87 protein-coding genes and 1 tRNA gene are annotated in these 82,809 nt (G+C 62.8%); 33 read left to right on the top strand and 55 right to left on the bottom strand.

Features of this window, described 5'->3' with window-relative positions; translation table 11 throughout:
• Positions 1 to 158 precede the first annotated feature (158 nt).
• Entirely contained in the window at positions 159 to 1,154 is a 996-nt protein-coding gene (locus HSDC_RS05635) for an ion transporter (protein ID WP_064698967.1), read from the top strand.
• Here HSDC_RS05635 and HSDC_RS05630 read toward each other — a convergent pair.
• Both HSDC_RS05630 and HSDC_RS05625 read right to left on the bottom strand, forming a co-directional pair.
• Positions 1,126 to 1,950, bottom strand: a complete 825-nt coding sequence (locus HSDC_RS05630) for an inositol monophosphatase family protein (protein WP_064698966.1) — start codon at positions 1,948 to 1,950, stop codon at positions 1,126 to 1,128. The genes HSDC_RS05635 and HSDC_RS05630 overlap by 29 nt on opposite strands.
• A gap of 133 nt (positions 1,951 to 2,083) precedes the next feature.
• Positions 2,084 to 2,506: a helix-turn-helix domain-containing protein gene (locus HSDC_RS05625; RefSeq protein ID WP_064698965.1), complete on the bottom strand. Its 423-nt coding sequence runs from the start codon at positions 2,504 to 2,506 to the stop codon at positions 2,084 to 2,086.
• Positions 2,507 to 2,682: 176 nt separating this feature from the next.
• Between HSDC_RS05625 and HSDC_RS05620 the strand changes: the two genes are divergently transcribed.
• A complete protein-coding gene (locus HSDC_RS05620; RefSeq protein ID WP_064698964.1) occupies positions 2,683 to 3,177 on the top strand; it encodes a DUF2938 domain-containing protein in 495 nt (164 codons plus the stop codon).
• 100 nt (positions 3,178 to 3,277) lie between these two features.
• On the opposite strand, the gene HSDC_RS05615 is transcribed toward HSDC_RS05620, so the two are convergent.
• From HSDC_RS05615 to HSDC_RS05595, 5 genes are all read right to left on the bottom strand, one after another.
• Positions 3,278 to 3,628: a VOC family protein gene (locus HSDC_RS05615; protein ID WP_064698963.1), complete on the bottom strand. Its 351-nt coding sequence runs from the start codon at positions 3,626 to 3,628 to the stop codon at positions 3,278 to 3,280.
• Positions 3,629 to 3,856: 228 nt separating this feature from the next.
• Entirely contained in the window at positions 3,857 to 4,882 is a 1,026-nt protein-coding gene (locus HSDC_RS05610) for a MerR family transcriptional regulator (RefSeq protein WP_064698962.1), read from the bottom strand.
• Between the two features lie 95 nt (positions 4,883 to 4,977).
• Complete coding sequence (locus HSDC_RS05605; RefSeq protein WP_244534472.1) at positions 4,978 to 5,802, bottom strand: SDR family oxidoreductase; 825 nt, start codon at positions 5,800 to 5,802, stop codon at positions 4,978 to 4,980.
• 215 nt (positions 5,803 to 6,017) lie between these two features.
• The gene (nfsA, locus tag HSDC_RS05600; protein WP_064698960.1) at positions 6,018 to 6,749 is read right to left on the bottom strand and encodes an oxygen-insensitive NADPH nitroreductase; all 732 of its coding nucleotides are present in this window, start codon (positions 6,747 to 6,749) and stop codon (positions 6,018 to 6,020) included.
• A gap of 97 nt (positions 6,750 to 6,846) precedes the next feature.
• On the bottom strand, positions 6,847 to 7,497 hold the full coding sequence (locus tag HSDC_RS05595) for a glutathione S-transferase family protein (protein ID WP_082919958.1): 651 nt from the start codon (positions 7,495 to 7,497) through the stop codon (positions 6,847 to 6,849).
• A gap of 207 nt (positions 7,498 to 7,704) precedes the next feature.
• On the opposite strand from HSDC_RS05595, the gene HSDC_RS05590 reads away from it, so the two are divergent.
• Positions 7,705 to 8,340, top strand: coding sequence for an OmpW/AlkL family protein (locus tag HSDC_RS05590; RefSeq protein ID WP_064698959.1), 636 nt, complete (start codon positions 7,705 to 7,707; stop codon positions 8,338 to 8,340).
• Positions 8,341 to 8,507: 167 nt separating this feature from the next.
• On the opposite strand, the gene HSDC_RS05585 is transcribed toward HSDC_RS05590, so the two are convergent.
• The 3 genes from HSDC_RS05585 to HSDC_RS05575 all read right to left on the bottom strand — a co-directional run bounded on the left by HSDC_RS05585 (position 8,508) and on the right by HSDC_RS05575 (position 11,784).
• Positions 8,508 to 9,722 carry a metal-dependent hydrolase family protein gene (locus tag HSDC_RS05585; protein ID WP_064698958.1) on the bottom strand — a complete coding sequence of 405 codons (1,215 nt, stop codon included), beginning with the start codon at positions 9,720 to 9,722 and terminating at the stop codon, positions 8,508 to 8,510.
• A 10-nt stretch (positions 9,723 to 9,732) separates the two neighbouring features.
• Positions 9,733 to 11,127: a sodium:solute symporter family protein gene (locus tag HSDC_RS05580; RefSeq protein WP_211612805.1), complete on the bottom strand. Its 1,395-nt coding sequence runs from the start codon at positions 11,125 to 11,127 to the stop codon at positions 9,733 to 9,735.
• Positions 11,128 to 11,199: 72 nt separating this feature from the next.
• The gene (locus tag HSDC_RS05575; protein WP_064698956.1) at positions 11,200 to 11,784 is read right to left on the bottom strand and encodes a TetR/AcrR family transcriptional regulator; all 585 of its coding nucleotides are present in this window, start codon (positions 11,782 to 11,784) and stop codon (positions 11,200 to 11,202) included.
• 375 nt (positions 11,785 to 12,159) lie between these two features.
• On the opposite strand from HSDC_RS05575, the gene HSDC_RS05570 reads away from it, so the two are divergent.
• Both HSDC_RS05570 and map read left to right on the top strand, forming a co-directional pair.
• Positions 12,160 to 12,420: a ParD-like family protein gene (locus tag HSDC_RS05570; RefSeq protein ID WP_064698955.1), complete on the top strand. Its 261-nt coding sequence runs from the start codon at positions 12,160 to 12,162 to the stop codon at positions 12,418 to 12,420.
• Positions 12,413 to 13,201: a type I methionyl aminopeptidase gene (gene map, locus HSDC_RS05565; RefSeq protein ID WP_064698954.1), complete on the top strand. Its 789-nt coding sequence runs from the start codon at positions 12,413 to 12,415 to the stop codon at positions 13,199 to 13,201. The genes HSDC_RS05570 and map overlap by 8 nt, the downstream gene beginning before the upstream one ends.
• 147 nt (positions 13,202 to 13,348) lie before the next feature.
• Here map and HSDC_RS05560 read toward each other — a convergent pair whose 3' ends face one another.
• The 3 genes from HSDC_RS05560 to HSDC_RS16955 all read right to left on the bottom strand — a co-directional run bounded on the left by HSDC_RS05560 (position 13,349) and on the right by HSDC_RS16955 (position 14,680).
• Positions 13,349 to 14,218: a glycine betaine ABC transporter substrate-binding protein gene (locus HSDC_RS05560; RefSeq protein WP_064698953.1), complete on the bottom strand. Its 870-nt coding sequence runs from the start codon at positions 14,216 to 14,218 to the stop codon at positions 13,349 to 13,351.
• A 136-nt stretch (positions 14,219 to 14,354) separates the two neighbouring features.
• Entirely contained in the window at positions 14,355 to 14,495 is a 141-nt protein-coding gene (locus HSDC_RS16960) for a hypothetical protein (RefSeq protein ID WP_244534474.1), read from the bottom strand.
• On the bottom strand, positions 14,492 to 14,680 hold the full coding sequence (locus HSDC_RS16955; RefSeq protein WP_064698952.1) for a hypothetical protein: 189 nt from the start codon (positions 14,678 to 14,680) through the stop codon (positions 14,492 to 14,494). The genes HSDC_RS16960 and HSDC_RS16955 overlap by 4 nt, the downstream gene beginning before the upstream one ends.
• A gap of 205 nt (positions 14,681 to 14,885) precedes the next feature.
• Between HSDC_RS16955 and trkI the strand changes: the two genes are divergently transcribed.
• From trkI to HSDC_RS05525, 6 genes are all read left to right on the top strand, one after another.
• Entirely contained in the window at positions 14,886 to 16,364 is a 1,479-nt protein-coding gene (trkI, locus tag HSDC_RS05550) for a Trk system potassium transporter TrkI (protein WP_064698951.1), read from the top strand.
• Positions 16,365 to 16,430: 66 nt separating this feature from the next.
• Positions 16,431 to 18,413, top strand: coding sequence for an ATP-binding protein (locus HSDC_RS05545; protein ID WP_064698950.1), 1,983 nt, complete (start codon positions 16,431 to 16,433; stop codon positions 18,411 to 18,413).
• Entirely contained in the window at positions 18,403 to 19,116 is a 714-nt protein-coding gene (locus tag HSDC_RS05540; protein ID WP_064698949.1) for a response regulator transcription factor, read from the top strand. The genes HSDC_RS05545 and HSDC_RS05540 overlap by 11 nt, the downstream gene beginning before the upstream one ends.
• A 148-nt stretch (positions 19,117 to 19,264) precedes the next feature.
• The gene (locus HSDC_RS05535) at positions 19,265 to 20,035 is read left to right on the top strand and encodes a DUF1499 domain-containing protein (RefSeq protein WP_064698948.1); all 771 of its coding nucleotides are present in this window, start codon (positions 19,265 to 19,267) and stop codon (positions 20,033 to 20,035) included.
• A gap of 71 nt (positions 20,036 to 20,106) precedes the next feature.
• Positions 20,107 to 20,580, top strand: a complete 474-nt coding sequence (locus HSDC_RS05530) for a YbaK/EbsC family protein (RefSeq protein WP_064698947.1) — start codon at positions 20,107 to 20,109, stop codon at positions 20,578 to 20,580.
• Between the two features lie 3 nt (positions 20,581 to 20,583).
• Entirely contained in the window at positions 20,584 to 21,366 is a 783-nt protein-coding gene (locus HSDC_RS05525; RefSeq protein ID WP_064698946.1) for a TSUP family transporter, read from the top strand.
• Positions 21,367 to 21,376: 10 nt separating this feature from the next.
• Here the strand turns inward: HSDC_RS05525 and HSDC_RS05520 are convergent, their stop codons facing one another.
• The 3 genes from HSDC_RS05520 to bla form a co-directional block, all read right to left on the bottom strand.
• Positions 21,377 to 21,742, bottom strand: a complete 366-nt coding sequence (locus HSDC_RS05520) for a hypothetical protein (RefSeq protein ID WP_064698945.1) — start codon at positions 21,740 to 21,742, stop codon at positions 21,377 to 21,379.
• Positions 21,739 to 22,371 carry an NAD(P)H-binding protein gene (locus HSDC_RS05515; protein ID WP_064698944.1) on the bottom strand — a complete coding sequence of 211 codons (633 nt, stop codon included), beginning with the start codon at positions 22,369 to 22,371 and terminating at the stop codon, positions 21,739 to 21,741. The genes HSDC_RS05520 and HSDC_RS05515 overlap by 4 nt, the downstream gene beginning before the upstream one ends.
• Before the next feature lie 93 nt (positions 22,372 to 22,464).
• Positions 22,465 to 23,367, bottom strand: coding sequence for a class A beta-lactamase (gene bla / locus HSDC_RS05510; RefSeq protein WP_211612807.1), 903 nt, complete (start codon positions 23,365 to 23,367; stop codon positions 22,465 to 22,467).
• A gap of 180 nt (positions 23,368 to 23,547) precedes the next feature.
• On the opposite strand from bla, the gene HSDC_RS05505 reads away from it, so the two are divergent.
• Genes HSDC_RS05505 through arfB form a run of 3 tightly spaced genes read left to right on the top strand, consistent with a single transcriptional unit; the run spans position 23,548 to position 25,150 of the window.
• Positions 23,548 to 24,444, top strand: coding sequence for a LysR family transcriptional regulator (locus HSDC_RS05505; protein WP_064698943.1), 897 nt, complete (start codon positions 23,548 to 23,550; stop codon positions 24,442 to 24,444).
• 51 nt (positions 24,445 to 24,495) lie between these two features.
• Positions 24,496 to 24,717, top strand: coding sequence for a DUF3820 family protein (locus HSDC_RS05500; protein ID WP_064698942.1), 222 nt, complete (start codon positions 24,496 to 24,498; stop codon positions 24,715 to 24,717).
• 19 nt (positions 24,718 to 24,736) lie between these two features.
• Complete coding sequence (gene arfB, locus HSDC_RS05495) at positions 24,737 to 25,150, top strand: alternative ribosome rescue aminoacyl-tRNA hydrolase ArfB (RefSeq protein WP_064698941.1); 414 nt, start codon at positions 24,737 to 24,739, stop codon at positions 25,148 to 25,150.
• A 33-nt stretch (positions 25,151 to 25,183) separates the two neighbouring features.
• Here the strand turns inward: arfB and HSDC_RS05490 are convergent, their stop codons facing one another.
• Positions 25,184 to 25,966, bottom strand: a complete 783-nt coding sequence (locus HSDC_RS05490) for a DUF899 domain-containing protein (protein WP_064698940.1) — start codon at positions 25,964 to 25,966, stop codon at positions 25,184 to 25,186.
• Positions 25,967 to 26,094: 128 nt separating this feature from the next.
• Here HSDC_RS05490 and HSDC_RS05485 point away from each other — a divergent pair, with 128 nt between their 5' ends.
• Both HSDC_RS05485 and HSDC_RS05480 read left to right on the top strand, forming a co-directional pair.
• A complete protein-coding gene (locus tag HSDC_RS05485; protein WP_064698972.1) occupies positions 26,095 to 27,315 on the top strand; it encodes a winged helix-turn-helix domain-containing protein in 1,221 nt (406 codons plus the stop codon).
• A gap of 35 nt (positions 27,316 to 27,350) precedes the next feature.
• Positions 27,351 to 27,992 carry an NHL repeat-containing protein gene (locus tag HSDC_RS05480; protein ID WP_064698939.1) on the top strand — a complete coding sequence of 214 codons (642 nt, stop codon included), beginning with the start codon at positions 27,351 to 27,353 and terminating at the stop codon, positions 27,990 to 27,992.
• Between the two features lie 100 nt (positions 27,993 to 28,092).
• Here the strand turns inward: HSDC_RS05480 and HSDC_RS05475 are convergent, their stop codons facing one another.
• The 6 genes from HSDC_RS05475 to HSDC_RS05450 all read right to left on the bottom strand — a co-directional run bounded on the left by HSDC_RS05475 (position 28,093) and on the right by HSDC_RS05450 (position 32,156).
• Complete coding sequence (locus HSDC_RS05475) at positions 28,093 to 28,644, bottom strand: nucleotidyltransferase family protein (protein WP_064698938.1); 552 nt, start codon at positions 28,642 to 28,644, stop codon at positions 28,093 to 28,095.
• Between the two features lie 37 nt (positions 28,645 to 28,681).
• Positions 28,682 to 29,233 carry a GNAT family N-acetyltransferase gene (locus HSDC_RS05470; protein ID WP_064698937.1) on the bottom strand — a complete coding sequence of 184 codons (552 nt, stop codon included), beginning with the start codon at positions 29,231 to 29,233 and terminating at the stop codon, positions 28,682 to 28,684.
• Positions 29,234 to 29,283: 50 nt separating this feature from the next.
• Positions 29,284 to 29,898 (bottom strand): LysE family translocator, encoded by a 615-nt coding sequence (locus tag HSDC_RS05465; protein ID WP_064698936.1) that lies wholly within the window; start codon positions 29,896 to 29,898, stop codon positions 29,284 to 29,286.
• Positions 29,899 to 29,993: 95 nt separating this feature from the next.
• Positions 29,994 to 30,383: a VOC family protein gene (locus HSDC_RS05460; protein WP_064698935.1), complete on the bottom strand. Its 390-nt coding sequence runs from the start codon at positions 30,381 to 30,383 to the stop codon at positions 29,994 to 29,996.
• A gap of 184 nt (positions 30,384 to 30,567) precedes the next feature.
• Entirely contained in the window at positions 30,568 to 31,203 is a 636-nt protein-coding gene (locus HSDC_RS05455; RefSeq protein ID WP_064698934.1) for an NAD(P)H-dependent oxidoreductase, read from the bottom strand.
• Complete coding sequence (locus HSDC_RS05450; RefSeq protein WP_064698933.1) at positions 31,203 to 32,156, bottom strand: DMT family transporter; 954 nt, start codon at positions 32,154 to 32,156, stop codon at positions 31,203 to 31,205. Before HSDC_RS05450 ends, HSDC_RS05455 begins: the two co-directional genes overlap by 1 nt.
• A gap of 77 nt (positions 32,157 to 32,233) precedes the next feature.
• On the opposite strand from HSDC_RS05450, the gene HSDC_RS05445 reads away from it, so the two are divergent.
• A complete protein-coding gene (locus HSDC_RS05445) occupies positions 32,234 to 32,728 on the top strand; it encodes a MarR family winged helix-turn-helix transcriptional regulator (RefSeq protein ID WP_064698932.1) in 495 nt (164 codons plus the stop codon).
• Between the two features lie 55 nt (positions 32,729 to 32,783).
• Here HSDC_RS05445 and HSDC_RS05440 read toward each other — a convergent pair whose 3' ends face one another.
• The 3 genes from HSDC_RS05440 to HSDC_RS05430 all read right to left on the bottom strand — a co-directional run bounded on the left by HSDC_RS05440 (position 32,784) and on the right by HSDC_RS05430 (position 34,827).
• Positions 32,784 to 33,191, bottom strand: a complete 408-nt coding sequence (locus HSDC_RS05440; protein ID WP_244534476.1) for a hypothetical protein — start codon at positions 33,189 to 33,191, stop codon at positions 32,784 to 32,786.
• Positions 33,192 to 33,319: 128 nt separating this feature from the next.
• Positions 33,320 to 33,820, bottom strand: a complete 501-nt coding sequence (locus tag HSDC_RS05435; RefSeq protein WP_064698930.1) for a GNAT family N-acetyltransferase — start codon at positions 33,818 to 33,820, stop codon at positions 33,320 to 33,322.
• A gap of 38 nt (positions 33,821 to 33,858) precedes the next feature.
• Positions 33,859 to 34,827: a magnesium transporter CorA family protein gene (locus HSDC_RS05430; RefSeq protein ID WP_064698929.1), complete on the bottom strand. Its 969-nt coding sequence runs from the start codon at positions 34,825 to 34,827 to the stop codon at positions 33,859 to 33,861.
• A gap of 111 nt (positions 34,828 to 34,938) precedes the next feature.
• Between HSDC_RS05430 and chrA the strand changes: the two genes are divergently transcribed.
• Positions 34,939 to 36,138 carry a chromate efflux transporter gene (gene chrA / locus HSDC_RS05425; protein ID WP_064698971.1) on the top strand — a complete coding sequence of 400 codons (1,200 nt, stop codon included), beginning with the start codon at positions 34,939 to 34,941 and terminating at the stop codon, positions 36,136 to 36,138.
• A gap of 3 nt (positions 36,139 to 36,141) precedes the next feature.
• Here chrA and HSDC_RS05420 read toward each other — a convergent pair whose 3' ends face one another.
• The gene (locus HSDC_RS05420) at positions 36,142 to 36,858 is read right to left on the bottom strand and encodes a DUF3581 family protein (protein WP_064698928.1); all 717 of its coding nucleotides are present in this window, start codon (positions 36,856 to 36,858) and stop codon (positions 36,142 to 36,144) included.
• A gap of 246 nt (positions 36,859 to 37,104) precedes the next feature.
• Here HSDC_RS05420 and nhaD point away from each other — a divergent pair, with 246 nt between their 5' ends.
• The gene (gene nhaD / locus HSDC_RS05415; protein WP_082919957.1) at positions 37,105 to 38,601 is read left to right on the top strand and encodes a sodium:proton antiporter NhaD; all 1,497 of its coding nucleotides are present in this window, start codon (positions 37,105 to 37,107) and stop codon (positions 38,599 to 38,601) included.
• A gap of 34 nt (positions 38,602 to 38,635) precedes the next feature.
• Here nhaD and HSDC_RS05410 read toward each other — a convergent pair whose 3' ends face one another.
• The 14 genes from HSDC_RS05410 to fabV form a co-directional block, all read right to left on the bottom strand.
• Complete coding sequence (locus tag HSDC_RS05410; protein ID WP_064698927.1) at positions 38,636 to 39,712, bottom strand: DUF3541 domain-containing protein; 1,077 nt, start codon at positions 39,710 to 39,712, stop codon at positions 38,636 to 38,638.
• Positions 39,709 to 40,443: a trimeric intracellular cation channel family protein gene (locus HSDC_RS05405; protein WP_064698926.1), complete on the bottom strand. Its 735-nt coding sequence runs from the start codon at positions 40,441 to 40,443 to the stop codon at positions 39,709 to 39,711. Before HSDC_RS05405 ends, HSDC_RS05410 begins: the two co-directional genes overlap by 4 nt.
• Before the next feature lie 119 nt (positions 40,444 to 40,562).
• Positions 40,563 to 41,672: a cell division protein ZapE gene (gene zapE / locus HSDC_RS05400; protein ID WP_064698925.1), complete on the bottom strand. Its 1,110-nt coding sequence runs from the start codon at positions 41,670 to 41,672 to the stop codon at positions 40,563 to 40,565.
• A complete protein-coding gene (locus HSDC_RS05395; protein ID WP_064698924.1) occupies positions 41,669 to 42,595 on the bottom strand; it encodes a DUF808 domain-containing protein in 927 nt (308 codons plus the stop codon). The genes zapE and HSDC_RS05395 overlap by 4 nt, the downstream gene beginning before the upstream one ends.
• 136 nt (positions 42,596 to 42,731) lie before the next feature.
• A complete protein-coding gene (gene astB / locus HSDC_RS05390) occupies positions 42,732 to 44,087 on the bottom strand; it encodes an N-succinylarginine dihydrolase (protein ID WP_064698923.1) in 1,356 nt (451 codons plus the stop codon).
• Positions 44,084 to 45,553 carry a succinylglutamate-semialdehyde dehydrogenase gene (gene astD / locus HSDC_RS05385; RefSeq protein WP_064698922.1) on the bottom strand — a complete coding sequence of 490 codons (1,470 nt, stop codon included), beginning with the start codon at positions 45,551 to 45,553 and terminating at the stop codon, positions 44,084 to 44,086. Before astD ends, astB begins: the two co-directional genes overlap by 4 nt.
• Positions 45,553 to 46,599, bottom strand: a complete 1,047-nt coding sequence (gene astA / locus HSDC_RS05380; RefSeq protein WP_064698921.1) for an arginine N-succinyltransferase — start codon at positions 46,597 to 46,599, stop codon at positions 45,553 to 45,555. Before astA ends, astD begins: the two co-directional genes overlap by 1 nt.
• Positions 46,599 to 47,669 carry an arginine N-succinyltransferase gene (locus tag HSDC_RS05375; RefSeq protein WP_064698920.1) on the bottom strand — a complete coding sequence of 357 codons (1,071 nt, stop codon included), beginning with the start codon at positions 47,667 to 47,669 and terminating at the stop codon, positions 46,599 to 46,601. The genes astA and HSDC_RS05375 overlap by 1 nt, the downstream gene beginning before the upstream one ends.
• 47 nt (positions 47,670 to 47,716) lie before the next feature.
• Entirely contained in the window at positions 47,717 to 48,931 is a 1,215-nt protein-coding gene (locus tag HSDC_RS05370; protein WP_064698919.1) for an aspartate aminotransferase family protein, read from the bottom strand.
• A gap of 140 nt (positions 48,932 to 49,071) precedes the next feature.
• Positions 49,072 to 50,055 (bottom strand): GlxA family transcriptional regulator, encoded by a 984-nt coding sequence (locus tag HSDC_RS05365; protein ID WP_064698918.1) that lies wholly within the window; start codon positions 50,053 to 50,055, stop codon positions 49,072 to 49,074.
• Positions 50,045 to 50,602, bottom strand: a complete 558-nt coding sequence (locus HSDC_RS05360) for an isochorismatase family protein (RefSeq protein ID WP_064698917.1) — start codon at positions 50,600 to 50,602, stop codon at positions 50,045 to 50,047. Before HSDC_RS05360 ends, HSDC_RS05365 begins: the two co-directional genes overlap by 11 nt.
• 130 nt (positions 50,603 to 50,732) lie before the next feature.
• Positions 50,733 to 51,713: a GlxA family transcriptional regulator gene (locus tag HSDC_RS05355; protein WP_170825742.1), complete on the bottom strand. Its 981-nt coding sequence runs from the start codon at positions 51,711 to 51,713 to the stop codon at positions 50,733 to 50,735.
• On the bottom strand, positions 51,703 to 52,383 hold the full coding sequence (locus HSDC_RS05350; protein ID WP_064698916.1) for a DUF2959 domain-containing protein: 681 nt from the start codon (positions 52,381 to 52,383) through the stop codon (positions 51,703 to 51,705). The genes HSDC_RS05355 and HSDC_RS05350 overlap by 11 nt, the downstream gene beginning before the upstream one ends.
• 10 nt (positions 52,384 to 52,393) lie before the next feature.
• The gene (gene fabV / locus HSDC_RS05345) at positions 52,394 to 53,599 is read right to left on the bottom strand and encodes an enoyl-ACP reductase FabV (protein WP_064698915.1); all 1,206 of its coding nucleotides are present in this window, start codon (positions 53,597 to 53,599) and stop codon (positions 52,394 to 52,396) included.
• A 214-nt stretch (positions 53,600 to 53,813) separates the two neighbouring features.
• Here fabV and HSDC_RS05340 point away from each other — a divergent pair, with 214 nt between their 5' ends.
• Positions 53,814 to 54,200 (top strand): DUF7079 family protein, encoded by a 387-nt coding sequence (locus tag HSDC_RS05340; protein WP_064698914.1) that lies wholly within the window; start codon positions 53,814 to 53,816, stop codon positions 54,198 to 54,200.
• A gap of 67 nt (positions 54,201 to 54,267) precedes the next feature.
• Positions 54,268 to 54,822 (top strand): cytochrome b, encoded by a 555-nt coding sequence (locus tag HSDC_RS05335; RefSeq protein ID WP_064698913.1) that lies wholly within the window; start codon positions 54,268 to 54,270, stop codon positions 54,820 to 54,822.
• 58 nt (positions 54,823 to 54,880) lie between these two features.
• Here HSDC_RS05335 and HSDC_RS05330 read toward each other — a convergent pair whose 3' ends face one another.
• Both HSDC_RS05330 and HSDC_RS05325 read right to left on the bottom strand, forming a co-directional pair.
• Positions 54,881 to 55,366 carry a glutathione peroxidase gene (locus tag HSDC_RS05330; RefSeq protein WP_064698912.1) on the bottom strand — a complete coding sequence of 162 codons (486 nt, stop codon included), beginning with the start codon at positions 55,364 to 55,366 and terminating at the stop codon, positions 54,881 to 54,883.
• A 74-nt stretch (positions 55,367 to 55,440) separates the two neighbouring features.
• Positions 55,441 to 55,992 (bottom strand): NUDIX hydrolase, encoded by a 552-nt coding sequence (locus tag HSDC_RS05325; RefSeq protein WP_082919955.1) that lies wholly within the window; start codon positions 55,990 to 55,992, stop codon positions 55,441 to 55,443.
• 151 nt (positions 55,993 to 56,143) lie between these two features.
• Between HSDC_RS05325 and kynA the strand changes: the two genes are divergently transcribed.
• The 3 genes from kynA to HSDC_RS05310 all read left to right on the top strand — a co-directional run bounded on the left by kynA (position 56,144) and on the right by HSDC_RS05310 (position 59,251).
• Positions 56,144 to 56,998 (top strand): tryptophan 2,3-dioxygenase, encoded by an 855-nt coding sequence (gene kynA, locus HSDC_RS05320; protein WP_064698911.1) that lies wholly within the window; start codon positions 56,144 to 56,146, stop codon positions 56,996 to 56,998.
• 74 nt (positions 56,999 to 57,072) lie between these two features.
• Positions 57,073 to 58,722, top strand: a complete 1,650-nt coding sequence (locus HSDC_RS05315; RefSeq protein ID WP_064698910.1) for an acyl-CoA dehydrogenase family protein — start codon at positions 57,073 to 57,075, stop codon at positions 58,720 to 58,722.
• A 7-nt stretch (positions 58,723 to 58,729) separates the two neighbouring features.
• A complete protein-coding gene (locus HSDC_RS05310; RefSeq protein WP_064698909.1) occupies positions 58,730 to 59,251 on the top strand; it encodes a YgjV family protein in 522 nt (173 codons plus the stop codon).
• Between the two features lie 75 nt (positions 59,252 to 59,326).
• Here the strand turns inward: HSDC_RS05310 and HSDC_RS05305 are convergent, their stop codons facing one another.
• Positions 59,327 to 59,947: a LysE family translocator gene (locus HSDC_RS05305; RefSeq protein ID WP_137055207.1), complete on the bottom strand. Its 621-nt coding sequence runs from the start codon at positions 59,945 to 59,947 to the stop codon at positions 59,327 to 59,329.
• A gap of 80 nt (positions 59,948 to 60,027) precedes the next feature.
• Positions 60,028 to 60,435: a nucleoside diphosphate kinase regulator gene (rnk, locus tag HSDC_RS05300; RefSeq protein ID WP_064698907.1), complete on the bottom strand. Its 408-nt coding sequence runs from the start codon at positions 60,433 to 60,435 to the stop codon at positions 60,028 to 60,030.
• A 795-nt stretch (positions 60,436 to 61,230) separates the two neighbouring features.
• Between rnk and HSDC_RS16655 the strand changes: the two genes are divergently transcribed.
• The gene (locus tag HSDC_RS16655) at positions 61,231 to 62,079 is read left to right on the top strand and encodes an ATP-grasp domain-containing protein (RefSeq protein WP_137055204.1); all 849 of its coding nucleotides are present in this window, start codon (positions 61,231 to 61,233) and stop codon (positions 62,077 to 62,079) included.
• A gap of 990 nt (positions 62,080 to 63,069) precedes the next feature.
• Here the strand turns inward: HSDC_RS16655 and HSDC_RS16390 are convergent.
• Complete coding sequence (locus tag HSDC_RS16390) at positions 63,070 to 63,531, bottom strand: very short patch repair endonuclease (RefSeq protein WP_073292179.1); 462 nt, start codon at positions 63,529 to 63,531, stop codon at positions 63,070 to 63,072.
• A gap of 40 nt (positions 63,532 to 63,571) precedes the next feature.
• Between HSDC_RS16390 and HSDC_RS05275 the strand changes: the two genes are divergently transcribed.
• Positions 63,572 to 65,251 (top strand): DNA cytosine methyltransferase, encoded by a 1,680-nt coding sequence (locus HSDC_RS05275; protein ID WP_064698902.1) that lies wholly within the window; start codon positions 63,572 to 63,574, stop codon positions 65,249 to 65,251.
• A gap of 47 nt (positions 65,252 to 65,298) precedes the next feature.
• On the opposite strand, the gene HSDC_RS05270 is transcribed toward HSDC_RS05275, so the two are convergent.
• The 8 genes from HSDC_RS05270 to HSDC_RS16945 form a co-directional block, all read right to left on the bottom strand.
• Entirely contained in the window at positions 65,299 to 66,123 is an 825-nt protein-coding gene (locus HSDC_RS05270) for a DUF6339 family protein (RefSeq protein WP_064698901.1), read from the bottom strand.
• Positions 66,120 to 67,028, bottom strand: a complete 909-nt coding sequence (locus HSDC_RS05265) for a hypothetical protein (protein WP_064698900.1) — start codon at positions 67,026 to 67,028, stop codon at positions 66,120 to 66,122. The genes HSDC_RS05270 and HSDC_RS05265 overlap by 4 nt, the downstream gene beginning before the upstream one ends.
• The gene (locus HSDC_RS05260) at positions 67,025 to 68,860 is read right to left on the bottom strand and encodes a hypothetical protein (RefSeq protein ID WP_064698899.1); all 1,836 of its coding nucleotides are present in this window, start codon (positions 68,858 to 68,860) and stop codon (positions 67,025 to 67,027) included. Before HSDC_RS05260 ends, HSDC_RS05265 begins: the two co-directional genes overlap by 4 nt.
• Entirely contained in the window at positions 68,857 to 69,855 is a 999-nt protein-coding gene (locus HSDC_RS05255; protein ID WP_064698898.1) for a PD-(D/E)XK motif protein, read from the bottom strand. The genes HSDC_RS05260 and HSDC_RS05255 overlap by 4 nt, the downstream gene beginning before the upstream one ends.
• Positions 69,848 to 72,493, bottom strand: a complete 2,646-nt coding sequence (locus HSDC_RS05250) for a Z1 domain-containing protein (protein WP_064698897.1) — start codon at positions 72,491 to 72,493, stop codon at positions 69,848 to 69,850. Before HSDC_RS05250 ends, HSDC_RS05255 begins: the two co-directional genes overlap by 8 nt.
• Before the next feature lie 789 nt (positions 72,494 to 73,282).
• Positions 73,283 to 73,606 carry a JAB domain-containing protein gene (locus HSDC_RS17115; RefSeq protein ID WP_425292856.1) on the bottom strand — a complete coding sequence of 108 codons (324 nt, stop codon included), beginning with the start codon at positions 73,604 to 73,606 and terminating at the stop codon, positions 73,283 to 73,285.
• 197 nt (positions 73,607 to 73,803) lie between these two features.
• The gene (locus HSDC_RS16950) at positions 73,804 to 73,950 is read right to left on the bottom strand and encodes a hypothetical protein (protein ID WP_244534477.1); all 147 of its coding nucleotides are present in this window, start codon (positions 73,948 to 73,950) and stop codon (positions 73,804 to 73,806) included.
• A 47-nt stretch (positions 73,951 to 73,997) separates the two neighbouring features.
• Positions 73,998 to 74,180, bottom strand: coding sequence for a hypothetical protein (locus HSDC_RS16945; protein WP_244534478.1), 183 nt, complete (start codon positions 74,178 to 74,180; stop codon positions 73,998 to 74,000).
• 330 nt (positions 74,181 to 74,510) lie between these two features.
• Between HSDC_RS16945 and HSDC_RS05235 the strand changes: the two genes are divergently transcribed.
• A complete protein-coding gene (locus tag HSDC_RS05235; RefSeq protein ID WP_170862783.1) occupies positions 74,511 to 75,200 on the top strand; it encodes a site-specific integrase in 690 nt (229 codons plus the stop codon).
• A gap of 52 nt (positions 75,201 to 75,252) precedes the next feature.
• Here HSDC_RS05235 and HSDC_RS05230 read toward each other — a convergent pair.
• Positions 75,253 to 75,339 (bottom strand) — tRNA-Leu (locus HSDC_RS05230).
• A gap of 143 nt (positions 75,340 to 75,482) precedes the next feature.
• Here HSDC_RS05230 and HSDC_RS05225 point away from each other — a divergent pair.
• From HSDC_RS05225 to secF, 6 genes are all read left to right on the top strand, one after another.
• Positions 75,483 to 76,937: an SLC13 family permease gene (locus tag HSDC_RS05225; protein ID WP_064698895.1), complete on the top strand. Its 1,455-nt coding sequence runs from the start codon at positions 75,483 to 75,485 to the stop codon at positions 76,935 to 76,937.
• Positions 76,938 to 77,101: 164 nt separating this feature from the next.
• The gene (gene queA, locus HSDC_RS05220; RefSeq protein WP_064698894.1) at positions 77,102 to 78,172 is read left to right on the top strand and encodes a tRNA preQ1(34) S-adenosylmethionine ribosyltransferase-isomerase QueA; all 1,071 of its coding nucleotides are present in this window, start codon (positions 77,102 to 77,104) and stop codon (positions 78,170 to 78,172) included.
• A 10-nt stretch (positions 78,173 to 78,182) separates the two neighbouring features.
• Positions 78,183 to 79,301, top strand: a complete 1,119-nt coding sequence (tgt, locus tag HSDC_RS05215) for a tRNA guanosine(34) transglycosylase Tgt (protein ID WP_211612813.1) — start codon at positions 78,183 to 78,185, stop codon at positions 79,299 to 79,301.
• An 80-nt stretch (positions 79,302 to 79,381) separates the two neighbouring features.
• Positions 79,382 to 79,720, top strand: coding sequence for a preprotein translocase subunit YajC (gene yajC / locus HSDC_RS05210; RefSeq protein ID WP_064698892.1), 339 nt, complete (start codon positions 79,382 to 79,384; stop codon positions 79,718 to 79,720).
• A 137-nt stretch (positions 79,721 to 79,857) separates the two neighbouring features.
• Entirely contained in the window at positions 79,858 to 81,708 is a 1,851-nt protein-coding gene (secD, locus tag HSDC_RS05205; protein WP_064698891.1) for a protein translocase subunit SecD, read from the top strand.
• Positions 81,709 to 81,717: 9 nt separating this feature from the next.
• On the top strand, positions 81,718 to 82,644 hold the full coding sequence (secF, locus tag HSDC_RS05200) for a protein translocase subunit SecF (protein WP_064698890.1): 927 nt from the start codon (positions 81,718 to 81,720) through the stop codon (positions 82,642 to 82,644).
• Positions 82,645 to 82,809: the final 165 nt, after the last annotated feature.

The raw sequence follows: 82,809 nt of genomic DNA, 5'->3' as shown, positions 1-82,809 counted from the left end.
CGCGGCATCTCGGACGGCAAGGCAGAGCTACAAGGGGTCGACGACTGGACGGCGTATCTCCACGTCATCGACGAGAAGCTGGCCGCCGCCGTGGATCGTCTGGACGAGGCACTCTAGGCTGGGAAGGAAAGGACGTTCCGGCATATTGAGGAGGCATGATGCCCACGACGCGCACGACCTCGCCCGCCCTGGAGCGAGCCCACCTGGTGTGGGACCTGTTCATCATCGTGCTGGTGATCGCCAACCTGGCGCTGCTGCTGTTCGACAGCCTCTTCCTGCTACCGCCGCTGAACGCCGCCTTCGAGGCCGTGGCGCCCGGTCTGCACGATGCCTACGACGAACACATTCATGCCAACTTCCTCACCATCGACCTGGCATTCGTGGCCGTCTTCCTGCTCGACGTGCTGCTGGGCTGGGCGGTGGCCATCGCCGAGCGGCACTACCACCGCTGGTTCTTCTACCCCTTCGTGCACTGGTACGACGTGCTCGGCTGCATCCCGCTGGGTGGCTTTCGGTTGCTGCGTATCCTGCGCGTCATCTCGCTGCTGCACCGCCTGCAGCGCATGGGCCTGATCGACGTGCGCCGCTGGTACCTCTACAGCGTGGTCGCCAAGTACTATGACATTCTCATGGAGGAGCTCACCGATCGCATTGCCATCCGCATGCTCGACAACGTGCAACAGGAACTGCGCGCCGGCGACGGGCTCTCGGCACCGGTGATCGAGCGCGTGGTGGAACCGCGCAAGCAGGCGCTGATCCGCGAGATCAGCCAGCGCCTGGAAGTCATGGCGGATGATGCCTATACCCACAATCGTGACGATACGCTGCTTTATGTGCGCGGGCTGGTCGGCCGTACCCTGGCGGAGAGTCCGGAGCTTCAGCGGATTACGCGCCTGCCGCTGGGCAGCCAACTGGCTCGTGGACTGGAAGCCTCATTCTCGGACCTGGCCTGCCGACTGGTCGACGAGGCCCTGGCGGGTCTGAAGTCGAAGGAGTTCTCCAACCTAGTGGAGCACCTGGCCGAGAGCGGTTTCGATGCCTGGCTGCACACCGACCCGCAGACCGAGCAGATCACCGAGCAGGTGCTGGTGGACATGCTGGAACTGCTCAAGGAGCAGATCGCGGTCAAGGGCTGGCAGCACAAGTACGACTGAGCCCGCCGGCAGACAGTATCTCGAGCAATTCCCCGTGCCGCTCGGGATGCGCCACCAGCAGGCTGGCCCATTCGTCGGGCGTCGAGTCACCGGCAATATCGGTGACCGTGCAACCTGCCTCGCGGGCGATGACGATGCCGGCGGCGACATCCCACAACTCGAGCCGAGCGCCCTGGGACCAGAAGGCATCGAAGCGGCCGAGGCCAGCATAGGCGACCTCGAGAGCCGCCGAACCGGGCACACGGATGCCGGCGACGCGGGGCATCAGCGCCGTCAACTGGGCCAGGCTGGTCGGACAGTCGCCCTTGTCGTGATAGGGCAGGCAAGTGGCGATCAGCATTTCGTGCAGGGCCCGGGCCGGCGGCGCGGCGATGCGTTGCTCGTTGCAATACGCGCCTTCCCCCGCCACCGCCCACAACATCTCGTCCAGCAGCGGCTGATAGACCACGCCGTGGGTCAATGAACGGCCTTGGCGCACGGCGATGGAGACCGAGAAGTGAGGCACCCGATGCAGGAAGTTGTTGGTGCCATCCAACGGATCGATGATCACCGTGGTATCGCCGGCCCCGGACGGCGTCACGCCGCTTTCCTCGCCGAGAAAGGCCAGGCCGGGATGAGCGCGCTGGAGGCAGTCGATGATGATCCGCTCCGCCGCACGGTCATAGTGCGTCACGAAGTCGGAGACCCCCTTGGCTTCGAAGTCGATGGCACCGGCAGCCTGGTAGCCCTCGAGAAGATGCGCACCGGCAAGGCGGGCAGCGTGTTGCAATGACGCGATCAGAGACGACTCGTGCATGATTCCTCCCGGGGAAGCCTGGAGCGCGCGACGCGACGATGCATCGCCAATGCCATGACGATAGCAGCGCAAGATGTCCGCGGGATGGCAGCGAGGCCGCCAGCATGTGCTTTCACCACGAGAAGTCTCTTCTTCACTGCCGCGTCGGACGAACCTTTTTTCGCATCCCCTGGCGCGTCAAGGCGATCCTCATCAGGCGCTGAAAGGTCGGGCATTCCAGATGGCTAGGAGCCGTGCAGGTCGCGGCATGACGCAATCCATCACGCAACGCGCTCAATTCCTTGATATGGCGATCCACAGCATCTGCCTTGGCAGCCAGCATGTCTCGGTCGATGCTTGGCTCCTTCCCCTGTCCCAGCATTCCGCGGATCTCGGCCAATGAGAATCCCGCAGCCTGCCCCAACGCAATCAACGCAAGACGTGGCAACACATCGGGTTCGAAGACACGACGCAGCCCTTTCCGCCCGACGGATCGAATAAGCCCGACTTCCTCGTAATAGCGTAGTTTTGAGGCGGGAACCCCGCTTTTTCGTGAAAGCTCAGTAATGTCCAGCATGCGACTTGTCTTCAAGTTGACTTGAAGTAGTAGCTTATTCGATCTCAACTTGACTGCCCAAGGAAATCAAATCACATGGTGAGCTCTGATACCCATGACCGCGTCCCTCACGGGCCAGGTCACGTCGACCTGAAGTGCCTCGAAATGAAAGACTCGCTAGTAGCAGGAGCCCAGCAATGACTGACCTGACGATAGATGCCGTGCTCATTGGAATAGGTGCGACCATCTTTATGGATGTCATCGCTCTGCTGCGAAGTCGCCTGCTCAGCATTCCTTCACTGAATTACGCGATGGTGGGACGCTGGCTGGGGCATCTTCCCAACGGCACAATCGTCCACCGCCCTATCAGTAAAAGCAGCCGGGTTCGCGGCGAATCTGCCCTGGGGTGGGCTGCACACTACCTCGTCGGGATCGTTTTCGCTGCTGTATTTCTCAGTCTGGCAGGGGCGGAATGGCTCGAGCATGCGACCCTCCTACCGCCGCTAATGTTTGGTGTGCTGACGGCACTCGTCCCCTTTCTCATCCTGCAGCCTTGTTTGGGGGCGGGGATAGCCGCGCGCAAGACTCCTCGGCCGAATGTCGCCAGGCTTAGCAGCCTCTTCACACATGCCAGTTTCGGCCTTGGCTTGTGGGTCGCAAGCCAGGGATACGCGCACATGCTTCAAGGCTGACGACTGACGCATATCAGCTCCGCTCCGGCCGATGCGGGTGAGAACCGTCATGGAGGCAAACCATGCGAGGGACGATGCGCTGCCCGAAAGCCGGCTTCACTCACTCGTGCTGCAGGATATTGACGAGCTTGCCGAACGGGTCGCGAACGTAGAAACGCCGTACGCCCCAGGGTTCGCTGACTGGGCCGTATTCGATGGGCACGTTCGCTTCCTCGAAGCGTGCCAGCGCCGTCTCGAGATCATCGACTTCGATGGAGAGGTCGGGCACCTCGGTACCCGAGCCACCCTCGGCACCAAAGCTCACCTGGACCCGCATCCGCTCGTCCGAGCCGTAGGTACGAAACCAGCCATGATCCATGAGCCGCTCCAGGCCCAGGATGCGGCCATAGAAGGCTTCTGCCTTGTCGAGATCTTCCGTGGCCGTGTTGGCCATGATGCGTTTGACCTTCATGCGTCACCTCATTCGCGGGGCTTCTCGTGCATTCCATTCATGCATTCGATGGTCGCTCGAGAATCTCTTGCCGATGTCGATCACTGTAGTCGCAACCTGCAATGTTCATGGAGTGACTGGCGTATCGGCTAGGCTCTGGGCGGTCGCAGTCAGCTCGCCCCCGATGACGAGCCGCAAAAAAACAGGGCCACGTCTCGACGTGGCCCCGAAGCGGCATGGATAACGGTCTCAACCCGCCGTCAGGCTCGCGACGGCCTGGCCCAGATAGTCCTTCATGCGATCATTCATCCAGGTACTGTCCTTCAGTGCCGGTTCCTGCTCATTGGCCTGCCGGATCTTCTGGTGCGTGGCCGGGTCGTCGCCGGCAAAACGTTGCAGCAAGGCCAGCCATTCCCGGGCCAGTTGCTGCGCGGCCGGTTCCTCGGGGCGCGTGCCCTGCTCCAGCAACTGACGCAACCGGGCCATCAAGGGTGGCCATTCGTGCATGCACTGCGGGTAGTTCTCCCGCATGAGATCGAACTCCGCATCCGAGAGATAGCGCCGATAGAAGGTCAGCTTGTACTCAGCGAACGCCTGCATCACGAAATCCGACACCCGCGTGGAAATACCCAGTTGCTCCTGCGCATCGGGTTCGTTGGCATGCATGGCATTCAGCTTTTCGAGCAGAGCCGGGTCACCGGCGGTATCGCGCTCGAGTTTCGCCATCCAGCGCATCGCCAGATCCCGCGCCTCGGATGATGCGGGAGAGGTGCCCTGCTGCAACAGCGCCTCGGCTTCCTTGACCAGGTTCTGCCATTCCGCCCAGCGTGCGTTGTCGGCCTGGTAGAGCGGCAATCGATCGAGCTCCTCCGGGGAGAAGTAGCGGTCGTACATCGTCATCAACTCCAGTGTTTTCAGCCAGTCGTCCATTGCCGGTTCCTCGCCGTTCACGACCTGGCGATGCAGGTTCGCCAGACGGTCGCGCAGCTGAGTCTTCTGCACGATCTGGTGTTCCAGCAGGCGCATCTGCCGCTCGATGACGGTCGACAGCGGTGGAGACGGCTGGTCGAGCAAGGTGCCGATATCGGCCAGCGACATACCCAGGGAACGCAGCGCCTGTATGCGATGCAGGCGCGCGACATCCTGGCGTCGATAGAGCCGATAACCGGCGTCGGAACGCGTGGAGGGCTTGAGCAGGCCGATGTCGTCGTAATGGTGCAGCGTCCGGACGGTCAGTCCGGTGCGTCTGGCCAGTTCACCGACACGTAACAGCATGCTGTATCTCCTCTCCTCCACGCGTGGCTGAAGTCTGGCGCCTCACGTCGCGTGAGGGTCAAATGCCCCGTAACAAAAGCTCGCAACGCGCATACTCAGGTCCTGTTGATGGATAATCCGCCGTCCACGAGCATCGCGCTGCCACTCACGAAACTCGAGGCCTCGGAGGCCAGGAATAGCACGGCCTTGGCGATTTCCTCGGGGCTGGCGATCCGCTTGAGGGCATGCAGTCCTTCGACGAAGTCCCGTACCTCCTGCGTCGCATCCGGTGCGTTCACCATGTTGGCAGGCGTATCCGCCCCGCCCGGAAGGAGGGCGTTGACCCGCAGGCCCTGCGCACCGTGCTCGACGGCCAGCGTTTTGGCCAATCCGATGAGCCCGGCCTTGCTCGCCGCATAGGCCGACATACCGGGTATGCTGGCCGTGTAGCCAACGAAGCTCGAGGTGAAGATCAGCGAGCCACCGCCTCGCTCAAGCAGCGCCGGCACCTGGTGTCTGGCGCCCAGAAACGCTCCGGTGAGGTTCGTTTCGATCACCTGACTCCACTCCTCGCGCGTCAGCTCGGAGGCGGGCGCCATTCGCCCGATCACGCCAGCATTGTTGAAGGCAATGTCGAGGCCGCCGAAGCGGCCGACGGCTGTGTTGACCAGCGCCTTGGCGTGCGCTTCTTCCCGGACATCCCCCACCACGGCAATGGCGTCACCGCCCAATGCCCTGATGTCCTCCACGACCCCATCGAGTTCTGACTGACGCCGAGCGCCGAGGACGACCCTCGCCCCTTCGCTGGCGAACAGCAACGCCGTGGCACGACCGATGCCGGAGCTGGCTCCCGTGACGATGGCGACCTTTTGCCGAAGTGTCTGCATGATTTTCCCCTTTTCCGATGGCATGAGGAACCGGTGATGCGACGCACTCGCCATCCACCTTGCGCCTCCCATGCCAACTCTCGTGGAGAGAGCAGATTCGAGCACTCCGTTTCTTGTGCTCGAATCGCAATCGGGTGGGTCATGCACGACGTATGCTCGACGACCCGTTGAAGCGAGCGCCGAGCTGAGCGACTGGTTCGTGAATCACGAGGAAGGAGACGTCGTCCCAACCGAGTGTCGGGTCGCTGGTCATGGAGGGGGTTGGCGACTCACTTCATCTCGAAGCCACGTTCGACCAGGAAGTCCCGCATGTGCGGACGCAGCTTGGTCGCGAAAAGCGGTGTCAGATTGCGGGACCAGTCGGAGCTCTTGTTGCCTCCCTTGCGTTCGCTGTAATAGCGCTGCATGGACGCATCGAAAGCGGCCACGTGCGCCTCGTCGTCCTCGTAGACATCTTCCTTGAGGATCGCCTCCACCGGCAGGCGCGGCTTGATGTCCGGCTCGTCGGCCGGATAGCCAAGGCACATGCCAAACACCGGATACACGTGCTTCGGCAGCCGCAGCAGGTCACTGATGGCTTCCGGATTGTTGCGGATACCGCCGATGTAGCAGATGCCCAGGCCCTCGGACTCGGCGGCAAGCGCCACGTTCTGCGCCATCAGCGCCGTATCGACGCTGGCCACCAGCAACTGCTCGGTCGTCCCTCGCGTGACAGCGGCACCTGTACGCTCGGATGCCTCGGTAGGACGCTTCATGTCGGCACAGAACATCAGGAAGTCGGAGCAACTGACGATATAATCCTGACCACCGGCCAACTCGGCGATCCGCTCGCGATTGCTCGGGTTCTTCACGTGGATGACGCTGTAGGCCTGCACATGGCTGGACGTGGCAGCTGCCTGGCCGGCACGGATCAGCTCGAGCAGCGTCTCGCGGGGAATCCGCTGCTCGGTGAACTGGCGAATCGAACGGTGGGACTTCATCAACTCGATGGTAGGGTTCATGCGACCTCGCAGGATGCAGAATCGAATGGGACAAACCCATCAATATAGTTAACCTGCTTATAATTTTCCACCATCAATGTCGTGCCCCTGGGCCAGATCACCCCGCCCCGCCGATGGCATCCCCCTTTTCCAGCGCCTTGAACGCCTCAGCAATCGTGGGCGGTGCCGTGGGACGGGCATACATCGACGTCAGGTATGCTCTCAACCTCGGCGCCTCATCAAGCATCTTCTCTTCGTTCGCCCAGTCCAGCGTATAGGCGGCATTGAAATCGGCCACGCTGAGCCGGTTGCCCACCATGACATCACGATCCGCCATGTGCCGCTCGAGCACGGCCACCATCTCCACGCATTCCTGCCGGGCCAGCGCGGCATCCTCAGGCAAGCGCTTATCTTCCGGATAAAGGAAGGTATGGCGAGCGATGCGCCACAGAGGGACCTCGATTTCGGTCGCCAAAAAGAAGATCCAGCGATACATCTGGGCCCTTTCCTCCACGGTCTCGGGAATGAACCCCGATTGGGGATGTTTCTCGGCCAGGTAGAGCTGGATCGCCGACGACTCGGTCACCACCAGATCCCCATCGACCAACACGGGAACCCGGGCCGCCGGGTTGAGGGAACGAAAGTCCCGCTGCAGGTGCTCACCTTGCAGAAGGTCCACCGGGCATATCTCGTACTCCAGGCCTAGCTCGTTGAGCAACCAAAGAACACGCAGGGCACGTGTCGGAGGTGCTCCGTATAGCTGGATCATGGTCAACTCCCTCGATTGATAGACATCGTGACGTTTCTTGATGCCTGATATGGTCGAACGGGAGCCTGTCGAATCGACACCCGCAATGCGACAACCTGCCTCAGGAAAGATAAATCAGAAACAAGTAAAGTAGAGAATGTCAGTTTGGCCAAGGTTGGCCTCTGCACTCAGCGTTCAGACGCCAGCATTTTCGAGGGAGTCGATCTAATGAAGAAGGTTACTGCATTATCTGCCATTTTCCTGGCCCTGGCGGGTGGAGCTTTCTCCTCTTCCGCATTGGCATCTTATGGCAAGGGCGACATTTACACGCGGGTAGGCGTTGCCAAGGTCGATCCCAAGAGTGACAACGGCAACTTCAATTCCATTGGCGTCAGCGACGTCGATGTCGACTCGGACAGAGGTGCGGCCTTTACCCTCGGATATCGCTTCATGGACAAGATGGGCATCGAGCTGCTCGCGGCAGAGCCCTTTGAACATGACATCGCGCTGGACGGCGCCAACATTGCCTCGACCAAGCACCTGCCACCCACCTTGACCGTTCAATACTATCCTTTGGGTGGCACGACATCACCGGTTCAACCCTATGCGGGCGTTGGGGTCAATTACACCCACTTTTCCGATGAACACGTCAACGGCGGCAACCTGGAGCTGGATGATTCCTGGGGCGTTGCCGCTCAGCTCGGCGTTGACCTGCTGCTCGACGATCACTGGGCGCTCAATGCCGCCGCCTGGTATCTGGATATCGACACGGATGCCACGGCAACCATCGGCGGCTCAAGTTACGACACCACGGTCGATATCGATCCCCTGGTGGTCATGGGTGGAATCAGCTATCGATTCTGAAGGTCATGGCAGTGCCTGAAGCATTAAAAAAACCGAGCCCAATGGCTCGGTTTTTATTATCCAGTCATCCATCAACCTTATAGTTTCTTCTCTGACCATCTCCACAATCAACCTGGAGATAATGCTGGCTCATGGAATGCTGAACCTTTCGTCACAGGGGCGATGGATTACCAGGTGATCTGTCGCCCTTCCTTGAAGACGGCCTTGAGCGTCTTTTCCGGATACTCGAGCACTCCGAGGTCCTCATCGGGCTGCCCTTCCCACAGGGCCAGGTCAGCCAGTGCCCCAGGGCGTATCACGCCAATCTCTCCTTCACGGTCAAGCAGGCGAGCATTGTTTGAGGTCGCCTGCTTGAGCACTTCAATGGGCGAAAAGGTTTCTCCGCGCAACATGAATTCGCGCATTTGATAACGTTGCATCTCACCGAGCAAGTCACTGCCCAAGCCGACCTGAACGCCGCTATCCCGGAGGAGCTCCAGGGCATCCAGACCTTGTTGGCGAACATCTTCTACCTTGGCGCAGCTAACCGCAGGTAATCCCATCTCCTTTCCATACTTGGCCAGTGCCTCGTACGTGCTGACCGTGGGCACAATAAAGGCTTCACGTTGCTTGGCCAGCTCACAAGCCGACTTGTCGATCAGATTGGCATGCTCTATCGAGCGCACCCCGTATTCCAGGCAACGCGAGATGGCTTCAGGAATATAGGCATGCGCCAGACAATATTTGCCCCATGCCTTCGCTTCCCAGACGATCGCCCGGATCTCGTCTTCCGTGTATTGCAACACATCTATCGGATCAGAGGGTGAGGCCACGCCGCCGCCAGCCATGATCTTGATATGGTTGGCTCCCTTGCGCAGCTCGTCCCGAGCGGCGTGCTGCACGTTTTCCACGCCATCGGCGATGCGGGAAATACTCGTTGAGGCCCCGCAACCACAGAGGCATCCACCCTCGAATGGCGTCCAGTCACCATGCCCTCCGGTCTGGCTCAAGGCCTTGCCACAGTAAAAGAGCCGGGGACCATCGATCAGCCCTTCTTCAACGGCTTGTGCCAGCCCGTAATCAGCCCCCGCTGCGTCCCGGACACTGGTGAACCCCCGCCTTAACATGGCGCGCAGTGAATGATGCGCAAACTGTGCGACATAGGAAGGCGCCATCAAGTCGACCTGCTTGAGACTCGCCGATGCCGCAAGAACATGCACGTGTGCATCGATCAACCCAGGTGTCAGCGTCGCTCCGGCGGCATCGATCACATCAGCGTGGGCCGAGCTCTCGACACCGTCGACGATGTGACTGATGCGGCCGTCTTCGATCACAACGCTCTGGTCGTCCTTGACGGTCTCGCTGAGACCATCGAAAAGTCGGCAATTCTTGATGATCAGCATGCAGAACTCCTTATCCTCGTGTGGTTTGCGTGTGGCTCGATGCGGGTTGTGTCAACAGGCTGACAACAACGAGCGCGAACGTGGCCAATGGCATGGCGACCAGCACGCTGTTCCACTCGAGCGGTTTGCTCAGGCCGATCTCCCAGATCAGCGTGACCGCACCACCGGTGAGCATGCCGGCCAGCCCTCCTGAAGGCGTGGCACGCTTCCATAGCAGGGCGGCGAGCAAGGCCGGGGTGATGGCCGCCCCGTACATGCCGTACGAGTACATCTGGATGGCCAGAACACTGGGGAAAAACGCACCCAGGATATAAGCGACAATCCCCAGCGCCGTAACACTGATTCGATTGAAGATCAGGCGTTTCGCTGCCGGGATCGAGACCTTGAACAGGCCGGTGATGATATCCTGTGTCAGATTGGCCGAAGACGAGAGCAAATAGGAATTCCCCGTCGTCAGGATGAGGGCCACGACCGAAGACAGCAGCAATGCGCCCAGCACGCTCGGCAATCCTTGCTGTGCCATGACCAGCATGGCGGTGTCAGGATTGATATCGGGGAATAACACGCGTGTGCTACTGACCAAGAGGACGATAAGCACGATGCAGACAAACCCCGTGACCATGAATCCCATCGCCGAACGGCGAGCCGTGCCTGAGTCCCTGGCCGCGGCAAAACGCTGGAAGAGATTCTGATCACCAAGCAGCAGGAGAAACAAGGGCAGGAAATAGCTGATTGCCTGCCATGCACTGAGCCCCCCGGTCAGGGTACGTTGTTCGCTCGGCAAGGCCGCCAGCATGCCCGAGAACCCACCAAGTTCGCTCAAGACAATCGGTACACCGATCAACATGCTGACAAAAATGATGATCGCGCTGATGAAATCTGTGTAGGCAACCGACACCAGCCCACCCAGCATGGCAAGCAGGGTAATGATGCCTGCCGATATCAGTGTGCCCTGCCAGGTCGGCAGGCCGAAGGCAATGTTGAGCGCATAGCCACCACCCAGAAACTGATAGGAAACGATACCGATGTAGGCCAGCAGGATGATCAGTGAAGCGACCGTACGCGCCAAGCTTCCGTACCGGCTCTCAATCAACTCGGGAATGGTCGTCGCCTCGGAGTCACGGATACGCCTGGCCAGGAACCAGTACATGATGAACGCCCCGATGGGCGTGCCGGCGAAAAAGAAAATCGCGGCCCCCGGACCGTTCTGGAAGACAAAGCTCGCACCGCCAATCACCGATCCAGAACCGACAAAGGTGGCAAGTAGCGTCCCCGTTACGACGAAGAAAGGCAGCGAGCGCCCCGCTACAAGGAAGTCGGCATCATCACGGACTTTGCGCTTCGAGAAATAGATGCCTGCCAGGACCATCAAGATCAGATAAGCAATCAATATAGTTTCATGCATGACTTCGATTCCTGATTGAGATTGTTATGGGTAGGAGATGGCGCACGGAAGAGTGATAGAGCACCGTCACGCTCAGGAAGCGACTTCCTGTCGCAGAATGGCTTTCCAACTGTTCAATAGTTCGTTGAAATATTGAGAATCTTCTCGGAACACGCTCTGCGTCCCCATGCCACGAAGCAGGTTCATGGAAAGATTCATCAAATGACGGGATCTCTCGGGAGGAAGATGGGGAAACAGCCGTTCCCAGATATCATCGATGCGTGAATGGAAGCGCCGCACCTGGGGCGTCAACAGATTCTTGAAATCCGGCTCGTGGCGTGCCTTCAGGGCAATTTCGAGCGTCACCATATATAACTGACCGCTCATGTAATGCCACACCAGATCGAGAAACCCATCCAGCGTCAGATGACCGTCGTGAAACTCATCGGCACCGCAAGCCAATGCCTCAACGAACTCATCCAGCACCTTCTCGATGGCATGGACCAACAGGTCGTCCTTGTTGGCAAAGTGGTGCGTCAAGGCCCCTTTCGATACACCGGCCTCGCCGGCGACGCGATCCAGCCGGAAGCTGTGAAACCCATCGCGTTCCAGGCAGATCAGCGCGGCATTCAGTAGCTTACGGCGTGTTTCCCAGCTTTTGCGTTGCTGCCACTTCATGATGATGGTCTCTTCGTTGGCGCTTGTTGTTGTATGGCCTCTCACACAGATAGCATCGCAAAAAACAAACCGTCAAGTCGGTTTTATTATTGAAAGTCACGGTTTCACCCACCCTTCAGCAGTGGCCCCTATGCCACCCAGGCTGGCCAGCAGGTGCTGCTAAGCCTAAGCGACCTCAAGCCTTTATCAGTGCCACCGAGGACCATAAGCCGGGACGTAACGCTATACGCTTACAGCCAAGGCAGCCCTGGCTGGACAATACCGTGCTCCATGTTCAACCACGGCCCCTTGTCTTGCGGAGCTCATGAGTTGCCAAATGGCCACGCCTTTCATAGCATACGAAACATATACGAATCATATATAAGTGAGGTCGTCATGGGGATCGTGAAAATTTCCGAGGACATGCATGAGGTTCTACGCCTCACCAGTCACGCGCTTAGCCGGTCGATCAATGCCCAAGCCGAGCATTGGATGCGCATCGGCATGCTGGCTGAGCTACATCCGGATCTGGATCATAGCGAACTCAGTCGCTTGCTGATCCGCGCTGAACAGGCAGGCGGGCTGGATTTACAAGCAATTGCCGGCGCCAAGGGCCTTGCACAGGCCCATGACGAAGAGGCGGCTTCCCATGGGTAGCGAGATCACGATCCACACGCCTACCGACCTGGCCATGTCCCGTACTGCCGGAAAGCTGGCCGCTGAAGTGCTCACCATGATTGCGCCTTATGTTCAGCCGGGGGTCACGACCGACGAACTTGACCGGATCTGCAACGATTACATCGTCAACGTGCAACAAGCCATTCCGGCTAACGTGGGCTATCAAGGCTTCACGAAGACAATCTGCACCTCTATCAATCATGTGGTGTGTCACGGCATACCCTCGGACAAGGCGTTGAAGGATGGCGACATCGTCAACATCGATGTCGCGCTGATCAAAGACGACTGGTATGGCGATACGAGTCGCATGTACTTCGTTGGCACGCCCAGCACCAAGGCACGGCACTTGGTGAAAACGACCTATGACGCCATGCGTGCCGGTATTCACGCCGTGCGCCCCGACGCGACGCTCGGAGATATCGGGCACGCCATTCAAACCGTTGCCCACCGGAACGGTTATAGCGTCGTTCAAGAGTATTGCGGGCACGGCATCGGCCGGGTCTACCACGATGAGCCGCAGATTCTGCATTACGGGCAGCCAGGAGAGGGACTGCAACTCAGGCCCGGCATGATCTTTACCATCGAACCCATGATCAATGCGGGAAAACGTTTCGTGAGAACGTTGAGCGATGACTGGACAGTCATCACGAAGGACCGCTCCCTATCGGCTCAATGGGAGCACATGGTGGCCGTCACCGAGGAAGGTTTCGAGGTTCTGACGTCCTGGCCCGACCATCCCGAAGACTACCCTGCCATATAAAATGGGGCCGAGTGCCGGCCATGATCGATCCCCTGAAGCAGGACCACGCCCTGACGCGGTCCTGCGAGTACGGTGGACATTCATGCCTCACGGGCTTCGGTGCCCACTGGGCTGGCGAGCCACCGGCGGCTTGCTCGGTGACATCGGTCACTCGGCTGCCTCGCCCGCAGCCAGCCACGGATCAATGGTGTCGCGGTGGTTGTCGATCCACTGCTGGGCGCCTTCCTCGGGGTCACCGACTTCCTCAATGGTCGCCATGAGTCCACCGAGGCTGTCGTCGTCCATTTTCCAGGCATTCAGCACCTCGGTCAGCCAGGGATCATCGCCGGCGAAGTCGCCGCGCGAGAACCAGTAGATGGTTTCGTTCTCGCCATAGGCGCCCTCGGGATCCTCGAGATACTTGAGATCATATTCGGCGAAGGCCCAGTGCGGGCTCCACAGGGTCACGACGATGGGTTCCTCGCTTGCGTAGGCACCGTCGAGGGCCGCCATCATGGCGGGGCCTGAGCTGTTGACCTGCGACAGCGGCAGTTCGTACTGCTCGATGGCGTCGTCGGTCAAACCGGCGATCGCGGAGCCACTGTCGATGCCCAGGATCGAGGGACTGCCTTGATACTCGAAGTCATCCGCACGTTCCTTGAGTTCCGGAATGGTGTCGATATCGACGTAGCTGGGCACGACCAGCCCCAGCCCGGTGCCCTCGTACCAGGCATCGTGCACCTGGAGCTCGTCCTTGTAGGGTTCGAGGAAGGGCTTGTCGGTGATCGGCAGCCAGATCTCCATGGAGATATCGATGTCACCCTGGGACATGGCCGTGTAGAGCGCATTCTTGCTGACATTGGAGAGTTTGACGTCGTAACCGTACTCGTCCTCCAGCAGAATCTTCCACATATTGGCGACGGCGATATTCTCGGCCCAGTTATTGGTGCCGATGACCAGTTCCTTGTCCTGTGCCATGAGGGCCTGGCTCGCCGGGATGAGGGCAAGAGCCAGCAATGCGGATGAGGCTTTCTTCATTTGAGAGGTCTCCCCGTTCTCGCGTTATGTTATCGATGCTCGATAGTAACAAGGTCTGTGCCCTTCCCCGCCCCTGGATTGAGAATGCCGGCCATGAGAAAAGGGAATGGCAGCGACGCCCCTGCCGGGACACGGCCTAGGCCGTCAGCCTGGGATCGAAGGGATAATCCGACAGCAGCTCGACCCGGCCGTCGTCGCGAATATACAACTGTTCCTCGAGCTTGACGCCCTCGCCGCCGTCCTCGTGGCCGATGAAGCTTTCCACGCAGAGCGTCATGCCTCTTCCACAACCCGCCATGATGAGCGCACCATCTTGATCTCGTTGGGCACCTTGAAGGCACACGCCAGTTCAAGGGGCTCCTGGGCGTCCAGCACGCGATAGCCGCGCCGCTGCAACTCGAAGGCCGCCTCCGGGGTGGCACTCTCGATGGCGATGCGCTCACTATCACCGCACCGGCGCACCAGTCCGCGGAATCTCGTCGATAGTGGGTTCGCAGTCTGCCGGCTCATGGGTGAGCAGCAGGAGATCCAGGGCCACCAAGCTAGCTACCGCTGAGCCCCCTCCCCGAATACCATCAGCCTCCGCAGTTTTACGGACTTTTTACGTCACCTCGTGCTTTCATGTTTCTCATCGTCGGTGAGGTGGATGCAAAGGAGGGCCTCTTTCATGCCTGACGTCCGGAGGGTCACGGATGCACTGCGCCGGTGGGCACCCATTCTCAAGGTGCTCGCCGTGTTATGGGTAGTGCTGGCCATGTTCATGGCGATTCCACTGCTGATACTGATCGTCGAAGGCGAGCCCGATGCCATGGCATTCGGCCTGTCGATCGCCATCGTGCTCGCGGCGGCGGCGCTATCGTGGCTCGTTACCTGGCGAGTTCCCATCAGCCTCAAGCCCTGGCAGATGTTCGTGCTGACGACGCTGAGCTGGGTGACCATCAGCGGCTTTGCCAGCCTGCCGCTGGCGCTGGGCGCACCACAACTGACCCTGACCAACGCGGTCTTCGAATCCGTCTCGGCCATCACCACCACAGGGTCGACGATACTGGTGCATATCGAGGAGCTCTCGGATGGCCTCAAGCTCTGGCGCGGTATCATGCAGTGGCTCGGCGGCATCGGCATCATCGTCATGGGGATCGCCATCCTGCCGTTCCTCAAGGTAGGCGGCATGCGCCTGTTCCACACCGAATCCTCCGACTGGTCCGACAAGGTGATGCCACGCACGGGCGGCATCGCCAAGGCGACCCTGAGCATCTACTGTGGCTTCACCGCGCTGGCCGCACTGGCCTACTACCTGGGCGGCATGACCCCGCTCGATGCCGTCGTGCATGCCATGACCTCACTGGCCACCGGCGGCTTCGCCAACTCCGATGCGTCCTTCGGCGCCTATGCCGAACAGCCACAACTGCTCTGGATGGGCAGCCTGTTCATGCTGTGCGGCGCCTTGCCGTTCGTGCTCTACATCCGCTTCCTGCGGGGCTCGCGCCTGGCCCTGGTGCGTGACCAGCAGGTACAAGGCCTGCTGTTGCTGCTGCTGATCGTCATCCTGGCACTCACGGCCTGGCGAATCGGTCAGGGCTCGGCACCTTTTACCTCACTGACTCACGTGACGTTCAACGTCATCTCCGTGGTCACCACCACGGGCTATGCCTCCGATGATTACAGCGCCTGGGGGGCCATGCCCGTCGTGGCCTTCTTCTATCTCACCTTCGTGGGCGGATGCAGTGGTTCCACCAGCGGCGGCATGAAGATCTTTCGGTTCCAGGTGGCCATGCTGCTGCTGCGCAACCAACTGCGTTATCTGATCCACGCCAGCGGCGTCTTCGTCTCGCGCTACAACAACCAGCCGCTGACCGATGACATCACCCGAGGTGTGGTGGCCTTTTCGTTCTTCTTCTTCCTGACGGTCGCCGGCCTGGCCCTTGGGCTGAGCCTGCTGGGACTCGATCTCATCACGGCCCTGACCGGTGCGGCCACGGCGGTCACCAATGTCGGCCCCGGCCTGGGCGAGACGATCGGTCCTGCCGGCAACTTCGCGCCATTGCCGGATGCCGCCAAGTGGCTACTCTGCGCAGGCATGCTGATGGGCCGCCTGGAGATCCTCACGGTACTGGTTCTGCTGACGCCCATGTTCTGGCGACAATAGCGGCCTCTTTGCCATGACGTTTGACGTGACTTTCCCATGATGCCGGACAACGCTCAGGAAGCCGCCATGACCCGATCGTCCAACACCTCCTTGCATGGCCCGCGTGTGCTGGCGGCGCTCAGCGGTAGCAGCGAGGATGCCGCGCTGATCCGCTCGGCTCACCGTCTCGCCGAACGCGAGCAGTTGCCCTGGGGGGCTGTGCATGTCGACGGCGGCCGCCTCGATGCCGACAGACGCCTCGTCCTGGAGCAGGACGCTTCCAAGGTCGCTCGCCTGGGCGGCGAAATGCACACGATCCAGGGTCAGGACCGTGTGGCGGAGCTGCTCCATTACGCCGACGAGCACCGTATCACGACCCTGCTGGTGGGCTGTTCGCGTCCTTCCGGATGGCGCTTCTGGCGTCGCTCGCTACCCGAGCGCCTGCTCCATGCGGGCGGCGCATTCGACCTGGTCATGATCGCCGAGACCAGCAAGCGTCCCCGCTTCCGTCCACGCAGGACCTGGCAGCGATTCCAGTTGCGCGAACCCGCGATCGCGACGGCGACGTCCCTTTGTGCCCTGGGGTCCGCCTGGCTCCTGCAGGCCTGGCTGGAGCTGGCCGACCTCTCCCTGGTGTTTCTCGCAGCCGTACTGGCCAGTGCGGCCCTCGCCGGTACCAGGGCGGCCATGCTGAGTGCCTTCTTGGGGTTCTTGTCCTTCAATTTCTTCTTCATGCAGCCCCGCTTCTCGCTGGCCATCCTCGAGAAGGAACAACTGCTCACCGTAGTCTTTTTCCTGCTGGTCGCCGTGGTGGTGGGCCAACTCGCCGGGACCGGGCGTCGACGCCTGCACGCCCTGCGTCACAGCCAGGAGCAGTCCCAGCGACTGCTGGCCTATTCACGCTCCCTCTCCGCGGCGACCGATCGGGAACAGGTGTGCGATATCGGCCTCACTGCGCTGGAGCGATGGCTGCATGTCCCGGTCGCCTTCCTGGATTTCGAGCCAGGTGGCAGCCATCCATGCATTCGGCAGGCCATACCACAGGGAACCGTACCGGATGCGCCAGCCCTGACCGCAGCAAGCTGGAGCTGGCAGCACCAGCGCCCCAGTGGCGTGGGTACCGGGCAGCTCGACGAGGACGACCAAGGCTGGCGGATGCTGCCCCTGTCGGCTCGGGGGCGGAGCATCGGCATGGTGGGCATCAAGCTCGGGCAGCGCCCCGCGCCATTGAGTCCCGATCACGAAGCGCTGCTGGAGTCGCTGGTCGGCCAGCTGGCCATGGCACTGGAACGGACACGCCTGGTCGGCGAACTGGAAACGACGCGGGTCTCGGAAGAGAACGAACGCCTGCGCTCGGCACTGCTTTCCTCCGTCTCCCATGACCTACGCACGCCCCTGGCGTCGATCATCGGTTCGGCGAGCTCGTTGCGCGACCTGGAAGCGCAGTTGAGCCCGCAGGACAAGGCGGAACTGCTGGACGGCATTCTCAGCGAGAGCGAACGCCTCGACCGCTATATCCAGAACCTGCTGGACATGACCCGGCTGGGACACGGCAACCTCAAGCTCGAGCGCGACTGGATCTCCCTCGACGACCTGGTGTCGGCTGCCGTGCAACGCCTGGCGCCAGCGCTGTCCCCCCTCGAGCTTCGACTCGACTGGCCCACGGACCTGCCGCTGTTGCATGTTCATCCCGCCCTGATCGAGCAGGCACTGGTCAACGTCATCGACAACGCCGCACGCTTCTCCCCACCGGGCGGCCAGGTGTGCATCCAGGGCCGGCTCGATACCGACCACCGGCAGCTCGAGATCCGGGTGATGGACCAGGGGCCGGGCATCGCTCCCGAGATGCGGGAAGCTGTGTTCGACATGTTCCACACCGGCAGCGAAGGCGACCGCAGCCGCTATGGCAGTGGCCTGGGGCTGGCCATTTGCCAGGGCATGGTCGGCGCGCATGGTGGCAGTGTCGATGCCAGGCTCGGCCCGCAGGGGATCGGCACCATGATCACCCTCCATCTGCCCCTGCCGGTCACGGAGGACACGCAAGACTCGGAGCCCCCTCATGCCGACTGAACGCGACCGAGTGCTCGTCATCGACGACGAACCACAGATCCGACGCTTCCTGCGCATCAGCCTGGTCTCCCAGGGCTTCAGCGTGATCGAGGCCGAAACGGGAACCCAGGGCCTCGCTCGGGCCCGCGAGGAAGCCCCCGACCTCGTTCTGCTCGACCTGGGGCTGCCCGACATGGACGGGCAAGCCGTGCTGGATGCGCTGCGGGCGCAGAGCGACATCCCGGTCATCATCGTCTCCGTGCGTGGCCAGGAAAGCGAAAAGGTCCGCGCACTCGACAATGGTGCCAATGATTACGTCACCAAGCCGTTCGGTATCCAGGAACTCCTCGCTCGCGTACGCGCGCTGCTGCGCCACCGGCGACGGCCGGACACCACGGGCGACGTCGAATGCTATCGACACGCAGGGCTGACCATCGACCTGTCAGCCCATCGCGTCAGTCTGCATGGCGACCCTGTGCATCTCACGCCCAAGGAATACGCCGTGCTCGCCCTGCTGGTCCGGCAGGTCGGGCGCGTGGTGACACAAACCCAGTTGCTGCGCGATATATGGGGCGCCGATCACGCCCACGATAGCCACTACCTGCGCATCGTGATCAGCAAGCTACGCCACAAGCTGGGCGACGATCCACAGTCGCCACACCTGTTGCAGACCGAAGCGGGCATCGGCTATCGCTTGCTTGCCCCTCGAGATCCCGAGGCATAACCGGTCGCCTTGATGTCGGTACGTCCGAGCCACCGCTTCGAGCGGCTTTTCCGTCTCCTGGCGAGGATTTTTTCGGCACCCGGTCGGCAAAGCCGGGGTCGGAGGCCTATGATGGTGGTTTGTCATCCGCATCGGGAGAACGCGTGATATGTCGTCCCTGTCCTTCAAGCCACGCCCTCGCGGCGGTCGCTGGCCCGTCGTGCTGGGTTGGCTGGGTGTCCTCCTGCTGGTGATATCGGTGGCACTGATGGGCGCCGCGGGTCCGGCCTACCGCCTGGAGTGGCTGTCGCTGGGGTCCTCGTTCACATTGCTTCGCCAGGGTTCACACTTGGCCCTGGGGGCGGGCGTGCTCGGCCTGCTGACCTTCATGGTGGCCGGACTATGCCGGCGCTGGCGGCCGGCACTGGTCGGCATGGTGGTGATCCTGGCCGTGGCCGCGACCATCGCGCTGCCAGCACAGATGATGCACATGGCCCGCACCGCGCCGCCGATCCACGACATCACCACCGACATGACCGACCCGCCCGCCTTCGAGGCCCTGGCTGACGAGCGCCAGGCGGCACCCAACGCAGTCGCCTATCCCGGCGAGCCCTTCGCCCGGCAGCAGCGTATTGCCTATCCGCGCCTCGCGCCGCTCACCCTGGATCAGCCCCTGGCGCGCGTCATGGCCGCCGTGGAAGCCACGGTCGATGCCCGTGACTGGCACGTCGCCGAGGTCACGTCCCACCGGCTCGAAGCCACCGCTACCACACGCTGGTTCGGCTTCGAGGACGATATCGTGGTCCGGCTGACGGAGACGCCGAGCGGCGTTCAGGTCGACATGCGCTCGGCCTCTCGAATCGGTCGCAGCGACCTCGGCACCAATGCGGCCCGCATCCAGACCTTCCTCGAGGACGTGGCGCAGCGCCTGCGGGAATAGCGTCGACACGCCTTCACAGCCTGACCCGATTCGCTATCATCATGGCTCATCAATGCATCAGGGAGTCGATCATGAGCCTCGCCAGTGTGCGCGCCTTTCTCGCCGAAAACGCCCCCGACATCGAGATACTCGAACTCGAGACCAGTACGGCCACCGTCCAACTGGCCGCCGAGGCGCATGGGGTGGCGCCCGGCCAGATCGCCAAGACCCTGGCCTTCCGGATCGGCGATAGACAGGTACTGGTGGTGGCCAGTGGCGACGCGCGCTTCGACAATCGCAAGATGCGCGATGCCTTCGCCGGCAAGGCCAAGATGCTCGATGCCGAGACCGTGCTGGCACTGACCGGCCATCCCGTGGGCGGCGTCTGCCCGTTCGGCCTGGCCACGCCGCTGCCGGTCTACTGCGATGCCTCGCTCAAGGCCTACGACGAGGTGCTGCCCGCCGCCGGCGAGGTGAACAGCGCCGTCCGCCTCGCGCCGGCCCGGCTCGCCGAACTCGTCGGCGCCGAGTGGGTGGATGTCTGCAAGACACCGGAAATCGCCTGAACCATGGCAGATCTCGCGTGGTACCAGTATGCGCTCATCGGCTTGATCTTCGCCTGGAGCGGCTTCGTCAGGACGAGTCTGGGCTTCGGTGGCGCAGTGCTGGCCTTGCCCTTTCTGCTGCTGGTCCTCGATGAGCCGCTGGTCTTCCTGCCGATCGTCGCCATCCATCTGTTGATCTTCTCGAGCTGGATCGCTTGGCGCGGCCATCGCCAGGCTCGCAACTCCGAGGCCGGACAAGGGAACGATGGCGGCAACATCGATTGGGCCTACCTGTTCCGGGCACTGAAGATCATGATCGTGCCGAAGCTGATCGGCGTGGTGGGTCTCCTGACCCTGCCGGGCCACATCATGTCGATCATCATCTTCGCGATCGTGCTCGTCTACGGCACGAGCTACCTGCTGAACAAGCCGTTTCGCAGCCAGGGCAAGGTGGTCGATTGCACCTTGCTGGGACTGGGCGGCTATGTCAGCGGCACCTCGCTGATCGGCGCGCCCTTGATCGTCTCGGTGTTCGCCAGCCATGTGGCGAAGCACCAGCTGCGCGATACCCTGTTCGTGCTGTGGTTCATCCTGGTGGCGATCAAGATGGTCTCGTTCCTCATCGCCGGCGTGGACCTGCAACTGATCCACCAGCTCTGGTTGCTGCCCTGTGCGCTGGTCGGCCATCTGCTCGGCGAACGCGCCCACCGCTACATGCTGTCCGCCGGCAGCGGCGTTTTCTTCCGTGTGCTCGGTGCGGTGCTGATCCTGGTCAGCGTGCTCGGGCTGATCGTCGGGTCCGGCTGAGGGAATCTCCTCAGCCACGCGTCGCCAGGGCACGGCGACATTCCTCGCGGTAGGCATCGAGTTGCCTCGCGGGATCGGCCGGAAGTCGCCCCAGCTCGGCGGCCAGCTCGAAGAAGCCCGTCGCCGGCAGCCCCTCGCCTCGCTGACTGACGACCAGAGCGGCAATCATGGGACGCCCCTGCTGAGCGTCCTCGCGCATCAGCGCTTCCAGGGCCGTCGTCACGCGCTGGATGGTGCGCGGTGGCGTCAACCCGAGCGCCTCGGCCAGCTGGCGATAGGTCATCGGCAAGGCCGTGTCGGGCACCGTTTCCAGCACCCGCCGCGCCTGATCGGCAAGGGCCTGCTCGCCACTCCCGGAGGTGCCCCCGTCGCTCATGACAGCGCCTCGGCGATCTCGCGCTCGCCGTCGAGCAGGTCGAATTCACGGTCAGCCAGCGTGCGCGCCTGGACCAGATGCAACAGCGCGTGCGCCACATTGGCCCGGGAGACGGTATTCTCACCACCGGTTTCCTCGAGCGAGGTGGCGACCTTGCGGGTGGCGGCCTCATCGGTCAGCCGGCCGGGCTTGAGGATGACATGCGGCACACGAGCATGGCGAAGGTGCGCATCGGCGGCAAACTTGGCCGCCGTGTAGGGACGCAACTTCTCGGGGGCAGTCAACGGATCCTCGGCACGCATGGCGCTGACCATCAGATAGCGCGACAGTCCCAGCTCACTCGCCAGGTCGGCGGCTCGAATCGCGCCATGAAGATCGATCATCAACGTCTTGTCAGGCCCCGTATGCGGCCCGGACCCTGCCGTGAAGAGCACCTGGTCGCAGCCTTCGAAGGCATGGCGCAGCTCGCCTTCCAGATCGGCCACCACGGTGTCGATGCCACGCTCCTCGAACCAGGCGCGCTGTTCTTCGCTTCTCACCATCGCCTTGATGGGCTCGCCCGCCGCTTTGGCCAGCTCGCAGAACTGGCGCCCGATCTGTCCGTTGGCGCCGATCACCAGTGTCGTCATGCTGCCTCCTCGCGTGGGTGTGTCTCCCTTGCATGTGGGCCGGCCCCGAGAGATTCAAGGTCGTGCCGACGCGAGTGCAGCAACCACAGCCGTTCAGCGTTGCTGCAAGGCTCTTGTCACGAGCTTTCCGACCTCGGCGATGGCAGCGTTGCGCTGGTCCATGTCGCCTTCGAACTCGGTGAGGTAGGCGCTGATGATCACCGGTTCGCCGTCCGACGGCCAGGCCACCGCCACGTTGTTCGTCGAGCCATGTTCACCACTGCCGGTCCGGTCGCCGATCCGCCAGTCATCGGGTAGGCCGGCGCGCAGGCGAGCATCGCCCGTCCGGTTGCCGAGGAACCAGTCGGTGAGTCGCTCTCGGGACTCTTTCGAGAGTCGATCGCCGAGGAACAGCACCTGCAGGTCGGCCGCCATCGCCGCCGGCGTGGTGGTGTCGCGCGGATCGCCGGGAGTGGCCTCGTTGAGCTTGGTTTCCCAGCGGTCGAGGCGCGTCATGTCATCACCCAGCGAGCGTGCGAAATCGGTCACCGCACTGGGGCCACCGATCGCCTTCAGCACCATGTTGGCTGCGCTGTTGTCGCTGTAGCCCATGGCAGCTTCGCAGAGCGAATCCAGCGTCATGCCGGGTTCCCCGACATGTTCCTGGGTGACCGGCGAATAGGTCACCAGATCATCCTTCTCGTAGATCACGCGGCGCTGCAGTTCTTCCTGGCCGGCATCCACGCGATCCAGCAAGGCGGCGCAGGCCAGGACCTTGAAGGTACTGGCCATGGGGAAACGTTCGTCCTCGCGATGGCCCCAATGCCGGCCACTGCCGGTATCGGTCACCGTGACGCCAAGACGACCATCAAGCCGCTGCTCCAGCGATGCCAGCTCGGCCTCCAGGCCAGCGCTCTCGGCATCGGCCAGGGTGATCATCGGGGTTAGCATGGCTCCCGCCACGGCCAGGGAACCAAGCAGGGCAGTGAACCCACGACGGGTCAGGGATAACGACACGACATTCTCCTTACATGTGAGGAAACACTTCGATCAAGCGGCAAACAGGCCAGGTTAAACGCTGCTCGGCCAGATATCCGATTCCTTCACGACATCATCGAAGATCAAGCCTATATAGCGGCCATTCGCACCACAAACCATGATATTTTGCCTCACACATAAGTTGAGTTAGGGCTTGTCATGGCCAGACCCCACCTTCCCCTCAATGCCCTGCGTGCCTTCGAGGCCGCCGCGCGACATGCCAGTTTCACTCAGGCAGCCAACGAACTGAACGTCACCCAGGCGGCCGTCAGCCATCAGGTCAAGCTGCTTGAGAACCGGCTCGACGTGGCGCTGTTCAAGCGTCTGCCCAGGGGCCTGCTGATCACGCCGGAAGGCGAGGCGCTGCTGCCCATCATGCAGGATTCCTTCGATCGCATGGCCGAGATGCTGGAACGCCTGGAGACGGGGCGGGTCCGCGACATCCTGATGGTCGGCGCGGTGGGAACCTTCGCCGTGGGCTGGCTGTTGCCCCGCCTGCCGGACTTTCAAGCGCGTCATCCACTCATCGAGATACGCCTGTCGACCCACAACAATCGAGCCGACATCGCCGCCGAAGGGCTGGATTATGCAGTACGCTTCGGCGATGGAGGCTGGCACGGCACCGAGGCGATACCGCTGTTCGAGGCGCCGCTTTCCCCGCTGTGCATTCCGCGCATCGCCGCCACCCTGCGCGAGCCGGCCGACCTGACACAGCATCCCCTGCTGCGCTCCTACCGCGAACACGAATGGGCGAGCTGGTTCGAAGCCGCCGGCGTGCATGCCACACCACCTCTCGCCCAGGGCATCGTCTTCGATTCCTCGCTGGCAATGATGGACGCCGCCCTGCAGGGGGCCGGAGTGGCGCTCTGCCCGCCCCGGATGTTCACTCGACAACTGGCCAGCGGCGCCATCCGCCAGCCCTTCGACCTGCACACTTCCATGGGCAGCTACTGGCTGACGCGCTTGAAGTCCCGCCCCGTCACACCGGCTATGCACGCCTTCGAGGACTGGCTGGGCAAGGCCATCGCCGCGGATACCACCCCGGCATTTCCCTGAATACCGGCCATTGCCGTAAGATACCGCCCTTGTCATGACAGGAGCACGCCCGTGAACCCCGAGGACCTGGAACGACTGGTGACCCTGCGGATGCCCTTCGGCAAGTACGAAGGGACCCTGATCGCCGACCTGCCTGGCCCCTACCTCAACTGGTTCGCCCGAGAGGGCTTTCCAGGCGGCGAGATCGGCCGGCTGCTGCACCTGATGCATGAAATCGACCATAACGGTCTGGGCGGGTTGCTCGCCCCACTGCGACGCACGTCGCAGGCGTGATCCCGGACCCGGGGAGCCTATGCTGCGTATTTCCAACACCGTGGAACTGAACGACCGGGAAATCGAGATCACCCAGATTCGCGCCCAGGGCGCGGGTGGGCAGAACGTCAACAAGGTCGCCTCGGCGGTGCACCTGCGCTTCGACATCCCCGGTTCGAGCCTGCCGCCCTTCTACAAGGAACGCCTGATGGCGCTGTCGGATCGGCGTATCAGCAAGGAAGGGGTCATCATCATCAAGGCCCAGAATCACCGCACTCTGGAGCTTAACAAGGAAGACGCCCTGGAACGACTTCGCGAACTGATCCAGGGCGCCGTGCGGCCGCGCAAGACCCGCAAGGCGACCCAGCCGACCCGGGGCTCCCAGCGCCGCCGGGTCGACAAGAAGGTACAGAAGGGCAAGACCAAGGCCCTGCGCGGCAAGGTCAAGCCCTGACCGGACATGTCCATCCGGATCCGCAGGGTGCCGTCATGCATGGTCACCGTACTCGTCGTGACGGCGCCACCAGATCCCTCCCGACTCGTTGCGTCCCTTGGGAGCTCGATCGAGCCATTGATAGGCGCCCCACAAGCCATCCAGTCCACGCGAATACGCGGAATAGCAATGGTAGACGACGCCATCCTCCAGGACGAAGGTGCTCATTCCCGGCCGGTCGCGCTGGTAGGTGGGTGAATCGGTGCCGCACATGGCCGCGAACTGCGCTTCCGGTGCCTCGCCACCGCCTTCTTTCCCCTCCCGCCATGCGAAGGCAGGCTCGCGCTGATAGTTGTACTCGATGTCGCCGTCACGCTGTTGCTGCTCGGTGAACCAGACATTGAAATCGAAGTTGAAGTCGCCATCGGGCGACGACGCCCAGGGAAAGGACCAGCCCATGCGCTGCTTGTAAGCTTGCAGGACCGCCAGCGGTGCTCGTGATACTGCCATCAGGGTGACGTCATGATGGGCCAGATGGGTCGTGAAGCCGTTGAAACCATCCGCGATCATCGAACAGGACGGGCAACCCGCCTTGTAGTCCGGCCCGAACATGAAATGATAGACGATCAGCTGCGAGCGCCCCTGGAAGAGATCCTTGAGCGAGGCCTCTCCTTTCTCGGTGTCGAATCGATACGACTTGTCGATCCGTACCCATGGCAGCGACTGCCGCCACTGCGCCAATTCATCACTGCGCCGGGTCAGCGCTTTCTCCGCCTGGAGCAGTTCGAGCCGCTCCCTCAGCCATTCTTCGCGTGTCCCGGTTCGATGTCCCGTCATCTCGGCATTCTCCTTTCGAATCGTGCATGATCGCTCGTGTCATCTCTCGGGCCTGTCGATACCGACCCATGAGATATAGTTAGTACATGCACGGCGCGTCCGGGAGTAACAATGATGGCGACATTTCCATGGATGCCCTGATCGCGGCTGCGGGGCGCGCGCTCGCGCAGGGCGACCCGCTCGGCGCACTGAACCGGATTGCCCTGCGCGAGGATGCGCCAGCCCTCGCCCTGAGGGGCATCGCCATGGCGCGGCTCGGCGATCTCGCGCTGGCCCGGGAACGGCTGCGCGATGCCGCGCGAGCGTTTGGCTCGAAGGACACGGTGGCGCGTGCGCGATGCATCATCGCCGAGGCCGAGATTGCGCTCGTCTCGCGTGACCTCGGCTGGCCCGCCAGGGCGCTCGAGGATGCCCACGCGACCCTCGCGTCACACGGCGATCTCGTGAATGCCTCCCATGCTCGTCACCTCGAGGCCCGCCATCTGTTGCTGCTCGGTCGCCTCGACGCGGCCGACGAACGCCTCTCGGGCATCGATCCCGCCGCCTTGCCACCGGCCTTGCGAGCCGCCCATGAACTCGTGGTAGCGGGCATCGCGACGCGACGACTCAAGACCGGCCGAGTCCATTCCGCACTCGCCAGAGCCGGGCACGCCGCTCGCGCCGCCGGCATTCCAGCCCTGCTGGCGGAGATCGAAACCGCCACCCATGTGCTGCACACCACCGCGGCGCGCCGAATGACATGCGACGGCGAGCGCCCCCTGCTGCTCGCGGATGTCGAGGCTCTCCTGGCCTCCCGTGCCTTGGTGGTGGATGGGTGCCGCCATGTCGTGCGCCACACCGACACCCTGGTCGCGCTGACCCGACGGCCAGTATTGTTCGCGCTCGTGCGCGCCCTGGGCGAAGCGTGGCCCGACGATGTACCGCGGGAGATCCTCATCAAGCACGCCTTCCAAACGCGCTACATCGACGAGACGCATCGTGCGCGGCTACGGGTCGAGATCGGCCGACTGCGCACGGCGCTGCGCCCGCTGGCCACGGTGAACGCGACACGCCGAGGCTTTGCGCTCGCGCCACACGATGCCCGCGATGTCGTCGTGCTGGTGCCACCCGACGATACGCCGCATGCCGATGTGCTGGCCTTGCTCGCCGACGGCGAAGCCTGGTCGAGCTCGGCCCTGGCACTCGCTCTCGGGGTCAGCCAGCGCACCGTACAACGCTCGCTCGATGCGCTGGCAGCGATGGGCAAGGCGCAGGCCCATGGCCGTGGGCGGACGTGTCGCTGGATAACAGCCACCATCCCCGGGTTCACGACAACCTTGTTACTCCCTGGTCCACTGCCGAGCGGCTAGCCTTGGTCAGGTAATCGACAACCAAGGAGAAGACGATGCAACGACATTCAGCCGACGTGATCCGCGAGTACGGCCCGTTTCCCGGCATCGAGTGCGTGCATGGCGTGACATTCGACGGCCGCTCCATCTGGCTGGCGACCGGCGAGACGCTGACCACCCTCGATCCGGAAAGCGGCAGGACAGGGCGCTCGGTGGATGCTGCGGCAACCGCCGGAACGGCCTTCGATGGCCAGCACCTGTACCAGATCGCCGGCAAGCGCATCCAGCGCATCGATCCAGAGACGGGAGATGTGCTCGCGACGATCCCCTCGCCCAGCGAAGACGATGACTCGGGGTTGGCCTGGGCCGAAGGAACACTCTGGGTAGGACAGTATGAAGGACGCAAGATCCTTCAGGTCGATCCTTGGACCGGCGACGTGCTGCGCACCCTCGAATCCGACCGCATGGTCACCGGCGTCACCTGGGTGGACGGCGAGCTCTGGCACGGCACCTGGGAAAGCGGCGAGAGCGATGTGAGACGGGTCGACCCGCACACCGGGGAGGTTCATCAACGCCTCGAACTGCCGACCGACACGGGTGTTTCGGGGCTCGAATCCGACGGGGCCGATCGGTTCTTCTGCGGCGGTGGCCCCAGCGGTCGACTCAGGGCCATCCGCCGCCCGACGCGCCATGCCTGACGCCGCCGCCCGTCACTCGGGCAGGATGGCTCCGAAGCCACCCTGCCCCGACACGTCGCTCCACCGCGCCTTCGGCCGAAAGGCACGGCACAGGTGTCCTTCAGCCGACGACAACCAGCCTTGGCCATATCGACAACCATGCCTTGCGACGCGAACGCTCCCGAAATGCCGCCCGGTTGCGGCATCTCGGGTTGTAGGTCACCTTGCCCTCCAGCAACGACGCCAGACCGAAGGGAGCCACCATCGACATATCCCCCTCCCGGCCAAGCTGGACACCCACGGCCGTTTCCCGCTCGACCCAATACGTCATGGCATCGCACGTCGAGCGATAGGGGGCATCGCCATTGCGTTCATGCATCCTGGCCTGATTCTTGACCGACCAGGGCAGATTCGACACGGCACTTAGATACGTCTCCAGCTCACGATCCCGCGCCGCCGAGTCATCCCGGCTATCGAAGTACACCAGATCGATGTCATCAAGCGGCGTCGGATGCGTGTATCCGTGGAGACGATCCCACACCAGGTTGCGCACGAACCCCGCGGCCAAACACCAGTCAGCCAGATGCAGTCGTTCGGCGAGTGCCAGTGCTTCGAGACGAGCGGGATCGGCACGCAACCAGGCAAAAACGCGGTTTTCCAGATCATGGCACATGACAGGAGGGTCTCTGACAGGAGCTATCCGACAAGGGCTATCCAACCGGAGCGTTCATGTCTCGCCACTGTTCCCGGGACAGGCGGTACAGACGAACATCGCGTCCGTGGAAACGACTCGTGACGAATGCCCGGAACCCGACCTTCTCCGCCACGCGAATGGAGGCCAGATGCGCCGGCTCGATGACGGCCACCACCGTCTCCAGGCGCTGAACGTCGAAGGCATGCGCCATCACAGCTTGGGCCGCTTCGGGCGCCAGTCCACGATGCCAGAACCGTCTGGCCAGCCGATAACCGATCCCGACCTCCTCGACACCCGCCACCTCTTCCGGCACCAGGCCACAGAACCCCACGAACTCACCGCTCTCCCGCCCGATCAGTGCCATGGGCCCAAAGCCACGGATCGCGTGGCAATCCCGGCTCCAGTCGAGGAAACGACGGGTGGCCCGTCGGTCGCAGACGCCCCGGATGGAAAACCGCATCACCGCCGGATCACTCAGCATGGCCGCCAGGTCGGGCAGATCCTGCCTCGACAAGCGGCGGATGGTCAGCCTCTCGGTCTCGAACGAGTGGTCGCGGCTTCGCTTCATGGGCCTCGTTGCCTTTCGAACATGCTCGGTGGCCTGCCACCCGACAGCCTTCACCGGTCTGACAGCGCCAGTTGAACGCCCAGTCCCGCGAAGGCACCGGAGAAGCCACGCCGCAGCCAAGACTGCACCCTGGGCGATTCGACGACGCCCCGGCGGAAGGCATGCGCCAGGCAGCCGTAGCCGACGAAGACGACAAGCGTCATCACCATGAAGACGGCACTGAGTCCCAGCAGTTGCCACAGCCCGGGCGCCGCGCCGGGCACGACGAACTGCGGCAGAAACGCCATGAAGAAGATGGTCAGCTTGGGATTCAGGCTGTTGATCAGCATCGCCTTGAGGATGAGAGCAAACGCGCTGGATCGAGTGACGCTCTCGTCCAGCGAAAAGGCCGAACGATCCCGCCAGGTGGCATAAGCCAGATAGAGCAGATAGGCGACCCCGGCGAACTTCAGCACCTGGAAGGCGACCGCGCTGGTGTGCAGGATCGCCGCCAGGCCAAGCACCGTGGCCAGCAGATGGGGCACGATACCGATCGTGCACCCCAGGGCCGTGTAGAGGCTTGCGACACGCCCCTGAGTCAGCCCCGCCGTCACCGTGCACACCACGCCGGCGCCAGGCACCAGAACCACGATCAGGGACGTGACCAGAAACTCGATGGATACCATGTCGGACTGCCCTCAAAAGCTCGAATGACAATGGACGGACTTCGAGTCTAGGTCATTCTGGACAGATCGACGAACACGGCATACCCCTCAGGCAATCACTCCCCCGCCTGCTGACGGAACGTCCCTTCTTCGCGCAATCCGACCCGATTGCCATCGGGGTCGAAGAGGTTGATGGTCGCGCCCCAGGCGTTACGCTCGATGCTCGCCTCGATGCCCTGGGCACGCAGCGTCCCGAGGGCATCTTCCAGGTCCGCCACGTTGAACCGAAGCTTGGTGGCATTCTCGGCAATACACTTGCCTTCGGGACGCGCCACTCCGCCGGTTTCGACCATCAAGTAGGCACCACCAAACTCCAGGCAGGTCAGTCGGAAGTCACCTTCATGCTTCTCGAACATGACGGGCAGCGCGAGAACATCTCGATAAAAGGCCACGCATGCCTCATGGTTCTCGGTGTTGAGAATCACGCCGGTTCGCTGGAGTCGCATCGCTCATATCCTTGTCGTGAAGACTTTCGAACATCGCCTTCAGCATACCGTGAATCGTAGTGGGTGCTGATATGCTCCTTTGGCCATGTGCCCGTACTTGCCCCAACCCACCCGGTAGTTTTCCGCTCGCGCACCACTCCATCAATCCCACACGACGCTGAACGCTCGGGTCGAAGCGCTCGGCTCACTCCGCACGGACGATCACACGGTCGCGTGGCCAACGCACCTTCTTGAGACCGGCAAGCCAGTCGGTCTCCAGGTCGCGATAGCCGAGCGTCACCACCACGGCGCTGCGCAGCCCGCGTTCCGGCAGACCAAGGACCTCGTCCAGGGCCGCCGGATCGAAGCCCTCCATGGGGGTGGCATCGACACGTTCCATGGCGGCTGCTGTCAGCACCATGCCCATGGCCAGATAGGCCTGCCGTGCGGCCCATTGATGCCTCGCCTCCGGTGTCGACAGGCGAGCGACCGTCTCCGCGATGGTATGGCGATAGCTTTCGAGGGATGCCGGCTCGACCCCACGTTCCTCGGCAATCAGCGCCATCAATTGGTCGACCTCGGCGTTGCCGATGCTCTCCCAGGTGGCAAACACCAAAAGGTGAGAGCCCTCGACGACCTGGGGTTGATGGTACATCGCTGGCTGGCAGCGCTCTCGCAGCTCCGGCGTATCGACCACCACGATCGAGTAGGGCTGCAGGCCATAGGACGAGGGCGCCAGGTGGGCCGCGTCCAGGATGCGTTCGAGTGTGGCATCGGGTACGCGACGGCCGTTCATTCGTTTGGTGGCGTAGCGCCAGTTCAGGGCAGTATGCAACATCATCAGGACTCCTCGGGTTGATGGGGGGCCGGGCGCGTCGAGGATGGTACTGCTCGCCAGGACGCACGTTGGAAAACCAGGGTGCCGGCAATGACCAGGCCACCGGCGATGGCGAGATTGGGCGGCGCCGATTCCCCCAGAAAGAGTACGGCGATAGCCGTGCCCATGACGGCGGCGACGGTGCCGATCTGGCTCAGATACACCGGGCCGGCTAACCGTTGAAGGATGAAGAAGAACAGATACAGAACGGTGAAGATGGCCATCTCGACCATCAGCAGCCCCACTGCGGCGGATGAGTCGAACAGCTCCCCGATCTGGCCCGGTTCGGTGCCGAGTGCTATCGGCAGCAGACCGAGCGCCGCCCCTGCCAGCACCAACGCAGTGAGATAGGTGAGCGGCACGCCATCCGGCCAGCGCCGGGTCCGGTAGATGTTACCCAGCGCCAGCATCACAGGCAGCAGCAGGATCAACAGCGACCAGCCCAGTTGACCGCCGCCGGCCTCGGCCTTGGACAAGGCCAGCACGACACCGCCGGCCAGCCCCAGCAAGACGCCGATCAACCGGTCCCAGCGCAGCGACTCCATTCGCAGGAGCACCGCCAGCAACCAGGTCACCAGTATCGGGAAGGCAAAGCTCAGCGAGACGAACCCTGCGCCCACATGACGCACCGCCAGAAAGCCCAGTGCATTGGGCATGGCCAGCAGGAGCCCGGCGACCAGCGCGTACTCGATGATGCGGCGATCGAGACGCCAGTGCCCCCGTTTCGGCACCGAAAGCAGCAGCAGAGCGAGACTGGCGCCGACCATGGCCACCATCAGGAAGGTGAGGCGTGGCAGTTCCGCCGCATCGGCGAACTTGGCCACGCTCAGTGACAGGGCCAGCAACGTCCCTACCAGCAGCAGGCAGCCCAGGGCCTTGACGACGTCGGCCTTGTGTCCCGTGGGTACATTCGCCATTCTATGCTCCTCTATCTCGTTGTCGTGTATCACGATAAAAAGAATCTTAGTATCAAGATAAATGGATGGCAAGGACTATGGACAGAGTCAGTGTCGCGATCGATCAGTGGCGCCGGGAACGGCCCGAACTCGAGCTGCTGCCCATGGAGCTGACCGCCCGCCTGGGGGCCGTCAGCCGCCATATCACCCATGACTACCTGGAGCCCTTCTTCAGAGAGCGCGGCTTGCAACCAAGAGAATTCGATGTGCTGGCAACCCTGCGTCGCGCCGGAGAACCCTATGCCCTGACGCCGACCCAGCTGTTCAAGGTGCTGATGTTCTCTTCAGGAGGCATGACCAACCAGCTCGACCGCCTGGAGAAGGCCGGCTTGATCGCGCGTCGCCCCAACCCGGATGACCGCCGCAGCATGCTGGTCACCCTGACGGAAGAAGGGCTTGAGCTCGTGAACAGCACCGTCGCCTTGCATGTGGACAACGAGGCCCGAGCGCTCTCGCCGCTGAGCGATGAGGAGCAGCGCGCGCTGAACGCCCTGCTGGCCAAGTTGATGAGCGGCCTGGACGCCAACGGCTAATTGGCATGGTCACCGCCCGGATCGGACCGGACGGTGATGAGCGACAATATCGAGGTCACTCGAAAGTGTCGCAGACGGAAGCGAGCGTCGAAGGATCATGGGTTTCTACATGCGAGACATTCCCGCCATCCGCTTCTATGGGAATGCTCCACTGGTGATCGTTTTGCATCTCGTCGCAACGACCGACAGAGCCGCCGCCAAAGTTGGAATCGATCCAGTAGTGCACCTCGTAGTTTCCGCCCTCCTGGAGCGCCCTGGGAAACTCGAAGGTAAAGGCGGGCTCCGCACTGGCGGAGACCTCGCCGCTTTCCATGCCCAGGACCTCTCCGGAAGCGGTGTCGATCAACGCGGCCTGTATCGACTGGCCGCCGTGCGGCCCTCCGAAGCTAGCATCGCCTTGAAAGGTCAGGTCGCTGCCCTCTTCGGCCAAGGCGGAAAAGGTGGAAAAAGCGAACAGCGGCAACGCGAATAATGCCCGACGACCAAGCGATATTGTGGACATCTGCTATCCCTCCCGAAACTGGTAGGTGAACATTGCCCTTCGGGGCTTCCGTTCCAGCATAGTGCCCAGCCGTCGCCCTTGCTCGCCGCCTAGTCCCCGACGGCCTCCTCGAGCCGTTCGAGCTCGACGGTCATGTAGAGGATGTCGGGCCTATCGGTCCAGGCGTTAGCGGGAGGCCGTGTCTCGACAAAACCGAGCCGGCGATAGAGTCGTCGCGCGGGATTATCCGGGAAAACGAACAAGGAACAGGCCTCGGTGGCCAGGGCCTTGCCGCCTTCCCGGGCGAGCAGCTGGATGAGCCGCGCCCCCAGCCCCTCGCCACGCCGATCGCTCGCGACGGCCAACCGGGCCAGATGGCAATGCCCCCAGCGCGCATAGTATTGACCGAAGCCCAGTAATTCCCCCGACTCGCCCAGCAAGCCGCGCGAGGTTATCTCATCGAGCTGCAGGTCCTCGCGAAAGCTCCGCATCGTGAAGGGATAGCGAAACGCCGGCCCTCCCCAACGACGACAACTCCACGCATCCGGGAACCAGCTCGCGAGCGTCTCGAGGTGCGAGGCGTGCAGTGAAACCAGGTGTCGATGTCGCATGAGTGGTTGCTCCCCAGCCCCAGCGGCAGAATGCACGACTACAGCCAGCGCTTGCGCCTGAACAGGTAGAGCATGCCGGCCACCAGCGACAGCATGACGCCGATCACGATGAAGTAGCCATAACGGAACGACAGTTCGGGCATGTAGGCGAAGTTCATGCCATAGAGTCCCGCCAGGAAGCTCAGTGGCACGAAGATGGCCGTGATCACCGTGAGGATGCGCATGGTGCTGTTGAGCTGGTGCGACGTCAGGGAAAGATAGCCATCCACTAGATCACCGCAGATGTCGTAGTACATCTGGGTCAGGCTCAACAGGCGCTCGAAGCGTTCGTGCACGTCATTGATGGCGTGCAGGGTTTCCTCGTTGGTACGGGGCAGATGATCGTAGTCGTAACCGATCAGTTCCTGGGTGATACCGACATGGTAGTTGAAGATGCGCCGCATCTTCACCAGCCTCGAGCGATAGGCGATGACGCGACGCATGAGGGCATCGCTGCCGTCGTTGGTCAGGGCATCCTCGAGGTCGCTGAGTTGCGACTCGAATGCCAGCAGGCTCTCCAGGTAGAAGCCCGCCGAGGTATACATGATCCGCAATGCCACATACTCCGGCGACCGTCCCAACAGTCGCTGCCCTTCGCGCTCGAACAGCCGGTCCACACTCATCGCCCGCCCTGGATGCAGGCTGAGCAGGAATCGCTCGCCCAGCAGGAATGCCATCTGCTGCGGCACGTAATCGAGCTCGTCGTCGAAGGAGGAAATGCCGCGATAGAGGATCAGGGTATGATCGTCGAACTCTTCGATCTTCGGCGGGTGCCGGTCACGCTGGGCATCGTCGATGGCCATGGGATGGCAGCCGAATGCCTCGAGCAACTCATGCTCGCGCGCCGCGCTCTCGCCCTGCAGGTCGATCCAGATGCGACTGTCCGCCGCTTCACGCCAGTGCGCGATCAATTCTTCACCCCCCAGGCAGGCGTGACCATCGGCGTCCAGGAGCAGCGTTCGAATCATCGTCTTGTCATCCCTGAATGATAGGCTCCTCTACGATACGGCAAGCCATTCGGCCTTGCCTACATGGCCATGGCATTCATGCCCTCGATCACGGACGGACACGGCACCACCATGACGGCATCCTCCCGGCACGACCTCGCCGAAGTGTTTCGCGCCTTTCTGCTGCTGGGGCTGAGCGCCTTCGGTGGCCCTGTCGCCCATCTCGGGTACTTCCGCGCGGAATTCGTGACACGTCGCCGCTGGCTCGACGAGCACGCGTATGCCGATCTGGTCGCGCTGTGCCAGTTCCTGCCCGGCCCGGCCAGCAGCCAGGTGGGATTTGCGCTGGGCTTGATGCGCGCCGGGCCATTGGGAGGGCTCGCCGCCTGGACGGCCTTCACCCTGCCCTCGGCGCTGCTGCTGATGGTGTTCGCATTGGGGGCCGGCAGCCTGGAGGGCCCCTTGGGCACCGGGCTGCTGCAGGGATTGAAGGTGGTCGCAGTGGCCATCGTGGCCCACGCGGTCTGGGGCATGGCACGCACGCTGTGTCCCGACAGGCGACGCGCCGGCATCGCCATCGCCACCACCCTGCTGGTCACCGGCCTGGGGGGCACAGCCGGCCAGGTTGTCGCCATCCTCCTGGGAGGACTGGCCGGCCTGGTACTCTGCCGGGACCTCGACGAGGCCCGCGCCCCTGCCCCGGACATCGCCCTCTCCCGTCGCGCCGGCCTCGTCTGCCTGGGGCTGTTCGCCGTGCTGCTGCTGGGCCTGCCACTGCTGGCCTCGGTCGGTCCCGGGATCGCACTGGTCGATGCGTTCTATCGCGCGGGCGCCCTGGTCTTCGGCGGCGGTCATGTGGTGCTGCCACTGCTCGAGGCCGCGGTTGTCCAGCCCGGCTGGGTGAGCGCCGATGATTTTCTGGCCGGCTATGGGGCGGCCCAGGCGGTTCCCGGGCCGCTTTTCACCTTTTCCGCCTATCTGGGAATGGCCGCCGATACGCTGCCCAGTGGCATCGTCGGCGCGGCGCTGGCCCTGGTGGCCATCTTCCTGCCAGGCATATTGCTGTTGCTGGCCGCGCTGCCATTCTGGAACAGGCTGCGCGAACGCCGAGGCATCCAGTCGCTGATGCGCGGCGCCAACGCCGCGGTGGTGGGATTGCTGGTGGCAACGCTCTATCAGCCGGTGTGGACCAGCGCGATTCTCGGACCGCACGAATTCGCCCTTGCCCTGGTGGGCTTCAGCCTGTTGGCGATCTGGCGGCAACCCGCCTGGCTGGCGGTCCTGGTATGCGGCCTGGGCGGCGTGCTGCTGAGCCTGCCCTCGACGGGATGAGGGCTACGAGACCTCAGCGTCGTGGGCCGCCTTCAACCGATAGAACTCGTCGACGATCTCGTCCATGGCCGACGCGTCATAGTCACAGAGCCCACTGACCACCAGCTTCTTGGCGCCACTGCCGATCTCCTCGCCGCCGGCGACGATACGAAAGTCCAGCATCACATCGCCGCGCTTGCCGACCACGTCGAGGGACGAATCGAGCAGCTCCAGCCCCGGCTCGACGCCATCCAGGCGCGTGAGCGAGAAGCCCATGCTGTCATAGATCACCAGCGGGCGACGCGGGTTGAACATCACCCGGCGGTCTTCCATCAGCGGCTTGAGGTAATGGGGGAAGTTCTTGCCGGAAAAGGCCACATAGCAACGCGTGAAGGCCTCTACCACGGATTCGTCATGCGTGACCTCGCCGTCGCGGCACACTTCGAGATAGCACTTTCCGGCATCGTCCAGCACCCGGATCAGTCCATCGTCATCCTCGACGAAGGTCAGCGGCACGCTGTCGCCGACCATGCTGAGGAAGCGGAAGGTCATGTTCTGGGAGAGTCCGAACCGCGCCAGCACCAATGCGAACAACAGGTCCCCCGGGACGCAGAAGCGTCGCGCGTCGGGATTGTGGATCGGGTTGAAGTCACCGGCCACGCGCTTGGCGAAGCGACTCGCCTGCTCGGCGGTAATGTGGATGCGCGAGCCTGTGCGCGAGTGGTAATCGTCGAGAAACATGCGTCGAAGTCTGCCTGTGTCATTGGCGTTACGAAACTCTCCCGGCATTCCGGCCGGAGCCGCAGATGATGCCATAAAATTCGCGCCGAGGGGCGGGATAAGCGGCGATACCCCACACACCGACTCATGGCGATAGCAGCACTCCCCCTACCAAAGGGGCAGGCCAGCAGACCAATTGTCGTCGTGCAAAATGGTAAAATTTGCCAGTTTTCGCGTCTTTTCCCCATCTTACAACTCAGGATAACAATGATGTTGCAACGCTTTTGCCGCCCCGCCGGAGGATGCCGGCGCCACCGTCTCCCCGATCGCCTCGCGCTTTTGTCCTGCCTGCCTCTTCTGTTCCTTCTGGCCAGCCCCGCCCTCGCCGCATCCGGCGGCCTCGACCTGACCACCTCCTTCGTCGGTTTTCTCGCCGTGGCCATCTTCGTGCTGGCCTATGCCCTGGTCATGGCCGAGGAAAAGCTGCACATGCGCAAGTCGAAGCCCGTGCTTGTCGCCGCCGGCATCATCTGGGGGTTGATCGGCTGGGTCTACGTCAAGGCCGGCATGCCCAGCGAGTCCGAGCACGCCTTTCGCGAGACATTGCTCGAGTTCAGCGAGCTGATGCTCTTCCTGCTGGTCGCCATGACCTACATCAACGCCATGGAGGAGCGCAACGTCTTCGATGCGCTGCGCTCCTGGATGGTCCGCAAGGGCTTCAGCTACCGCATGCTGTTCTGGCTCACCGGTATCCTGGCCTTCGTCATCTCGCCCATTGCCGACAACCTGACCACGGCCCTGCTGATGTGCGCGGTGGTCACCAAGGTCGCCGAGGGCGACAAGCGCTTCATCAACCTGGCCTGCGTCAACATCGTGGTGGCCGCCAACGCCGGCGGCGCCTTCAGCCCCTTCGGCGATATCACCACCCTGATGGTCTGGCAGGCTGGCATCGTCCATTTTCAGGAATTCTTCGCGCTGCTGGTTCCCTCGCTGGTCAATTTCCTGATTCCCGCCGTGGTGATGAGCGCCTTCATCCAGAACCGCAAGCCTGCCGGCCTCGAGGACGACGTCTGGCTCAAGCGTGGCGCGCGACGCATCATCGTGCTGTTCTTTCTCACCGTGGCAACTGCCGTGGCCTGCCATACCCTGCTGCATCTGCCGCCGGTGCTGGGCATGATGACCGGTCTGGGCTACCTGCAGTTCTTCGGCTATTACCTGCGCCAGAGCCTGCCGCGCTCACTGGAGCGCAAGCGTACCCGCTACACGCAGCGCGGCGACTGGAAGAAGCTGGAGCAGCTGGGCAGCGTGGTGCCCTTCGACGTCTTCAACCGCGTGGCCCGGGCCGAGTGGGATACCCTGCTGTTCTTCTATGGCGTCGTGATGTGCGTCGGCGGCCTGGGCTTCATGGGTTATCTGGGCCTGCTGTCCGACATGCTCTACACCCAGTGGCACGCCACCTGGGCCAATATCGCCCTGGGCGTGGTCTCAGCGGTGGTCGACAACATCCCGGTGATGTTCGCCGTGCTGACCATGGAGCCCGATATGTCGCATGGTCACTGGCTGCTGATCACCCTGACCGCCGGAGTCGGCGGCAGCCTGCTGTCGGTGGGGTCTGCCGCCGGCGTGGCGCTGATGGGTCAGGCGCGAGGCAACTACACCTTCATGGGCCACCTGCGCTGGACCCCGGTCATCGCCCTGGGCTACATCGCCAGCGTGGCGACTCACCTATGGCTCAATGGGCATAGCTTCGCCCTGCATGGCTAGCCCCTGCCCCTGAGCCACCTCTCACGCCGGCGGTTCAGGGGGATGCGCCCAAATCTGGCCCGGGATACAGACGGTCGGGCCAGTCCAGCAGCATGATGGCCAGGACGTTGCGGTGCTCGCCGTACGCCGGGTCGAGGCCCCCGTCCTCGGCCGGCACCATGCGGGCTTCAGCGTCGTAGGCCGCCAGCAGGGCATCGCGCAGTCGGCCCACCGCAGGATCCCGCTCACGCCCCGCGAGCAGAAAGCTGATCCCGACTTCGGTATAGATGTCCTCCTTGGTCTCGACCAGGATCCGCTCCAGGTGGCCGGCAAAGTAGTCCAGTATCCAGTCGAACTCATCGGGCGGCACAGGCCATTGGTAATAGCCGCTGGCGGCGATCACGAAATGGGTCATGCCGTAGATCTTGTTGCGATAGGAGGCACGCGACAGCGACGCGTCCCGTTCGGGCGGGTAGTGCCGGCGGAATGCCTCGATCGATGCCTCGCGTAGATCGGCCACCTCCAGCTCGTGGAGGTAATACGCCAGATTGGCTACCTGGGCGGCATAGACCTCCATCACCTCGGGGTCAGTGACGAAAGCGCGAAAATCGATACCCTCCAGGTAGCGCAACGCCCGGCGATATCCCGGCAGGTCGGTCTCGTTGAGCAGGCCGAGGTAGCTGGCCTGGGTCATCCGAAAGGCCAGTCCCTTGGCATAGGCAATCTCGCGCCAGTCGGCGAGCATGCGCTTGCGGCGCCGCTGCTTGTCGGTGCGCTCCGGATAGTCGGTCACCGCCGCCTCGGCACGCGCCGCGATGATCTCCGGTCGAGCCAGGCCGGGGAGCTCCTCTTTCAACTCGTCGAGAAGCCGGTCGGCATAGTCGCGATTGGGCGGCAGGTAACGCGCCTCGCCGGTCAGGCGGTAGAGGCGCTGGGCGTAATGCCGACGATCGTCCGCCGGCAGGTCGGGCAGGATTCGCTCATAATGCTGGCGTATCTCATCGGCCACCGCGATATAACGCGCTTCGTCGCGTTGTTCATCGAGGGCGCAACCGGCCAGCCACAGGCACAGCACCAGCCACCAGGCCCGAGACAGACAGCGCAGCACGGGCGGGAGGGGCATCGTGTTCATGAGCGCTCCTTGCGGCGTCGCGTCCGCTCGGGAGGAATCAGCTTGACGCGTGCCTTGGGACGCTTCGGTGGTGCCGGCGCCTCTCCGGCCTGCGGCTGACCTGCCGGTCGCTCCACTATCACCCAAGCGAAGACCGGCAACGCCAGGCGCCAGCGAATCGCCGCCAGGCGCAGCCCCAGCGTCGTCATCAGGGAGCCGCAGATGGCAACGAACAAGGAGGCATTCAGCGCCTCCAGAGTCACGAAGATCACGCCACCGGCGATCGAGGCCGTCGCGTAGATCTCCTGTCGCAGCACCATCGGCACGCGTCGCGCCAGCACATCGCGCATCATGCCGCCCGCCACCCCGGTCAGCAGCCCCATCAGCACCGCGACCACACCCGGCGCATCCAGCAGCATCGCCTTGTAGGCGCCGATCACGGTGAACAGCGCCAGGCCGAAGGCATCCGCCACCGGCAGGAAGACACGCGACAGACGATGAATGTAATGGAACCCGAGGATGGAAAGGCCCACGGTCGCCAGGATGACCCACAGATATGCCGGATCGTCGACCCAGAACACCGGGCGCACGCCAAGCACCAGATCGCGCAGGGTGCCGCCGCCGATCCCGGTCATGGCGGCGAGCACCAGCATGCCGAAGGGATCCATCCGCGAACGACAGGCCAGGATCACGCCCGACAGCGCGAAGACGATCACGCCCATCATGTCCAGCCAGTAGATCACGCCCGCCACTTGCATCCTCCGCTGTCCCATTGTCGCCAGCATAGCAGGCCCGACGTTCGCCACTGCCAACGCCCCGCTCGGCTCCACGAGCAGGTTCCTTGCCCCCGAAGGCTCATCGGAGATCGCCGTTATCGAGAGGCGAAACGCGCCAATTGCATCTCCCGCAGCCGGCTCAGGGTACGGCGAAAGGGAAAGGCCAGGTGTCCGGCCGGATAGAGCGCCTCCATGGGCACCCGGGCCTCGACATGCAGAGGAACGCCACGGTCGTAGCATTCATCGACCAGAGCGATGAATCGACGCACGCCATCATCATGCCGGGAGAGTGCCGGCAGCTCGCGGTCGCCGGTCTCGACCCTGGCGCCGGCGTCCTCGGTGCCCCGCGCGATCCGCGAGGCAACGGGAGTGCCGACGAGACAAGGCACCTCGCCGAGCAGGACATGGCGAAACCGATCGCACAAGGCGATGAAGTCCAGAGCCGCCAGCGGCCGTTCGCAGAGGGCCGCATAGCGGCACCACAGGACCGACTCGCTGCGCGCCTCCACCTCGATCGGCAGGTGTGCCAGGGTGAACGGCTCGGCAGACGCCGCCCGCTCCCCGTTGAGTCGTGCAAAGACCGCCGGCAGTACACTGGCTTGGCCTGCGCCGCGCACCCAGTAGCGCTGCTCGACCGCCCCCGGGTGACACCGGTGGTCCTGGTCGCCGGCCAGGTGCACCACCCGGGTGCTACGCTCGATGGCCTCGATGGCCGGCAGAAAGCGCTCGCGGTTGAAGCCGTCGGCATAGAGCCCGGAAGGCGGCTGGTTGGACGTGGTTACCAGAGTCACACCCTGCTCGAACAGCTCGCCCAGCAGGCGGCCAAGCAGCATGGCATCGGCGATATCGGCGACGAAGAGCTCATCGAGACACAGCACGCGCGCCTCGGCACGCAACTCGGCGGCCAGGCAACGCAGCGGATCGGCGGTCCCGGTCAGCTGGAACTGGCGACGATGCACCCAGCGCATGAAATGATGGAAGTGCTGGCGTCTCGACGGCACCTCGAGGCCACGCTGAAAGGCGTCCATCAGCCAGGTCTTGCCGCGCCCCACCGTTCCCCATAGATAGACGCCCGGGACCTGATCGTCCCTGCGCGACAGGGCCCGATGGACATCCTCGAGCGCCTCGACGGCCTGCCACTGGGCATCATCCGCGACAAAACCATCCGCCAGGGCACGTCGATAGGCAACCAGGGGCGATGTCATGCGTCGGCGCCACGCCACTTCTGGATCAGAGTCACCACGACCAGCACCACGACGCCGGCCACCACACCGACCACGAGGTTGAGCAGCATCGGGCCGAGACCGTGCACGATGGCGTCCAGACCCGGCATGGCCAGCTCGACCTCGCTCATGTCCTGGCCCAGATGATGCAGGGCGGGAACGCCATGGCTCAGAATGCCGCCGCCGACCAGGAACATCGCCAGGGTACCGACCACCGACAGCAACTTCATGAGATAAGGGGCTCCCTTGACCAGGCCGCGCCCGACGACGGCCAGGGCGCCGCCACGCTCATCGAGGTAGAACCCCAGGTCATCCAGCTTGACGATGCCCGCGACCAGGCCATAGACACCGGCCGTCATCAACAGGCCAATGCCGATCAGCACGACGATCTGCTGGCCCAGGGCTGCCCCGGTGACCGTGCCCAGGGCGATGACGATGATCTCGGCGGAGAGGATGAAGTCGGTACGCACGGCCCCCTTGATCCTTTGGCGCTCGAAGGCCCGCATGTCGACATCGCCGGAAGCCAGCGCCTTGGCTCGCTCGGCGTGCTCCGCCTTGTCGTCCTCGCCATGCAGGAACTTGTGCGCCAGCTTCTCGGCGCCCTCGAAGCACAGGAAGGCACCGCCCAGCATCAGCAGCACCGTCACCAGCCAGGGCAGGAGCGCGCTGATCAGCAGCGCGGCAGGAATCAGAATCACCTTGTTGAGCAACGAGCCCTTGGCCACCGCCCAGACCACCGGCAACTCGCGAGCCGCCCTCACGCCGGTGACCTGCTCGGCATTGAGGGCCAGATCATCCCCCAGCAGGCCGGCGGTCTTCTTGGCCGCGACCTTGGTCATCACCGAGACATCGTCGAGGATGGTGGCGATGTCATCGATCAGTGTCAGTAGACTGGCTCCAGCCACGGGGACCTCCTGTCGTGATGGTGGACATGTGATCCCCAGCATAACCGCAGTCACTGCCGACGCCGAGCATGAATGGCCCGCCTGCACGAAAAAGCCCCGCCGTGTGGCGGGGAAAGACAAGGAAGGAATCGCCGTTTCAGCCCAACTGAAATGGGTAGACGCTGCCGATGCACAGAATGCCGGTCAGCTCGTCGAGAGCGGTGAGGGTCTCCTCGGCGAGCTGTGGGTCGGCCAGGTCGTCGGGTGCCAGGCGATCCCGGTAGTGGCGCTCGACCCAGGCCGTCAACTCGCCATGCAAGGCCTCGTCGAGCAGCACGCGCCCGGAGACGGCGGCACGCTCCGGCGCCGAAAGCGCCACGCGCAGCCTCAGACAGGCCGGACCGCCGCCGTTGCGCATGGACTGCTTGACGTCCTTGACCACCACCTCGCTGATCGGATTGTTGCCGGCCAGCAGATGATCCTGGATGCAACGCCACACCGCCTCGCGTTCCTGGCACTCGCCGGGTACCACCAGCGTCATGCTGCCATCCGGGTTGCTGAGTAACTGAGAGTTGAACAGGTACGAGGCCACGGCATCGTCCAGGCTGACCGCTTCGCACGGCACGCGCACCGGAATCAGCGGCTCGGGCATCCTGGCTCGCAGGGCGTCCAGGGTGCCCTCTTCATCACGGAAGGCCATCTCGTGATAGAGCAGCACCGGGCCGTTGCCCACCGCGATGACGTCATTGTGGAAGACACCGGCATCGATGGCCTCGGGATGCTGCTGGACAAACACCGCCTGCGCCTCATCGAGACCGTGCTGGCGTGCCACCGCCTGGCTGGCTTCCCGGGTCTGGCGAGCCGGATAGCGACGCGGCTCGACGCCGTCGCCCCCGAACGCCTGGCGGCCATAAACATAGAGATGCACCCCGGGCGCGCCGTGCTCGGCGCACAGCCGGGTGTGGTTGGCCGCTCCCTCGTCGGAGAAGGCCGGCGTGGCGGGCAGCGCCGGATGGTGCGCGAAGCGCGTCTCGTCAGCGAAGATCGACGCCAGCACCCGGCCGGTGGTGGCCGGTTCCAGATAGCGATGGAAGCTCGACTGCAGGTTGGCCGGCGTGAAGTGAACCCGACCGTCGGCGGCATCGATACTCGGCGTCACCGTGGCGGCATTAGCCGTCCACATGCTGGAGGCGGAACACACCGCACGCAGCAGTTGCGGCGCCTCGCTGGCGGCCCGGGCCAGCACCCGAGCGTTGTCGCCAGCGAATCCCAGGGCGCGCAGGGCGCCAAGGTCCGGGCGCTGCTGAGGCGGCAACACGCCCTGGGCGTAGCCGGCCTCCATCAGCGCCTTCATCTTGCCGAGCCCCTGAAGCGCCGCCTCGCGGGGGTTGGCGATCAACCCCTGGTGGGTCATCGAGGCGACATTGCCATGCGCCAGTCCCGAGTAGTTGTGCGTCGGGCCCACCAGACCGTCGAAGTTTACCTCGCGAACGTCTCGCCGGGCCTCGCTCATAGCGTCACCCCCGGCGGCAGTTCCTCGGGCAGTTGCAGCTCCTCGCTCTCCATGGAGGCCACCGGATAGGCGCAGTAATCGGCGGCGTAATAGGCGCTCGGGCGATGGTTACCGCTGTCACCGACCCCACCGAAGGGCGCGTCACCGGACGCACCGGTCGTCTGGCGATTCCAGTTGACGATGCCGGCACGAATACGCAGCAGGAAGTCGTCCCAGTCGGCCCGTTCGCCACCGATCAGCCCGGCGGAGAGGCCATAACGAGTATCGTTGGCGAGGTGCAAGGCTTCGTCCCAGTCGTCATAGCGGTAGACCTTGAGCAGCGGGCCGAAGTGCTCCTCGTCGGGAACGTCCAGACCGGTGACATCGATCAGGGCGGGAGACAGCAGGCTGGTGCCCTCCTCCAGGCGTGCCATGCGCGACAGCACCGTACCACCCCGTGCCTCGAGGTCCGCCTGGGCATCGAGCAGCCCATCGGCCGCGTCGAGAGTCGCCAGGCCACCATAGAAGCCGGCCGGCTCGGCGAACTGGCCGGCTACCCGCAGCTTGCCGATCGCCTCGCTCAGCGCCTCCAGCAGCCGGTCACCCACCGGTCCACGAGGGACGATCAGTCGGCGCGCGCAGGTACAGCGCTGGCCACCGGACAGGAAGGCCGACTGAAGGATGGTCAGCACGGCCGCGGCCTGGTCCGGTACGTCCTTGATCACCAGCGGATTGTTGCCGCCAAGCTCCAGGGCCAGGATCTTGCCGAGCTGCTCGGCGAACTGACGCTGCAACAGACCGCCGACCTTGGCGCTGCCGGTGAACAGCAGGCCATCGATGTCCGGATGCCGGGACAGCGCCTGCCCCACCGGCGCCGCGCCTTGGACGAGGTTGATGACGCCTTCCGGCAGCCCCGCCTCGCGCCAGCACTGCAGGGTCAAGTCGGCAGTCAGCGGCGTCTGCTCGCTGGGCTTGAAGACCACGGTGTTACCGGCCAGCAGAGCCGGCACGATATGGCCGTTGGGCAGGTGGCCCGGGAAGTTGTAGGGGCCGAACACCGCCATCACGCCATGCGGACGATGGCGCAGCACCGCCCGGGCACCGCCCAGGTCACGCTCGCGCTCGCCGGCACGCTCCTGCTGGGCACGAATCGAGATCGCCACCTTGCCGATCATGGCGCCAACCTCGGTGCGCGCCTCCCACAGGGGCTTGCCGGTCTCATGGGCGATGGCCGTGGCCAGCGCTTCGCGGTGGGTTTCCAGCACGTCGCGGAAACGCTCCACCAGCGCCTTGCGCTCCTCCAAGGGCGTGCGCGCCCAAGCCGGCATGGCGGCACGGGCAGCATCCACCGCAGCGCCCACCTGGGCCTCGCTGGCAGCGCCGCCGGACCACAGCGCCTCGCCGCCTACGGGATCATGCTTGGCGAATGCCTCGGCCTCGCCGGACTGCCAATGGCCGCCGATCAGTAGCTGTTGCGTCGCCTTCATCATGTCTCCTCGTCGGTATCCAGAATACGCAGGGTGTCGCCCGAGCCGACCTCGAGTCGCTCGGCTTCGGCCTCGCTCAGGGTCAACACGCCTTCTGCGTCGGGGCCGCGTCCCACCCAGGCTGCGCGGAAATCGGCCATGACGGTACTGGCGGCCAGCCAACGCGGACGCGGCGTCTGCTCCAGCTCGCCGGCCTTGACCTCGACCCGGCAGGTTCTCGACAGGCGCACGCCACGCACGTCGTCGATATAGGCTTCCACGGTGGGACCGCCATCGAAGATGTCGATGAAGCCTTCCCAGCGCAGGCCTTCCTTCTTGAGCATCGCCAGCGCCGGGCGCGTGTCCTCGTGCACCTGGCCGATGCAGGCACGCGCCTCCTCGGAGAGAAAGGGCGTGTAGATCGGGAACTTGGGCATCAGCTCGCCAATGAAGCTCTTCTGACCCAGCCCGGTGAGCCGGTCGGCCTCGTTGAAGTCCATGGGGAAGAAGTGGCTGCCCAGGCACTCCCAGAAGGGACTCCTGCCCGACTCGTCGAACAGACCGCGCATCTCCGCCAGAACCTTGTCGGGGAAGCCATCGCGGAACTGGGCCATGAACAGCCAGCGCATCATCGACAGCAGCGCGCCGTTGCGCTCGTGGCGACGGTCGGTACCACGATACTCGGCACGCAGGAACAGCGAGGCCACCTCGGCGTCGCCGGTGTGGTCCGAGCTCAGGAAGAGCGTGTCGATGGTGCGGTGCAGGTCGAGCTGCACCGAAGAGTGCGCCAGGGTGCCGACGCGATAATGATAGAAGGGGATCTCGCGTCCCACCTGGCTTTCGATGGCACAGCAGCCGGCCAGACGGCCCTCGACCTCGTCTTCGAGCACGAAGAAGTACAAGCGCTTGTCTTCCGGCGTCTCGCCATTGAAGGCGCTCACCGCCGAGGCGATCTTGGCGGCCAGGAAGGGTTCGTTATCGGGCAGCGAGGTGAACCCCACCCCCGTTTCGCGGGCCAGCACCCGCAGATCGTCCAGGTCGGACTCGGCAATCGGTCGGATGCGCATTACAACTCTCCCTCGTCGTAACCCGGGTCATGCTCGGCTCCTGCGAGTGACAGCGGCGCGGCAAGCACGGCGCGGCCTTCCTCGACGCCGAGCAGCTCGGCGTGCTCCGGCGACAGCATCAACTGGCCGGTGGGCGACAGGGCATAACGCGCCACGACGCAACGGAAATCGCCGAGACGCTGATTGGCGACCATCGCCGGCTCGGCGTCGGGCAGCGAATGGGAGGGACGAATGCGTACCGGATGCCAGGCGGCTTGACGAAAGCTCTCGAGCCGCTCGCGCTCGCCCTTGATCACCGGCCCAGCATCGAAGATGTCGACATGTCGCGAGCGCAAAAAGCCCTCGGCGAGCATCTCGCTCATGGCCGGCTCGTGCTCCGGGTGCTCACGTCCCACCGCGGCCCGCGCCTGAGGCGTGAGCAGCGCCAGGTACAGCGGGAACTGCGGCATCACCTCGGCGATGAAGCTCTTCGAGCGCACCCCAGCGATATAGTTGATGTCCTGGAAGTCGCGGACGAAGAAATGACGCCCCACGCTGTTCCAGAACGGCGATTGCTGCTCGTCGTCCAGATAACCGGGGAAGGCCATCGCCAGGATCTCGGCGAAGCGTTCCGGGTACTGGGCGATGAACATCAGCCGTGCACGACGCAGCAGACTCTCGGCGCTGGTGCCCCGATAGTGCGAGTCGAGCGAATAGGCGCACAGCAGGCTGGCTTCGGAAACCTCATGGGAGAGCGACAGGGTCTGTACCTCGCGGCGCACGTCGAGCTGCTGCGAGGCGTGGATCAGCGTCTCCTGGCGATAGGTATAGTAGGCTTCCCGGGCACCGGCCTGGGCGCGGATGGTGGCGGTACCCACCGCCTCGCCCCGCTCCAGGTCCTCGAGCACGAACGTATAGTGCTCATCGCCGGGAAACTCCACCTCGGCCTCGAAGGCCCGCTGGGAGCGCGCGATACGCTCCTCCAGCCGGTCGCGATGCGCCGGCAGATTGGTCAGGCGCGGCGTGGCGCTCCCCGCCAGCCGCTCCAGGGCCGGCAGATCCGCCGGCCGGGCGGGACGTACCACCAGCATGTCATGGCCTCCACGTGATTGGGCTTCCTGCATGGCGGAGACGCGGCTCACTGGTCGGCCACCAGGCGAGCGATGGCCCGCTCGAGGCGCGCCATGCCCTCGGCGATGTCTGCCTCGGGAATCACCAGCGACGGCGCCATGCGCAACACGTTGGGACCCGCCACCAACGCCATCAGACCCTCCTCGATGGCCAGCGGCAGGATGTCCTTGGCGCGCCCCTCGTACTCGGGACGCATCTCGGCACCGATCAACAGCCCCATGCCACGCACTTCCTTGAAGACGCCGTGCTTGCGATTGATGGTCTCGAGGTGCTCGCGGAACAGGTCATGACGCTTGGCCACGCCCTCCAGCACCTCGGGGGTGTCGATGTGCTCGACCGCTGCCAGGGCCACGGCGGACGCCAGGGCATTGCCGCCGTAGGTCGAGCCGTGAGTGCCCAGACCCAGCGACGGGGCGACGCGGTCGGTGGTCAGCATGGCACCCACCGGGAAGCCGCCGCCGAGAGCCTTGGCGGTGGTCAGGATGTCCGGCGCCACGCCGTACTGCATGTAGGCATACAGCGAGCCGGTGCGGCCCACGCCGGTCTGCACCTCGTCGAAGATCAGCAAGGCATCGTTGGCATCACAGAGTTCACGCAGTCCCTTGAGGAACTCGGGGTCGGCGGGAATGATGCCGCCCTCGCCCTGCATCGGCTCGACCATCACCGCACAGGTGTCGGCATCGATCAGGTCGCGCACGCTGTCGAGGTCATTGAAGTCGCCATGCACGATGCCGCCGGGGACCGGGCCGAAGCCCTGGGAATACTTCGGTTGGCCGCCGACGCTGACGGTGAAGAAGGTCCGGCCGTGGAAAGACTTGCCGAAGGAGACGATGCGGTTCTTGCGCTCGCCGTGATGGTCGTAGGCCCAGCGACGCGCCAGCTTGAGCGCGGCCTCGTTGGCCTCGCCACCGGAGTTGCACAGGTAGACCTTGTCGGCAAAGGTACGCTCGACCAGGCTGCGTGCCAGCTTCAGGGCCGGCTCGTTGGTATAGACATTGGCCAGGTGCCACAGCTTGTCGGCCTGATCCTTGAGGGCATCGACCAGCACCGGGTGACAGTGACCCAGCGCGTTCACCGCGATGCCCCCGGCGAAATCGATGTACTCCTTGCCCTGCTGATCCCACAGGCGGCTGCCCTCGCCACGCACCGGGATGGCCTTCTGGGGCGCGTAGTTGGGCACCATGTACTGGTCGAAGTCGCTGCGGGTCGGGGTCTGGGTCATGTCACGCTCCTTTTGCTCGAGAAGACTCGGAAGGATGGCTCATCGTGCTTTCGAGTCGATGCATTCGAGTATAGGGAGCGCGGACCGAGGGGGCTTTCAGCAATGGGACGGCGAATTGTGAAAGAAGGCAGCCTCTCGGATCAGGCCGAACCGCTCTCAGACGACCGGCACGCCCGCCATGCATGGGGCGATCCGCTCTCGAACCGCCGCCAGGCGCGCCGGAGTTGGCGATCATCGCCGAACCCGACCTCGCCGGCGATGCGCGCCAGGCTCCAGGGCGTCTCTTCCATCAATTGTCGCGCAAGCTGCAGACGCAGGCGCATCAGGTAATCGTGCGGCGACATGCCGGCGACCGCCACGAAGCGTCGGCGCAGGTGACGCTCGCTCATGACCGCCACCCTCGCCATGTCGGCCATCGACCACGCCACCCCCAGGCGGTCGCACAGGGCATCCTGCAAGCGGTGGATACGCTCGTCGACATGGTTGCGCCCCTCCAGCCAACCGGACAGTTGTGGCTCATGGCCACTACGGCGCAGGTAGAGCACCATCTCCCGGGCCACCGCCAGTGTCAGCCGGTGCCCGAGGCGCCGTGTCAGCCAGTGCAGCATGGTGTCGATTCCCGTGGAGATGCCGGCGCTGGTGAGGATGGGCCCATCTTCGATGAAGATGCAGTCGCCCTGCACGCGCGCACCAGGCGCCAACGCTTCCAGGCGCGACAGCAGGGTGTGATGAGTGGTAGCGCGCCGGCCTTCCAGCAGTCCTGCCTCAGCCAGCAGCAGCGAACCCGAGCAGATGCCCATGACCGTGCCGGCAACCGGCGCATGCTCGCGCAGCCATTCGACGGCCAGCGGCTGACGGCTCGGATCGATGCCCTGCCGATACTGCCCAGGCACCAGCAGCAGATCCCAGGCTTGCGGCGTCCTGGGCAGGGGCTCGATACCGCTCAGCGCCAGCGGCCCCAGCCAGTCGAGCGTCTCGCAGGGGCCGAAATAGCGAATCCTCAGATCCTCGTGCATGCGCTGCGCACTGTGCAGCACCTGCAGCGGGCCCACCAGGTCGAGCGGGACCTGGCCGGGGAGCATCAGCACCCCGACCGTCGGGGACGGCACCGTCTCAAGCGGCATGCGTGCCCCACTCCTTCGCCAGGCCGGCGACATCGACGATGCGCGCGAAGCGGCCTTCCAGCACCAGCTCGGTGCGCGCGCGAATGTCCTCGGCGGACCAGGTTCGACCCAATCGGGTCATGGGTAAGGTCAAGGTCGCCTCACTGACGAAGTCCACCGCGAAGCCGAGATCGGCGGCAACACGCGTGGTGGTCTCGCAGCACTGCTCGGTGCGAATGCCGCTGACGATCAGCCGTTCGATGCCCCGCTCGCGCAGCCAGCGCTCCAGCTCGGTATCGGTGAAGGCGTTATGGGCCCGCTTGTGAAAGGTCGCCGCCGCTGGCTCATCGAACCCCTCGAGCGGACGAACCAGGCCATTGGCGGGATCGAAAGGCGTCGCGCTTCCCGGCTCCTCGTGGAAGATGCGCACCATGGGAATGTCGGCCTGGCGGGCCAGTTCCAGCAAGGCGTGTTGCCGCTCGCGCCAAGGGACAGCCAGCGCCTCGTCCCAGTAGTCACGGGCCGGGAAGGAAGCTTGAACGTCGATCATCAGTAGCGCGGTGTTCATGGGCATGCTCTCCGTCAATGGGAATCATGCCAGGATACTCCTGCTCGTTCGCGTGGCTGAGGCCACAAACGGCTCATCAGCGGACATTTTCGGCCATAATCACCGAGTGCCGACACTGTTCGTCGAGCCTCTAGCCCAAACGCTCCTCGCGGGGCGTCATGCCAAAGTGATTGCGATAGGCAGTGGAGAAATGCGCCGCCGAGGAAAAGCCGGTCTGCAGGGCGATCTCGCCGGCGGGACGGTCGCTTTCGCGCAGCAGACGGCGAGCCTGCTGCAAGCGCAGGTTGAGGTAGTAGCGACTGGGCACGGCCTGGAGGTACTTCTTGAACAGCCGTTCGAGCTGGCGACGCGAGATGCCGAGATGCTCGGCCAGTTCGTGGGTCGTCAGCGGTTCTTCGATGTTCGACTCCATCAGCGCCACCGCGTCCACCAGACTCTGGGGCGCATGGCCGAGTCGCGTGCGCAACGGCACCTGCTGGGGCTCGTCGCCCATGCGGATACGCTCGAGCACGAAGTGTTCGGAGATGCGCTCGGCCAGCTCGTCACCGTGGTGGCTGCCGACCAGGGTCATCATCATGTCCATGGCGGCGGTGCCGCCTCCACAGGTCAGCCGGTCGCGGTCGATCTCGAACAACTGCTGCGACAGGCGGACCCGCGGATAATCCCGGGCGAAGGCCTCGAAACGCGGCCAGGGCAAGGTGGCACGATAGCCATCCAGTACCCCGGTACGCGCCAGCACCTCGGTGCCGCCGCCGATACCCCCCAGCACCACCCGAGCGGCGGCCAGGCGTTGCAGCCAGTCGAGCAGCGACTGTGGGACACTCCCCGCCAGTGGGCCCGGCGCGCACACCAGCAGCAAGTCCAGGGAGGCGCCGGAGGCTGCAGCCGCGGCCTGGGGCAGCAGGGCCTGTCCGGAGGCACTGGCCACCGGACGCTCGTCGACGGCGAAGGTCGAAAGGCGGTACAGCGTCCGGCCGGCCAGCCGGTTGGCCACATGCAAGGGCTCGGTGGCACAGGCCTGGGCCAGCATCGAGAACCCCGGCAGCACCACGACCCCCACGTCTCGCGTCAAACCGGGGGAAAGGGGCGGGGCCTTGCCATCAGCGACCATCATCGGCGTCGTGCAGGGTATCGATGAAGGCGTTGGATCGGGAGATCGCCGCTTGCATGCGCGCCCTCAGGGCCGCGACATCGCGTTCCAGTCCATCGACTTCCCCACGCAACGCCCCGATCGCCCGAGCATTGAGGTTGTGCTTCAACAACAGCACATTGTCGCGCATCGCCAGCAACACGGGGTGCATGCTGTCGGCAGCCTCCTGCATGGCGTCGTGCATCTGCGCATAGCGCTGACGCGTCTGCCGCAGCCGCTGCTCGGAGAGCCGGCGATACTCGGCACTCTGGTAGAGATCGAGCTCGCTTTCCCATTCCTCGAACAAGGCCGCGGCCACGGACTCGATGTCATCGATGCGTGTTTCGACCCGCTCGGCGGCGACCTCGCTGCGCTCGTACGCCTCGTCGAGGCGCTCATAGGTCTGCGACAACTCGCTGTCGGGCACACGCACCACGGCGCGGAATTGTTCCAGCGCCGATGCGAACTGTTCCTCGGCCGCCACCTGGGCGTCACGACCTTTCTCGACCCGCTCCACCATCAGGTCACGCTTGTGGATGCCGACCTTTTCCAGAGCGCCATAGTAGGCACTCTGGCAACCGCTCAGCAGCAACAGCAGGATGGCCGATACGAGCCAGCCATGGAGGGGCCGCGCCAGACGTCGGTGTCTCATGCGGCGTCTCTCAGAGTTCGACGACATCGAAGGTCGCCACCGGGTCGACGTCGGCCTCGTAGTCCACGTCGTCCCGCTCGAAGCCGAACAGCTTCAGGAAGTCGTGCTTGTAGCCCGCGTAGTCGGTGATCTCGAACAGATTGTCGGTGGTGACCTGCGACCACAGCGTCTTGCACGCCTGCTGGACATCGTCGCGCAGCTCCCAGTCATCGAGGCGCAGACGCCCGGCCTCGTCGGTGGCCATCTCGCCGCCCTGGGGGGAATAGAGACGCTCGCCGAACAGGCGGTTGAGCTGGTCGATGGTGCCTTCGTGCAGGCCCTGCTCCTTCATCACCTTGTAGACCATGGCGATATACAGCGGCATCACCGGGATCGCCGCGCTGGCCTGGGTCACCACGGACTTGAGCACCGCCACGTTGGCGCCGCCGCCCTGCTCGCCGAGGCGCTTATCGATCTCGCCGGCAGCGCGATCGAGGTCTTCCTTGGCACGGCCCAGGGCGCCGTGCCAGTAGATCGGCCAGGTGATCTCGGTGCCGATATAGCTGAAGGCCACGGACCGTGCCCCCGGCGCCAGCACACCGGCGCGGTCCAGAGCGTCGATCCACAGCTCCCAGTCCTCGCCGCCCATCACGTCGACGGTATCGGCGATCTCCTGTTCGGTGGCCGGCTCGACTTCGGCTTCGATGATGGCGTCCTTGTTGGTGTCGATGGCAGTGGCGCGGTACGTCTCGCCGATCGGCTTGAGGCTGGAGCGCTTGATCTCGCCGCTGTCGGGCAGCTTGCGCACCGGGGACGCCAGGGAATAGACCACCAGGTCGACCTGGCCGAGATCCTGCTTGATCAGCTCGACGGCCTTCTCGCGCGCCTCGTGGGAAAAGGCGTCACCGTTGATGGACTTGCTGTACAGCCCTTCCTGCTTGGCGAACTTGTCGAAGGCCGCGGCGTTGTACCAGCCAGCGGTACCGGGCTTCTTCTCCGTGCCCGGCTTCTCGAAGAACACGCCCAGCGTATCGGCACCGTAGCCAAAGGCCGCGGTGACGCGTGCCGCCAGGCCATAGCCGCTGGAGGCGCCCACCACCAGCACTTTCTTGGGGCCGGCATGCTTGTCCAGGCCTCGCGCCCGGGTCGCCTCGATCTGCTCGAGCACGTTCTTCTCGCAACCGACGGGATGAGTGGTGGTGCAGATGAAACCGCGTACCTTGGGCTTGATGATCACGACAGACCTCTTCGTTGGATACCGAGGAGCCGCACGGGGCAGCGTCCGGGAAGTTGTATTGCCAATGGCGACATTCTAGCGACACTGGACGGCACTGTCCGCCCTCATCGACTCGCGGGGCAATCACACCGGCCAGGCCGTTATTGAGTACCGCCGCCGGCTGGGGCAGCATGGCGGTGATCCCGATGTCCGACACACAAGCAGGAGACCGCCAATGGATGCCCAGACCCTCGTCGACGAGCGTGGCGAATTATGGCTGGCGCTGGCGCCCCTGTGGCTGGAGCGGGAACCCAGGGAAACCGACTACGCCCGCATGGTCGACGTCATCCAGCGTCACGACCTCAGCGTGCGGGAGCTCGAGTGGGTTTTCCGCCTGGAACTGGCACCGGTGCTCTCTCGCCAGCAGATGTCCGTGGCCAGCGAATGGCGCCACTTCGACGATCACAAGCTGATGCGCCAGCTGGTTGCCCACAACCTGAGGCTCAAGGGATGGCGTCGCAAGACCTGGGCGCTGTTTTCGGGCCTGACCACCATGATGGCCCGCCACCGCTGGAACGAGCTGATGGAACGGGTCTCGATCGCGCGGGGCGAAACGCTGTAACCCCACCTCGACCAAGGCGGGTCAGTGAGACACAAGCCGGGCCAGTGACGAAAGCGGGAGAAGCCACATGGATACTCGCATGATGGACCACGACCACGGATATGGACTGGTAAGCCGCTTTTTCCACTGGTTCATGGCGTTGCTGCTGCTCTGGCAGCTGATATCGGCAGCATTGCACTTCGCTTTCGACGAGGCGCCAGTCACCGACTTCTTCTTCGGTTTCCATTTTTCCAATGGTGTACTACTGCTCTGCCTGGCGCTTCTGCGAGGTATCTGGGGGCTGCTCAATCTCTCGCGCCGACCGCCCCATCGGCGCGGCATCGAGCGACTCGCCGCACTCGGCCATGTGCTGATCTATCTGTTGATGATCGCGGTGCCCACGATTGCCCTGATTCGCGCCTATGGTTCCGATCACCCCTTCTCCGCCCTGGGCATGCCACTTTTTGCCGGCCAGGCCACCGAGATCGAATGGATGACGAATCTCGGTGGCCAGTGGCACGGGCTGCTGGGCTGGGGATTGTTCGCGCTGGTCGCCGGTCACATCGCCATGGCCCTGGTCCACACCCATGTATGGAAAGAGCCCCTGATCCGGCGGATGACCAGGGGCAGCGATCTCCCGTAGCGGCCTGCCGGACTCGGGGCAATCGGCCGGTTGCCCTCGAGCCGCACGGCGAGAGGCGCTAGACGTCGTCCAGGATCCTCTCCAGCGCTTCATTGAGCTCGCCAATCCCCGCCCGCGGCGAGAAGCGACGCACGACGCGACCGTCCCGGGCCACCAGGAACTTGGTGAAGTTCCACTTGATGGCTCGCGTGCCCAACAGGCCCGGCGCCTCTCGCTTGAGCTCGACGAACAGGGGATGAGCGTGGCGCCCGTTGACCTGAACCTTCTCCATCAGCGGGAAGGTCACGCCATAGGTCTGTTCGCCGAAGGTGCAGAACGCCGGGGCCGACTCGGGCGACTGTCGGCCGAACTGGTTGCAGGGAAAGGCCAGCACGGTGAAGCCACGGTCGCGATGGCGACGATAGAGACGCTCGAGCTCGCCGAGCTGGGACGTGAAGCCACAGCGGCTGGCCACATTGACGATCAGGAGCACCTGGCCGCGGAGCGCGCGGAGGTTGAATGGCTCGCCGCGATACGTGCGGCAATCATGGTCGTGGATGCTCATGGCTCGGGCTCGCTGTCTGTTCCATCAAGATGCCACGCCGGCTCCCTCGGCGCCAGTCCCGCGCCAACGCGGCCTCACTCGGAGGCCGTGAGCAAACCGTCGTGGATGAGCGTTTCCACCACCTGGCGCGTATCCGGCGTGACATCCTCGAGCGCCAAGGCCCTTTCCGGGGGCAGCCAGAAGGTCTCGGCGACTTCATCCGCCTGCAGGTCCAGAGGACCATCATAGTCGACCAAGTAGGCGCTACCGAAGATATGGTTGCCATCCCGGGCATGAACGAACTCCAGCACATGCCGCAGGGGAACCCCGACGATCCCGAGCTCTTCGGCCAGTTCGCGTCGTGCCGCCACGTGCACGGCCTCTCCAGCCCCCACCACGCCACCGGCGGCCAGGTCGATGCCACCGGGGAAAACCTCCTTGTATAGCGTGCGACGCTGCACGCACAGCTCGCCCCGCGCATTGCGCACCACGATATAGGTGGCCCGGTGCCAGAAGTGATAGCGCCGCATGGTGGCGCGCGGAGCGCTTCCGCAAGGCCGATTGCGCGCGTCCACCAACTGGATGCTCTCGTCGGATATGCGCTGGACCACCGTCGAATCGGACGGCGCACCTGAGTCGGAGGTCATGGCAACTTCCTGCAGGGAAATAGGCTCAGCCTAACGGCTCGTCGTGAGCACGTCATCTCCCTGCCGCTGGCATCGCCTTTCCTTCGTTGCCTTGCCGGTGGCTGCGTTACAGTCATCATTCCCTCCCGATGACGACAACAAGGGCCGAGCCATGCGCGATACCGACAAGAATACCGACAACCGCCAGGTGGACCTCGACGATGAGGGCGTTCACTGGGATCAGGCCATGAGTTATGGGCAATACCTGAACCTCGAGTCACTGCTGGACTGCCAGCGCCCCCTCTCCCGCGAACATGACGAAATGCTGTTCATCGTCATCCATCAGGCCTCCGAGCTATGGATACGACTGTGCCTGCATGAAGCCCATGGCGCCGCCGAGTACATTCGCCACGGCGACCTGCGCCCCGCCTTCAAGATGCTGACTCGGGTCGCACGCATCCAGGAGCAGCTCATCAACGCCTGGGAAGTGCTCGTCACCATGACGCCGGCGGACTACCTGAGCTTCCGCGACGAACTGGGCCAGAGCTCCGGCTTCCAGTCGTACCAGTACCGAGAACTGGAATTCCTGCTGGGCAACAAGAACGCGCGCATGATCGAAGCGCACCGCGCCCATTCCCGCCACTATGATCGTCTGCACGAAGTGCTTCACGCCCCCAGTCTCTACGACATCACCCTGCAGCAACTCGACAAGCGTGGCTTCGATATCCCGGATGACCGGCTCGAGCGCGACTGGTCCGAACCCTATATCGCCTCATCCCGCGTCGAAGCCGCCTGGCGCGAGATCTATCGCGACACCGAGACCTACTGGGATCTTTATGAACTGGCCGAAAAGCTGGTGGATCTGGAGTACAACTTCCAGAAATGGCGTTTCAGCCACATGAAGACCGTCGAGCGCATCATCGGTTATCGCCGCGGCACCGGCGGCACCGGGGGCGTCAGCTATCTGGTCAAGGCCCTCGACCTGCAGTTCTTCCCCGAACTCTGGTCGGTGAGAACCCTCATCTGAGCGCCGCCGAAAGCGTTGACCGGGCACCGGCTGAAGGCCATGCTCAGAAAGGTTCTCGCCACTGGAGTTCCGTCATGCAGGACTACGCACCGCGTGCTCGACTGGCAACCCACGAGGTGACCAACCAGCCCGACGCCCCCGAGGATCGCAACCTCCTCGAGGATGATCTGCCGCTGCGCGAAGCACTGACACGAGACGCTCCCGACTGGGTGACCGAGCGTCTCGCCCCGCTGGGACGCGAAGTCGGCAGCGAACGTGTCCGCGCCCTGGGCGAGGCGGCCAACCGTCATCCGCCCGAGCTGCGCTTGTTCGACCGCTACGGGCGCCGTCTGGATGCCGTCGACTATCACCCGGCCTACCATGCGCTGATGCACCTGGCCCTGGACAACGGCTGGCACGCGGTCGCCTGGCAGGAGGAAGGCCACGGCGGACACCAGGCGCACGTGGCCGCCCTGTACCTGCTCACCCAGGCGGAACCCGGCTTCTGCTGCCCGGTGACCATGACCCATGCCGCCATGCCGGCGCTTCGCCATTCGTCGTCCCTGCATGAGCGCTGGTCGCCCGGCCTGCTGAGCTGGGACTACGACCCTCGAGCACTCCCCGCCGAACGCAAGACGGCGCTGACCTTCGGCATGGCCATGACCGAGAAACAAGGCGGCAGCGACGTGCGTGCCAACACCACCCGAGCGCTCCCCACTGAGGACGGTTGGCGACTGAATGGCCACAAGTGGTTCTGCAGCGCCCCCATGTCGGACGCCTTCCTGACACTGGCACAGACCGACGACGGCCTCGGCTGCTTTCTGGTGCCGCGCTTCACTCCGGATGGCGAGCGCAACGCCATCGAGCTGCAGCGACTCAAGGACAAATGCGGCAATCGAGCCAACGCCTCGGCCGAAATCGAGTACCGCGACGCCTGGGCCGAGCCACTAGGCGAACCCGGGCGTGGCATCGCCACCATACTGTCGATGGTCCAGCAGACCCGGCTCGATGCCGCCACCGCGCCGGTGGCGATGATGCGGCAGGCGCTCTCCGAAGCCTGGCGACATGTGCGAACACGCCACGCCTTCGGCCAACGCCTGTCCGAGCAGCCCTTGATGCGCACTCTGCTCGCCGACATGGCCCTGGAAGTCGAAGCCGGCGTCGCCCTGACCCTGCGCACCGCCCGAGCCTTCGACGGCGCCGCGCGAGGCGACGCCCACGAAACCGCCCTGGCACGGCTGTTGCCGGCGCTGGCCAAGTACTGGCACAACAAGCGGGCTCCTGGTTTCCTGGCCGAGGCCATGGAATGCCTGGGTGGCATCGGCTACGTGGAGGAATCCCCAATGGCGCGGCTCTATCGCGAAGCGCCGGTGAACTCCATCTGGGAAGGCTCAGGCAATGTCATCTGCCTCGATGTGCTGCGGGTGTTCGAACGCCACCCCGACGCCCTGGCGGCACTTCGTCAGGAACTCAACGCCGTTCGCGGCATATCTCCAGCTCTGGATGCAGCCATCCAGGAGCTCGTCACGCGTCTCGAAGCGCCGCCGGAGACTCTGGAGCGGCAGGCCCGCTGGCTGACACAGCGCCTGGCCCAGTGCCTGCAGGGCGCCCTGCTGCTGCGCCACGCTCCCGCCGAAATAGGCGAGACCTTCTGTCGCTCGCGGCTTATCGACCCTGGCCCCGTCTTCGGCATCCTGCCTGCGGATGCGCCTGAAGATGCAATTCTGGCACGCCTGCCAAACTGAGCCGCTCATGGAAGACTTGACCCTCAGATGGCTCCTCGGACAGGCCGTCAGCTTCACCGCTCTGGCGCTGTGCATCGTCGCCTTTTCCAGCAAGCGCGATGACCGACTGTTCGTGATCCTCGTTTTCGCCAATGTTGCCTTCGCCGCACAGTTCGCGCTCTTCCAGAGCTGGGTGGCTTCCGGCATCTCCGCGCTGATCGTGCTGCGTATCGTCCTGGCCCGACGTTACCCTCGCCATACCGGCATCATGGCGACGGTACTGATCGCTACCCTGGCCATTGCCGCCCTGACCTGGAGCGGGCCGGAGGACATCCCCGCCCTGGCGGCGGGATTACTGGGCACCTATGGCATGTTCATGCTGCGAGGCATCGCCATGCGCGCCCTGCTGGCCAGTGCCGCTTTCTGCTGGATCATCAGCAACCTGCTGGCCGGCTCCATCGGCGGCACTATCGCCGAGACCCTGATCTTCCTCACCAATGTGGTGACCATGTGGCGCCTCAAGCGCGATGCCGTGCTGCATGGCGTTTGAGGCGCCGACTTCCCCCTCTCCGCCTTGGCCAGGCCGAGTGCCAGGCAACCCGCCCATGCCGCCGGATGGGCGATGTCAGCCGCCGATGGGGCCCAAGGCTACCCGTAACGCCAACGCCAGAAGCAGCACGCCGGTAGCCCGGTTGATCCAATGGGCACGGGCCTGCAGCCAGGGCAGCACCCGAGAGTGGGACAGCCCGACGGCGACCAGCACGTACCAGCCACCATCGATGAGCATGGCTGTGCACACGATGATCGCGCGCGCCGCCAGGCTCATGTCCGGCGTCACGAACTGACTGAGCAAGGCAACGAAGAACAGGATGAGCTTGGGATTGGCGAGCGCCACCAGCATTCCCTCGCGCGCCGCCTGCATGCCAGAGGTGACCATGGCGTCCGCGTTTAGCGCCCCCGATCGCCCGGCCCGCAAGGCCTTGATGCCCAGCCAGGCCAAATAGGCGGCACCCGCCCAGGTGATCGCCTGGAACAGCGATGGGAAACGCTCGATCAGCGCTCCTAGCCCCCAGACGGTGAGCAGCGCATAGAGCCCCACCCCCAGCGCATGGGACAAGGCCGCCACCACGCCCGGCGTGCGTCCACCCCCGAGGGTGTGGCGCAGCACCAGCGCCAGGCTGGGTCCAGGCGACATGGCCCCCATGGCACAGATAGCCGCCAACGACAACCAGAGGGAAAAAGGCATGAGCATTCTCCAGTGACACATGATCGACCGGGCGCCACCCGGTCCGTCGACGAGCGAAAGGTATGGCAGAGAAACCGTGCCTAGCGGTGGAACTGCCCTTCGCGTTCCGGCTGCCAGAGGATAGCGTCGACACGCAGCGTCGCCTGCCTTCCTCCGGGCAGGGGCCATTCGATGACATCACCCACATGCAAGCCGAGCAGTGCCGCACCGACCGGCGCCATCACCGAGACACCATCGTCGGTGGATTCCAGCGCATGAGGGTAGACCAAGGTTCTCACGATCTCACGCTCATGCGTCAGATCGGTAAAACGCACCTGGCTGTTCATGCTGATCACATCCGCTGGAATCTGTTCGGGCTCCAGCACCTCACCACGCTCCAGTTCTTCTTCCAGGGATAGCGCCACGGTATCCTCGCCAGCCGCGTCGATGAGCCGCTGTAACCGTTCAGCATCGAGCCGATTGATGATCAAAGGGGGACGCACCGCCATATGAGCCTCCTTGCCAGACGTGGCGTACGGGGATAACCAATAAAAACAGCCCTCCACCCGTTAGCGGGAGAAGGACTGTCCACGAAGCCACCATACGACATCACCACGAGGAAAGACAGGCCCCATGATCCCCCGTGCGCCCGCCTTGCCGATATCAAGCCGCCTGGCGCGCATGTTCCCTAGGCGAGGGGCATGACACATCATCGGCAACAGGCGATAACAAAACCTCACAACAACGCTACCCACACCCCTCGATATGGGCATCTATACTCACGCCAAGCTCCCAAGGCACCCGTTTCTCAAGGGATCAGCGACCTTCCTTGAGACGACGCCTCCCATTGGCAGGCATCACTTGGAAGCCGGCAAGAGATTGCATACCAGGAGACACAGGAGGGCATACCAATGGTCGACAAGCATAATGCCACCACAAGCCTCCCATCCCCCACAGGCATCAGGCCCCTACAAGAGCACGAATACGTATTCGTGAACGGTGGCGTAAACGATCAGAGCGCCACGCTTTCACTCGACGAGCTCGGCGGAGGATGGGCTACGACCATGGCAGTCGGTGAGGAAGAGCCCTGGCATAACGCCTCTGTAGCGCTCGATATCGAACTGCACATTGGTGCGTCAGCCAAGTCCGAATAGATACGCCAGGTCACCAGGACACGACGCGCTCTCTTGCAGCTCCTGGTGACCGCCCTATACCTGGTTTGACAACCCGAACGCCTCTTCTTCTGACCACTACCCCGCCATCCGATACACAACAATCGCTGACAACACAGGTCTCTAGACGTCATGATTTTAGTCGCCGGCGGTCAGTTCGATGTCAATCTCAGAGCGCTGCATGAACGACTAAGCTATCGAGACATTCCATTCTGCAGTCTCCTGGTTGGCCCGAATCAGACACCGAATTTACGCATCGACATTCAGGGCAACCGCCTTGAAGTGAATGATAGCGAAATATCACCCACGGCCTGTTTCATCAGACACGATGTCTTCCTTCATCAGGCCTCCGATAGAAAAAGGGCGCAAACCAGTGCTCTTAATTGGTTCCAGGCCGTTCGTGGCTGGGCCGTCAGCCAGCCAAGTGTCCGGGTATTCAACCGACACTCTTACCTTCGTGAGAACAACAAGGTACAGAACCTGCTCCTTGCACAGGCGCATGGGCTCTCGATTCCCGACACGGTCGTCGTCAACGACCTCTCCAACCTTGATGCCTCAGCAGAGGCCATGGTGCACAAGCCGGTTGCCGGCGGAGAATACACGGGGCTGGTCAGCGAGTTATGTCAATCACCCGCCCTCGACTACCCTCGCTTCATCCAGCCACGCCTGCAGCGTCCCGAGATGAGGATTTACCGTATTGGACCTGCCCTGATGGCGTTCTGGCTGTATTCCTCCGAACTCGACTACCGTCGCACGCAGGATGTCGAGATCGTCCGCACTGCGGTTCCGCACACCATCGGCAATGACCTGATACGGCTGCTGGATCACCTCGAGCTCGACTTTGCGGCAGCAGATTTCATGGCAGACGAGGAAGGAACCCTGCATTTCCTCGAGGTCAACACGCAGCCGATGTTTGCCGCCTTTGATCGCGCAACCCACGGGAAGCTCTGTGATGCCATCATCGATGGCTTGTCCTACTGAGGAGGGCACTGCAAAAAGAAGGGAATGCCGCTAACCACTTGATTTAAAAGTGGTGCCGGTGGTCGGACTCGAACCGACACGCCTGCTACAGCGGCGATTCCTGAATCCGTTGTTCAATCATCCACGGCAGCACTTGCTATAGGTCTTCTGTTATAGATCAGCCATTTAAAGCCCACATCACACCCACCATCATGGTCGCACATGACCTGCGACCAGATAGTCGCCAGCCACTGCAGCGGATGGTCGTCCGCTGTATAGGTGACGGTGCATATCGCAGGCATTTCTAACGGCCATGACGTCACCTGGCTGGACGACCGACGTCCCGACCTGAACAAGATACATGCTCCTCCAGCGCTACTTGCTGATCTTGGTTTCGGCGGTATGGGGCATCTGTACCCCGAGGAGTAGCAACGCGCCCTACGCGTGCAACCACGCTGCTGGACTGGTGATCACGGCTCGCTTGGGAGGAAGGGGCGATGAACGTCAGTTCCTCGAGGGAGGCCTGGCTGACCTAGAAGATCGCTGGGCTCAAGAGCTCGCCCTGCTGCGCCCCTAGCCGATACCACGCCGAACCGGCGCTCGGGGCGGGAGTTGGTCGACTCAAGCCCATCCTACCCCGCCCAGTGAGGGCGGTAGCCCCACCACTGTGCATCGAGCATCGGGGCACCGTCAGGCGCATAGCGGAGTGTACCGGTGATCTAGGTGTCCGGCGCGATATTGTTGCGCGGCACCCAGGCCCCTTACAACGTGGGAGGGTCGCCGGAGCGCACGTGCAACGATGCAAAGCAACCACTCTGATAGTCAACCTCCTGTCCCCGCGACTCTGCAGGCATGTAAATCGGGACAACCGTGGAGTGCTGTAACCTTCAGCTTGAATGTGCCGATTTCAGACCTGGTAATCCTAGCCCCATGAGGATAACTTGGTATCATACATCGTCGGGGGTCAGCTTTGGCCATTCGGGTGCACCACCAACACGCCTGAAAGCAGGATTAAACATCACGGAGCCTTGGCGGGCTGGCTGGCCACTCGTGATACAAACTGCCAGCTTGGATCAGATCCGGAATGTCAGGCAAATGCTCACGACAGTGCTTGAAACCGCACTCCCAGACTACGAGGACACGCCAACCCTGTTGCTGAAGATTCTTGCATGCTTCTCGGTCACGCCGAACATTTGCTGCGAACTTGGCCTCCCAGAATGACGCCTTGGTGCCAGGTGTTGTGGCATAGAAGCAACTAGGATGCCGGTGCCAGAAGCAGCCATGCACGAAAATAGCCAACTTGTAGCGAGGCAGCACCAAGTCGGGGGAGCCAGGAAGGTCCTTGCGATGAAGGCGAAAGCGGTACCCCAAGGAATGAAGGTACCTGCGCAAGAACAGCTCTGGTTTGGTATCACGGCCTCTGATGCTTTGCATCATGCGTGAGCGGGTCGTGCTGTCAACGACGTCGTTCACGCCAACCTCCTGACCATGAACATATTGCAGGTTCTCAACAATGACGAAGCCGGTTCAACTAGTAGATCTGTTCGCGGGCCCTGGGGGCCTTGGCGAAGGATTCAACTCTATCAGGAGACCGGATCGCAGCCGTCAGTTCAAGACGCTGGTGTCGGTCGAGAAGGAAGCACCGGCCCATCGCACCCTGACCTTGCGTGCGTTCTATCGCCACCTGCTCGACAGCGATCGTGGCATGGATGCCTATTTCGAATACCTGCAGGGTGGAGAACACCCGAGCAACCGGGACGATGTCAAGGATCTGTGGCTGAAAGCTGAGCAGGAAGCACTGCGCCTGGAGCTTGGCGGTGAAACTGGCACCCATGCCCTGGACGAGCGACTGCAGAAGGGTCTGGACCATAACCGTGACTGGGTTCTCATCGGCGGTCCGCCCTGCCAGGCCTACTCCGTTGTCGGGCGTGTCCGCAACCGCGGTAACAAGGACTACCGCCCTGAAGAGGACAAGCGACACTTCCTGTATCGCGAGTATCTGGACGTGATCGCCAGGTTTCGGCCAGCTGTTTTTGTCATGGAGAACGTGAGGGGCATCCTGACGTCACGAGTCGGCAAGGAGAGGATCTTCGGCCAGATTCTGGAGGACCTGCGAGACCCGACCAAAGCAACCGGTCATGAAGGCCCAAAGGGCTGCTGCTCTGCAAGTGGATACACGATATTCTCCCTCGAGGACGATCGCACCTACTTCCCGAGAACAAAAGGGCTTTTCGATAATCCAGATCCACTCGAGGAAGACGAGTACAACTCCTTCGTGATCAAGGCGGAAGAGCACGGCATACCTCAGGCTCGCCACCGGGTCATCCTAGTCGGCGTCCGAAACGACATCGTAAACAGCATTGGCGCTCAGACAATAGCCTCCAGCCTGAAGATGGTGAGCACTGATGAGAAGCGAACGGTCGAGCAAGCCTTCGTCGGACTTCCGCCACTACGCAGCGGCCTGAGCCGTGATGACTCCTATGAGGCATGGCAAGCGGCCATCAAGCGGGTAGCTACCAAAGTAGCAAATGAGCTGCTTATTCACCCGAGCAAGCATCTCCAGTATGCAGACAGAACGCGTATCGCTGCAGAGCTTAACGCGATCGCGGAAGCACAGCACGAAGAACTGCCAAGGCGCCACGAACCAAGGAAGGAGTACAGACCCGTCGGCCCGACAGAAACACTCGAGCGCTGGTACCACGGAGCTCAGGACCCGAACATCAACGGCCTGTGGTACAACCATGAGGCTAGGAGCCACATGGAGGAGGACCTTGCCAGGTACCTCTACTGTGCAACCTTTGCCAAGATCATGGGGTACTCCCCAATCGGCACCAAGGAGATCTACCTCGACTACCTTGCCCCCATGCATGCCAACTGGAAGTCCGGCAAATTCGCGGACAGATTCAAGGTGGCTCTCAGGGACCAGCCTTCCAAGACGATCACCAGCCACATTTCCAAGGATGGTCACTACTTCATTCACTACGATCCCAAGCAGTGCAGGAGCCTCACCGTCCGCGAGTCGGCACGCCTGCAGACCTTCCCTGATGATTACTACTTCGAGGGTAATCGTACCGAGCAATTCGTCCAGGTCGGCAACGCGGTGCCTCCCCTGCTTGCCAGAAAGATCGCGGAAAAGGTAGTAGAAGTCCTCACGGCCTGGCAAGTGGAAGGCATACGGGACGTAGGTACCTGAAAATGACCTGCCGGTCATATGAGCCGGCAGAGTGATCGCCTCAGGCGTCAGCGCCTCCAGAACATAAGGCCTTTCAGGAACCCCTTTCGGCTCCTCTCAATATCCTGCTCCGTGTCATCATGATGGCAGCCTCTTTTCTCCCAGGCCGTCCGAAATGCCAGCCACACCTCTTGATGCATCCTTTCTTCCGACAGCAACGAAAGATCAATTATCTTGTTGCGCAAAAGCAGAATCATCATTGCGTCGCGCATCGTGCGCTGCATGTTCGCCTGGTCGACATTGTCAACCCAGGAGAGATAGCCTTCGGCAAAATGTCTTGCCAGCACCGGGTTGTTGGACAGACCACTGCGCTCGAAAATTTGCACCAGTGTTTCCTCGCCAAGGCGTTCAATGAGCGCCCAACGATCATCTGAGAGCTCCCCCCTGTCAAGCACCACACCTCGGGTCCAAAGGCGCTGGAAGGTATTGCGAACCCCTCCAAGGAATCGCTCGTCATTGGCAGAAGGGAAGCGCCATACCACCACATCGGGAAGCATCATAGTCGCGATGTAGCTCCAGACATCATCACGCAGCGCCTCGCCCGTATTGAGCCATTCTTCCTGTGCAAGCAGGATCGTCACCCGAGTGTCGAAATCGCCTACCTTGCGACCGATGCTGGCAGGAAAACCAAGCTGTCTCGCCTCTTCTCTGATCCGCTTTACAAGATCTTCGATACGAGCGGCATCAAGACTGCCGCCACTGGTGGCATAGTACATGGCAGGGTCATCCCGAACACCTTGATAGGCAGGCTTGAAACCCTCGACCCGCATGTGCTCGAGCTGATCATGCACATGGCGCTTCTTCATCCGGGGCAGCAGGTGGACTCGAGTCATGCTTCCACCTCGACTTCGGCGGCTACTTGAATGGCGGACCTGAACTCTCCGGGCTTTTCATCCAGCAGCGTCTTGGCCCCCGACACGTCGAGGCCTGGGAAGGCCAGTGACAGCCAATCGTGTGCCTGCCTGGCAAGTGATCCGTCGTGATGCTCCTCAGGTGCTTCACTGGCACTCGACATAAGATAGGCCGAGACAACTTGAGCCATCAGATCAGACATGATCATGTGAAGGGCAAGAGGATTATCCTCCAGCACACTCTTGAAGAAGCGCTCTCGGTCCCGGTTCAGGTACAGGCGCACGCTGCCGGCGAAGTCCGACTCCCAAGCATGAGGGCGCCAGTCGACGAGCCAAAACGCATCCTCGAAACGTTTTCCGGGAAATGCCTTGGAAAACGACATGGACTCTATGGGAAGGCGTGAATTACCCCCATCCTCGAGAAGGATATCGATCGACGAGCTCCACAGCCTCGAGCCGGTCTGACGTGGACTCAGGGGACCAGGAGAAGAGGGGGCCGAAGCAAGCACCAGAGAGGCCTCAAGCCATAGCCTGGAAGACAAGCATGAAGATTCAAGGCTGATCCCCAAGACGGCGCGGCCATCCGTCCTATCGACTGGTGACTCGACCGTGTGGCGTATGGTCCGAGGGGTGATGCCGCTCCCCGTGCCGACCTTCAGCACGGCCACCACATCCAAGTCGTCAGGCGAGAGATCAACGGAATCGGCTGCCTGCACTAGGTCAACGGACAATTCGTGCCTGACCTCAAGGTCCCGATCATAGTCCCAGAACTCGAGAATAGTGCTGCCTGGAAATAGCGGTTCTCCTGCAGTACCGATCATCCAGTCCCCCTGGCTGACTGCATGATCTACCACCGTGAGGAAGGGGAAAGCAATACGGCGACTCATGAGCCCCCTCCGGATAGGGTCAGCCTGAGGCCCACTGCAGCGCTTGGGGGCATGGCAACACGGATCTTGAGAGTGCCATCCACCTTCTCGGGGTTAATGAAATCACCAGTGACGGTCCTGCCACTCTCAGCTATTGTCATGTCAATCACCGTCACTGCATAGTCTTGGCCCAGACCTACGGCCGGCGCCTGTCCTCCATCCATGACCAGATAGGGATCGGCATGAACATGCTGACCAGGCTCGATGCCGCTCAAGGTCGCGCTGAAGACCGCACAGACCTCCGATTCACTGTCCTGCTCCAGACACTCGAAGACGGGAGAGGAGACACCGGGGGGACTTTTCTTCCTGCGGGAGGGAGTGCCAACCCTGCGCGGGTGGCCCGGACTCTGGCCTTCTCCACTTCCCAGCATCTTGCCCAGAATAGTTGCGGTCTTGGCTAGGGAAGGGCCTTCATCATCATCATCCACTGAAGACCTTGGCGACGCGTAGTCCACAGCTCTCCTCTTGAGGCGTTCTAGGCCTACCTTTACGAAGGTCTTCTGGCGGCCCCTAGGAAGATTCTCGTACAGCCAGTCGTCATGTGCTGGAGGTTCTGCTCTGGCAAAGGCCTCCTCGACCTCCTGCTCGTCGCTACAGACGAATACGCCGGCCCACTCGAAGCGCTCGTCGGGAAACGGTGTTCCTTCTAGGTAGCGTACCACCAGCTCGACCGGCCGCATGAGTGCGATATGGGCGCTGCGTTTCGGGGTCAACGGGTCATTGCGTGTCGCAGGCCCAGTCCTCTCCAGTCGATACCCCTTCGAGAAGGCCAGATGACCCAGCATTGCCTTTGGTCTTCGTGACCATACTTCCTCTGCGGCTGCCGGTGAATCATGAATGACATCCAGCGCCTCGGCAAAGTGATCCAGCGGAGGAAAATCCTCGGGTGCCGGCAGTGGCCACTCCTTCCCTTCGATCTCGATGGATACCCTTAGCCTGCGCGCCCCGGGTGTGGAGTGGATCATGCGGGGCCAGAAATTCCAGAGCAGGGTTTCAGCCAGCTCATCGAAGACATCATGATCATTGTCCGAGTCGAAGAGGGGATCGAGGATCATTACCGTGGTGCCAGTGTCTTCTCCGCTTCTTGGTGGCATACCGAGCTGCCCGGCCATAACCTCAGCAAATTCATCAAGCAGCGGATCGATCGTATCTGGACTCGAGCGATTACCCCACCAGTGACGGCCCGTGTAGCGGCGTTTACTGCCTTCCGTATCCTCTCCATCGAAGGCAGTACCGAGATGACAGCCGATAAAACGCCTTTGCTTGTTGCCCTTGTCCGTAGCCATAGTATCAAGCAGGATGGTCGAGCAACGGCTCATTCTGTAGAAGACAGTCTTGCCGTAACCATAAGTCCCTCCTCCTTGATCCGTATCCCGAGCAGCACCCACGTTGCGCACGAAATTTACGAAGTCCGGTGACTCCTCGTGCGCAGGCTCATCTGCGCTCAGGGGTCCGCCAAGGCCGGTCGTGCTGAAGTCACTGATTTCCATGACCCTGAGAGTTGCCTTGCCCAAGGACTTGCTAAGCCTGTCTCTCGAGTCGCACTCCGACGGCAGCTGGGTAGTGACCCTATCACGAAGTGCGGCAAGCTCTGCCGGTTTCAGTGTCCTAACCCGCATAAGGACCGAGGGACCCACACCAACGCGCGCTGCATCGATACTGTTCTGGATGGACTCGCGGATCACAGTCTGAATCATGCCAAGCGTCGGCCGGCCAAGGAGGTTGCCGAAGCCCTCGCCTGCAATGTTGCCGGTGCTGGCAAACGGCTCGCTGAAAAGCTCCATATGAGTCATGTCATCATCTCGTCTAGCCAGGCGGCAGTCTGCCTTTCGTCAATCAGGTACTCCCCTGCGAAAGCCATATCCAGAGCGTATTGAATCCTTGTAACCCCGGGTGGCAGCGAACTGCCGTAGATATCGTTGCTGGTCAGCCTCGGAAAGCCTTTCTGCACCGTCCATGCCTGGATGGCCTCTAGGGTAAAGGCTCGATCATTCCATGCCGGATCCATCGGGTCCGCGCAGCCGAGGCTGGCGAGACGCTCCAGCAGGGCCTGGCGTGACACGCCAAGGTAAAGCAGTGACCGGTAGAGCTCGGAGAGAAATACTGCACCATCTGGCGTGGGTTCGAGCGTCACTTTTACGAGCAATAGGTTGCCGCCAGCCGGTGGCAGCAGCTGGTCGATACCATGAATCATGACCTCGCTGGACGACGTGCTTCGAGATGCCTTGACCTCAATGGCATGGGCCTCAGTTCTGAAATCATGGCGCATTTCATGAGGGCCTACCCAGCTGTTCACTGCGTCAGGACTTCGTTCACAGAGCTGGTAGAGCACATGCATCTCTCCCAGGAGGCCAATCAGCGTTTCCGTGGGAACCTCGGTAGTGCGCCTGGGAAAGAGGAGGGCTCTGAAGTCCTCGAACGTCCCCTTGACCGCAGAGACCGGTTCCGCCCCGTCTGCGATGCGAGCCAATATCTCATCGACCAGCTCTTGGAAGACAGGGTCCAAGGTGGAATCCAAACAGAGAAGGTCGATGAACCTCTGATGCTTGCCAGCGAGAACCAGACGCGGAAAACTGACCCTGAGACTTCCTGTCTCATCAAGTTTTCCGGGGAAGCGACTGTCACCCAGCGGAATCAAGAGGCGACGTTCACCGCCCTCGCCTAGGGAATAGCGAACCCGGCCATAGCCGGTATCGACATCCGTTGCGAGACTGGGTATCTCGAGCCGACCATCTCCCTTGCCTGAAGCCTTGAGCTGCCCCCACAAATCACGGTTAAAGTCACTCATTAATCAGCTCCGCCTCGTCCATTTCATCAGCCATCTCGACGAAATCCTCATCATCGAGATCCTCGGACGCCGGCACGTCAAGTTCGACAGAATAATAACTGCCGCCGGAACTTGCTTCGCCCGGGAAGACGATGGCAACGCCCATCAAGTCATCCACTGCATCGAGAGGCTCTCGGGTCTTGGAAGGCTCACCTTTCCTGCGCGGGTTAGGCGAAGACTCTGAGTTAATAGGGTATAGCAGTAACAGAGGCCGGCCTTCGGGTCTTAGCTCCTTTAAATCTTCCCACTTCTTTCCCTTGACGGATTTTGGCTGGTCATCTGCATCGATAAGAACATCACTACGCGACATGAGCGCCTTGATGTCGGCATACTTTTTCTTCGGCTCCCTAAGCCGCGAACGATTTACTGTGGTCACCTTGCCCAGTCCACCGAGATCATGGTGCGATAACTCGCCCTTCTCGGAGAGGATGACACCGACATTCCATGTACTCAGGTAATCACGCTGCTTGTCGATGTACTCGAGCAGCAGCTTTTTCTTGAGGTTCAGATGCGAATCACAGATATCGTAGGCCACCAAGAACTGGCGCACCTTTTCGACCTCCACCTCTGTGGCCAGATGGCTGGTGACTCCCACGAACCTCGAGCTGCCGATGGTATCGATCAGGCGACTGGCGGCTTTCCAGTTGCCGCGGACAACTTCATCATCACGGTGGTCGAACCGGATCGTTTGCACATGCCGCCCGGCAAAACTGATTGACGTGCGATAGGCGTGTCTCATCTTGCCAGCCGACGTGATGGCCATCCCTGGTATTGATCTGACCTTCACAGCGAAGTCTGTAGGTGTCAGATCATGCGTTCGATAATTTTGGATATCTTCCCGGACCTCCTCTTCGATACGCGCAAGCTGTCGGAAACGATCGGCCAGATCCGGTGTGGTCCAGAGACGCGGAAGGTCCTCGTACCCTTGCCGATAGCCAAACCACCTGCCCATCTGAAGAAGCGAATCATACTGACTGGAGGTCCGGAGGAAGAAGGAGACAGACAGCCCCTCAAGGGTGAGACCGCGGGCCAGAACGGCGCCCCCTACCACGATGTAGGTCTTCTCGTCGCCGGTGTAGTCGAGACGGCGTTCACTTTCGCCATTCTCGACGACAACCTGAAGCGCTTCGAGTACCTTGTTCAGCTCCGTGAGGAGTTCAGCTGCTGGAGGCCTGGACTCATGCTGCTCGCGATATGGCTCGACTCGCTCGTATTCCTGCTCCATTACGCGCGACAGTGCCTCGAAGGCAGGACCGGTACCTGTACGCAGGTCGTCGGCATGGCGATCAAGCCAGGCATCGATGGCATCAGCCATTCGGTCATGCTGGAGAATCCGGGGAGAAGTATGGACGAGCATCGACATGTGGCGGCCGGCATGGCCACGACGGCGGCGTACAGCGCAGCTGCCTATGAACCACAATATGGCATGCTCTAGGTTCTCGGTGATGACAGGCTGAAAGTTATCATTGTCAGCTGCCTTTACGGGGCGCAACCTGTCGAGCTCATTTTCATCCTCGATCAGGCGGATCATGTCATGCCCTGATTCGACTTCCTCACCTGGGTCATCGGGTTCGTCGCCGAACACTTCTCGGGTACCGAAGTAGGCATCTGGCTTGGGCAGGGCCGTGATGAAGTCTTCGGGATAGAGGTCATCGAGTTCTTCCTTGCCCGCTGGATACGGGTTGATGAAGACGTTTGCGAAAGGGGTTGCCGTATAGCCCACATATGACACTGAAGGCAGACTACGGATGATCCGGCGAATAAGCTCGTTGATCGTGGTCATGTCGAACTCGCTCTTAGCAGAGTTGACTGACGCCTGATCACACTCATCGTCAATAATGAGAACCTTTAGCTCTCGAAGTATCTTCGGCTGCGTTCGCTCGATGGTCCGCAGGAACTGCTTGAGACGCGATGACACCTTCTTCAGGACGGCGAGTTGTGCTCTGCCAGGCACGGGCATGGTAAAGGCACCGTTCCTGGGGATGATAAAATCACCGTCCTCCTCGGACTTGGTGTATAGCTCCCAGAGTTCTCGATGACGATCAACGATATCGCTGTCAAGCCTGAGCTGAGTCTGTGACCGCAGCTTGTTGGTCATACCTCCGAGAAGCACAACGAGGTTGTAGCCAGCATCGACGGCCTTGGCGATGACGGCTGTCATGTTGGCCGTCTTGCCGGACTGGACGTAACCAACCACCAGCCCACGGCAGCAGAAGGATCTTCTTGCAGGATTGCCGAGCAGGGACACGACCTCGCTGGAAGTCTCATCAATGGAGTCAACAGCGTCGTCTTCCCACCTCTTGATGTGTCGCAGGTACCCATCAAGAGCAGGCCAGTGCCTGTCGCGCGGCTGCGGCCCCTGGTACCAGTCATTCCTCGGCTTGATGATCGATGAGGGGCGAAGGATCTCCACTTCCTCGAGAGAGGAACGTACAAGCTCGGAAGCCTTTGCAATGTTGCGCGAGACAGAGTCGGGCAACTCTCCCATTACTTCCTCGAAGTCCCGGATGACTTCCTCGGCAGCCCTCTCGACGGAACCATACCTTGGCAGCTTCTCCCGGATCTGCTCCGCGTGCCTTTCGACCTGTCTGTTCGACATGCTCCAACTCTTCCTGTCGTGGTGCATCAATGACGAAGACACGAGGTCTTCGGTTGACCGCCTTTAGTTATAATGAAACCAACTTAAACACGGTTCGGGCCACTGGCAAGGTAGCGAAAGATCCAGAGTGGACTACAATCACGATGCATCAACGTGAACGCCACTCCCACGGCCGCTGCCCGGCTCAGCCCCCTTTCCCTGCCTGCCGCGCCTGGCGTTCCGCCGCTTGGTAGCGCTTCTCATCGCAATACCAGTAGCAAGTTTAGGCTGCGCTCGCCATCACCAGCAGCCCTGCGATGATCAGCTCCCACACCCACTGCCCGCATCCGGAAGCGCTCGTTGCCGGGTAGCACGCACCGACACCGCGCCGACCAGAACCACTCGACCTCGGCCGATGTGAACATGTCCCCCCACCGAGTGTGACGCGTCACCGACCACCAAGGGCCAGCCAGATGCCGTGAGACAGAATCTGGCTACAGCAGCAACGCCAAGGCCACATTCACCAGCAGGTACTCCAGCGGTTCGGAGAGCCATGTGTACAATCGCCCAATGATGCAATGTTGCATGTAGAGTTCGGAAAAAGCTCTGCGGCGTCGACCAGCCAAGTCTCTGGTAGTGTCGGCGCGTGGCCAATAAAATATCGCACGACGACGTCATGGCCTACCAAGCAGGCACATTGGCGACGCATCTACTGCTGTTGTCACCCTGCGATCAAAAAAGCTTACCCGTCAAAGTCCGGTGCCCCCTGAGGGCAGCACCGACACTATGACGCAACCTACGGGTAGCGCCCTACCAGGCAGAAGCCACTATAGGTCTCCCTGATCTGCCCGCGATTACGCAGCTATCAATGCCGACCACGATATGGTCGATAACCCGCACCTCGATCAGTGTCAAGGCGTCCTTGAGTCGCGGGATGATGCGCCGGTCGGCGTCGCTGGGCTCGGGGCCACCGCTGGGATGGTTGTGGACCAGAACTACGGCAGCAGCGTTGTTGGCCAAGGCCTGCTTTACCACCTCGTGGGGGTAGACGCTGGCTGAGTCGATAGTGCCATGGAACAGTTCCTCGAAGCTGATCACGCGGTGCTGGCTGTCGAGGAAGACGGCGCTGAACACCTCGTACTCGTAGTTAAGCAGCAGAATTTATAGGTACTCGAACGCCAGAGCTGGCTGGGTGATCTTCCGCCCTCTGGCCAGCTCTGGCGACGAGCGAAGGCCTTGGCAATGCTCAAGAGTTCCGCTTCTATTACTGGGGCGATAGGTGCCGGCTGTCTCACTAGCACTCAGCTTGCGGTGGCACATGGTGTTTCTCCTCAGGCCACCATGACCATGGTCATACGGCGCTCCAGCTCCCCGTAGAAGGCCTCGACGCGCTCGGCGATGGTGCGGATCAGTGCCTCGTCCCGATGCGCTTCATGAACAGCAGCATCCCCGGCCAGTAGCTGACGAAGTCGATCCACTCCCGCTCACTGACCCACAGTCCGCCCTGGCACTGCGCCACGTGCTCCTAGGGCAGCTCGTCGGCCAGCAGCAACTCGATCTGGGGTTTGGGCAGCTTGGTCTTGATCTCGACCAAGCCGTTGCTATCCACCAGGCAAGCCGACGAGTAGCCCACATCGTGATTGAGGATGATGCCAACCTGCTCCAGACTGGAAAGGGCAACGGCCTCGTGATAAAGCTCCCGGACCACGGGTTCCAGCTCATGGCCGCGCTGGGTGTGGGCATTGCCCTAGAAGGTATCCGTAGGGCTCGCCGGTGGTTCGCGCGCCGATCAGCTGGTGTATATAGCTCATCGCACCAACACCGAAGCCTCCCGGCCTCTCGCCTGTGACCAGCAGGGTCTTCAGCTCGGACATGACGATGCCGAGCCGCGCAGCTTGTCGAAGTCGCCACGCGGCACCTGCCAGGCGTCGCCGTACTCACCGACGAACCACTCTTGGGTCGTCGGAGGGCAGGAGGCAATCAGCTGCCGGATCTGTCCGGCCTGGAAGGGGGTGACGAGTTTGACCGGGGCTTCGGTGTGACCGTTGTCGTCCTGGCCGCGGGTGGTGATGTTGAGCAGGACGCAATCAACAACCACCTTCAGGTGGTGAAGCGCGTGCTCAACCTCGCCTACCGCGAGCGGGGGTGGCTCGAGCAGCCGCTGGGGGACAAGCTGAAGAAGAAGTCGCCGAAGAACGAGCGGCATGTCTATCTCAGCACCCAGGAGCTCGGCGAGTTGCTGCAAGCCATCCCTGACCGGAACGCCGTAGAGAAGAAGGTCATCGCGCTGGCGGCGCTCACCGGGTTACGCCAAGGGGAGTTGCTCAGTCTCGATGCTTCGAACGTCCACGGTGGTCGCATCCTGCTGCGACCAGACCAGACGAAGAGCGGCAAGGCGCGAGTGGTGCCGGTACCGGAAGATGCGCGCCCATGGCTGGAGGACCTGCCCTTCGCTACCACATACCCGAGGTTGCGGTGGGCATGGGAAAAAGCCAGGGAGGCAGTCGGTCGCAAGGACCTGCGCTTCCATGACCTGCACCACAGCTACGCCAGTATGCTGGCCCAGGCCGGCGAGAGCATGACAACGGTGCGGGATTTGCTGGGGCACTCAAGCCTGATCGTCACCAGCCGCTACGCGCACATGTTCGATGCGGGGCTGGATGATATTGCAACGAGGCTGCCGAGTTTAAATGCGGCCATCTGCGACCAAAATGCGACCAAGCATTGAAGGAGGGGTGCTACGAGGAGAGGGTGATGCCGCTAACCACTTGATTTTCAAGTGGTGCCGGTGGTCGGACTCGAACCGACACGCCTGTTACAGCGGCGGATTTTGAATCCGCTGCGTCTACCAATTCCGCCACACCGGCAACGGCCCAGAATTATACGTGGGCCGACGGCCAGGTCAATGATTTCACGTCATTCTCGCGGGCATCATCAGTAGATTGCTATCATCGCGCCCACCTTGACTCGGCGCCTCCGCCGACGGTCGTTCCCGTATCAGGAGTCCTCCATGGCGCAATCACGCAACGACACCCCACCCTCTCCATCCGTCGCAGCACGCACCGGGCTGGTGCTCGGCCTGGTATTCCTGCTGTTGACCCTGATCATCCCAGCACCGAGCGGCATGTCGCCCGTCGCCTGGCACTGTGTCGGCATGGCATTGCTGATGGCCAGCTGGTGGTCCACCGAGGCGATTCCGATTCCGGTCACCTCACTGGTGCCGATGGTGCTCGCCCCGGCGCTGGGCATTGAGGGTATCAAGGAGACGGCGGCCAGCTATGCCAATCCGATCATCTATCTGTTCCTCGGCGGCTTTCTCCTGGGTATCGCGATGCAGGTCTGGAACCTCCATCGCCGTGTGGCGCTGCAGGTACTGCGGGTGGTCGGCAGTGAGCCGAAACGCCAGATTGCGGGGTTCATGATCGCCACCGGCTTCATCAGCATGTGGGTCTCCAACACCGCCACGGCGATCATGATGCTGCCGATCGGCCTCTCGGTACTGAGCCTGCTCGAGCATTCGGATCCCAAGGAACTGAACCGCTTCGCAACCGCCCTGCTGCTGGGCATCGCCTATTCAGCAAGCATCGGGGGCGTGGCCACCCTGATCGGCACGCCTCCCAACGCCCTGCTGGCCGGCTACCTGTCGGACTCGATGAACATTGATCTCGGCTTTGCCCAGTGGATGCTGATCGGGCTGCCGATCAGCATCGCGATGATGGTGGTTGCCTGGTGGTGGCTGTGCCGTGGCGACTTTCAACTCGCCACTGGCGGCAGCGAGAGCGCCGACATGATTCATCGCGAACTGGCCGAGATGGGACCGATGAGCGCGGCCGAAAAGCGCGTCGGCATGGTCTTTCTGCTGGCGGCAGCGGCCTGGATCGTCCGTCCCCTGCTCAATAATCTCGGCGTCGACTGGCTGTCGGATACCTCGATCGCCATTCTCGCCGGCATGGCACTGTTCCTGATCCCCAGCGGTCGCCACCGTGGCGAATCCCTGATGAACTGGGAGGAAGCGGTCAAGCTGCCCTGGGGCATCCTGCTGCTGTTCGGTGGCGGCCTGGCGCTGGCCGGGGCCATCAGCTCGTCGGGACTCGCCGAGTGGATCGCCAACCAGCTCTCCGTGCTCGGCGCGCTGCCGACCCTGGCCGTCATTGCCGGCGTGGTACTGGTGATCATCTTCCTCACGGAAGTGACCTCGAACACCGCTACCGCGGCGGCCTTCCTGCCGCTGCTCGGCGCCATGGCCATGTCACTGGACATTCCGGTGCTGGTCATCACGGCTCCCGCCGCGATCGCCGCCAGCTGCGCCTTCATGATGCCGGTGGCCACGCCGCCCAACGCGATCGTCTTCGGCTCCGGGCATATGAGCATTCAGTCCATGATTCGCGCCGGCTTTGCCCTCAACCTCGCAGGCACCGTCCTGGTAACCCTGATGGCCTACGCGCTGATCCTGTTGCTGTGGTAATCGTCACGCACCATTTCTCATGAATCTGCCCGCGTTTCCTGACGTGACAGTCAGGAAACGCTATCCTTGTGCACCGCCGTCACGCGTCATCCCTTCGACCCACCGCGGCTTCGGCGGGTCACTCACCTGTTGATCGTTGTTGCGTCTGTCATTCAAGAGCCCACATGCAAAGAGCCGATTTCCATTTTGATCTTCCGCAAGAGTTGATCGCTCGCTACCCTTCGGAAGTACGCAGCGACTGTCGCCTGCTGTGCGTCGATGGCGACAGCGGCCAGTTCAGCCACCACCACTTTCCCGACCTCGTGGACATGCTGGAACCCGGCGACCTGCTGGTTTTCAACGATACTCGCGTCATTCCCGCGCGCCTGCACGGCCACAAGGCCAGCGGCGGCAAGGTCGAGATGCTTCTGGAACGCCCGCTGGATGCCCATCGTGGGCTGGTCCACCTGCGCGCCAGCAAGTCACCGTCCCCCGGCACCGAACTGAACTTCGAAGGCGGGATCCAGGCGGTGGTCGAGGGACGTCAGGACGCGCTGTTCGAGCTGCGCTTCCTCGGCGAGACACCGATGATCGCGCTGCTCGAGCAGCATGGCCACATGCCGCTGCCGCCCTATATCACCCGCGACGACGAACTTTCGGACCGCGAGCGTTATCAGACGGTCTATGCCCGCCGCGATGGTGCGGTGGCCGCCCCGACCGCCGGATTGCACTTCGACCAACCGTTGCTCGAACGCCTGGCCGCCAAAGGGGTCGAATCGACGTTCGTGACTCTGCATGTCGGTGCCGGAACCTTTCAGCCGGTACGTGCAGAGGACATTCGCGAGCATCACATGCACAGTGAGTGGATCGACGTCGGTGAAGATACCTGTGCCAAGGTGCGCGCCGCACAGCAGGCCGGCAAGCGAGTCATCGCCGTGGGCACCACCAGCGTGCGTTGCCTGGAAACGGCCAGTGCCTCGGGCGAGATTGCGCCATTCTCCGGCGATACCGATATTTTCATCTATCCCGGCTACGAGTGGCGCTGTGTCGATGCCCTGGTCACCAACTTCCACCTGCCGGAGTCGACCCTGCTGATGCTGGTGTCCTCATTCGCCGGTCACGATACGGTCATGGCGGCGTATCGGGAAGCGGTCCAGGAAGGCTATGCCTTCTTCAGCTACGGCGACGCCATGTTCTTGACCCGCCACCATGCTCCATCCGCAAGACGCGCCGATATCGAGACCTCCGATGCGTAACGAATGCTTCATGACCTTCGAGCGCCTGGCCAGCGACGGCCGGGCGCGCCGCGGTAGACTGACCTTTCCCCGAGGGACGGTCGAAACCCCTGCCTTCATGCCGGTCGGAACCTATGGCACCGTCAAGGGCATGACGCCCCAGTCGGTGCAGGAAATCGGCGCCGAGATCATTCTCGGCAACACCTTCCACCTGTGGCTGCGGCCGGGAACCGAGGTCATCGAGGCCCACGGCGATCTGCACGACTTCGCCCAGTGGGACAAGCCGATCCTCACCGACTCCGGCGGTTTCCAGGTCTTCTCGCTCGGCGAGATGCGCAAGATCACCGAACAGGGCGTGCATTTCCGCTCGCCGGTGGACGGCGCCAAGGTCTTCATGGGCCCCGAGGAATCCATGGCGGTGCAGCGTGCGCTGGGCTCCGACATCGTGATGATCTTCGACGAATGCACGCCCTACCCTGCGACCTTCGACGAGGCCCGACGCTCCATGGAAATGTCATTGCGCTGGGCACAACGCTCGCGCGATGCGCACGGTGCGTCCCCCTCGGCGCTGTTCGGCATCATCCAGGGCGGCATGTATCCGGCACTGCGCGAGGCCTCCCTGAAAGGACTCGGCGAGATCGGCTTCGATGGCTACGCCATCGGCGGCCTGTCGGTGGGCGAGCCCAAGGAGGAAATGCTCGAGGTGCTCGACTACCTGCCCGAGTGGATGCCGGACGACAAACCGCGCTATCTGATGGGCGTGGGCAAGCCGGAAGACCTGGTCGAGGGCGTGCGCCGCGGGGTCGACATGTTCGACTGCGTGATGCCGACCCGCAACGCTCGCAACGGCCACCTCTTCACTGCCGAGGGCACCGTCAAGATCCGCAACGCCAGGCATCGCCACGACACCGGCCCGCTGGAGGAAGGGTGCGATTGCTACACGTGCCGGAACTTCTCGCGTGCCTATCTGCATCATCTGGATCGCTGCGGCGAGATGCTCGGCTCGATGCTCAATACCGTCCACAACCTTCGCCATTATCAGCGCCTGATGGCTGGTTTGCGCGGTGCCATCGAAGCGGGTACATTGGCCCACTTCGTGGAAGGGTTCTACGCGCAGCGTGGCCTGCCGGTTCCTCCCGTACCGAATTGAAGGCTGGCCAACTCAGGAGGCCAGCCGCCAGGCGCCGCATGGTGCCGCTTTGTTTACCACGACTCAGGAGATTGTCGTAAATGTTGGACTTCTTCATTTCCCCGGCCCTGGCCCAGGACGCCGGGGGCGCGCCGGGCGGAGGCATCGCCCAGATCGTGATGCTGGTCGGCTTCGTGCTGATCTTCTACTTCCTGCTGTGGCGCCCCCAGGCCAAGCGAGCCAAGCAGCACAAAAAGCTGATCGCCGGCCTCTCCAAGGGCGACGAGATCGTCATCGGCGGCGGCATGCTGGGTCGTATCACCAAGGTCAGCGAGGACAGCGAATTCCTGTCCATGGAAATCGCCGAGGGCACCGAGGTCAGCGTGCAGAAGAACGCCGTGGCCACCGTCCTGCCCAAGGGCACGCTCAAGTCCATCTGATCGGACATGCCCGCGCCGCCATGCGGTGCGGGCTGCCCTGCGACCACCGAGGCGGGGCCAGGCCAACCGGCTCCGCCCGGTGCTCGTGATGACGCAACGCCCGTCTCCATCATCAGCAACCTGAGGGCAGGGCCCCCATGCTTAACCGTTACCCCCTGTGGAAGTATCTACTGATACTCCTCGTCCTCGTCGTCGGCCTGATCTATGCCCTTCCCAACCTCTTCCCCGAGGACCCGGCAGTACAGATCAGCAGTGATCGCGGCGAATTCACGCTCGACGAACGACAGCTCGACCGCCTCGAGACCTCCCTCGAAGAATCGGATATCGCCATCAAGTCCGTCGAGAATCAGCCCCAGAGCGTCCTGATCCGGCTCCGTCACGCCGACGACCAGATCAGAGCACGCGACCTGCTCAGCGATTCTCTCGGCGAAGACTACGTCGTGGCACTGAACCTGGCCGAATCCACGCCGTCCTGGCTGGAGTCGCTGGCTGCCTCGCCCATGACGCTCGGCCTCGACCTGCGCGGCGGCGTGCACTTTTTGCTCGAAGTCGACATGGATGCCGCCATCACCCAGCGCCTGGAGTCGGACGCCAGCGCCATGCGCACCACCCTGCGCGACGAGCGACTGCGCTATCGCAACACCAAGCTCGGCGAGCGTTCGATCAGCATGGACTTCATGAACGCCGAAGACCGTGACGAAGCGCGACAGTTGATCGCCCCCGAGTATCCCGAGTTCGACTACAGCAATGTCGAACGGGCGCGAGGCGCCGGCCTGAAGATGACCCTGACCGACACGGCCGTCGACGAGATCCAGGATTACGCGGTCAACCAGAACCTGACCACGCTGCGCAACCGCGTCAACGAACTGGGCGTCTCCGAGCCGCTGGTACAGCGCCAGGGGCCGAACCGTATCGTCGTCGAACTGCCCGGCGTCCAGGATACCGCAGCCGCCAAGCGCATCATCGGCGCCACGGCCAATCTGGAGTTCCGCCTCGAGGCGCGGCCCGACACCCCGGATGCCGAAACCGAGACCTTCCCGTTCCGCAACAATGAAGCACGTACCGCGACCCTGATGCGTGACGTGATCATTACTGGCGACCGGGTCTCGAACGCCAACCGCAGCTTCGATGAAAATGGCCGTCCCCAGGTCAACATCGACCTCGACGGTACCGGCGGCACCCTGATGAACCGCGCGACCCGAACCAACATCGGGCGCAACATGGCGGTGCTGTTCATCGAGCACAACTCCCGCGAGCGCACGGTGATGGAGAACGGTGAGGAGACCACCGTCCGCACGCAGAGCACCGAACGCGGCATCATCAGCCTGGCCACCATCCAGAGCGCGCTGGGTAACAGCTTCCGCATCACCGGCCTGGAGTCGCCCACCGAGGCGGCCGACCTGGCACTGTTGCTGCGTTCCGGCTCGCTGGCCGCGCCGATGTACTTCGCGCAGGAGCGCACCATCGGACCCAGCCTCGGTGCCAAAAACATCGAGCGCGGCATCCAGTCCGTTCAGATCGGCCTGCTGCTGGTGGTGCTGTTCATGCTGGTGCGCTACCGGGTGTTCGGGGTCTTCGCCAATATTGCCCTGGCACTCAACCTGACCCTGCTCGTCGCTGTCATGTCGATGCTCGGCGCCACCCTGACCCTGCCGGGCATTGCCGGTATCGTGCTCACCCTGGGGATGGCCGTGGACGCCAATGTGTTGATCTTCGAGCGCATCCGCGAGGAACTGCGCAACGGGCTCTCGGTCCAGCAAGCCATTCACGCCGGTTACGAGCGCGCCTTCTCGTCGATCGTCGACGCCAACATCACCACCCTGCTGGTGGCGTTGATCCTGTTCTCGATCGGCACCGGGCCGGTCAAGGGCTTCGCCGTGACGCTGTCACTGGGCATTTTGACCTCGCTGTTCACCGCGCTGATGGTGACCCGCGCCATGGTCAATCTGTGCTACGGCGGCAAGCCGGTCAAGAAGCTCTGGATATAAGAGGTGGCCATGCAATCCCTCATCAATCGACAATTCGACTTCATGGGCAAGCGCCGCTATGCCTTCATCATCTCGGTGGCAACGCTGCTGATATCGGTGGTCGCGATACTGGTCCAGGGCCTCAACCTGGGACTCGATTTCACCGGCGGTACCCTGGTCGAAGTCCGCTATGCCACGGCACCGGCGCTCAGTGCGGTGCGCGAGACCCTGGAGGCCGCCGGCTTCAAGGACGTGGCGGTGCAGACCTTCGGCGCCTCCACCGAGGTGTTGATTCGTCTGCAGCAAGCCTTCGATGCCGGTGTCGGCGACCAGGTCGTCGACCTGCTCCGCCAGGGCGGCAACAGCGTGGATCTGGTGCGTGCCGAGTTCGTCGGCGCCCAGGTCGGTGACCAGCTACGCGACCAGAGCGGCATGGGCATGCTGGTGGCCCTGGGCGTCGTCGTGCTCTACGTGGCCTTCCGCTTCCAGTACAAGTTCGCCATCGGCGCCCTGCTGGCCCTGGGCCACGATGTCTTCATCGTGCTTGGCGTCTTTGCGCTGTTCGGCTTCGAGTTCGACCTGACGGTGTTGGCAGCGGTGCTGGCGGTGATCGGTTACTCGCTCAACGACACCATCGTGGTCTACGATCGCATCCGCGAGAACATTCGCAAGTCGCGCATCGACGACATGCCCGCCATCTTCAACGAATCCATCAACCAGACCCTGTCGCGGACCCTCGCGACATCCGGTACCACGCTTCTGGTGGTGCTGGCCCTGATGATTCTTGGCGGCGACATGATTCACTTCTTCGCCGTGGCACTGTTCATCGGCATCACGGTCGGGACCTTCTCGTCCATCTATGTCTCCGCCGCTTTGCTGCTGCCCCTCAAGCTGCAACGCGCGGACCTGATGCCGGCACAGAAGGAAGACGCAGAAGCCGAAGAAGAACTGCCCTGATCGCTCCCCCGAAAGGGCAGCCCGACAAAAAGAGCCACCCGGCATGCCGGGTGGCTCTTTTTTCATCCAGCGGCATCGGCAAAAAGCTCGATACCGCGACTCGATCACTCGCTAAGCTACGCCCTGGGCATCGGGGCGAAAGACTTCACGAGCGTGGTGATACAG

The organism is Halomonas caseinilytica (assembly GCF_001662285.1).
Classification (GTDB): domain Bacteria; phylum Pseudomonadota; class Gammaproteobacteria; order Pseudomonadales; family Halomonadaceae; genus Halomonas; species Halomonas caseinilytica.
This window is presented reverse-complemented; position numbering and strand designations above follow the sequence as displayed.

Bases quoted from the DNA above. Each gene is read 5' to 3' on its own strand.
- HSDC_RS05635 (WP_064698967.1), top strand. From the start codon at position 159: ATGCCCACGACGCGCACGACCTCGCCCGCCCTGGAGCGAGCCCACCTG.
- HSDC_RS05630 (WP_064698966.1), bottom strand. From the start codon at position 1,950: ATGCACGAGTCGTCTCTGATCGCGTCATTGCAACACGCTGCCCGCCTT.
- HSDC_RS05625 (WP_064698965.1), bottom strand. From the start codon at position 2,506: ATGCTGGACATTACTGAGCTTTCACGAAAAAGCGGGGTTCCCGCCTCA.
- HSDC_RS05620 (WP_064698964.1), top strand. From the start codon at position 2,683: ATGACTGACCTGACGATAGATGCCGTGCTCATTGGAATAGGTGCGACC.
- HSDC_RS05615 (WP_064698963.1), bottom strand. From the start codon at position 3,628: ATGAAGGTCAAACGCATCATGGCCAACACGGCCACGGAAGATCTCGAC.
- HSDC_RS05610 (WP_064698962.1), bottom strand. From the start codon at position 4,882: ATGCTGTTACGTGTCGGTGAACTGGCCAGACGCACCGGACTGACCGTC.
- HSDC_RS05605 (WP_244534472.1), bottom strand. From the start codon at position 5,802: ATGGCGAGTGCGTCGCATCACCGGTTCCTCATGCCATCGGAAAAGGGG.
- nfsA (WP_064698960.1), bottom strand. From the start codon at position 6,749: ATGAACCCTACCATCGAGTTGATGAAGTCCCACCGTTCGATTCGCCAG.
- HSDC_RS05595 (WP_082919958.1), bottom strand. From the start codon at position 7,497: ATGATCCAGCTATACGGAGCACCTCCGACACGTGCCCTGCGTGTTCTT.
- HSDC_RS05590 (WP_064698959.1), top strand. From the start codon at position 7,705: ATGAAGAAGGTTACTGCATTATCTGCCATTTTCCTGGCCCTGGCGGGT.
- HSDC_RS05585 (WP_064698958.1), bottom strand. From the start codon at position 9,722: ATGCTGATCATCAAGAATTGCCGACTTTTCGATGGTCTCAGCGAGACC.
- HSDC_RS05580 (WP_211612805.1), bottom strand. From the start codon at position 11,127: ATGCATGAAACTATATTGATTGCTTATCTGATCTTGATGGTCCTGGCA.
- HSDC_RS05575 (WP_064698956.1), bottom strand. From the start codon at position 11,784: ATGAAGTGGCAGCAACGCAAAAGCTGGGAAACACGCCGTAAGCTACTG.
- HSDC_RS05570 (WP_064698955.1), top strand. From the start codon at position 12,160: ATGGGGATCGTGAAAATTTCCGAGGACATGCATGAGGTTCTACGCCTC.
- map (WP_064698954.1), top strand. From the start codon at position 12,413: ATGGGTAGCGAGATCACGATCCACACGCCTACCGACCTGGCCATGTCC.
- HSDC_RS05560 (WP_064698953.1), bottom strand. From the start codon at position 14,218: ATGAAGAAAGCCTCATCCGCATTGCTGGCTCTTGCCCTCATCCCGGCG.
- HSDC_RS16960 (WP_244534474.1), bottom strand. From the start codon at position 14,495: ATGACGCTCTGCGTGGAAAGCTTCATCGGCCACGAGGACGGCGGCGAG.
- trkI (WP_064698951.1), top strand. From the start codon at position 14,886: ATGCCTGACGTCCGGAGGGTCACGGATGCACTGCGCCGGTGGGCACCC.
- HSDC_RS05545 (WP_064698950.1), top strand. From the start codon at position 16,431: ATGACCCGATCGTCCAACACCTCCTTGCATGGCCCGCGTGTGCTGGCG.
- HSDC_RS05540 (WP_064698949.1), top strand. From the start codon at position 18,403: ATGCCGACTGAACGCGACCGAGTGCTCGTCATCGACGACGAACCACAG.
- HSDC_RS05535 (WP_064698948.1), top strand. From the start codon at position 19,265: ATGTCGTCCCTGTCCTTCAAGCCACGCCCTCGCGGCGGTCGCTGGCCC.
- HSDC_RS05530 (WP_064698947.1), top strand. From the start codon at position 20,107: ATGAGCCTCGCCAGTGTGCGCGCCTTTCTCGCCGAAAACGCCCCCGAC.
- HSDC_RS05525 (WP_064698946.1), top strand. From the start codon at position 20,584: ATGGCAGATCTCGCGTGGTACCAGTATGCGCTCATCGGCTTGATCTTC.
- HSDC_RS05520 (WP_064698945.1), bottom strand. From the start codon at position 21,742: ATGAGCGACGGGGGCACCTCCGGGAGTGGCGAGCAGGCCCTTGCCGAT.
- HSDC_RS05515 (WP_064698944.1), bottom strand. From the start codon at position 22,371: ATGACGACACTGGTGATCGGCGCCAACGGACAGATCGGGCGCCAGTTC.
- HSDC_RS05505 (WP_064698943.1), top strand. From the start codon at position 23,548: ATGGCCAGACCCCACCTTCCCCTCAATGCCCTGCGTGCCTTCGAGGCC.
- arfB (WP_064698941.1), top strand. From the start codon at position 24,737: ATGCTGCGTATTTCCAACACCGTGGAACTGAACGACCGGGAAATCGAG.
- HSDC_RS05490 (WP_064698940.1), bottom strand. From the start codon at position 25,966: ATGACGGGACATCGAACCGGGACACGCGAAGAATGGCTGAGGGAGCGG.
- HSDC_RS05485 (WP_064698972.1), top strand. From the start codon at position 26,095: ATGGATGCCCTGATCGCGGCTGCGGGGCGCGCGCTCGCGCAGGGCGAC.
- HSDC_RS05480 (WP_064698939.1), top strand. From the start codon at position 27,351: ATGCAACGACATTCAGCCGACGTGATCCGCGAGTACGGCCCGTTTCCC.
- HSDC_RS05475 (WP_064698938.1), bottom strand. From the start codon at position 28,644: ATGTGCCATGATCTGGAAAACCGCGTTTTTGCCTGGTTGCGTGCCGAT.
- HSDC_RS05470 (WP_064698937.1), bottom strand. From the start codon at position 29,233: ATGAAGCGAAGCCGCGACCACTCGTTCGAGACCGAGAGGCTGACCATC.
- HSDC_RS05465 (WP_064698936.1), bottom strand. From the start codon at position 29,898: ATGGTATCCATCGAGTTTCTGGTCACGTCCCTGATCGTGGTTCTGGTG.
- HSDC_RS05460 (WP_064698935.1), bottom strand. From the start codon at position 30,383: ATGCGACTCCAGCGAACCGGCGTGATTCTCAACACCGAGAACCATGAG.
- HSDC_RS05455 (WP_064698934.1), bottom strand. From the start codon at position 31,203: ATGATGTTGCATACTGCCCTGAACTGGCGCTACGCCACCAAACGAATG.
- HSDC_RS05450 (WP_064698933.1), bottom strand. From the start codon at position 32,156: ATGGCGAATGTACCCACGGGACACAAGGCCGACGTCGTCAAGGCCCTG.
- HSDC_RS05445 (WP_064698932.1), top strand. From the start codon at position 32,234: ATGGACAGAGTCAGTGTCGCGATCGATCAGTGGCGCCGGGAACGGCCC.
- HSDC_RS05435 (WP_064698930.1), bottom strand. From the start codon at position 33,820: ATGCGACATCGACACCTGGTTTCACTGCACGCCTCGCACCTCGAGACG.
- HSDC_RS05430 (WP_064698929.1), bottom strand. From the start codon at position 34,827: ATGATTCGAACGCTGCTCCTGGACGCCGATGGTCACGCCTGCCTGGGG.
- chrA (WP_064698971.1), top strand. From the start codon at position 34,939: ATGACGGCATCCTCCCGGCACGACCTCGCCGAAGTGTTTCGCGCCTTT.
- HSDC_RS05420 (WP_064698928.1), bottom strand. From the start codon at position 36,858: ATGTTTCTCGACGATTACCACTCGCGCACAGGCTCGCGCATCCACATT.
- nhaD (WP_082919957.1), top strand. From the start codon at position 37,105: ATGATGTTGCAACGCTTTTGCCGCCCCGCCGGAGGATGCCGGCGCCAC.
- HSDC_RS05410 (WP_064698927.1), bottom strand. From the start codon at position 39,712: ATGAACACGATGCCCCTCCCGCCCGTGCTGCGCTGTCTGTCTCGGGCC.
- zapE (WP_064698925.1), bottom strand. From the start codon at position 41,672: ATGACATCGCCCCTGGTTGCCTATCGACGTGCCCTGGCGGATGGTTTT.
- astB (WP_064698923.1), bottom strand. From the start codon at position 44,087: ATGAGCGAGGCCCGGCGAGACGTTCGCGAGGTAAACTTCGACGGTCTG.
- astD (WP_064698922.1), bottom strand. From the start codon at position 45,553: ATGAAGGCGACGCAACAGCTACTGATCGGCGGCCATTGGCAGTCCGGC.
- astA (WP_064698921.1), bottom strand. From the start codon at position 46,599: ATGCGCATCCGACCGATTGCCGAGTCCGACCTGGACGATCTGCGGGTG.
- HSDC_RS05375 (WP_064698920.1), bottom strand. From the start codon at position 47,669: ATGCTGGTGGTACGTCCCGCCCGGCCGGCGGATCTGCCGGCCCTGGAG.
- HSDC_RS05370 (WP_064698919.1), bottom strand. From the start codon at position 48,931: ATGACCCAGACCCCGACCCGCAGCGACTTCGACCAGTACATGGTGCCC.
- HSDC_RS05365 (WP_064698918.1), bottom strand. From the start codon at position 50,055: ATGCCGCTTGAGACGGTGCCGTCCCCGACGGTCGGGGTGCTGATGCTC.
- HSDC_RS05360 (WP_064698917.1), bottom strand. From the start codon at position 50,602: ATGAACACCGCGCTACTGATGATCGACGTTCAAGCTTCCTTCCCGGCC.
- HSDC_RS05355 (WP_170825742.1), bottom strand. From the start codon at position 51,713: ATGGTCGCTGATGGCAAGGCCCCGCCCCTTTCCCCCGGTTTGACGCGA.
- HSDC_RS05350 (WP_064698916.1), bottom strand. From the start codon at position 52,383: ATGAGACACCGACGTCTGGCGCGGCCCCTCCATGGCTGGCTCGTATCG.
- HSDC_RS05340 (WP_064698914.1), top strand. From the start codon at position 53,814: ATGGATGCCCAGACCCTCGTCGACGAGCGTGGCGAATTATGGCTGGCG.
- HSDC_RS05335 (WP_064698913.1), top strand. From the start codon at position 54,268: ATGGATACTCGCATGATGGACCACGACCACGGATATGGACTGGTAAGC.
- HSDC_RS05330 (WP_064698912.1), bottom strand. From the start codon at position 55,366: ATGAGCATCCACGACCATGATTGCCGCACGTATCGCGGCGAGCCATTC.
- HSDC_RS05325 (WP_082919955.1), bottom strand. From the start codon at position 55,992: ATGACCTCCGACTCAGGTGCGCCGTCCGATTCGACGGTGGTCCAGCGC.
- kynA (WP_064698911.1), top strand. From the start codon at position 56,144: ATGCGCGATACCGACAAGAATACCGACAACCGCCAGGTGGACCTCGAC.
- HSDC_RS05315 (WP_064698910.1), top strand. From the start codon at position 57,073: ATGCAGGACTACGCACCGCGTGCTCGACTGGCAACCCACGAGGTGACC.
- HSDC_RS05310 (WP_064698909.1), top strand. From the start codon at position 58,730: ATGGAAGACTTGACCCTCAGATGGCTCCTCGGACAGGCCGTCAGCTTC.
- HSDC_RS05305 (WP_137055207.1), bottom strand. From the start codon at position 59,947: ATGCCTTTTTCCCTCTGGTTGTCGTTGGCGGCTATCTGTGCCATGGGG.
- rnk (WP_064698907.1), bottom strand. From the start codon at position 60,435: ATGGCGGTGCGTCCCCCTTTGATCATCAATCGGCTCGATGCTGAACGG.
- HSDC_RS16655 (WP_137055204.1), top strand. From the start codon at position 61,231: ATGATTTTAGTCGCCGGCGGTCAGTTCGATGTCAATCTCAGAGCGCTG.
- HSDC_RS05275 (WP_064698902.1), top strand. From the start codon at position 63,572: ATGACGAAGCCGGTTCAACTAGTAGATCTGTTCGCGGGCCCTGGGGGC.
- HSDC_RS05270 (WP_064698901.1), bottom strand. From the start codon at position 66,123: ATGACTCGAGTCCACCTGCTGCCCCGGATGAAGAAGCGCCATGTGCAT.
- HSDC_RS05265 (WP_064698900.1), bottom strand. From the start codon at position 67,028: ATGAGTCGCCGTATTGCTTTCCCCTTCCTCACGGTGGTAGATCATGCA.
- HSDC_RS05260 (WP_064698899.1), bottom strand. From the start codon at position 68,860: ATGACTCATATGGAGCTTTTCAGCGAGCCGTTTGCCAGCACCGGCAAC.
- HSDC_RS05255 (WP_064698898.1), bottom strand. From the start codon at position 69,855: ATGAGTGACTTTAACCGTGATTTGTGGGGGCAGCTCAAGGCTTCAGGC.
- HSDC_RS05250 (WP_064698897.1), bottom strand. From the start codon at position 72,493: ATGTCGAACAGACAGGTCGAAAGGCACGCGGAGCAGATCCGGGAGAAG.
- HSDC_RS05225 (WP_064698895.1), top strand. From the start codon at position 75,483: ATGGCGCAATCACGCAACGACACCCCACCCTCTCCATCCGTCGCAGCA.
- queA (WP_064698894.1), top strand. From the start codon at position 77,102: ATGCAAAGAGCCGATTTCCATTTTGATCTTCCGCAAGAGTTGATCGCT.
- tgt (WP_211612813.1), top strand. From the start codon at position 78,183: ATGACCTTCGAGCGCCTGGCCAGCGACGGCCGGGCGCGCCGCGGTAGA.
- yajC (WP_064698892.1), top strand. From the start codon at position 79,382: ATGTTGGACTTCTTCATTTCCCCGGCCCTGGCCCAGGACGCCGGGGGC.
- secD (WP_064698891.1), top strand. From the start codon at position 79,858: ATGCTTAACCGTTACCCCCTGTGGAAGTATCTACTGATACTCCTCGTC.
- secF (WP_064698890.1), top strand. From the start codon at position 81,718: ATGCAATCCCTCATCAATCGACAATTCGACTTCATGGGCAAGCGCCGC.